This window comes from Streptomyces sp. NPDC057616 (assembly GCF_042800575.1).
In the GTDB taxonomy this organism is placed as follows: domain Bacteria; phylum Actinomycetota; class Actinomycetes; order Streptomycetales; family Streptomycetaceae; genus Streptomyces.
In genome coordinates, this window is record NZ_JBHVGU010000005.1 from 57,047 (window position 1) to 139,390 (window position 82,344).

89 protein-coding genes, 3 tRNA genes and 1 pseudogene are annotated in these 82,344 nt (G+C 68.4%); 76 read left to right on the forward strand and 17 right to left on the reverse strand.

Translation table 11 applies throughout. The features are described from left to right. Positions 1–108: 108 nt before the first annotated feature. Positions 109–2,523, reverse strand: coding sequence for a hypothetical protein (locus tag ACFU97_RS07310; RefSeq protein ID WP_384252141.1), 2,415 nt, complete (start codon positions 2,521–2,523; stop codon positions 109–111). Positions 2,524–2,874: 351 nt separating this feature from the next. Continuing rightward, complete coding sequence (locus ACFU97_RS07315; RefSeq protein WP_384252144.1) at positions 2,875–4,551, reverse strand: HNH endonuclease; 1,677 nt, start codon at positions 4,549–4,551, stop codon at positions 2,875–2,877. A 370-nt stretch (positions 4,552–4,921) separates the two neighbouring features. On the opposite strand from ACFU97_RS07315, the gene ACFU97_RS07320 reads away from it, so the two are divergent. Next, complete coding sequence (locus ACFU97_RS07320) at positions 4,922–5,356, forward strand: hypothetical protein (RefSeq protein WP_384252146.1); 435 nt, start codon at positions 4,922–4,924, stop codon at positions 5,354–5,356. 60 nt (positions 5,357–5,416) lie between these two features. On the opposite strand, the gene ACFU97_RS07325 is transcribed toward ACFU97_RS07320, so the two are convergent. Further along, positions 5,417–6,202, reverse strand: coding sequence for a GIY-YIG nuclease family protein (locus tag ACFU97_RS07325; RefSeq protein ID WP_384252149.1), 786 nt, complete (start codon positions 6,200–6,202; stop codon positions 5,417–5,419). Between ACFU97_RS07325 and ACFU97_RS07330 the strand changes: the two genes are divergently transcribed. Then, positions 6,180–6,290, forward strand: a complete 111-nt coding sequence (locus ACFU97_RS07330) for a DUF6233 domain-containing protein (RefSeq protein WP_384252152.1) — start codon at positions 6,180–6,182, stop codon at positions 6,288–6,290. The genes ACFU97_RS07325 and ACFU97_RS07330 overlap by 23 nt on opposite strands. Before the next feature lie 60 nt (positions 6,291–6,350). On the opposite strand, the gene ACFU97_RS07335 is transcribed toward ACFU97_RS07330, so the two are convergent. Further along, positions 6,351–7,295, reverse strand: coding sequence for a hypothetical protein (locus ACFU97_RS07335; protein WP_384252154.1), 945 nt, complete (start codon positions 7,293–7,295; stop codon positions 6,351–6,353). Positions 7,296–7,375: 80 nt separating this feature from the next. After that, positions 7,376–8,398, reverse strand: coding sequence for a hypothetical protein (locus ACFU97_RS07340; RefSeq protein WP_384252157.1), 1,023 nt, complete (start codon positions 8,396–8,398; stop codon positions 7,376–7,378). Between the two features lie 505 nt (positions 8,399–8,903). Here ACFU97_RS07340 and ACFU97_RS07345 point away from each other — a divergent pair. Then, entirely contained in the window at positions 8,904–9,239 is a 336-nt protein-coding gene (locus ACFU97_RS07345; RefSeq protein WP_384252160.1) for a hypothetical protein, read from the forward strand. 69 nt (positions 9,240–9,308) lie between these two features. Here the strand turns inward: ACFU97_RS07345 and ACFU97_RS07350 are convergent, their stop codons facing one another. Continuing rightward, the gene (locus tag ACFU97_RS07350; protein ID WP_384252163.1) at positions 9,309–11,660 is read right to left on the reverse strand and encodes an MFS transporter; all 2,352 of its coding nucleotides are present in this window, start codon (positions 11,658–11,660) and stop codon (positions 9,309–9,311) included. A gap of 218 nt (positions 11,661–11,878) precedes the next feature. On the opposite strand from ACFU97_RS07350, the gene ACFU97_RS07355 reads away from it, so the two are divergent. Further along, positions 11,879–12,352 carry an NUDIX hydrolase gene (locus ACFU97_RS07355; RefSeq protein WP_384252166.1) on the forward strand — a complete coding sequence of 158 codons (474 nt, stop codon included), beginning with the start codon at positions 11,879–11,881 and terminating at the stop codon, positions 12,350–12,352. Between the two features lie 126 nt (positions 12,353–12,478). After that, the gene (locus ACFU97_RS07360) at positions 12,479–12,691 is read left to right on the forward strand and encodes a hypothetical protein (protein ID WP_384252169.1); all 213 of its coding nucleotides are present in this window, start codon (positions 12,479–12,481) and stop codon (positions 12,689–12,691) included. Between the two features lie 49 nt (positions 12,692–12,740). Here ACFU97_RS07360 and ACFU97_RS07365 read toward each other — a convergent pair whose 3' ends face one another. Both ACFU97_RS07365 and ACFU97_RS07370 read right to left on the reverse strand, forming a co-directional pair. Continuing rightward, entirely contained in the window at positions 12,741–13,397 is a 657-nt protein-coding gene (locus tag ACFU97_RS07365) for an NAD(P)H-binding protein (protein ID WP_384252172.1), read from the reverse strand. Between the two features lie 139 nt (positions 13,398–13,536). Continuing rightward, a complete protein-coding gene (locus ACFU97_RS07370) occupies positions 13,537–14,826 on the reverse strand; it encodes an amidohydrolase family protein (protein ID WP_384252174.1) in 1,290 nt (429 codons plus the stop codon). 267 nt (positions 14,827–15,093) lie between these two features. On the opposite strand from ACFU97_RS07370, the gene ACFU97_RS07375 reads away from it, so the two are divergent. From ACFU97_RS07375 to ACFU97_RS07415, 9 genes are all read left to right on the forward strand, one after another. Then, positions 15,094–15,166 (forward strand) — tRNA-Thr (locus ACFU97_RS07375). Positions 15,167–15,212: 46 nt separating this feature from the next. Beyond that, positions 15,213–15,285: transfer RNA gene (locus tag ACFU97_RS07380), tRNA-Met, on the forward strand. 90 nt (positions 15,286–15,375) lie between these two features. Continuing rightward, positions 15,376–15,540, forward strand: a complete 165-nt coding sequence (rpmG, locus tag ACFU97_RS07385) for a 50S ribosomal protein L33 (RefSeq protein WP_003948671.1) — start codon at positions 15,376–15,378, stop codon at positions 15,538–15,540. A gap of 331 nt (positions 15,541–15,871) precedes the next feature. Continuing rightward, positions 15,872–16,324 carry a MaoC family dehydratase N-terminal domain-containing protein gene (locus ACFU97_RS07390; RefSeq protein ID WP_384252177.1) on the forward strand — a complete coding sequence of 151 codons (453 nt, stop codon included), beginning with the start codon at positions 15,872–15,874 and terminating at the stop codon, positions 16,322–16,324. A 7-nt stretch (positions 16,325–16,331) separates the two neighbouring features. Further along, positions 16,332–16,760 carry a MaoC family dehydratase gene (locus tag ACFU97_RS07395; protein WP_384252179.1) on the forward strand — a complete coding sequence of 143 codons (429 nt, stop codon included), beginning with the start codon at positions 16,332–16,334 and terminating at the stop codon, positions 16,758–16,760. Between the two features lie 149 nt (positions 16,761–16,909). Then, the gene (locus ACFU97_RS07400; RefSeq protein ID WP_384252181.1) at positions 16,910–17,479 is read left to right on the forward strand and encodes a TetR/AcrR family transcriptional regulator; all 570 of its coding nucleotides are present in this window, start codon (positions 16,910–16,912) and stop codon (positions 17,477–17,479) included. Between the two features lie 145 nt (positions 17,480–17,624). Then, positions 17,625–19,070 (forward strand): DHA2 family efflux MFS transporter permease subunit, encoded by a 1,446-nt coding sequence (locus ACFU97_RS07405; protein WP_384252183.1) that lies wholly within the window; start codon positions 17,625–17,627, stop codon positions 19,068–19,070. 256 nt (positions 19,071–19,326) lie between these two features. Beyond that, a complete protein-coding gene (locus tag ACFU97_RS07410; RefSeq protein WP_384252186.1) occupies positions 19,327–20,382 on the forward strand; it encodes a UDP-N-acetylmuramate dehydrogenase in 1,056 nt (351 codons plus the stop codon). 185 nt (positions 20,383–20,567) lie between these two features. Beyond that, entirely contained in the window at positions 20,568–21,239 is a 672-nt protein-coding gene (locus ACFU97_RS07415) for a hypothetical protein (RefSeq protein ID WP_384252187.1), read from the forward strand. Here the strand turns inward: ACFU97_RS07415 and ACFU97_RS07420 are convergent. Further along, entirely contained in the window at positions 21,220–22,260 is a 1,041-nt protein-coding gene (locus tag ACFU97_RS07420) for an adenosine deaminase (protein WP_384252190.1), read from the reverse strand. The two genes, ACFU97_RS07415 and ACFU97_RS07420, sit on opposite strands and share 20 nt — an antisense overlap. Positions 22,261–22,385: 125 nt before the next feature. Next, complete coding sequence (locus ACFU97_RS07425; RefSeq protein ID WP_384252192.1) at positions 22,386–23,612, reverse strand: pyridoxal phosphate-dependent aminotransferase; 1,227 nt, start codon at positions 23,610–23,612, stop codon at positions 22,386–22,388. Between the two features lie 282 nt (positions 23,613–23,894). Between ACFU97_RS07425 and ACFU97_RS07430 the strand changes: the two genes are divergently transcribed. The 48 genes from ACFU97_RS07430 to truA all read left to right on the forward strand — a co-directional run bounded on the left by ACFU97_RS07430 (position 23,895) and on the right by truA (position 62,803). Next, positions 23,895–23,967, forward strand: a tRNA-Trp gene (locus ACFU97_RS07430). Positions 23,968–24,072: 105 nt separating this feature from the next. Then, on the forward strand, positions 24,073–24,357 hold the full coding sequence (secE, locus tag ACFU97_RS07435) for a preprotein translocase subunit SecE (RefSeq protein ID WP_384252194.1): 285 nt from the start codon (positions 24,073–24,075) through the stop codon (positions 24,355–24,357). A gap of 80 nt (positions 24,358–24,437) precedes the next feature. Further along, positions 24,438–25,289, forward strand: a complete 852-nt coding sequence (gene nusG / locus ACFU97_RS07440; protein WP_384252196.1) for a transcription termination/antitermination protein NusG — start codon at positions 24,438–24,440, stop codon at positions 25,287–25,289. Between the two features lie 168 nt (positions 25,290–25,457). Beyond that, complete coding sequence (gene rplK / locus ACFU97_RS07445; RefSeq protein ID WP_030317334.1) at positions 25,458–25,892, forward strand: 50S ribosomal protein L11; 435 nt, start codon at positions 25,458–25,460, stop codon at positions 25,890–25,892. Between the two features lie 83 nt (positions 25,893–25,975). Then, a complete protein-coding gene (rplA, locus tag ACFU97_RS07450; protein ID WP_384252199.1) occupies positions 25,976–26,701 on the forward strand; it encodes a 50S ribosomal protein L1 in 726 nt (241 codons plus the stop codon). Positions 26,702–26,840: 139 nt separating this feature from the next. Continuing rightward, positions 26,841–27,749, forward strand: a complete 909-nt coding sequence (locus tag ACFU97_RS07455; RefSeq protein ID WP_384252201.1) for a hypothetical protein — start codon at positions 26,841–26,843, stop codon at positions 27,747–27,749. 120 nt (positions 27,750–27,869) lie between these two features. Then, positions 27,870–28,733, forward strand: a complete 864-nt coding sequence (locus tag ACFU97_RS07460) for a DUF1396 domain-containing protein (protein WP_384252203.1) — start codon at positions 27,870–27,872, stop codon at positions 28,731–28,733. Between the two features lie 280 nt (positions 28,734–29,013). After that, positions 29,014–29,544, forward strand: a complete 531-nt coding sequence (gene rplJ, locus ACFU97_RS07465; RefSeq protein WP_009330729.1) for a 50S ribosomal protein L10 — start codon at positions 29,014–29,016, stop codon at positions 29,542–29,544. Between the two features lie 121 nt (positions 29,545–29,665). Then, the gene (rplL, locus tag ACFU97_RS07470; protein ID WP_383666631.1) at positions 29,666–30,052 is read left to right on the forward strand and encodes a 50S ribosomal protein L7/L12; all 387 of its coding nucleotides are present in this window, start codon (positions 29,666–29,668) and stop codon (positions 30,050–30,052) included. Between the two features lie 556 nt (positions 30,053–30,608). Beyond that, positions 30,609–34,094, forward strand: a complete 3,486-nt coding sequence (gene rpoB, locus ACFU97_RS07475) for a DNA-directed RNA polymerase subunit beta (RefSeq protein ID WP_384252206.1) — start codon at positions 30,609–30,611, stop codon at positions 34,092–34,094. 100 nt (positions 34,095–34,194) lie between these two features. Continuing rightward, the gene (locus tag ACFU97_RS07480; RefSeq protein WP_384252208.1) at positions 34,195–38,094 is read left to right on the forward strand and encodes a DNA-directed RNA polymerase subunit beta'; all 3,900 of its coding nucleotides are present in this window, start codon (positions 34,195–34,197) and stop codon (positions 38,092–38,094) included. A gap of 177 nt (positions 38,095–38,271) precedes the next feature. After that, on the forward strand, positions 38,272–38,787 hold the full coding sequence (locus tag ACFU97_RS07485; protein ID WP_384252211.1) for a DUF1707 and DUF4190 domain-containing protein: 516 nt from the start codon (positions 38,272–38,274) through the stop codon (positions 38,785–38,787). A gap of 308 nt (positions 38,788–39,095) precedes the next feature. Further along, entirely contained in the window at positions 39,096–39,467 is a 372-nt protein-coding gene (gene rpsL / locus ACFU97_RS07490) for a 30S ribosomal protein S12 (RefSeq protein WP_003948652.1), read from the forward strand. A 2-nt stretch (positions 39,468–39,469) separates the two neighbouring features. Next, entirely contained in the window at positions 39,470–39,940 is a 471-nt protein-coding gene (rpsG, locus tag ACFU97_RS07495; protein WP_003992340.1) for a 30S ribosomal protein S7, read from the forward strand. 39 nt (positions 39,941–39,979) lie between these two features. Then, entirely contained in the window at positions 39,980–42,106 is a 2,127-nt protein-coding gene (gene fusA / locus ACFU97_RS07500) for an elongation factor G (RefSeq protein ID WP_384252213.1), read from the forward strand. A gap of 170 nt (positions 42,107–42,276) precedes the next feature. Further along, on the forward strand, positions 42,277–43,470 hold the full coding sequence (gene tuf / locus ACFU97_RS07505) for an elongation factor Tu (protein ID WP_030860906.1): 1,194 nt from the start codon (positions 42,277–42,279) through the stop codon (positions 43,468–43,470). Between the two features lie 252 nt (positions 43,471–43,722). Next, the gene (locus ACFU97_RS07510) at positions 43,723–44,865 is read left to right on the forward strand and encodes an acyltransferase family protein (protein ID WP_384252216.1); all 1,143 of its coding nucleotides are present in this window, start codon (positions 43,723–43,725) and stop codon (positions 44,863–44,865) included. Positions 44,866–45,528: 663 nt separating this feature from the next. Next, the gene (gene rpsJ / locus ACFU97_RS07515) at positions 45,529–45,837 is read left to right on the forward strand and encodes a 30S ribosomal protein S10 (RefSeq protein ID WP_003948644.1); all 309 of its coding nucleotides are present in this window, start codon (positions 45,529–45,531) and stop codon (positions 45,835–45,837) included. A gap of 17 nt (positions 45,838–45,854) precedes the next feature. Then, positions 45,855–46,499, forward strand: coding sequence for a 50S ribosomal protein L3 (rplC, locus tag ACFU97_RS07520; protein WP_062706771.1), 645 nt, complete (start codon positions 45,855–45,857; stop codon positions 46,497–46,499). Positions 46,500–46,507: 8 nt separating this feature from the next. Next, entirely contained in the window at positions 46,508–47,164 is a 657-nt protein-coding gene (gene rplD, locus ACFU97_RS07525) for a 50S ribosomal protein L4 (protein ID WP_384252218.1), read from the forward strand. Continuing rightward, entirely contained in the window at positions 47,164–47,583 is a 420-nt protein-coding gene (gene rplW, locus ACFU97_RS07530; protein WP_384252220.1) for a 50S ribosomal protein L23, read from the forward strand. The genes rplD and rplW overlap by 1 nt, the downstream gene beginning before the upstream one ends. A gap of 38 nt (positions 47,584–47,621) precedes the next feature. After that, positions 47,622–48,458 carry a 50S ribosomal protein L2 gene (gene rplB / locus ACFU97_RS07535; protein ID WP_016434624.1) on the forward strand — a complete coding sequence of 279 codons (837 nt, stop codon included), beginning with the start codon at positions 47,622–47,624 and terminating at the stop codon, positions 48,456–48,458. Between the two features lie 12 nt (positions 48,459–48,470). Further along, positions 48,471–48,752: a 30S ribosomal protein S19 gene (gene rpsS, locus ACFU97_RS07540; protein ID WP_016434625.1), complete on the forward strand. Its 282-nt coding sequence runs from the start codon at positions 48,471–48,473 to the stop codon at positions 48,750–48,752. A gap of 44 nt (positions 48,753–48,796) precedes the next feature. Next, entirely contained in the window at positions 48,797–49,144 is a 348-nt protein-coding gene (gene rplV, locus ACFU97_RS07545; protein WP_003974262.1) for a 50S ribosomal protein L22, read from the forward strand. Further along, the gene (rpsC, locus tag ACFU97_RS07550) at positions 49,144–49,965 is read left to right on the forward strand and encodes a 30S ribosomal protein S3 (protein WP_003998826.1); all 822 of its coding nucleotides are present in this window, start codon (positions 49,144–49,146) and stop codon (positions 49,963–49,965) included. The genes rplV and rpsC overlap by 1 nt, the downstream gene beginning before the upstream one ends. 5 nt (positions 49,966–49,970) lie before the next feature. Continuing rightward, positions 49,971–50,390, forward strand: a complete 420-nt coding sequence (gene rplP, locus ACFU97_RS07555; protein WP_007494765.1) for a 50S ribosomal protein L16 — start codon at positions 49,971–49,973, stop codon at positions 50,388–50,390. Next, positions 50,390–50,614, forward strand: a complete 225-nt coding sequence (gene rpmC, locus ACFU97_RS07560; protein WP_003974259.1) for a 50S ribosomal protein L29 — start codon at positions 50,390–50,392, stop codon at positions 50,612–50,614. Before rplP ends, rpmC begins: the two co-directional genes overlap by 1 nt. Then, positions 50,614–50,901, forward strand: coding sequence for a 30S ribosomal protein S17 (gene rpsQ, locus ACFU97_RS07565; RefSeq protein WP_016434628.1), 288 nt, complete (start codon positions 50,614–50,616; stop codon positions 50,899–50,901). Before rpmC ends, rpsQ begins: the two co-directional genes overlap by 1 nt. A gap of 99 nt (positions 50,902–51,000) precedes the next feature. After that, positions 51,001–51,369 carry a 50S ribosomal protein L14 gene (gene rplN, locus ACFU97_RS07570; protein ID WP_003998823.1) on the forward strand — a complete coding sequence of 123 codons (369 nt, stop codon included), beginning with the start codon at positions 51,001–51,003 and terminating at the stop codon, positions 51,367–51,369. A 2-nt stretch (positions 51,370–51,371) separates the two neighbouring features. After that, complete coding sequence (gene rplX / locus ACFU97_RS07575; protein WP_018543913.1) at positions 51,372–51,695, forward strand: 50S ribosomal protein L24; 324 nt, start codon at positions 51,372–51,374, stop codon at positions 51,693–51,695. After that, positions 51,695–52,252, forward strand: coding sequence for a 50S ribosomal protein L5 (gene rplE, locus ACFU97_RS07580; RefSeq protein ID WP_007494758.1), 558 nt, complete (start codon positions 51,695–51,697; stop codon positions 52,250–52,252). Before rplX ends, rplE begins: the two co-directional genes overlap by 1 nt. Before the next feature lie 5 nt (positions 52,253–52,257). Then, the gene (locus ACFU97_RS07585) at positions 52,258–52,443 is read left to right on the forward strand and encodes a type Z 30S ribosomal protein S14 (protein WP_003948630.1); all 186 of its coding nucleotides are present in this window, start codon (positions 52,258–52,260) and stop codon (positions 52,441–52,443) included. A 213-nt stretch (positions 52,444–52,656) separates the two neighbouring features. After that, positions 52,657–53,055, forward strand: coding sequence for a 30S ribosomal protein S8 (rpsH, locus tag ACFU97_RS07590; protein ID WP_030046382.1), 399 nt, complete (start codon positions 52,657–52,659; stop codon positions 53,053–53,055). A gap of 24 nt (positions 53,056–53,079) precedes the next feature. Further along, positions 53,080–53,619, forward strand: a complete 540-nt coding sequence (rplF, locus tag ACFU97_RS07595) for a 50S ribosomal protein L6 (protein WP_384252224.1) — start codon at positions 53,080–53,082, stop codon at positions 53,617–53,619. A gap of 3 nt (positions 53,620–53,622) precedes the next feature. Further along, entirely contained in the window at positions 53,623–54,006 is a 384-nt protein-coding gene (rplR, locus tag ACFU97_RS07600) for a 50S ribosomal protein L18 (RefSeq protein WP_071373345.1), read from the forward strand. Positions 54,007–54,042: 36 nt separating this feature from the next. Continuing rightward, entirely contained in the window at positions 54,043–54,648 is a 606-nt protein-coding gene (rpsE, locus tag ACFU97_RS07605; protein ID WP_108014598.1) for a 30S ribosomal protein S5, read from the forward strand. A gap of 2 nt (positions 54,649–54,650) precedes the next feature. Further along, positions 54,651–54,833 (forward strand): 50S ribosomal protein L30, encoded by a 183-nt coding sequence (rpmD, locus tag ACFU97_RS07610; RefSeq protein ID WP_009190145.1) that lies wholly within the window; start codon positions 54,651–54,653, stop codon positions 54,831–54,833. A gap of 2 nt (positions 54,834–54,835) precedes the next feature. Next, positions 54,836–55,291, forward strand: coding sequence for a 50S ribosomal protein L15 (rplO, locus tag ACFU97_RS07615; protein WP_110629829.1), 456 nt, complete (start codon positions 54,836–54,838; stop codon positions 55,289–55,291). A 190-nt stretch (positions 55,292–55,481) separates the two neighbouring features. Beyond that, positions 55,482–56,795: a preprotein translocase subunit SecY gene (gene secY / locus ACFU97_RS07620; RefSeq protein ID WP_384252228.1), complete on the forward strand. Its 1,314-nt coding sequence runs from the start codon at positions 55,482–55,484 to the stop codon at positions 56,793–56,795. Next, positions 56,795–57,457 (forward strand): adenylate kinase, encoded by a 663-nt coding sequence (locus tag ACFU97_RS07625; protein ID WP_384252230.1) that lies wholly within the window; start codon positions 56,795–56,797, stop codon positions 57,455–57,457. The genes secY and ACFU97_RS07625 overlap by 1 nt, the downstream gene beginning before the upstream one ends. A gap of 97 nt (positions 57,458–57,554) precedes the next feature. Continuing rightward, positions 57,555–58,391 (forward strand): type I methionyl aminopeptidase, encoded by an 837-nt coding sequence (gene map / locus ACFU97_RS07630; RefSeq protein WP_384252232.1) that lies wholly within the window; start codon positions 57,555–57,557, stop codon positions 58,389–58,391. Between the two features lie 260 nt (positions 58,392–58,651). Beyond that, positions 58,652–58,873: a translation initiation factor IF-1 gene (gene infA, locus ACFU97_RS07635; protein WP_003948620.1), complete on the forward strand. Its 222-nt coding sequence runs from the start codon at positions 58,652–58,654 to the stop codon at positions 58,871–58,873. A gap of 59 nt (positions 58,874–58,932) precedes the next feature. Beyond that, a complete protein-coding gene (rpmJ, locus tag ACFU97_RS07640; RefSeq protein ID WP_003974245.1) occupies positions 58,933–59,046 on the forward strand; it encodes a 50S ribosomal protein L36 in 114 nt (37 codons plus the stop codon). Positions 59,047–59,240: 194 nt separating this feature from the next. After that, positions 59,241–59,621 carry a 30S ribosomal protein S13 gene (gene rpsM / locus ACFU97_RS07645; protein WP_020135802.1) on the forward strand — a complete coding sequence of 127 codons (381 nt, stop codon included), beginning with the start codon at positions 59,241–59,243 and terminating at the stop codon, positions 59,619–59,621. Between the two features lie 70 nt (positions 59,622–59,691). Continuing rightward, on the forward strand, positions 59,692–60,096 hold the full coding sequence (rpsK, locus tag ACFU97_RS07650) for a 30S ribosomal protein S11 (RefSeq protein WP_003956432.1): 405 nt from the start codon (positions 59,692–59,694) through the stop codon (positions 60,094–60,096). Positions 60,097–60,221: 125 nt separating this feature from the next. Further along, positions 60,222–61,244 carry a DNA-directed RNA polymerase subunit alpha gene (locus ACFU97_RS07655; protein WP_003966937.1) on the forward strand — a complete coding sequence of 341 codons (1,023 nt, stop codon included), beginning with the start codon at positions 60,222–60,224 and terminating at the stop codon, positions 61,242–61,244. A 115-nt stretch (positions 61,245–61,359) separates the two neighbouring features. Continuing rightward, positions 61,360–61,860: a 50S ribosomal protein L17 gene (gene rplQ, locus ACFU97_RS07660; protein WP_384252235.1), complete on the forward strand. Its 501-nt coding sequence runs from the start codon at positions 61,360–61,362 to the stop codon at positions 61,858–61,860. 88 nt (positions 61,861–61,948) lie between these two features. Beyond that, positions 61,949–62,803 carry a tRNA pseudouridine(38-40) synthase TruA gene (truA, locus tag ACFU97_RS07665; RefSeq protein WP_384252238.1) on the forward strand — a complete coding sequence of 285 codons (855 nt, stop codon included), beginning with the start codon at positions 61,949–61,951 and terminating at the stop codon, positions 62,801–62,803. A 4-nt stretch (positions 62,804–62,807) separates the two neighbouring features. Here truA and ACFU97_RS07670 read toward each other — a convergent pair whose 3' ends face one another. Further along, on the reverse strand, positions 62,808–63,689 hold the full coding sequence (locus ACFU97_RS07670) for a hypothetical protein (protein ID WP_384252240.1): 882 nt from the start codon (positions 63,687–63,689) through the stop codon (positions 62,808–62,810). Positions 63,690–64,022: 333 nt separating this feature from the next. Between ACFU97_RS07670 and rplM the strand changes: the two genes are divergently transcribed. The 3 genes from rplM (at position 64,023) to glmM (ending at position 66,541) form a co-directional block, all read left to right on the forward strand. Then, the gene (rplM, locus tag ACFU97_RS07675; RefSeq protein WP_016434642.1) at positions 64,023–64,466 is read left to right on the forward strand and encodes a 50S ribosomal protein L13; all 444 of its coding nucleotides are present in this window, start codon (positions 64,023–64,025) and stop codon (positions 64,464–64,466) included. Positions 64,467–64,508: 42 nt separating this feature from the next. After that, on the forward strand, positions 64,509–65,030 hold the full coding sequence (gene rpsI, locus ACFU97_RS07680) for a 30S ribosomal protein S9 (protein ID WP_384252243.1): 522 nt from the start codon (positions 64,509–64,511) through the stop codon (positions 65,028–65,030). Between the two features lie 152 nt (positions 65,031–65,182). Then, on the forward strand, positions 65,183–66,541 hold the full coding sequence (gene glmM, locus ACFU97_RS07685; RefSeq protein WP_384252245.1) for a phosphoglucosamine mutase: 1,359 nt from the start codon (positions 65,183–65,185) through the stop codon (positions 66,539–66,541). 82 nt (positions 66,542–66,623) lie between these two features. On the opposite strand, the gene ACFU97_RS07690 is transcribed toward glmM, so the two are convergent. Together ACFU97_RS07690 and coaA are read right to left on the reverse strand one after the other, a co-directional pair. Beyond that, positions 66,624–67,553 carry a DUF389 domain-containing protein gene (locus ACFU97_RS07690; protein ID WP_384252247.1) on the reverse strand — a complete coding sequence of 310 codons (930 nt, stop codon included), beginning with the start codon at positions 67,551–67,553 and terminating at the stop codon, positions 66,624–66,626. Between the two features lie 16 nt (positions 67,554–67,569). Beyond that, positions 67,570–68,538: a type I pantothenate kinase gene (gene coaA, locus ACFU97_RS07695; protein WP_384252249.1), complete on the reverse strand. Its 969-nt coding sequence runs from the start codon at positions 68,536–68,538 to the stop codon at positions 67,570–67,572. 163 nt (positions 68,539–68,701) lie between these two features. On the opposite strand from coaA, the gene glmS reads away from it, so the two are divergent. Both glmS and ACFU97_RS07705 read left to right on the forward strand, forming a co-directional pair. After that, on the forward strand, positions 68,702–70,549 hold the full coding sequence (glmS, locus tag ACFU97_RS07700; protein WP_384252251.1) for a glutamine--fructose-6-phosphate transaminase (isomerizing): 1,848 nt from the start codon (positions 68,702–68,704) through the stop codon (positions 70,547–70,549). A gap of 37 nt (positions 70,550–70,586) precedes the next feature. Next, positions 70,587–70,958, forward strand: a complete 372-nt coding sequence (locus tag ACFU97_RS07705; RefSeq protein WP_384252253.1) for a holo-ACP synthase — start codon at positions 70,587–70,589, stop codon at positions 70,956–70,958. 17 nt (positions 70,959–70,975) lie between these two features. Here ACFU97_RS07705 and ACFU97_RS07710 read toward each other — a convergent pair whose 3' ends face one another. Continuing rightward, positions 70,976–71,425, reverse strand: a complete 450-nt coding sequence (locus ACFU97_RS07710; protein ID WP_384252255.1) for a hypothetical protein — start codon at positions 71,423–71,425, stop codon at positions 70,976–70,978. A gap of 93 nt (positions 71,426–71,518) precedes the next feature. Here ACFU97_RS07710 and ACFU97_RS07715 point away from each other — a divergent pair, with 93 nt between their 5' ends. The 5 genes from ACFU97_RS07715 to ACFU97_RS07735 all read left to right on the forward strand — a co-directional run bounded on the left by ACFU97_RS07715 (position 71,519) and on the right by ACFU97_RS07735 (position 76,543). After that, positions 71,519–73,015: an NAD(P)H-hydrate dehydratase gene (locus ACFU97_RS07715; protein WP_384252257.1), complete on the forward strand. Its 1,497-nt coding sequence runs from the start codon at positions 71,519–71,521 to the stop codon at positions 73,013–73,015. A 108-nt stretch (positions 73,016–73,123) separates the two neighbouring features. After that, positions 73,124–74,293 carry an alanine racemase gene (alr, locus tag ACFU97_RS07720; RefSeq protein ID WP_384252260.1) on the forward strand — a complete coding sequence of 390 codons (1,170 nt, stop codon included), beginning with the start codon at positions 73,124–73,126 and terminating at the stop codon, positions 74,291–74,293. 160 nt (positions 74,294–74,453) lie between these two features. Then, positions 74,454–75,695, forward strand: a complete 1,242-nt coding sequence (locus tag ACFU97_RS07725; RefSeq protein WP_384252262.1) for an alpha/beta fold hydrolase — start codon at positions 74,454–74,456, stop codon at positions 75,693–75,695. Continuing rightward, complete coding sequence (tsaE, locus tag ACFU97_RS07730; protein ID WP_384252264.1) at positions 75,661–76,173, forward strand: tRNA (adenosine(37)-N6)-threonylcarbamoyltransferase complex ATPase subunit type 1 TsaE; 513 nt, start codon at positions 75,661–75,663, stop codon at positions 76,171–76,173. Before ACFU97_RS07725 ends, tsaE begins: the two co-directional genes overlap by 35 nt. Before the next feature lie 196 nt (positions 76,174–76,369). Further along, positions 76,370–76,543 (forward strand): hypothetical protein, encoded by a 174-nt coding sequence (locus tag ACFU97_RS07735; RefSeq protein ID WP_384252267.1) that lies wholly within the window; start codon positions 76,370–76,372, stop codon positions 76,541–76,543. Here ACFU97_RS07735 and ACFU97_RS07740 read toward each other — a convergent pair. Then, positions 76,540–77,094 carry a hypothetical protein gene (locus tag ACFU97_RS07740; protein WP_384252269.1) on the reverse strand — a complete coding sequence of 185 codons (555 nt, stop codon included), beginning with the start codon at positions 77,092–77,094 and terminating at the stop codon, positions 76,540–76,542. The genes ACFU97_RS07735 and ACFU97_RS07740 overlap by 4 nt on opposite strands. 113 nt (positions 77,095–77,207) lie before the next feature. Here ACFU97_RS07740 and tsaB point away from each other — a divergent pair, with 113 nt between their 5' ends. Genes tsaB through ACFU97_RS07760 form a run of 4 tightly spaced genes read left to right on the forward strand, consistent with a single transcriptional unit; the run spans position 77,208 to position 79,717 of the window. Continuing rightward, a complete protein-coding gene (gene tsaB / locus ACFU97_RS07745) occupies positions 77,208–77,864 on the forward strand; it encodes a tRNA (adenosine(37)-N6)-threonylcarbamoyltransferase complex dimerization subunit type 1 TsaB (protein ID WP_384252271.1) in 657 nt (218 codons plus the stop codon). Beyond that, positions 77,861–78,370: a ribosomal protein S18-alanine N-acetyltransferase gene (rimI, locus tag ACFU97_RS07750; RefSeq protein ID WP_384252273.1), complete on the forward strand. Its 510-nt coding sequence runs from the start codon at positions 77,861–77,863 to the stop codon at positions 78,368–78,370. Before tsaB ends, rimI begins: the two co-directional genes overlap by 4 nt. Continuing rightward, complete coding sequence (tsaD, locus tag ACFU97_RS07755; protein WP_384252276.1) at positions 78,363–79,463, forward strand: tRNA (adenosine(37)-N6)-threonylcarbamoyltransferase complex transferase subunit TsaD; 1,101 nt, start codon at positions 78,363–78,365, stop codon at positions 79,461–79,463. The genes rimI and tsaD overlap by 8 nt, the downstream gene beginning before the upstream one ends. Beyond that, positions 79,460–79,717 (forward strand): hypothetical protein, encoded by a 258-nt coding sequence (locus ACFU97_RS07760; protein WP_384252278.1) that lies wholly within the window; start codon positions 79,460–79,462, stop codon positions 79,715–79,717. The genes tsaD and ACFU97_RS07760 overlap by 4 nt, the downstream gene beginning before the upstream one ends. On the opposite strand, the gene ACFU97_RS07765 is transcribed toward ACFU97_RS07760, so the two are convergent. Both ACFU97_RS07765 and ACFU97_RS07770 read right to left on the reverse strand, forming a co-directional pair. Beyond that, the gene (locus ACFU97_RS07765) at positions 79,668–80,180 is read right to left on the reverse strand and encodes a hypothetical protein (protein ID WP_384252281.1); all 513 of its coding nucleotides are present in this window, start codon (positions 80,178–80,180) and stop codon (positions 79,668–79,670) included. The genes ACFU97_RS07760 and ACFU97_RS07765 overlap by 50 nt on opposite strands. A gap of 40 nt (positions 80,181–80,220) precedes the next feature. Next, positions 80,221–82,271: pseudogene (locus tag ACFU97_RS07770) on the reverse strand (glycoside hydrolase family 3 N-terminal domain-containing protein); the annotation flags it as partial. Positions 82,272–82,344 lie beyond the last annotated feature (73 nt).

Consider the following 82,344-nt stretch of genomic DNA (forward strand, 5'->3'; position numbering starts at 1 on the left):
CACGATCAGCCTAAGAGCGACAAGGGCGACGTGCATGCGGCCTGGCGCCCCAGACGGCACGCTGACGCCAACACCCCCGTCGTGACCTACACGATCGCCGGGAGGAGATCAGGAAATAGTCGAAGTTCCTCCGTCGGAGCCTGCCTGGTCCCTATTGGAGCCACCTACTGCATCCAGGGCGTGCCCCACCTTTTGAGACTGCGGCTTTCGGCGCGGATAATCCGACCACATCGCCGTAAACGGCGAAGCAACTTCCGATCGGAATCGTAGGAAATTGTTCGGTGCGGAAAAGCAAGCCGCCGTCATCACGTGCACACCCCCGCCCACACTGGGGAGCTTCAGCCAGAGGAATGGAGAGGGTTCGTGCACCTCAAGAGTTACTTGGCGCGTATTTCTGAGCGTGGTTACGGATCTCCCATACCCGTCGGATCGATGAGAGGATGCAGCGAAAATCGTGCGAACGAAGCCACAGTCCTCAATTAGTTGAATTGCATCCCGAATGGCCGACAGTGTGGCCCTGACGTTTCCGAAGTCCAAGTCTTTTGGGCCCCCATGGAGCCAGTTGTTGCGAGCATCATATGCTTGTTCCGACACTAGTATTCGGCTGATCTCGTGGAGATTCCTGAGAATCATCTCCCTTGAGTCATCTGTCAGGTCAAGAAATGGGATGGAGTGTACGAAGGGGAACCGCTGCAAGGATTGCTGGCCAACCCATTCTGGAAAATCCTCAGGGCTACGTTTGTGCGCGTCGCGCTCTGCTGCCAGTCGCTGCAATTCAGACCCGAGACATTGGAACCCTCTAAAAAGAGGGTAGAGATTATTTCTCTCTCCGTAAGCGAGTTCTGCGTCGCCCGATTGGGAAACCGCAGATTGTAGCCAATTATAAGACTTGATCCTTTGGTGTTCCGGTTCAAACACGAAAGGCCGCCGATCGGTTACGTGATCGTGAGAAAGGGCCCAAACCGTGAATGCGACAGCGTCATCCAACGCACTTTCGAGGGCGACGAAATAATTAGCTGCCACTCCTCGAAACTCCTCAACCGAAGGAGACAAGGGGCGGCCTGGCCCGAGCCGCGCCATTCTCTCCATCTCTTCATGCAAACGCCAGAAGTCGGAGTGTGGGTCCCCCTCGCTCGGTGAGGCGAATCCTAGTTTCCAGAGGATGAGAGGGATAAAATCCTTGTCGTCCGTTGCGCCTTCCCGCAGGCGCAATATTTCGCATGCCGCCACGGCGTTACTCTTTCGCGCCAGGACAAGACTCTTGACCACTGACGAGGGAGACTGCTCGAGTAGATAGTTCTCGAGGCGCGCCTCCAGTGTGTCGCCCGTGGCATCTCTCAGCTGCCACTCCAATTCTTCTCGGTCAGCAACATCCGAGAGACGGTACATGTCCTCAACGAGGCTTCTCAATCTGAGTGTTGCGAGGTTCATACGTGCGGATCGTGTCCGAATTCCATGCGAACCGAGCTCTGCACTCAGCCTGAAAGCTCCGAAGGCTGAATCACCGTTGATGGGAGGGCGTCGGATCTCCGAGCGAGGTACCGAGATTACTTCTTGATGCACAAGAGTGTCGATTCCCTGAATGATATCTCGATCACTCATAGTTAGGCATAGCTGCATCAATTCAGCGCGGCCCATGCCGTTGACGATTTGAGAGGCGCTTCCGCGAAGTTGGAGAGTGCTGCATAGGTCGCGCAATGCGCCTTTCGTGTTGTTTAGCAGCCACTCTGTGAGCGCGCCTATTTCAACGTCTGTTAGGCAGTCACCCAGGATTGGAATTATCGTCTCGCTGGCATTGTCGCGCGCGGGGTGTACCAGTCCCGTGAAAACATCTGAGAGGAAGGACGCCCAAGCGCTGGGGATCTCGCTCTCCTTTTGGAGAATTCGCGCCGCTTCAATTCGATGCTTATTGATCGGCGCTTCACTAGCAGTTGAGAAGTGCACTGAATGGATTACGTGACAGCTGGGGTCGCTGCAGTGTAGCAAGTTTGCGTACCGCTGTGGCTGATAAAATCGCATCTCTTTACTGTTCAGCAGGCCGAAGGGGCCAGTGACGTATTCATGCATTTGGAATACGCCTTGAGGGGTTCCTTTCAGGAATTCAAGCGTGTCGGAAAGGTCAAGTTCACGCTTCTCGGGATCGATTTGGTCATAAGCCCGGTCGTAAAGCTCCCGCCCGAAAATGAACGGGTAGATGATGGCTCGGTCCTTAATCTGCTTACTTATGGCGTCCTGGACGAGCCTGGCATCTGTCGCCCTATGGTCGATGATTAGATCGATCCAGGAGAACTCCAAAAAGCAAATGGTACGCGCCTCGGGGACGGGAATTTTTCTGCGCGCAAAGGCCTGTACTTTCTCATGTCCGTATTCGGTTAGTTTGATCTGGTTATTGAGGTATGTTGGTGGTTTGTAGTCACGTGCGATGAGGCACATCTCGAGAATTTCGCTGAGGATCATGAGGCGGAAGATGTTCCGCTGTTCCTCTTCGTCGGGGTATGCGGCCCGAAGCTGGTCCTTGGTCAACGGTTGCAAGACGACCTCCCCATGTCGCGCAGCGTCGCACTGGAAACACGGTAAGTCCGAGGATCCGTCGACATGGTCAACTTTGCACAGTTGATCAAGAATCATTCCGAGGTCTCGTGGCGACAACAGCCCTACGGACGTGGGCTGCTAGGGAGAGGTGAGATCACCGTGTTCGATCCCAGAGCATCGGACTCTGTGGGCCATGTGTGAGCCAGCGCCTCAAGGGATCTGGCATGTTGACGAATGAGGGCAGGTCAGAGTGAGGGTGAACCGTGACATCGCGACGCTCTTGAAAGCCGTTCCTGTGACGTGCTGGTGCCTACTCCATGAGTAGGGACCAGCACGAGTAGGTCACTTGAGCTTGGCCTCGTGGAGGCGGCGCGCAGTCGATGCGAGCAGTCGTCGGAGCTTCTCTCGGTTCTCGCCGTAGGTCTTGAGGGCGTGGCAGTTGGGGCACAAGCCGATCATGTTCCAAGGGACATCGGGTCCGCCCTTGGCTAGGTCCTTGACGTGGTCGACCTGCAGGATCGGTAGGCCAGCTGTTGTCAGCTCAGTGGGGTGGCCCGCGCATTCAGGGCTTTCGCACCTGCCGTGGCAGCGCTTGATGACCGCGGCTCGCGCGCTGGGGTCGCGGACGTACTTGTCGGCCAGGGTCGGTTTCTTCATCTGGCTGCGCCGCTCGGCGTTCGCCTCGGCCTTCTGCGCTAGACGCCGATACGCATCCGCGTCGCTCTCCTCGCCGCTGGGGGCTTCGAGGTCCAGGTCGCTGGGACGGTAGTCGCCGGTGTCGTCGTGGAGTTCGCCTGTATCGGCGTCCAGCGCTTCGAGCACTTCGGCGGGCCAGGTTGCTCGGTCCGGGGAGGGGACAGGCGCCAGCACCCAGAGGAACTCGCGGCGGGGCACCTTGTCTTCTCCCACACCCCAGCGCAGTCGGCGTTGCACGATCACGGCCCAGGTTTCGAAGCTGAATTGTCCCTGGAATGGCTTGTGCCAGTAGCGCAGCGGGCGGCCGGCTGTCTGATGTTCGGCCATGAGTTCGTTGCCGTCGGTGAGCTTCTGGTCGCCAGAGAGCCCGTCGCCCACGTAGGCGATCCAGTTGGTGTCGGGGATGCGCCCATCGGCGTAAGGGCCTTTGTCGTCGGAGAAGGCGCTCAGGATGCCGTCGGCGAGGCAGCCAATCCCTGCCATCTTCTGGCCGCCGTAGGCCCGCCAAATGGCGTCTCGATCCTTGAAGGTTTCCCCAAGCAGGGGACGCAGAGCATCCGGCCACCTGCCGGCGAGCAACTCGTGGAGGCCGAAGTCTTCGAGCAAGTCTTCGGGGAGGGAATGGAAGTAGCGAAGGATCAGCCCGGCAGCCGCGGATGCCGCGGCATCGGGCTGCGAACGGAGCAGGTTGTAGTCATCTTCGCGCAGACCGCCAAGGGGATTGATCTCGTTCAGGGACTCCAGGGTGGGGCGCCGCCTGCGACTGGTCAGGTTGAGGTCCTGCCCCTGCTCGACGGTCCACAGCTCATCGCGAACGAGCGCCCAGAACGGGTAACGGGCCCCGTCCACACAGTCTTCCACCTGGCCGTACTTCACCAGCAGCGGGGCAAGAGCATCACGCGTGGTCGCCCACGTCCGCATGCGAGGTGCTCCGGCCAGAGCCTGGCCGATGGCCCAGAGCAGCAGAACAGGACGGTGCAGGGCGGGCCCCGTTGCACGTCGAGCCGGACGGACGTCTCCCACACGCCGGTGAAAGGTCTTGGGGGGCTCCACCACGGTGAAACCCTCCCTCCTCAGCCAGGCGACAGCGTGCTTCAGACCACCACTGAGTCCAGGGGAAGAGGGCTTGAGCGCCACGCCGAAGTCGTACTTGTGGGCAACGCCAGCTATGGCCTTCGAGTCGTACAGGTTTCCCTCGTGTTCGAGGAGATAGGTAGCCGCGGCACGGAAGCCGTAGGTGTCCCGGAACGCCTGGGGGCCGATCCGGTCGTGCTCCGCAATCGCCTGCAAGATGCCTGCACGAGTGATCTCAGAAGGGGCCATGCGCGACACCGTAGATTACAGCACTGACACTGGAGCCGCTCCTGTCTTCCGCCGCGACCCGAGGGACCTTGGATCGATCGTTGTGCTGTGATCACGGGATGCTCCCTGTTGTCATCCATGGAGGTGACAGCCCAAGTTGTGCTCGTCGCCATGGGAAAAAGCTTGCACGCTCGGCCCTCTGACGGGAGATCATTGTTCGGTGGATGGTGGGATAGCGACCCTGTGGGCCGCAGTGATCGGCCTAGTTACTGGGGGCGGAAGTGCGCTTGTGAGTGGAGTGCTGGCGTATAAGGCGGGCCGTAGACAAGTCAAGGATCAAGGGCTATCAGCCCACAGCCAGTGGCTCTGCCAGCAACGGCAGGAAGCCTACGTGGCCCACCTCAGCGCCTGTGACGCCTTTGTAAATGCCGTGGATGAGTGCGTTCTTGCCCTCGGCACGGCGGAAGCCACGAATGATTTCTCGTTGTATGACGGCGCTTTGGAGTGCGTCGACCTGGCTGTTTACCGCACCGTGGAGATACGTGATAGCGATGTGGATCACCAACTAGGAAAAATTCTGATGCTCGGTCCAGCAGAGGTCTCGGACTCGGCAATCTCCTTGCGGTCAAACGTGCGCGCTGTGCAACAGGACGTCGCTCATCTTACGAACGCTTTGATCCCGAGCGGACCTGAACCACCTGACCTTGGACCGTTGGATGACTGGTGGTCGAAAGTTGAGCGCGCAAAAGATCGGCTTCTGGAGAACCGGGCAGCTTTTGTTGCTCATGCCCAAACAACCCTGACGAACCCCCGAGTCTCGGGTTAGCGGCGCGTCGTCGTGTGCGACGGTCTCAGTTGTGCAGGCGAGTGAGAAGGAGGACCGCCGTTAACTAGTTCGAGCTGTCACCTCTGTAGCGGCTGAAGGGAGCGAGACACCAGCGCGATTTCCAGCGAAGACCACGAAGCGTGATCTGTGGTTACTGAAACGCTTCAGGCGCAGGTGAGGCCCTGAAGTCAACGGAGCCGGAATCCGCGCAACTTGTTGACGGTTGTCGAGTACGGCCATCCATTCCACAGTGCCGCCCGATGTGGCGTCCGGAGGGTGCAGTGTCAGGTGAATTTCACCGGGGATAACGGCTGCCGTCAGGGGCGGAGGTGCCGCTGGCACCTGGGTAGGGGCCACGCGGGTTAGAGGGGGCGATTGACGCTGAGCGAGCAGTGCGGCTCGGATGCGGCTGGCCTTCTGTCGGGCGTGGTGCTGCGCCGCGTCCTGTTCGATCAACGCGTAGTTCTCGGAGTACAACTCCTCGTGCAGGGCGTCAAACATCGACAATCGCTCTGGCCCGAGTTCAAACCATTCGCCGCGGAGGCGCTGTCGGGCGAAGATGCGGTGCAGTGCTTCTTCGAGGCCCGGGCCAGCCTCAGCCCACCACAGGATCTCCAAAGGCAACGGGCAGCCTACTTGGATCTCTGACAGGCGACGTTCTAGGCGGCCTGTGGCGTAACCGATCTTGACCTTCAGCGCGTCGGCCGTCCCGATCGCGTAGACGTACATCGACTCGTACGGGGGCCCCAAGTACGTGCCTGTCGCCGGGTCTATCTCGTAACTATCCACTCTCACCCCTCCGGTGGCACCGTAGCGCGCAGCGGTGACACCCAGCCGCGGCATCATCCGGGATCAGCCCCGGCGGGCGCTCGCCGACGGAGTCAAGGTGTGCCCGCAGTGCCAGCCTGATACGGCCCTGAGGGTGCTGGACTAGGCGCCGCGCGGCCGGCGTGCCGTCTTTTTCGCGGCCGCCGTCTTCGTCATCCGGCAATGGCTACTGTGCCTGAGCGGCGGCCTCCGCGGTCATATTCGCCAGCATATCGTTCAGCTGCGCTTCAATGACTGATAGCGGGCGGTTTGGCATTTTCACGTCCATGACGTCGATCCCGGTCGCGTCCATCTGCTCGATGGTCGGCAGCGGCAGTGCGCATAGGCTGCATCCGTATCCGGCGTAAGCGGCACGGCGTTCAGCGCGGTTGGCGTCGCCCAAACGGTTCAAGACCAGCAGCACGATTGCGTTAGGGTTGTCGCACGCGGGGCAGGCGACCCGACCGAAGACGATGGGGCCCTCCTGGGAGGTCGGGAACCCGGGGAGATTTCCAAGCGCCGCGTCATCCTTGAGGAGCTGAACGGCCTTAGCAGGAAGCCGCGCAGTCCGCTCTGCATAGCGGTGGCGAGCCTGCTCAATGAGCCGCTTGACGTCGCGCTCGATTCGTTCGAGCTGATCGTTGAGAGAGATGTCGATCAGGGGCTTCCAGGCGCCCCAGTAGTCAACGGGATCAAGGCCGAGGTGTGCCATCAGTGTATTGGTCGTTCGACCGAAGGTGGCCAGGACATCCGAGCTGTCCGCTTCAGTGGGCCCGAGGTGGACGACACCATTGCGCAGCTCGATCAGATCGTCCAATGCCGGGTCTTTCGGCAGCCACCCGGCTGATCGTATGCGTGCGAGAGCTGCGGAGGCGCTGACGGTGCGGATCCGCTCCCCGTACGGCCGGAGTCCCGCGAAGTGCAGGAGTACACGGTCGTCCTTGACGGCTCCGGTCTCCATGAGCAACACGGGGTTAGTCTTGGCCAGGGACGCCTTCATCAGGCGCTCGATGCTGACGCCCGTGTGCAGGACGAACACTTCGTCGTCCCGGTCGCGGTGGGCTTGCAGCGCGAGCCCGGCGAACTTCTTTGCCCCGGCAAGCAGACTCTCAAAGGAGAGTGAATCGTCCATGGATGGACGGTATCCGCCCCTGTACTTCAGGTGCGAACGAATTCAGAGACTCGGTGGGTGGACCGGAGTCATGCCTGGTCCTACTCAGGAACCGGCCGCTTCACCCTGCTGAGGGGATCAGCAAAGACGTTGAACTCGCTGACCGACTTCAGGGCGCGAGGAGGCCAGGAGAATGTCTCCCGGACGGGCCATAGCGGCTCGACGTATGGGGAGAAGTCCCCAAGGCCGACTTCGTACCGGAGGCCCTTGGGGCCCGCGCTCATGAGTTGGAGCACCGCATAGCCGATCCGGATGGTCACCACGGTGGCCCAGAGTTCGTACTCCCGTCCGTCTTCCGTGCGGTCTCGGCGCCTGCTCGGTATGGAGCGGTGTTCCACGGGGCTCGGACCGTTGAGGTACTGGGGCGGCATCATGTAACCGCAGAACACCTTCATCTCGGCGGCGGGTGACCGGTCTTGATACAGGTCCCTAAAGAGGTCGGCTGGCAGGTTGGGCAATTCCTGAGGCTGCATTATCTGGCACATCAGGGCCGTTTTGAGGGTCCAGGTGGCCAGCACCTCTTGAGCGTTGGGGGGCAGCTCTGTGATCTCACCCTTGATCATGGGCAGCAGGTACGGCTGGACTCGCCCTTCGAGAGCACTCATCCAGCCGCTGTTGCAGGGCTCGCACACGGCCTTGACCTGCGCTGTGAACATGCGGCCGGAGTGACGTCGCGATCTGTCCTGATCTGTGTAGGAGATCATGATCGCCCGTTCGGTGGGCGGGATCTCGGGAAACGCCTGCGCCAACCATCGGGGATAGACGTGTTCATTGGTAACGGGCGTACAGCCGCAAAACACACAGGAACGGGCCATGCGGCGACGATAGCCCCACCTGTTAGTCCAGGGGCCCCAATTTCGGACCCGGCCACGCGCCACCACACTCAGGAAGTCTGTGAGGCAGGGGGCTTGTTCAGGCAGCTCGTCCCGAGGCTCCTCGGCCGGGGGGAGCTTGACCTTGAACGCGACGTTCTCGGCCTCCAGGAAGGCAATCTGACGATTCGCGAGGTGCAGCTCCAGGACGGTGTGTAGATGACGGGCGACCTCAGGTGTGGGCTTCGACATGTGAGATCGCGGCGTACCTTCCCCCATGCGTCCCCCAGCACCGGCTAGTTCAAGAGGAAACGCAGGTCGAAAGTGGTGAACGGAGCCCGCTGTAAATCTGCCGGCTCAGCCTTCCCAGGTTCGAATCCTGGCGCCGCCACGCTGAGGAAGACCCCCTCTGAACTGCGTTTATGCAGTGCGGAGGGGGTTTTTCGTGCTGTGGGCGATCTTCCGACCGGAATCGAAGGCGGACGATCTTCGCGACGTCGCGTCTCGCGCTTCCGGCCCCGCCACCGGCACCGCCACCCGGGTGGTTCTGTGCGGAGCGAGTACGCCCGTGCGCGACCCGGCGATGCCCTTGCCGCACAAGGGATTTGGGGCGGCGCCCAGGCCGTTGATGCCCGTGTTCGTTGATCGGACGATCCGGCGTGCCGACGAGACGATATGGGGCATTTGCGCATTAACCTCTCGTCATCTTGTGGCGTGGCAGATGACGTTCGCGTCCGCTTCAACACCCGGAGAAGACATGCACAAGCCTCGCAAGACCGTCGTCGCGGCGGTCCTCCTCGGCGCCGTCGGATTCCTCGGCGCCGGCACCGCCCACGCCAACGGGTACGGGGACGATCACAGCCCCAAGCACGGACGCGGGCACGCACACACGCGCGAGCACCAGGCCCGTGAGGTCCACGTGACCCAGTTCAGCCAGAGCACCACCTGCACGACGACCGGCGACAACGTCGACGTACAGGGCCAGTCCGGGTTCGGGAACGGCAACGTCAACGGCGACGGCTCGCCCGGCACGCAGAGCACCAACGTCGGCCCCACCCTGGGGTGCAACAACACCATCACCCTCGCGAAGTAGCTCACCGGACGCCACGAAGAGTCTGTGACCAGCAGCAATGCCGGTCACAGACTCTTCTGGTGCAGCGAACTACTCGCCGCTGTGCGCGAGTTCGATGTCGTGGTCGTCCGTGTCGCTGCCCGAGATCGTGACCGTGGCCGCCCGCGGCGGGTAGCCCGTCGCGATGACCGTGTAGGCACCGCTGTCCAGGTCGGAGAAGGCGTAGGCGCCGTCGTGCCCGGTCCTCGTCGTGGCGACGACGTTGCCCGCGGCGTCGATCAGGGTCACCCGGGCGTCGCTCAGCCGCGCACCCGCTCCGCGCACCGTGCCCCGCACGTGGACGCCCGGCCGGAGCTCGACCTCGATGCGCGTGGTGCCGCCGCCGATCTCGACGGGCAGGGCCAGCGGCCTGTGCTTGGGGGAGTTGACGGCGAGCGTGGCCGTCCCCGGGACCAGGTTGGTCACCATGAACTCGCCCAGTACGTCGGTCCGCCCGCTGGAGAGCACGTCCCCGCGCACATCGGTCACGATCACCACGGCATCGGCGACCGGCGTCCCGCTGTCCGCGGACTGCACCAGTCCGGCGAGGCCGCTGGTGCCGCTGAGCAGGACGTCGTACGAGACCGGGCCACCGTCGACGACGATCGTCGAGGCCTGCGGCTGGTAGCCCTCGGACGAGGCGATCAGGACGTACGAACCCGCGGTGGGCGCCTGGACGCCGTACGAACCGTCGTTCCGCGCGACCGACCGGCTCAGCTGCTTCCCGCCCAGCGAGATGAGCGTGACCGCGGCCGCGGCGACGGGCACGCGGTCCGCGCCCAGGACACGGCCGTCCACCGGGATGCCGCCCCCGGCCACCGGCGTTTCCTCGCCCACCGCCGTCTCAGGCGTTCCGGTCTCGCCGGCGCCGCTCGCCGCGCCCTGCTTCACCCCCTGCTCCAGGCCCTTCTCCGGCGCGCCCGCCGCACCATCGGCCCCGGCCGCACCATCGGCCCCGGCCTCGGCCCGCTCCGCCGCCACCGGCACCCCGTGCCGCGGAATGAACGACGCCACCAGGAAGGCCAGCAGCGCCGCGCCGCCGCCCACCGCCAGGACCGTCTTGAAGCCGTTCTCCGAGGGGAGCGCGACCCCGCCGAAGTCGATGGTCAGCTGGGAGAGGATGACGCCGGCGACGGCACTCGCGGTCGACGTTCCGATGGACCGCATCAGGGTGTTGAGACTGTTGGCCGCGCCCGACTGCGACGGCGGCACCGCCCCCATGATGAGGGCGGGCATGGCGCCGTAGGTGAAGCCGATGCCGGAGCCGATGACGCAGGACACCAGGACGAACTGCCAGACCTCGGACATCAGCAGGATGTTGAGGCCGTAGCCGGCGGCCACGATGAGGGAGCCGAGCATCAGGCTGGCCTTCGGCCCCTTGGCCTTGGAGAGCGCCGCGGAGATGGGCGCGACGGCCATCATCACCAGGCCCGACGGGGCCATGACCAGGCCCGCGGTGAGCAGCGACTTGCCGAGGCCGTAGCCGGTCGCCTCGGGCAACTGCAGGAGCTGCGGAAGCACCAGGGACATCGCGAACATGCCGAAGCCGAGCGCGATCGAGGCGAGGTTGGTGACCAGGACCTGGCGGCGGGCGGTGGTGCGCAGGTCGACCAGCGGCTGGTCCGTGCGCAGCTCGTACCAGCCCCACAGCAGCAGGATGACGACGCAGGCGCCGAACAGGCCGAGCGTGGTGCCGCTGTTCCAGCCCCAGTCGCCGCCCTTGGAGATCGGCAGCAGCAGGCAGAGCAGGCCGGCCGCCATCCCGAGGCCGCCGACGACGTCGAACCGTCCGCCCGTGCGCACCTTCGACTCGGGCACCACGAACAGGACGAGCAGAAGCGCCACGAAGCCCATCCCCGCCGAGCTCCAGAACAGCACGTGCCAGTCGAAGTTGTCGGCGATCAGCGCGGCCGCGGGCAGGCCGAGCGCGCCGCCGACGCCGAGCGAGGCGCTCATCAGGGCGGTGGCGGAGCCGAGCCGTTCGGCGGGCAGCTCGTCGCGCATGATGCTGATGCCGAGGGGGATCACGCCACTGGCCATGCCCTGCAGCGCCCGTCCGACGATCATCGGGGCCAGCTCGTCGCTGAGCGCGGCCGTGACCGAGCCGGCGATCAGCAGTACCAGGCTGGCCAGCAGCATCCGGCGCTTGCCGTACATGTCTCCCAGCCGCCCCATCATCGGGACGGCCACCGCTGCGGCCAGCAGCGTCGCGGTGACGGCCCACGCGGTGTCGGACGCCGGGGCGTTCAGCAGCTTCGGCAGCTCCGGGACGATCGGGATCACCAGGGTCTGCATCAGCGAGACCACGATCCCGCCGAAGGCCAGGACGGCGACGACGGTATTGGCCCGCGGCGCCGCGGTCACCACCCCGTCGTCGTCGGGTCGGGGGAGTGCATGGGACATGGGCCGGGCCTCCGTGGGCGTCGGGCGTCGGACAGGAGCCGCACTGGCTGCGGTCATGGGCGCACTGGCAACGGACGTGCGCGACAGGCCCAAGCTAAGTCAGTTGATTGACTTAAGCAAGAGCGGTCGGGCGGCCCGCCTCCGGGGTGCCGTCAGGGTGCTCCCGGGTCGCCGCCGGTTGCGTCGTATCCCGGATGAAATGGGGTACGTGGCCCGGTATGGGACGGATCGACTACCTGTACGACCCCGCCGCCCCGCCGGCGAACTCGGTGGTGCCCTCCGTGGTGGCGTTCGTGCAGAACGGTGCGGGATACGTGCTCATGGTCCAGCGCTCCGACAACGGCCGCTGGGCACTGCCGGGAGGCGGGCACGAGGTGGGGGAGTCCATCAGCGACACGGTGGTGCGCGAGGTCAGGGAGGAGACCGGGATCGACGTCGAGGTCGTCGGCCTCTCCGGTCTCTACACCGATCCCGGCCACGTCATGCGCTACGACGACGGGGAGGTCCGCCAGCAGTTCAGCATCTGCTTCCGGGCGCGCCCCACCGGCGGGACACTCCGCACGAGCAGCGAGACCCCCGCCGCCCGCTGGGTCGCCCCGGAGGACCTGCCCGGCCTGGACATCCACCCGACCATGCGCCTGCGCATCGACCACGCGATGGACTGGACGCGGACGTTCCCCTACATCGGCTGACGACGAGCCCCACGACCGAGCCCCACGAGCGAGCCCCACGAGCGAGCCCCACGAGCTCCGACACGATGCTCGGTCGCGCCACGCGCCCCTCGCGCAACACACCCTCGCCCACGGCACACTGACCCCATGTCCACTCGTCGCAGACGCTGTCCCGAATGCCGTCGCGAGATCGCCGTCGTGGCCGGCCGGTTCGCACGGCACGACCCACCCGGCGCGCGCGAGAACGGCGTACTGCTCTCCTGTCCCGGCTCCCGCCGCCAGGCCCAACCCGACGCCGCACAACCGTCGTTGGACGGCTACGTGGTCCCCGAGATCCCGGGCCAGCTACCCCTGTTCTGAAGAACCGGGCCACGCGGCCGGTTCCCCGCGGCAGAACCGCGCGACGCGACTAGTTCCCCGCGACCGACTTCACCGCCACGGACACCGGCGCCGAACCGCTGACCAGTTCCAGCGTCAGACCAGCCGTCGCCGCGTTGTCCACCAACTCCGCCAGTACGGCGGCCACATCGTCGCGCGGGATCGGGCCGCGGCCCGTGTGCGCCTCCAGCCGTACGAGACCCGTGCCGGCGTCGTTCGTCAGCATTCCTGGGCGCAGGATCGTCACGTCCAGTGCGTCGAGCCGTCGTACGTACGCGTCGGCCTCGCCCTTCGCGCGCAGGTACACGTCGAAGATGTCGTCCCCCTGGTGCGTGGGGTCCGCGCCCATCGACGAGACGATCACATGGCGCCGCACGCCGGCCCGCACCGCCGCGTCCGCGAACAGGATCGCCGCGCCCTTGTCCACCGTGTCCTTGCGGGACGCCCCGCTGCCCGGGCCCGCGCCCGCCGCGAAGACGGCCGCGTCGGCGCCGCGCAGATGCGCCGCCACCTCCTCGACCGAGGCCGACTCCAGATCGAGCAGAATCGGTTCGGCACCGGCTTCCCGCAGGTCGTCGCCCTGCTGGGCGTGCCGGATGATGCCCGCCACCTCGTCTCCGCGCGCGGCGAGCAGCCGCTCCAGCCGCAGCGCGATCTGACCATGACCACCAGCGATGACAATGCGCATGTCTCCGACCGTACGCCCGGACGACCGCATCCGCCGCACGACTTGAGCCACGGCTCAGGGTGCGCACGCGCAGCGCACATCAGGCGCGCACGCTCCCGCGCATGCACTCAACGTGTGCGCCCGCGCACGCTCCCGCGCGTCACGACAACTTTCCCCGCCCCTGCCGAGGCAGCCCCAACTCCGTCGCCGCCGACTCCGAGTTGCAGTACTCCCGCACCGCACTCGTCCGCGCCACCACCCGCCCCCGGTGCACCACGATCCGGCTGTAGGCCAGCGACAGCGCCCCGGCCAGCCGGTCGCCGCGCAGAGCCAGCAGTTCGGCCGGGAAGCCGGCCTCGACGCGCACCTCGGGCAGCCCCATGACGGCCCGCGCCGACGAGCTCACCGCGTCGTAGGCGTCCTCGGGCCCCAACCCGTACCGCGAGGCCAGCAGGTACGCCGCCTCCAGCGGGTCCCCGCGCCCCACCGGGTTCGACAGGTCGCGCAGGGCGCCGCTGCCGGCGGCCAGCCGTACGCCGGCCGTCCGCAGCAGCCGTACCGGAGCCGTTTCGCGCAGGTCGGAGCCGTCGCAGCCGCCCTGCGGAAGGCACGCCACCGTCACCCCGGCCGCCGCGAGCTGGTCGGCCGTGCGCCGGACCAGGCCGGCGGGCAGGCCGGCGAGACCGCCGCACGGCCCGAGCGTCACCCCGGGGCGCAGCCCGGCGGCCATCGCGACGAGCCGGGCGAGCCGGGCCGGATCGGCGGCGTCTGTGTGCAGGTCGACGGGGCAGCCGTGCTCGGAGGCGACCTCGAGGACCGTCTCCACGTACCCCGTCGGATCCGGGTCCAGGTCCGGGCAGCCGCCCACCACGGAGGCGCCCATCTTCAGCGCGTCCCGCAGCATCGCCAGCCCGTCCGCCCCGGCCACGCCGGTCAGCACCCTCGGCATCGCCACCGTCGTCAGCTCCGTCAGCCCGCGCAGCGAACGCCGCGCCTGCAGTACGGCGGTGAGCGCCCCGAGTCCCTGCACGTCGCCCACGCGCACGTGCGCGCGCAGTGCGGTCGCCCCGTGCCCCAACTGAAGCAGCGCCGCCTCCGTCGCCCGGCGCTGCACCTCCTTGGAGTCGTACGACACCGGGCCGTCGCCCTCGGCCGACAGCGCGGTGTCCAGATGGGCGTGCGGCTCGGCCGGGGCCGGCAGCAGCAGATAGCCGGTGAGGTCCACGCGTGTGCCGCTGCCCTGCGGCCCGCCCGCGACCAGGCTGCCGGCCGTCCCGACCGCCTCGATACGCCCGCCGCTCAGCCGTACGTCCACGGTCCGGCCGTCGGTCAGCCGCGCCCCGCACAGCAGCAGCGCGGACGGATCGCCTCCCGGGCCGGGGGAACCCGGACTGCCCGAGGCGCCCGAGGAGGAGGACCACGAGTGGGGCGGCGGCTGGCTCTCGGGCATCGCGCTCCAGGTGCTCGGGGACTGTGCGGCACAACGCAAGATCACGCAGAGTGAGACGAGCCTAGGACGGCGGCCCGCCCGTGTCGGGGAGGAGCGCAATAGTCGTACCGGTGTGGTCCGCCGCACGGCACAGGCGGCAGCGGCCCGCGGGGGAGCGGGGAATCGGACCTGTGCGGGGGCCGTGACGGGCTCGGGAACAGGCCGGGACGGGGGCCGCGAAACGGATTTGGGCGAACGGCGGCGGAGCGTGTAATGTCTTCATCGCTCGCCCCAATAGCTCAGTCGGTAGAGCGTCTCCATGGTAAGGAGAAGGTCTGCGGTTCGATTCCGCATTGGGGCTCTGGTGTGTGAGGTTCCCGTCGCAAGGCGGGAACGGATCGCATCACAGCGGTGTAGCTCAGTCGGTAGAGCAAGCGGCTCATAATCGCTGTGTCACCGGTTCAAGTCCGGTCACCGCTACTGACAGTAGCCGATTGCGGGGTCGGTCCTTCGATCGGCTACTCTTCTATGCGTTAATCCCTTTCCATCCGTTCGTCAAGGAGCACTCACGTGGCTGCCACCGACGTCCGCCCGAAGATCACGCTGGCCTGCGTGGAGTGCAAGGAGCGGAACTACATCACCAAGAAGAACCGGCGTAACAACCCGGACCGTCTTGAGATGAAGAAGCACTGCCCGCGTTGCAACGCGCACACCGCGCACCGCGAGACGCGATAAATCAGGCTCGTTCGCGAGGCCGCCCCCCGCAGTCGGGGGGCGGCCTCGCGTCGTTTCGGCCCTGGTTGCCGCCCGGTTCCGGTCCGCCACGGATCGACCGTGAGTAACCATGGGGCGACCGACGGCCACTGGCGGCCGGATGGTAGCAATGACTGACCGGGCGGGAGCAGTTGCCGACCGGCCGGAGGCTGTTGCCGGTCGGGCGGACGCAGTTGCTGATCGGTCGACGGCACGTGCTGCTCGCCCGGCAGCTCTTGCGACCGGCCTACGGCCCGACCGGACCCCGGCACCAGCCGGACATCGACAGGCAGACACCAGGAGGTGCCGAGCCATGGCGCTCGACCAGTCCTTCGTGGGGCGGAGCTACCCGCCCACCGAGCCCTACGAGGTGGGCCGGGAGAAGATCCGCGAGTTCGCGGAAGCGGTGGGGGACCCCAACCCGGCCTACACGGACCCGGAGGCCGCCAAGGCCCTCGGCCACCCCGACGTGATCGCCCCGCCGACCTTCGTCTTCGCCATCACGTTCAAGGCCGCCGGACAGGTCGTCGAGGACCCGCAACTCGGCCTGGACTACAGCCGCGTCGTGCACGGCGACCAGAAGTTCAGCTACGTCCGTCCGGTGCGCGCCGGGGACCGGCTGACCGTCACCTCCACCATCGAGGCCGTCAAGTCCATGGCCGGCAACGAGATCGTGGACATCCGCGGCGAGGTCCACGACGAGGCGGGCGAGCACGTCGTCACCGCCTGGACGAAGCTGGTCGCCCGTGCGGCAGAGGAGGCGTGAGGAACCGATGACGGCGAAGATCGCTTACGACGGCGTCGAGGTCGGCACCGAACTGCCCGCCCAGACCTTCACCGTGACCCGCGCCACGCTCGTCCGGTACGCGGGCGCCTCCGGGGACTTCAACCCGATCCACTGGAACGAGAAGTTCGCCAAGGAGGTCGGGCTGCCGGACGTCATCGCGCACGGCATGTTCACCATGGCCGAGGCGGTCCGCGTGGTCACCGACTGGGCCGGCGACCCGGGCGCGGTCGTCGAGTACGGCGTCCGCTTCACCAGGCCCGTCGTCGTCCCGAACGACGACCAGGGCGCCACGATCGAGGTCGGCGGCAAGGTCGCCGCCAAGCTCGACGACAACACGGTCCGCGTGGACCTCGTCGCGACCAGCGGCGGCCAGAAGGTGCTGGGGATGTCGCGGGCGGTCGTGCGGCTGGCCTGAGCGGCAGAGTGCGAGCTGGGTAAGGGGCGTCCTCCACTGTGGGGCGCCCCTTACTGGTGTGAAGCCCCCTACCTGCGACAACGGCCGAAGGTAGGGGGATGTTCCGGGAGCCCTTGACGTAGTTAGTGATTGAGTAATAACTTACCTGCATGGCCAGGATGAGTGCAGAAGAGAGGCGTGAGAGCGTCATCCGCGCGGCGACCACCGAGTTCGCCCGCGGCGGCTACCACGGCACCTCGACCGAGGCGATCGCCAAGCGTGTCGGGGTCTCGCAGCCGTATCTCTTCCGGCTCTTCCCGGGCAAGAAGGCGCTCTTCCTTGCGGTGGCCCAGCGGTGCATGCAGGACACCATCCGCACGTTCGAGGAGGCCGCCGAGGGGCTGGAGGGCGAAGAGGCCCTGATGTCCATGGCGAACGCGTACACCAAGGTCATCGCGGAGCGGCCCGAGCGGCTGCTGATGCAGATGCAGATGTACGTCACCGTGGCCGCCGCCGAGCAGGCCGGCGACCACGAACTCGGCGAGGAGGTGCGGGCGGGCTGGATGCGGCTGTGGGACACGGTTCATCTGCCGCTCGGCGCGGACGTCGAGGGGACGACGACGTTCATGGCGTACGGAATGCTCATCAACTGCCTGGTGGCGATGGGCTTTCCGCCCGAGCACCGGGTCTGGGAGGGGCTGTTCCCGGAGGCGCGGCTCAACGGCCGGCTGGGGAAGTAGCCCACGCGGAAGGCGTCGCAGGCGCCTTTCCATGTCCGTGAAAATTAGTCATCACTAACTAACCAAGCCGGCCGACCACACCGGCCGACCGAACTCACCGACCGAACTGACCGCAGCAGCGGCCGACTCACCCGCTGGGGGAGCGATGTCACAGCAGACCGCACGTCGCGGGGGAACCGTCTGGGCCCTCGTCATCACCAGCGTCGCCGGTTTCATGGCGGCGCTCGACAACCTCGTCGTCACCACCGCCCTGCCCTCCATCCGCAAGGACCTCGGCGGGGCGCTGGGCGACCTGGAGTGGACGGTGAGCGCGTACACCCTCACCTTCGCCGTCCTGCTGATGTTCGGCGCCGCGCTCGGCGACCGCTTCGGCCGCCGCCGGATGTTCCTCGTCGGCCTCACCGTCTTCACCGGCGCCTCCGCCGCCGCGGCCATGGCCACCGCGATCGACTCGCTGATCGCCGCCCGCGCCGTCCAGGGCGTCGGCGCGGCCATCATGATGCCCCTGACGCTCACCCTGCTGACCGCCGCCGTGCCCGCCGCCAAGCGCGGGATGGCGTACGGGATATGGGGCGCCGTCAACGGCCTCGCCGTGGCCTCCGGACCGCTGATCGGCGGCAGCCTCACCGAGCACGTCTCCTGGCACTGGATCTTCTGGCTGAACGTCCCGCTGGGCGTCGCCCTGCTGCCGCTCGCCCGGCTGCGCCTCGCCGAGTCCCACGGCACCGGCGCCCCGCTCGACGCCCCCGGCACCCTGCTCGCCAGCGGCGGCCTCTTCGGCATCGTCTACGGCCTGGTCCGCGGGCCCGCCGACGGCTGGACCAGCCCGCTGGTGATGACCGGCCTGTTCGCCGGATCGACGCTGCTGCTCGGCTTCGTCCTCTACAGCCTGCGCGCCAAGAACCCGATGCTCCCGATGCGGCTGTTCCGCTCCCGCGCCTTCTCCGGGATCAACGCCGCGAGCCTGCTGATGTTCCTCGGGATGTTCGGCTCGATCTTCCTGCTCAGCCAGTTCATGCAGGGCGTCCTCGGCTACTCGCCCACCGAGGCGGGCCTCAGGATGCTGCCCTGGACCGGCATGCCGATGATCGTCGCACCGATCGCCGGCATCCTCTCCGACCGCATCGGCGGCCGGCCCGTCGTCGCCACCGGACTCTTCCTGCAGGCCGCGGGCCTCGGCTGGATCGCCACCGTGGCGAGCACCGGCGTCTCCTACGCCGCCCAGCTGCCCGGCCTGATCCTGAGCGGCATCGGCATGGCGCTGTACTTCGCCCCGGCGGCCAACCTGGTCATGTCCAGCGTCCTGCCCAAGGAACAGGGCATCGCCTCCGGCGCCAACAACGCCCTGCGCGAGGTCGGCGGCGCACTCGGCATCGCGATCATGTCGTCGATCTTCTCGGCACAGGGCGGCTACGAGTCCGGCCAGGCCTTCGTCGACGGGCTGAAGCCCGCACTGGTGACCGGCTCCGCGGTCGTCGCGATCGCCGGCGTCGCGGCCCTGCTGATCCCGACCCGGCGCGCCGCACACCTCGCGACGACCGCGGGAGGGACGGCGGAGCCGGAGCCGGTGCTCCAGACGACGTCCCACTGACCCTCGCCCCCTCGACCCCCTGGACCCCTCGACCTGACCGACCCACCCGGCCGACTCGCCCCGCCCTGACCGACCGTCCGACCGTCCGACCCGGCGGAGGAACCGTGCCCACCCTGCCCCTCCAAGCCTGAGCTGAGCACGCGCGCGTACGGCCCCGTCCACCCCGGCGGGGCCGTACGCGCGCGTGGCCGACCCGCCGGGGTGGGCGCCGCCGGGGCTGCCGGAGCTGTCGGAGGCGTCTCGTAGTCTTGAGCGCGTGCAGGAACTCCACGACGCCCCTCTCGCCCCGCTGACCACCTTCCGGCTGGGCGGCCCCGCCACCCGGCTGCTCACCGCGACGACCGACGCCGAGGTGATCGCCGCCGTCCGCGAGGCCGACGACACCGGCACTCCGCTGCTGGTGATCGGCGGCGGCTCGAACCTGGTCATCGGCGACAAGGGCTTCGCGGGCACCGCGCTCGTCGTCGCCACCAAGGGTTTCGAGCGGAGCGGCACGCGCGTGGAGCTGGCCGCCGGTGAGGTGTGGACCGACGCCGTCGCACGCACCGTGGAGGCGGGCCTCGCCGGCATCGAGTGCCTGGCCGGCATCCCCGGCTCGGCGGGCGCGACCCCGATCCAGAACGTGGGGGCGTACGGCCAGGAGGTCTCCGCCACCATCACCGAGGTCGTCGCCTACGACCGTCGCACCCGCGAGACGGTGACGATCCCGAACGCCGAGTGCGCCTTCTCCTACCGCCACAGCCGCTTCAAGTCCGACCCCGAGCGGTACGTCGTGCTGCGCGTCCGCTTCGAGCTGGAGGACGCGGACGGCCTCTCCGGTCCGATCAGGTACGCCGAGACGGCCCGCGCCCTCGGTGTCGAACCCGGCGACCGCGTGCCGCTGGCCGCGGCCCGCGAGACCGTCCTCAAGCTGCGTTCCGGCAAGGGCATGGTCCTGGACCCCGAGGACCACGACACCTGGTCGGCCGGTTCCTTCTTCACCAACCCGATCCTCACGGACGCACAGTTCGCCGCGTTCCACGCGCGCGTGCGCGAGCGCCTCGGCGACGGCGTGCAGCCGCCCGCGTACCCGGCCGGGGAGGGCCGCACCAAGACCTCAGCCGCCTGGCTGATCGACAAGGCGGGCTTCACCAAGGGCTACGGCACCGGCCCCGCCCGCATCTCCACCAAGCACACCCTCGCCCTGACCAACCGGGGCGCGGCCACCACCGAGGACCTGCTCACCCTCGCCCGCGAGGTCGTCACCGGCGTCCAGGACACCTTCGGCATCACACTGGTCAACGAGCCGGTGACGGTCGGGGTCAGCCTGTAGGGAGCCGAGCCGCGCGGGGCCGCGCCGCGCCGGTCGACGACTTCGCCCGCTGTCCCGCCCGGACGCCGGCCGCCGGAATCTCCGTTGCCGAGGACCGCGCCCGACCGGAACGCTGGGGGCATGACACACCCCGTCGCGCCGCCCGGCCGTACCGCTCCATGCTCCCCAAGCGCCCCGTTGGCCCCGTGCGTCTGAGGCTGCAGGAGTTCCGCCCCCGGCTCGGGCCGCACGAGCACCGGGTGGTGCAGCCGCGGCGGACCCTGCGGCACACCTCGCTGAGCGCACCCGATCCGATCGGTCTGCTGCTGGGCGACCACGACGGGCTCAGCCGGCTCGCCGGCCTGTTCGCCTTCGCCGCCTGCTCGCGCCACACGATCGTCCATGTGCCGCTGCGCGACGGGATCCCGGCCGACGAGGGCTGGGGCGAGCCCGTCGACCTGGTCCTGGCCCACCCCACGTCCGGCCTGCGCCACAGCAGGTGGCCCGAGCTGCGCCGGAAGCTGCGCCAGGGCGTGCCCCTGACCGCCCGCACCGACGAGGCGCGCACCGCCCGGGACGCCGCGTCATGGCGCAGTCGGTACGAACGGGCGGACTTCCGGGAGGAGTTGCGGCACACCACACACGCCCGCACGCTCTTCCTGTTCGGCAGCCGGGGAGTCTTCGCCGAGGCGGCCACGAACCTGGCCCACGCGGCGGGCTGGGGACCGCGCCACAAACGCGTCCACACCGGGCAGTCGGCGCTGATGTCCGCCCTCCCGGACCTGATCCAGCCGCCCGGCGGCGGGCACCCCGTCGAGGTGCTGATCTGCTTCAAGCCGTACCCGCCCTACGCCCACTTCAGGCGACCGGGGCACTGAGCCAGTCGTCGACGCCCGAGAGCAGCTTCCTCTGCACGTCCTCCGGCGCCGCCGAGGCCCGTACCGACTGGCGGGCCACCTCCGCCAGCTCCTCGTCCGAGAAGCCGTGGTGGCGTCGCGCGATGTCGTACTGGGCGGCCAGCCGGGAGCCGAACAGCAGGGGGTCGTCGGCGCCGAGCGCCATCGGGACCCCGGCCTCCAGGAACGTCCGCAGCGGCACGTCCTCCGGCTTCTCGTACACGCCCAGGGCCACGTTCGAGGCGGGGCACACCTCGCACGTCACGCCCTTGCGCGCCAGACGCTCCAGCAGCCGCGGGTCCTCCGCGGCCCGCACACCGTGCCCGATGCGGTGGGCGCTCAGGTCGTCCAGGCAGTCGCGGACCGAGGCGGGACCGGCCAGCTCGCCGCCGTGCGGGGCCGACAGCAGCCCGGCCTCCCGGGCGATCGCGAACGCCCGGTCGAAATCCCGTGCCATGCCCCGGCGTTCGTCGTTCGACAGGCCGAAGCCGACCACCCCGCGCTCCGCGTACCGCACGGCCAGCCGGGCCAGCGTGCGGGCGTCCAGCGGATGCTTCATACGGTTCGCGGCGACCAGCACCCGCATGCCCAGGCCCGTGTCGCGCATGGTCGTCTCCACCGCGTCCAGGATGATCTCCAGCGCCGGGATCAGACCGCCCAGACGGGGCGCGTACGACGTCGGGTCCACCTGGATCTCCAGCCAGCCCGAGCCGTCCCGCACATCCTCCTCCGCGGCCTCCCGCACCAGGCGCTGGATGTCCTCCGGCTGCCGCAGGCACGAGCGCGCGGCGTCGTACAGCCGCTGGAAGCGGAACCAGCCCCGCTCGTCCGTCGCCCGCAGCTTCGGCGGCTCCCCGCTGGTCAGCGCCTCGGTCAGGGTCTCGGGCAGCCGTACGCCGTACTTGTCGGCCAGCTCCAGGACGGTGGTGGGCCGCATCGACCCGGTGAAATGCAGATGCAGATGGGCCTTCGGCAGCTCAGAGACATCACGTACACGCTCCATTCCAGGATCCTGCCGTACGCCCCTGCCGTCCCGGTAGCGGATTCCCCGTACGTGGTCTTGCTCGCACAAAGAAACAGGGGCCGACGCACCGAAACCGGCGCGTCGGCCCCTGCGGGACGCGGACGTCAGGCCTTCGCCTCCGCCAGCAGCTTCTGGATCCGGCTGACGCCCTCGACGAGGTCCTCGTCACCCAGGGCGTACGACAGCCGCAGGTAGCCGGGCGTACCGAACGCCTCGCCCGGGACGACCGCGACCTCGGCCTCCTCCAGGATCAGCGCGGCGAGCTCGACCGTGTCCTGCGGGCGCTTGCCGCGGATCTCCTTGCCGAGCAGGCCCTTGACCGACGGGTACGCGTAGAAGGCGCCCTCGGGCTCCGGGCAGAGCACGCCGTCGATCTCGTTGAGCATCCGCACGATCGTCCTGCGCCGGCGGTCGAACGCCTCGCGCATCTTCGCCACCGCCTCCAGGCCGCCGGAGACGGCGGCCAGGGCGGCCACCTGGGCCACGTTCGAGACGTTCGAGGTGGCGTGCGACTGCAGGTTGGTCGCGGCCTTGACCACGTCCTTCGGGCCGATGACCCAGCCCACGCGCCAGCCCGTCATGGCGTACGTCTTCGCGACGCCGTTGACCACGATCGTCTTGTCGGCGAGCTCCGGCACGACCACCGGCAGGGAGTGGAACTCCGCGTCCCCGTACACCAGGTGCTCGTAGATCTCGTCCGTCAGGACCCACAGGCCCTTGTCGGCGGCCCAGCGGCCGATCTCCTCGATCTGCTCACGGGTGTAGACGGCGCCCGTCGGGTTGGAGGGGGAGACGAAGAGGAGGACCTTCGTGTTCTCCGTGCGCGCCGCCTCCAGCTGCTCGACGGAGACGCGGTAGCCGGTCGTCTCGTCCGCGACGACCTCCACCGGGACACCGCCGGCCAGGCGGATCGACTCCGGGTACGTCGTCCAGTACGGCGCCGGCACGATGACCTCGTCGCCCGGGTCGAGGATCGCGGCGAAGGCCTCGTAGATGGCCTGCTTGCCGCCGTTGGTCACCAGGATCTGGGACGCCTCGACCTCGTAGCCGGAGTCGCGCAGCGTCTTCGCGGCGATCGCGGCCTTCAGCTCGGGCAGACCGCCGGCCGGCGTGTACCGGTGGTACTTCGGCGTACGGCAGGCCTCGATCGCGGCCTCGACGATGTAGTCGGGGGTCGGGAAGTCGGGCTCACCGGCGCCGAAGCCGATCACCGGACGCCCGGCGGCCTTGAGGGCCTTCGCCTTGGCGTCCACGGCGAGGGTGGCGGACTCGGAGATCGCGCCGACTCGGGCGGAGACCCGGCGCTCGGTGGGAGGGGTTGCAGCGCTCATGGGTCCCATCGTTTCAGACCGGAAACCGGGGCGGCACGCGGGTTTCACAGACTGAACATCCACGGGTCGGTCATTGAACACCCGTCCGGAATCCACCCATGGCCTGGGTGATCTTCCGTCCCTTTCCCGGCCATCCCGCTCCCCAAGGCCCCCACGGGCGCTTTCTGTTCGACGGGGCGCTTCCGACCACGTACACTCTCACCTCGTTGGCCATCAGCTGCCGCGCCGCGGGCGGTGCACACCGAGCACCCGTCCGGATGCGGTACGTTGGGGGACACGCAAAGGGTCGTAGCTCAATTGGTAGAGCACCGGTCTCCAAAACCGGCGGTTGGGGGTTCAAGTCCCTCCGGCCCTGCTACACACACCATTGCCAGGTGTGCGCATGTACGTACAGCAATGCAACGCCGTGCGGCTCAGACCGGGCGCGGCACGGCCACGACCCGGGAACAGGTGAGGACGAATGGCGGACGCCGTGGGCTCCATCGACACGCCTGACGCCCAGGACGAGGCGCAGGAGCCGAAGAAGGCCCGCAAGGGCGGCAAGCGGGCCAAGAAGGGTCCGCTCAAGCGGCTTGCCCTCTTCTACCGCCAGGTCGTCGCCGAGCTCCGCAAGGTCGTCTGGCCCACGCGTAACCAGCTGACGACGTACACCACCGTGGTGATCGTCTTCGTCGTCATCATGATCGGCCTGGTCACCGTGATTGACTATGGACTCAACCACGCGGCCAAGTACGTCTTCGGCTGAGCCGAGAGCGAAGGGCGCCGAGGTACCCGGCGCCCCTTTCGCATGTTCCACCCCTATGTATCCAGGAAGAAGCAGCCACCGTGTCTGACACGAACCTGAACGACGACGCCATCGAGCCGGACCAGTCCGTGGACGACGAGCTGGACATCGTCGAGGGCGCGGACGAGCAGGACGAGTTCGAGGCTGCCGAGGCCGAGGCGGGCGAGCCCGCCGAGGAGGCCGCCCTCCAGGTCGTGGACGAGCAGGAGGCCGCCGAGGACGAGGGCGCCGACGAAGAGGCCGCGGACGAGGCCGTCGAGGAGGAGACCGAGCCGGTCGACCCCGTCGTGGCCCTCCGCGAGGAACTTCGCACCCTGCCGGGCGAGTGGTACGTCATCCACACCTACGCCGGCTACGAGAACCGCGTGAAGACCAACCTGGAGCAGCGCGCCGTCTCGCTGAACGTCGAGGACTACATCTTCCAGGCCGAGGTGCCGCAGGAAGAGGTCGTCCAGATCAAGAACGGCGACCGCAAGACGATCAAGCAGAACAAGCTCCCGGGCTACGTCCTGGTCCGCATGGACCTGACGAACGAGTCCTGGGGCGTCGTCCGCAACACCCCCGGCGTCACCGGCTTCGTGGGCAACGCCTACGACCCCTACCCGCTGACCCTGGACGAGATCGTCAAGATGCTCGCCCCGGAGGCCGAGGAGAAGGCCGCCCGCGAGGCCGCCGAGGCCGAGGGCAAGCCGGCTCCGCAGCGCAAGGTCGAGGTCCAGGTGCTGGACTTCGAGGTCGGCGACTCGGTCACCGTCACCGACGGCCCCTTCGCCACGCTCCAGGCGACCATCAACGAGATCAACCCCGACTCGAAGAAGGTCAAGGGCCTGGTGGAGATCTTCGGCCGCGAGACGCCGGTCGAGCTCTCCTTCGACCAGATCCAGAAGAACTAGCTTCTTCCGGAGAAGAGCTTCCGACCAGGTCAGGCGGGCTGTTCGCAGCGTGCCTGACCTGCTCGGTTTTTGGCCGCGCAACCATACCCGTTATCGTTGTGCGGTATGCCTGCATCCGGGTGGTCCCCGGAGGCGGGCAGGACCCGAACCGAAAGGACCCGGAGAGCAATGCCTCCCAAGAAGAAGAAGGTCACGGGGCTCATCAAGCTCCAGATCCAGGCCGGTGCCGCCAACCCGGCCCCGCCGGTCGGCCCCGCGCTGGGTCAGCACGGCGTCAACATCATGGAGTTCTGCAAGGCGTACAACGCCGCGACCGAGTCGCAGCGTGGCTGGGTGATCCCGGTGGAGATCACGGTCTACGAGGACCGCTCCTTCACCTTCATCACCAAGACGCCGCCGGCCGCCAAGATGATCCTCAAGGCCGCGGGCATCGAGAAGGGCTCCGGCGAGCCGCACAAGACCAAGGTCGCCAAGATCACCGAGGCGCAGGTCCGCGAGATCGCCACCACCAAGCTCCCCGACCTCAACGCCAACGACCTGGACGCCGCCGCGAAGATCATCGCCGGCACCGCGCGTTCCATGGGCGTCACGGTCGAGGGCTGAGCCCCACCCCCCCGTAAACCAGCAGAAGTGGCGGGGCCTGCTCGGCCCGGACCACGACTCCTAAAGAATCACCAGGAGAAGCAGTGAGCAAGCGCAGCAAGTCTCTCCGCGCTGCGGACGAGAAGATCGACCGGGACAAGCTCTACGCCCCGCTCGAGGCCGTCCGTCTCGCCAAGGAGACCTCCACGACCAAGTTCGACGGCACCGTCGAGGTCGCCTTCCGCCTGGGTGTCGACCCGCGCAAGGCCGACCAGATGGTCCGTGGCACCGTGAACCTTCCGCACGGCACCGGCAAGACCGCCCGGGTCCTGGTCTTCGCGACCGGTGACCGTGCCGAGGCCGCGCGTGCCGCGGGCGCCGACATCGTCGGCGCCGACGAGCTGATCGACGAGGTCTCGAAGGGCCGCCTGGACTTCGACGCCGTCGTCGCCACCCCGGACCTCATGGGCAAGGTCGGCCGCCTCGGCCGCGTGCTCGGTCCCCGTGGTCTCATGCCGAACCCCAAGACCGGCACCGTGACCCCGGACGTGACGAAGGCCGTCAACGACATCAAGGGCGGCAAGATCGAGTTCCGCGTCGACAAGCACTCGAACCTGCACTTCATCATCGGCAAGACGTCCTTCGAGGACGACAAGCTGGTGGAGAACTACGGCGCCGCGCTGGAGGAGATCCTCCGTCTGAAGCCGTCCGCCGCCAAGGGTCGCTACATCAAGAAGGCCGCGGTCTCCACCACCATGGGCCCCGGCATCCCGGTCGACCCGAACCGCACCCGCAACCTCCTCGTCGAGGAGGACCCGGCCGCCGTCTGATCCTGACGGCAGTCGCGCGTACGCGAGTTTCCCGCGGGCCCCGCAACCTTTCGAGGTGCGGGGCCCGTCCCTTTTCCTGATACGTGTCTGTGCCCTGCGTTAGCGTGCAGACACAGCGACCGCATAGGGGTGGGGACGGATGAAGAGCACGACAGCGCGTCAAGTGGGCCTTGCCGTCGCGGTGTTGACCGCGCTGTCGGGGCTGGCGGCCTGCAGCTCCTCGGACTCCTCCGCGGGCGGCAAGGACGACAAGGCGTCCGGCAAGGGCGCGACCCACGTGAGCCCGGTGGCGGCGCTGCGCAGCGCCGAGAGGACCACCGACGGCGCCGACTCCGCCAAGGTCGAGTCGACGACCACCATGGGCTCCCTGATGGCCATGAAGGCCGACGGCGCCCTCGGCTGGGCCGACGGACTCACCGGCAACCTCACCATCACGTACACCGGCGGCTCCATGGCCGACACCATGCGCCGGCTCGGCACCACGTCGATGCAGGCCCGCTATCTGCCCGACGCCTACTACGCGAAGATGGGCGACCGATTCGCCCAGCAGGCGGGCGGCAAGCACTGGATCCGGTACGGCTACGACGACCTGGCCGCCCTCGGCGGCAGCTCCGGCGCCTACCTCAAGGACCAGATGCAGAACACGACCCCCAACCAGTCGGTGAAGCTGCTGCTCGCCTCCGGGGACGTCAGGAAGGTCGGCAGCGAGCAGGTGCGCGGCGTGGACACCACGCACTACTCGGGCACGGTGGACGTCGCCGACCTGGCCGGCAAGAACTCCAGCCTCTCCGCGAGCCAGCTCGCCGGCCTGAAGAAGCAGCTCACCCAGGCCGGGGTCACCACGGAGACCGTGGACATCTGGGTCGACGGCAAGGACCTGCTGGTCAAGAAGGTCGAGAAGGGCCGGATGTCGGCCGGCGAGTACAGCCAGACCGCCTACTACAGCGACTACGGCGTGAAGGCGTCCGCCGAGCGCCCGCCGGCCGGCGACACCGAGGACTTCCGCCAGCTGCTGAAGAAGCAGGAACTCAACGGCAGTGGTTCCTGAGCCCACCGGTGCGCATGGTCCGCAAGATACGCATGGGAATTGGGATGACCTTTGCCACCTCTTGGGGCTAGGCTCGCGTCCTTACTGTGTATCAGCCATGCATTCCTTTGGGGGGAATCGATGGAGTCTGCCGTTCGTGGTCCGGTGCGTCGCAGAGCGATGGGGGCCGGCCTCGCCGCCGTGCTGCTCGCCGGGGGAGCGGTCGCCTGTCAGAAGGACGACAAGGCCGGGCAGTCGCCGGCGATGACGCCCGCCGCGGCCGTCGCCAAGGCCGCCAAGAACACCGAGGACATCACGTCGCTGCGCTACCGGATGACCGGCAAGGTCCCCGGTGAGGGGCAGGTCTCCGGCGAGGCGGCGATGAGCATGAAGCCGCTGGCCATGAGCATGAAGATGACGGTGAAGGGCCAGGCCACCGACGGCCCGGTCGAGATCCGCCTCGTCGACAAGGCCATGTACATCGGCGGGAACGCCGACATGGCCAAGGAGATGGACGGCAAGACCTGGATCAAGTTCGACATGTCCGCGCTCGGCGCGGACAAGGAGATGAACGCGGACCAGCTCGGCGCCGGCCAGGCCGACAAGAACCCGGCCAGCGAGTCCACCTTCCTCACCGGCTCCAAGGACGTGAAGAAGGTCGGCACCGAGACCGTCGGGGGCGTCAAGACCACCCACTACAAGGGCACGGTCACCGTCGCCGACCTCAAGGCCTCCCTCAAGGACGAGAGCAAGACCGTCCGCGAGCAGCGCGAGAAGAGCCTGCAGCAGTACGAGAAGATGGGCATCGACTCGATGACCATGGACATGTGGATCGACGGCGACGACCACACCAAGCAGTTCCGGATGCGCGGTGAGGCCGACAAGGGCCCGATGGACATGACCATCCTCTTCCTCGACTACAACAAGCCGGTGACCGTCACGGCCCCGCCCGCCAAGGACACCGCCGACCTGGCCGAGATGATGAAGCAGGCCCAGAGCGGCTGAGCCCCGTAGGACCGGATTTGCCTGACGGTGAGCCGGTCACGTACTCTCCTACAGAAGCCAAAGACCGCTGGTCGTTGCCGTGCGCTCGCAAGAGGGCGCGGTGGCCGAAGGATCCGCTGAACCGCGGACGACCCGCGCAGGTGACTGTGGAAGTGCTCCCGGACCGCCCCTCTCCAGGGGGATGCCGGTCGAGCTACGCCCCGTGCGCCTGCGCCGGGGCGTTTCGTTTGTCCCAGCCCCCTTCCGAGCGGTCTCATCACCCGGAAGGAGGCCGACGCTTATGGCAAGGCCCGACAAGGCTGCCGCGGTGGCCGAGCTGACGGAGCAGTTCCGCAGCTCGAACGCCGCCGTGCTGACCGAGTACCGGGGTCTCACCGTGGCGCAGCTGAAGACGCTGCGTCGTTCGCTCGGTGAGAACGCCCAGTACGCCGTGGTGAAGAACACGCTGACCAAGATTGCGGCCAACGAGGCCGGGATCACGACGCTCGACGACCTGTTCAACGGTCCGACGGCGGTCGCCTTCGTCACCGGTGACCCGGTGGAGTCGGCGAAGGGTCTTCGTGACTTCGCCAAGGACAACCCGAATCTCGTCATCAAGGGCGGTGTCCTTGACGGCAAGGCGCTGTCCGCCGACGAGATCAAGAAGCTTGCGGACCTCGAGTCCCGCGAGGTTCTGCTCGCCAAGCTGGCGGGCGCCCTGAAGGGCAAGCAGACGCAGGCTGCTCAGGTCTTCCAGGCGCTCCCGTCGAAGCTCGTCCGCACCGTGGACGCGCTTCGCGCCAAGCAGGACGAGCAGGGCGGTGCCGAGTAACTCGGCTCGCGACATGACCGCCGCCTGAGGCCTCGCGCCCGAGGAAGCGGTCGTAGCGGGCCGAACGTACGCCCGCCAGACATGTACATCCGGCACCAGCCGAATTAGTGGAAGGAAAGCCATCGTGGCTCTCACCCAGGACGAACTGCTCGCCGAGTTCGAGGGCATGACCCTCATCCAGCTCTCCGAGTTCGTGAAGGCGTTCGAGGAGAAGTTCGACGTCACCGCCGCCGCCGCGGCCGTCGCCGTTGCCGCCCCGGGTGCCCCCGGCGCTGCTGCCCCGGCCGAGGAGGAGAAGGACGAGTTCGACGTCATCCTCACCGGCGCCGGCGACAAGAAGATCCAGGTCATCAAGGTCGTGCGTGAGCTGACCTCCCTGGGTCTGAAGGAGGCCAAGGACCTCGTGGACGGCGCCCCGAAGCCCGTTCTCGAGAAGGTCGCCAAGGACGCCGCCGAGAAGGCCGCCGAGTCCCTCAAGGGCGCCGGCGCCTCGGTCGAGGTCAAGTAAGACCTTTTGGGCTCACCGAGCCTGTAACGCCTGAGCGCGAAAGAGCGATCATCCATCCGGGTGGTCGCTCTTCGGCGTTCCCGGGCGTCGGGCGGCGGCTGCCTTGCACCGGTGGGTGTGCGGAGTATGGTGATCTTCGTCGTGCCTCCAAGCACCCCAGGTGGCATGTGGTTTGGGCCATGGGGGCCTTGACGAACCGCACGCAGCGCGCAATTCTCAGGACGCGTCGTCACAAGGATCCGAATCCGAGGCATGGATCGGCGACGAAGAGGGCAGTATCAACGTGCATCGAGGGCAGGCATGCCGAGGGCGTTGAGGACAACGAGGGTCACAGAAAATCGGGGCTGGACATCAGTGTGCCAAGTGGCTACACTGACCCTTTGCGCTGCCTGTTAGCTGTCCCCTGCCCGTCACCAGGGGTCTGCCCTCGCCTCAGCACCGACGAACAGACCGTCCCTGACCTGGCCAAAAAGCCGATTCAGGGAAATCTGTCTCTGTGCGCCGGAGAGGGACCGGTACGCGCGTAGTGAGTCCGAGCCCTCGGAAGGACCCCCTCTTGGCCGCCTCGCGCAATGCCTCGACCGCGAATACGAACAACGGCGCCAGCACCGCCCCGCTGCGCATCTCCTTTGCAAAGATCAAGGAGCCTCTCGAGGTTCCCAACCTGCTCGCGCTGCAGACCGAGAGCTTTGACTGGCTGCTCGGCAACACCGCCTGGCAGAGTCGGGTCGAGGAGGCTCTGGAGTCCGGTCAGGACGTCCCCACCAAGTCCGGTCTGGAGGAGATCTTCGAGGAGATCTCCCCGATCGAGGACTTCTCCGGGTCGATGTCGCTGACGTTCCGCGACCACCGTTTCGAACCGCCGAAGAACAGCATCGACGAGTGCAAGGAGCGCGACTTCACGTACGCGGCCCCGCTCTTCGTCACGGCGGAGTTCACCAACAACGAGACCGGCGAGATCAAGTCCCAGACGGTCTTCATGGGCGACTTCCCGCTCATGACCAACAAGGGCACCTTCGTCATCAACGGCACCGAGCGTGTCGTGGTGTCGCAGCTGGTCCGTTCGCCGGGTGTCTACTTCGACTCCTCCATCGACAAGACGTCCGACAAGGACATCTTCTCGGCCAAGATCATCCCGTCCCGGGGTGCCTGGCTGGAGATGGAGATCGACAAGCGCGACATGGTCGGTGTCCGCATCGACCGCAAGCGCAAGCAGTCCGTCACCGTGCTCCTGAAGGCTCTCGGCTGGACCACCGAGCAGATCCTCGAGGAGTTCGGCGAGTACGAGTCGATGCGCGCCACCCTGGAGAAGGACCACACCCAGGGCCAGGACGACGCGCTGCTCGACATCTACCGCAAGCTGCGCCCGGGCGAGCCCCCCACGCGTGAGGCCGCGCAGACGCTGCTGGAGAACCTGTACTTCAACCCCAAGCGCTACGACCTCGCCAAGGTCGGCCGCTACAAGGTCAACAAGAAGCTGGGTGCGGACGCTCCGCTGGACGCGGGCATCCTGACCGTCGAGGACATCATCTCGACGATCAAGTACCTGGTGAAGCTGCACGCCGGCGAGACCGAGACCACCGGTGACAGCGGCACGAACATCGTCGTCGAGACCGACGACATCGACCACTTCGGCAACCGTCGTCTGCGCAGCGTCGGCGAACTCATCCAGAACCAGGTCCGCACGGGTCTGGCTCGTATGGAGCGCGTCGTCCGCGAGCGCATGACCACGCAGGACGTCGAGGCGATCACGCCGCAGACCCTGATCAACATCCGGCCGGTCGTCGCCTCCATCAAGGAGTTCTTCGGCACCAGCCAGCTGTCGCAGTTCATGGACCAGAACAACCCGCTGTCGGGTCTCACCCACAAGCGCCGCCTGTCGGCCCTTGGCCCGGGTGGTCTCTCCCGTGAGCGGGCCGGCTTCGAGGTCCGTGACGTGCACCCCTCGCACTACGGCCGCATGTGCCCGATCGAGACCCCTGAAGGCCCGAACATCGGTCTGATCGGCTCGCTCGCCTCCTACGGCCGCGTCAACGCGTTCGGTTTCGTCGAGACCCCGTACCGCAAGGTCGTCGACGGCCAGGTCACCGACGAGGTGGACTACCTGACCGCCGACGAGGAGGACCGGTTCGTCATCGCGCAGGCCAACGCCACGCTCTCGGACGACATGCGGTTCGCCGAGAACCGCGTGCTGGTCCGCCGCCGTGGCGGCGAGGTCGACTACGTCGCCGGTGACGACGTGGACTACATGGACGTCTCGCCGCGCCAGATGGTGTCGGTCGCGACCGCCATGATCCCGTTCCTCGAGCACGACGACGCCAACCGTGCCCTCATGGGCGCGAACATGATGCGTCAGGCCGTGCCGCTGATCAAGAGCGAGTCCCCGCTCGTCGGCACCGGCATGGAGTACCGCTCCGCCGTCGACGCCGGCGACGTGGTCAAGGCCGAGAAGGCGGGTGTGGTCCAGGAGGTCTCCGCGGACTACATCACCACCGCCAACGACGACGGCACGTACATCACCTACCGCCTGGCCAAGTTCGCCCGCTCCAACCAGGGCACCTCGGTCAACCAGAAGGTCATCGTCAACGAGGGCGACCGGATCATCGAGGGCCAGGTCCTGGCCGACGGTCCGGCCACCGAGAACGGCGAGATGGCGCTGGGCAAGAACCTGCTCGTGGCGTTCATGCCGTGGGAGGGTCACAACTACGAGGACGCGATCATCCTGTCGCAGCGCCTCGTGCAGGACGACGTCCTCTCCTCGATCCACATCGAGGAGCACGAGGTCGACGCCCGTGACACCAAGCTCGGCCCCGAGGAGATCACCCGGGACATCCCGAACGTCTCCGAGGAGGTCCTCGCCGACCTCGACGAGCGCGGCATCATCCGCATCGGCGCCGAGGTCATCGCCGGCGACATCCTCGTCGGCAAGGTGACCCCGAAGGGCGAGACCGAGCTGACGCCGGAGGAGCGCCTGCTGCGCGCGATCTTCGGTGAGAAGGCCCGTGAGGTCCGTGACACCTCGCTGAAGGTGCCGCACGGCGAGACCGGCAAGGTCATCGGCGTCCGCGTCTTCGACCGCGAGGAGGGCGACGAGCTTCCCCCCGGTGTGAACCAGCTGGTGCGCGTGTACGTGGCGCAGAAGCGCAAGATCACCGACGGTGACAAGCTCGCCGGCCGCCACGGCAACAAGGGTGTCATCTCCAAGATCCTGCCGATCGAGGACATGCCGTTCCTGGAGGACGGCACCCCGGTCGACATCATCCTCAACCCGCTGGGTGTCCCGTCCCGAATGAACCCGGGACAGGTCCTGGAGATCCACCTCGGCTGGCTCGCCAGTCGCGGCTGGGACGTCTCCGGCCTCGCGGAGGAGTGGGCGCAGCGCCTCCAGGTGATCGGCGCCGACCAGGTCGACCCGGGCACGAACGTCGCGACCCCCGTCTTCGACGGTGCGCGCGAGGACGAGCTCGCGGGTCTGCTGCAGCACACCATCCCGAACCGCGACGGCGAGCGCATGGTGCTCCCGACCGGTAAGGCGCGGCTGTTCGACGGCCGTAGCGGTGAGCCGTTCCCGGACCCGATCTCGGTCGGCTACATGTACATCCTGAAGCTGCACCACCTGGTCGACGACAAGCTGCACGCCCGTTCGACCGGTCCGTACTCGATGATCACCCAGCAGCCGCTGGGTGGTAAGGCCCAGTTCGGTGGCCAGCGGTTCGGCGAGATGGAGGTGTGGGCGCTGGAGGCATACGGCGCCGCATACGCCCTCCAGGAGCTGCTGACCATCAAGTCCGACGACGTCACCGGCCGCGTGAAGGTCTACGAGGCCATCGTCAAGGGCGAGAACATCCCCGAGCCCGGCATCCCCGAGTCCTTCAAGGTGCTCATCAAGGAGATGCAGTCCCTGTGCCTCAACGTGGAGGTGCTGTCCTCGGACGGTATGTCCATCGAGATGCGCGACACCGACGAGGACGTCTTCCGCGCTGCGGAAGAGCTTGGCATCGACCTGTCCCGGCGCGAGCCGAGCAGCGTCGAAGAGGTCTGACGGGAGTCCGGCCGGAGGACCTGGTGAGGAACCTCCGGCCGGCCCCTGGACCCCCGTTTCAGACCCCAAGACTTACAACCCTGAGAGGGATTGACGCATAGTGCTCGACGTCAACTTCTTCGACGAGCTCCGGATCGGTCTGGCCACCGCTGACGACATCCGTCAGTGGAGCCACGGCGAGGTCAAGAAGCCCGAGACCATCAACTACCGCACCCTCAAGCCGGAAAAGGACGGGCTCTTCTGCGAGAAGATCTTCGGTCCGACCCGGGACTGGGAGTGCTACTGCGGCAAGTACAAGCGTGTCCGGTTCAAGGGCATCATCTGTGAGCGCTGCGGCGTCGAGGTGACTCGCGCCAAGGTGCGCCGTGAGCGGATGGGCCACATCGAACTGGCCGCCCCCGTCACGCACATCTGGTACTTCAAGGGTGTCCCCTCGCGCCTCGGCTACCTGCTGGACCTGGCGCCCAAGGACCTCGAGAAGGTCATCTACTTCGCGGCGTACATGATCACGTACGTCGACGAGGAGCGCCGTACCCGCGACCTGCCCTCCCTGGAGGCGCACGTCTCCGTGGAGCGCCAGCAGGTCGAGAACCGCCGGGACGCCGACCTGGAGGCCCGCGCCAAGAAGCTCGAGTCCGACCTGGCCGAGCTCGAGGCCGAGGGCGCCAAGGCCGACGTGCGCCGCAAGGTGCGCGAGGGTGCCGAGCGCGAGATGAAGCAGCTGCGCGACCGTGCGCAGCGCGAGATCGACCGCCTCGACGAGGTGTGGACCCGGTTCAAGAACCTCAAGGTCCAGGACCTCGAGGGCGACGAGCTGCTCTACCGCGAGCTGCGTGACCGCTTCGGCACCTACTTCGACGGTTCGATGGGTGCCGCGGCGCTGCAGAAGCGCCTGGAGTCCTTCGACCTCGACGAGGAGGCCGAGAAGCTCCGCGAGATCATCCGCACCGGCAAGGGCCAGAAGAAGACCCGCGCCCTGAAGCGGCTGAAGGTCGTGTCTGCCTTCCTGCAGACCTCCAACAGCCCCAAGGGCATGGTCCTCGACTGCGTCCCGGTCATCCCGCCGGACCTTCGCCCGATGGTGCAGCTGGACGGTGGCCGCTTCGCGACCTCCGACCTGAACGACCTGTACCGCCGTGTGATCAACCGCAACAACCGCCTGAAGCGGCTTCTCGACCTCGGCGCGCCCGAGATCATCGTGAACAACGAGAAGCGCATGCTCCAGGAGGCCGTCGACGCGCTCTTCGACAACGGCCGTCGTGGTCGCCCGGTCACGGGCCCCGGCAACCGTCCGCTGAAGTCGCTGTCCGACATGCTCAAGGGCAAGCAGGGCCGCTTCCGTCAGAACCTGCTCGGCAAGCGAGTCGACTACTCGGCGCGTTCCGTCATCGTCGTCGGCCCGCAGCTGAAGCTGCACCAGTGCGGTCTGCCCAAGGCCATGGCGCTGGAGCTCTTCAAGCCGTTCGTGATGAAGCGGCTCGTGGACCTCAACCACGCGCAGAACATCAAGAGCGCCAAGCGCATGGTGGAGCGCGGCCGCACCGTCGTGTACGACGTCCTCGAAGAGGTCATCGCCGAGCACCCGGTGCTGCTCAACCGTGCTCCCACCCTGCACCGCCTCGGCATCCAGGCCTTCGAGCCGCAGCTGGTCGAGGGCAAGGCCATCCAGATCCACCCGCTCGTGTGCACCGCGTTCAACGCGGACTTCGACGGTGACCAGATGGCCGTGCACCTGCCGCTGTCCGCGGAGGCGCAGGCCGAGGCCCGCATCCTGATGCTGTCCTCGAACAACATCCTCAAGCCGGCCGACGGCCGTCCGGTGACGATGCCGACCCAGGACATGGTCCTCGGTCTGTTCTTCCTCACCACCGACGGCGAGATGCGGAACGTGAAGGGCCAGGACCGGTCCTTCGCCTCCGTGGCCGAGGCGATCATGGCGTTCGACGCCGGCGAGCTCTCGCTGCAGTCGAAGGTGGACATCCGCTTCCCGGTGGGCACCATCCCGCCGCGCGGCTGGACGCCTCCGGCGCAGGAGGAGGGCGAGCCCGAGTGGCAGCAGGGTGACAGCTTCCGGCTGAAGACCACGCTGGGCCGTGCGCTCTTCAACGAGCTGCTGCCCGAGGACTACCCGTTCGTCGACTACGAGGTCGGCAAGAAGCAGCTCTCCGAGATCGTCAACGACCTCGCCGAGCGCTACCCGAAGGTCATCGTGGCGGCGACGCTCGACAACCTGAAGGCGGCCGGCTTCTTCTGGGCGACCCGTTCCGGCGTCACCGTGGCCATCTCCGACGTCGTCGTTCCCGAGGCGAAGAAGGAGATCGTCAAGGGCTACGAGGCGCAGGACGAGAAGGTCCAGAAGCAGTACGAGCGCGGTCTGATCACCAAGGACGAGCGCACGCAGGAGCTCATCGCGATCTGGACCAAGGCGACCAACGAGGTCGCCGAGGCGATGAACGACAACTTCCCGAAGACCAACCCGATCTTCATGATGGTGAACTCGGGCGCACGAGGCAACATGATGCAGATGCGTCAGATCGCCGGTATGCGTGGTCTGGTGTCGAACGCGAAGAACGAGACGATCCCGCGTCCGATCAAGGCGTCGTTCCGTGAGGGCCTGTCCGTGCTGGAGTACTTCATCTCCACGCACGGTGCCCGTAAGGGTCTGGCGGACACCGCCCTGCGTACCGCCGACTCCGGTTACCTCACCCGTCGTCTGGTCGACGTCTCCCAGGACGTCATCATTCGCGAGGAGGACTGCGGCACCGACCGCGGTCTGCGCCTCAAGATCGCCGACCGCGGCGCCGACGGCGTCCTGCGCAAGGCGGACGACGTCGAGACCAGCGTGTACGCGCGCTGCCTCGCCGAGGACATCGTGGTCGACGGCAAGGTGCTCGCCCCGGCGGGCGTGGACCTCGGCGACGTCCTCATCGACCAGCTGGTCGCCAACGGCATCGAGGAGGTCAAGACCCGCTCGATCCTGACCTGCGAGTCCCAGGTCGGCACCTGCGCCATGTGCTACGGCCGCTCGCTGGCCACCGGCAAGCTGGTCGACATCGGTGAGGCGGTCGGCATCATCGCCGCCCAGTCCATCGGTGAGCCCGGTACCCAGCTGACGATGCGTACCTTCCACACCGGTGGTGTGGCCGGTGACGACATCACCCAGGGTCTGCCGCGTGTCGTCGAGCTCTTCGAGGCCCGTACCCCGAAGGGTGTCGCCCCGATCTCCGAGGCCAACGGCCGCGTGCGGATCGAGGAGACCGAGAAGACCAAGAAGATCGTCGTCACCCCGGACGACGGCAGCGACGAGACGGCGTTCCCGATCTCGAAGCGCGCCCGGCTCCTGGTCAGCGAGGGCGAGCACGTCGAGGTGGGCCAGAAGCTCACCGTGGGTGCCACCAACCCGCACGACGTGCTGCGCATCCTGGGCCAGCGTGCCGTCCAGGTCCACCTGGTCGGCGAGGTCCAGAAGGTCTACAACTCGCAGGGTGTGTCGATCCACGACAAGCACATCGAGATCATCATCCGGCAGATGCTCCGCCGTGTGACGATCATCGAGTCCGGCGACGCCGAGCTGCTGCCCGGCGAGCTGGTCGAGCGCTCGAAGTTCGAGACCGAGAACCGTCGTGTGGTCCAGGAGGGCGGTCACCCGGCCTCCGGTCGCCCGCAGCTCATGGGTATCACCAAGGCCTCGCTGGCCACGGAGTCCTGGCTGTCGGCGGCGTCCTTCCAGGAGACGACGCGAGTCCTCACGGACGCGGCGATCAACGCCAAGTCCGACTCGCTCATCGGCCTCAAGGAGAACGTCATCATCGGTAAGCTCATCCCGGCCGGTACGGGCCTGTCCCGCTACCGCAACATCCGGGTCGAGCCGACCGAGGAGGCCAAGGCCGCGATGTACTCGGCCGTCGGCTACGACGACATCGACTACTCGCCGTTCGGCACCGGCTCCGGCCAGGCCGTCCCGCTGGAGGACTACGACTACGGTCCGTACAACCAGTAAGCGAGCAGCATGAGCTGAAGGGCGGTCACCCTCCGGGGTGGCCGCCCTTCGGCGTGTCGGCGCCGGAGCCCGGGGGAGCCCGCGGCGGGTACTCCAGGAACCCCTGCGGGAACCGATGCCGAAAACGGTGCGTTGGAGCATGATGAAGGCATTCAGCCGCCTCTGGGGGAGGTGTCCGTGTCGTACCCGACGCCGTGGCAGCCGTGGCACGCCCAGAGCCCCCCGTCCATGCTGGCCTCCCACGCCGACCGTGAGCGGGCCGTGGACGTGCTGAGGGCCGGGTACGGGGAGGGCCGGCTGGAGCACCACGAGTTCGAGAAGCGGGTCGCGCGCGCCTACGCGGCCCGTACGGTGGGGGAGCTGGCAGTGCTGGTCTCCGACCTGCCCACCGGGCCCGTACCGCAGCCCGGGGCCGCCATGGCCGTCCCGCAGACGTTCCAGCCCGTCGTACGGCGGCAGACGAACGCCAAGGCGATCGGAGCGGCCGTCTGCGGCCTGCTGTGCCTGCCGACGATGGGACTGACGGGCATACCTGCCGTCATCCTGGGGCACACGGCACGCAACGAGATGGAGCGCACCGGAGAGGCCGGCGAGGGCCTCGTGCTGACCGGACTGGTGCTGGGCTGGTTGTCGACCGCCGGCTGGGCGCTGGTGCTGACGCTGTTGCTCGCGGTGGCGCTCGCCTCCGGGTGACGGCCGGGGGCGGGCGAATCGAAGATCCATGGCGTGCATGGTCTTGACACGGAACGCACGGTGATGCGGGCGCGGCCCATTTGTTTTGACCGTAGCGTTTGAGGTAGGTACGCTCAGACCTTGTGCCTGGGGTGTGCCCTGGCTCTCGTGCGTGCCTTCAAACCGCATAGCGAGCCGTGAGCGGCCACCGTAATCTGTGCTCTTTTCGCCTCGCGGCGGGAGTCCGCCGGATTCGACACACCCGACCGCGTGGGTCGGCGACGTTCCAGGTTAGCTTCACCATTCGGCACACAGAAACCGGAGAAGTAGTGCCTACGATCCAGCAGCTGGTCCGTAAGGGCCGGCAGGACAAGGTCGAGAAGAACAAGACGCCCGCACTCGAGGGTTCCCCTCAGCGTCGTGGCGTCTGCACGCGTGTGTTCACGACCACCCCGAAGAAGCCGAACTCGGCCCTGCGTAAGGTCGCGCGTGTGCGTCTGACCAGCGGGATCGAGGTCACCGCTTACATTCCGGGTGAGGGACACAACCTGCAGGAGCACTCCATCGTGCTCGTGCGCGGCGGCCGTGTGAAGGACCTGCCGGGTGTTCGCTACAAGATCATCCGTGGCTCCCTCGACACCCAGGGTGTCAAGAACCGCAAGCAGGCCCGTTCCCGCTACGGCGCCAAGAAGGAGAAGTAGAAATGCCTCGTAAGGGCCCCGCCCCGAAGCGCCCGGTCATCATCGACCCGGTCTACGGTTCTCCTCTGGTGACGTCGCTCATCAACAAGGTGCTGCTGAACGGCAAGCGCTCCACCGCCGAGCGCATCGTCTACGGCGCCATGGAAGGTCTGCGTGAGAAGACGGGCAACGACCCGATCATCACGCTGAAGCGCGCGCTGGAGAACATCAAGCCGACCCTCGAGGTCAAGTCCCGCCGTGTCGGTGGTGCGACGTACCAGGTTCCGATCGAGGTCAAGCCCGGTCGTGCCAACACGCTCGCGCTGCGCTGGCTCGTCGGCTACTCCCGCGCCCGTCGCGAGAAGACCATGACCGAGCGTCTGCTCAACGAGCTTCTCGACGCCTCCAACGGCCTTGGCGCCGCTGTGAAGAAGCGCGAGGACACGCACAAGATGGCCGAGTCCAACAAGGCCTTCGCGCACTACCGCTGGTAGTCGCTACCCACATCGAGACCGAGAGAAGACTGAAGCCTTATGGCTACCACTTCACTTGACCTGGCCAAGGTCCGCAACATCGGGATCATGGCCCACATCGACGCGGGCAAGACGACCACCACCGAGCGGATCCTGTTCTACACCGGCGTTTCCTACAAGATCGGTGAGGTCCACGACGGCGCCGCCACCATGGACTGGATGGAGCAGGAGCAGGAGCGTGGCATCACGATCACCTCTGCTGCCACCACCTGTCACTGGCCGATGGACGACGTCGACCACACCATCAACATCATCGACACCCCGGGTCACGTCGACTTCACCGTCGAGGTGGAGCGCTCCCTGCGCGTGCTCGACGGTGCCGTGACGGTGTTCGACGGCGTCGCCGGTGTCGAGCCGCAGTCCGAGACGGTGTGGCGTCAGGCGGACCGCTACGGCGTTCCGCGTATCTGCTTCGTCAACAAGCTCGACCGCACCGGTGCCGAGTTCCACCGCTGTGTCGACATGATCTCTGACCGCCTCGGCGCTCAGCCGATCGTGATGCAGCTGCCGATCGGTGCCGAGGCCGACTTCAAGGGCGTCGTCGACCTCGTGACGATGAAGGCCCTCGTGTGGTCCGCCGAGGCCACCAAGGGCGAGATGTACGACACCGTCGACATCCCGGACACGCACGTCGAGGCTGCCGAGGAGTACCGCGGCAAGCTGCTCGAGGCCGTGGCCGAGAACGACGAAGAGATCATGGAGCTGTACCTGGAGGGCACCGAGCCCACCGTGGAGCAGCTGTACGCCGCGATCCGTCGCATCACCATCGCGTCCGGCAAGTCCAAGGACACCACGGTCACCCCGGTGTTCTGCGGCACCGCGTTCAAGAACAAGGGCGTCCAGCCCCTGCTCGACGCGGTCGTGCGGTACCTCCCCTCCCCCCTGGACGTCGAGGCCATCGAGGGCCACGACGTGAAGGACCCGGAGACGGTCGTCAAGCGCAAGCCGTCCGACGAGGAGCCCCTGTCGGCGCTGGCGTTCAAGATCATGAGCGACCCGCACCTCGGCAAGCTCACCTTCGTCCGGGTGTACTCGGGCCGCCTGGAGTCCGGCACCTCGGTGCTGAACTCCGTCAAGGGCAAGAAGGAGCGCATCGGCAAGATCTACCGCATGCACGCCAACAAGCGTGAGGAGATCGAGTCGGTAGGCGCCGGCGACATCGTCGCGGTCATGGGTCTGAAGCAGACCACGACCGGCGAGACGCTGTGCGACGACAAGCAGCCGGTGATCCTGGAGTCCATGGACTTCCCGGCGCCGGTCATCCAGGTCGCCATCGAGCCCAAGTCGAAGGGTGACCAGGAGAAGCTGGGCGTCGCGATCCAGCGCCTGGCCGAGGAGGACCCGTCCTTCCAGGTCCACTCGGACGAGGAGACCGGCCAGACCATCATCGGTGGTATGGGCGAGCTGCACCTCGAGGTGCTGGTCGACCGTATGCGCCGTGAGTTCAAGGTCGAGGCCAACGTCGGCAAGCCGCAGGTCGCGTACCGCGAGACGATCCGCAAGGCCGTCGAGCGCGTGGACTACACCCACAAGAAGCAGACCGGTGGTACCGGTCAGTTCGCCAAGGTGCAGATCGCGATCGAGCCCATCGAGGGCGGCGACGCCTCGTACGAGTTCGTGAACAAGGTGACCGGTGGCCGTATCCCGAAGGAGTACATCCCTTCGGTGGACGCCGGTGCGCAGGAGGCCATGCAGTTCGGCATCCTCGCGGGCTACGAGATGACCGGCGTGCGCGTCACGCTGATCGACGGTGGCTACCACGAGGTCGACTCCTCCGAGCTCGCCTTCAAGATCGCCGGCTCGCAGGCCTTCAAGGAGGCCGCCCGCAAGGCCAGCCCCGTGCTGCTCGAGCCGATGATGGCCGTCGAGGTCACCACGCCCGAGGACTACATGGGCGAGGTCATCGGCGACATCAACTCCCGCCGTGGCCAGATCCAGGCCATGGAGGAGCGGGCCGGTGCCCGCGTCGTGAAGGGCCTCGTGCCCCTCTCGGAGATGTTCGGTTACGTCGGCGACCTGCGCAGCAAGACGTCCGGCCGGGCCAGCTACTCCATGCAGTTCGACTCCTACGCCGAGGTTCCGCGGAACGTCGCCGAGGAGATCATCGCGAAGGCCAAGGGCGAGTAACGCACCGCGTTATCGCACCGCGTTTCCACGCCTTAGGCTTGACTCCGGAGCCTGCCGGGGCATTCCTCCCCAATCATGGGGGAATGCCCCGGGGCCCGGGCACTAACAGCAAAGATCACCTGGCGCCGATGAAGTAAGGCGTACCAGAACCACTCCACAGGAGGACCCCAGTGGCGAAGGCGAAGTTCGAGCGGACTAAGCCGCACGTCAACATCGGCACCATCGGTCACATCGACCACGGTAAGACGACCCTCACGGCCGCCATTACCAAGGTGCTGCACGACGCGTACCCGGACCTGAACGAGGCCTCGGCGTTCGACCAGATCGACAAGGCTCCCGAAGAGCGCCAGCGCGGTATCACCATCTCCATCGCGCACGTCGAGTACCAGACGGAGACGCGTCACTACGCCCACGTCGACTGCCCCGGTCACGCGGACTACATCAAGAACATGATCACCGGTGCTGCCCAGATGGACGGCGCCATCCTCGTGGTCGCCGCCACCGACGGCCCGATGCCGCAGACCAAGGAGCACGTGCTCCTGGCCCGCCAGGTCGGCGTTCCGTACATCGTCGTCGCCCTGAACAAGGCCGACATGGTGGACGACGAGGAGATCCTGGAGCTCGTCGAGCTCGAGGTCCGTGAGCTGCTCTCCGAGTACGAGTTCCCGGGCGACGACGTTCCGGTCGTCAAGGTCTCCGCGCTCAAGGCGCTCGAGGGCGACAAGGAGTGGGGCCAGTCGGTCCTGGACCTGATGGCCGCCGTCGACGAGGCGATCCCGCAGCCCGAGCGTGACGTCGACAAGCCGTTCCTGATGCCGATCGAGGACGTCTTCACGATCACCGGTCGTGGCACCGTCGTCACCGGTCGTATCGAGCGTGGTGTCCTCAAGGTCAACGAGACCGTCGACATCATCGGTATCAAGACCGAGAAGACCACCACCACGGTCACCGGCATCGAGATGTTCCGCAAGCTGCTCGACGAGGGCCAGGCCGGTGAGAACGTCGGTCTGCTGCTCCGCGGCATCAAGCGCGAGGACGTCGAGCGCGGCCAGGTCATCATCAAGCCCGGTTCGGTCACCCCGCACACCGAGTTCGAGGCCCAGGCCTACATCCTGTCCAAGGACGAGGGTGGCCGCCACACGCCGTTCTTCAACAACTACCGCCCGCAGTTCTACTTCCGTACGACGGACGTGACCGGCGTCGTGACCCTCCCCGAGGGCACCGAGATGGTCATGCCGGGTGACAACACCGAGATGAAGGTGGAGCTCATCCAGCCCGTCGCCATGGAGGAGGGCCTGAAGTTCGCCATCCGTGAGGGTGGCCGGACCGTGGGCGCCGGTCAGGTCACCAAGATCAACAAGTGATCTTGGCCCGCAAGGGCTGACCAGGCAGGACTCTGAAGGGCCCGTACGACTTCGGTCGTACGGGCCCTTTCGGCTGTCCTGTGAAGGCCCGGTCGTCCTGTGAAGGCTCGGCGAACTCCGCGGGACGCGTGGTCGAGAGTTGCGCCAACTCGCCGTCAACCATGTGCCGAATGTTCCTGTCTGCTCGCTTTGGGGGGCGTGTGAGGCCCTAGCGTGAAGGGGCCCGAACCGCCAGACAGGGGATGATCGTCGATGTCCGTCATGGTCGACCGGCCGACGCAGCAGCTGCGCCGGGTGCAGGTCCTCCGGACCCCCGCCCCGCTCCGCCGTGAGCGACCGCGGCTGTACGCCATCGACGGGCTGCGGCTGGTCGCCGCGCTGATGGTCGCCGTGCACCACTACGCCGGCAGTTGGCGGGTGGACCAGCCGGCCAACGCGGTCTGGGACCGGCCGGTCTCCGAGATCATGCCGACGGTGTACCGCCTCGCCACCTACGGCTGGATCGGCGTCGAGATCTTCTTCGTCATCAGCGGCTTCGTCATCTGCATGTCGTGCTGGGGGCGCACCCCGCGGCAGTTCTTCGTCTCCCGGGTGATCCGGCTCTACCCGGCGTACTGGTTCGGCATCGTCTTCACCACGCTCTTCGTGGTGGCCGTTCCCGGCGTCTGGGACCGGCTGAAGGTGCGCGACATCCTGCTCAACCTGACGATGCTCCAGTCCGGTTCGGGCGTGGACAGCGTCGACGGCGTGTACTGGACGCTCTGGTCGGAGCTGCGCTTCTACCTGCTCTTCCTGGCCGTGGTCGCCACCGGCCTGACGTACCGCAAGGTCGTGGTCTTCTGCTGCGTCTGGGGCGCGGCGGCGATGCTGGCCCCGGTCGCGGACTTCCGGCTGCTGACGCTGGCCGCCAACCCGGACGGCGCCTGGTTCTTCATCGCCGGCCTCGCCCTGTACCTCATGCACCGCTTCGGCCAGGACCTGCTGCTGTGGGGCATCCTCGCGCTGGCCTGGCTGATGGGCCAGCGCCAACTGGGCATCAGGATCGACGACTTCGAGCATGTCTCCGGCTGGCGGGGGTGCACGGCCCTGTTCACCGCGTTCCTGCTCCTGATGGTCGCGATCGCGCTCGGCGCGACGGACCGCATCCGCTGGAGGTGGCTGGTCACCGCGGGCAGCCTGACGTATCCGCTGTATCTGATCCACTACGTCGCCGGTACGACGCTGATCAGCCGGCTCCGCGACACCACGGACCCGCGGCTGCTGGTCGCCCTGGTGATCGCCGGGTTCCTGGTCCTGAGCTGGCTGGTGCACCGGTTCGTGGAGCGCCCGGTGGCCCGGCTGCTGAAGCGGGGGCTGGACACGTCCTTCGCCCGGCTGCGCAACGCGGAGGCGTAGGGGCCCGTACGGCGAGCCGTACGAGCCCCCGCGCCGCTCTCGCTCTGCGCCGAGAAGTTGAGCACCGGCTTCTCGCCCGGGTAGGCGGTCAGCGTGGTGCGGGCGCCGGACAGGGCGACGAGCGCGCCTGTCGGCAGGCCGACGCACGCGATGACGGGTCTCACTGCGCTTACTATGGGCACGTCAAGAGACGCGTGCTTGATTCTCATTCACAAGGATGAACGCGCTCCGGGCTGCGGGGAGGGTGTGGGTTTGACCTCCGTCACCCTCGGGGTATTCTCTCCGGCTCGATTGGCCAGGCCCCTGCCCCATATGGCAGACTGTCGGAGTTGCTCGGTCGAGTGTTGATGCTGCGCGCCTCCCGCCGGGAGGACCGGAAGCGAGTCCCACAGTACTCGTCGCCCTAACTGCCGTAAGGCAGCGCTGGGGCGGACGTACGGGAATCTTCCGGGAAGTGTCGGTGCGGCACCGGCCAGGCACCCGGTGGACCCTTCGTCCCCGGCCTGCGGTTCCGAAAGGGCCGCGCTCTCCCAGTAGGGATGTTCGAACAAGGGACATCTGTGTCAGCGAGAGCGCGACACGCCCGACCGCGTGGGTCGGAGACAGAGACCCACGGACCACCGGGTTCCAGAGCGTTACGAGAGACAGGACTACTGAGTAGCCATGGCGGGACAGAAGATCCGCATCCGGCTCAAGGCCTACGACCACGAGGTCATCGACTCCTCGGCGAAGAAGATCGTCGAGACGGTGACCCGTACTGGTGCGTCGGTCGCGGGCCCGGTGCCGCTGCCCACTGAGAAGAACGTGTACTGCGTCATCAAGTCGCCGCACAAGTACAAGGACTCGCGCGAGCACTTCGAGATGCGTACCCACAAGCGCCTGATCGACATCCTCGACCCGACGCCCAAGACCGTTGACTCTCTGATGCGACTCGACCTTCCGGCCGGTGTCGACATCGAGATCAAGCTCTGAGGGCCGGTGATCTGAGAATGGCTAAGCAGATCAAGGGCATCCTGGGCGAGAAGCTCGGCATGACGCAGGTGTGGGACGAGAACAACCGTGTTGTTCCGGTCACCGTCGTCAAGGCCGGCCCCAACGTCGTCACCCAGGTGCGTACCAACGACGTCGACGGCTACGAGTCGGTCCAGATCGCCTTCGGCGAGATCGACCCGCGCAAGGTGAACAAGCCCCTCAAGGGTCACTTCGCGAAGGCCGACGTCACCCCCCGTCGCCACCTCGTCGAGATCCGTACGGCTGACGCCTCCGAGTACACGCTCGGCCAGGAAGTCACCGCCGAGGTCTTCGAGGCGGGCGTCAAGGTCGACGTCACCGGCAAGAGCAAGGGCAAGGGCTTCGCCGGTGTCATGAAGCGTCACAACTTCAAGGGCCTCGGCGCCGGTCACGGCACCCAGCGCAAGCACCGCTCTCCCGGTTCCATCGGTGGCTGCGCCACCCCGGGCCGTGTGTTCAAGGGCCTCCGCATGGCGGGTCGCATGGGCAACGAGCGGGTCACCACCCAGAACCTGACCGTCCACGCCGTTGACGCGGAGAAGGGTCTGCTGCTCATCAAGGGCGCGGTTCCCGGTCCGAACGGCGGCCTCGTCCTGGTCCGCACCGCGGCCAAGGGGGCCTGAGGTAACCGATGAGCACTGTTGACATCCTTTCGCCGGCGGGCGAGAAGGCCGGTTCCGTCGAGCTCCCCGCGGAGATCTTCGACGTCGAGAAGGTCAGCATCCCGCTGATCCACCAGGTCGTCGTCGCGCAGCTGGCCGCCGCCCGTCAGGGCACGCACAAGGTCAAGACCCGTGGCGAGGTCCGTGGTGGTGGCAAGAAGCCGTACCGCCAGAAGGGCACCGGCCGCGCCCGTCAGGGTTCGACCCGCGCCCCGCAGTTCGCCGGTGGTGGCGTCGTGCACGGTCCCGTGCCGCGCGACTACTCGCAGCGGACGCCCAAGAAGATGAAGGCCGCCGCGCTGCGTCACGCCCTCACCGACCGGGCCCGCCACAACCGCATCCACGTCGTCTCCGGCGTGATCGCGGGCGAGACCCCCTCCACCAAGGCCGCCAAGACGCTGTTCGGCAAGATCTCGGAGCGCAAGAACCTGCTCCTGGTCGTCGACCGCGCCGACGAGGCCGCGTGGCTGTCCGCCCGCAACCTGCCCCAGGTCCACATCCTGGAGCCGGGCCAGCTGAACACGTACGACGTTCTCGTCTCGGACGACGTGGTCTTCACCCAGGCCGCTTTCGAGTCCTTCGTGTCTGGCCCCAAGGCCGCTGACACCGAAGGGAGCGAGGCCTGATGGCTACGCGTCACCCGAGCATTGCCTCGAAGGCCGCCAAGGCCGCCAAGGCCGCGCGCGTCGCCAAGGCGCGCCGCCACGAGGCCGAGGGCAAGAACACCGTCGAGACCCCGCTGAGCAAGTCGTACACGGACCCCCGTGACGTGCTGCTCAAGCCGGTCGTCTCCGAGAAGAGCTACGCGCTTCTCGACGAGAACAAGTACACGTTCATCGTCGACCCGAGTGCCAACAAGACCCAGATCAAGCAGGCCGTCCAGGCGGTCTTCTCGGTCAAGGTCACCGGGGTCAACACGATCAACCGCCAGGGCAAGCGCAAGCGGACCCGCACGGGCTTCGGCCAGCGTGCCGCCACCAAGCGCGCGATCGTGACCCTCGCCGAGGGCGACCGTATCGACATCTTCGGCGGTCCGACCGCGTAAGCGGGTCGGATCGTCCGATATCGGACGAGGACTGAGAAATGGGAATCCGCAAGTACAAGCCGACTACGCCGGGCCGTCGTGGTTCCAGCGTCGCCGACTTCGTCGAGGTCACGCGGTCCACGCCGGAGAAGTCGCTGGTCCGTCCCCTGCACAGCAAGGGCGGCCGTAACAATTCCGGTCGTGTGACCGTCCGCCACCAGGGCGGTGGCCACAAGCGCGCCTACCGCGTGATCGACTTCCGTCGTCACGACAAGGACGGCGTGCCGGCGAAGGTCGCGCACATCGAGTACGACCCCAACCGCACCGCGCGCATCGCGCTGCTCCACTACGCGGACGGCGAGAAGCGCTACATCCTGGCGCCGCGGGGCCTGAACCAGGGCGACCGGATCGAGAACGGTCCCGGCGCCGACATCAAGCCCGGCAACAACCTGGCGCTGCGCAACATCCCGGTCGGTACGACGATCCACTCCGTGGAGCTTCGTCCGGGCGGCGGCGCCAAGTTCGCCCGCTCCGCCGGTGCCTCCGTGCAGCTGCTCGCGAAGGAGGGCTCGATGGCCCACCTCCGCATGCCGTCCGGTGAGATCCGCCTGGTCGACCAGCGCTGCCGCGCCACGGTCGGCGAGGTCGGCAACGCCGAGCAGAGCAACATCAACTGGGGCAAGGCCGGCCGCAAGCGCTGGCTGGGCGTCCGCCCGACCGTTCGCGGTGTGGCGATGAACCCGGTTGACCACCCCCACGGTGGTGGTGAGGGCAAGACCTCCGGTGGTCGCCACCCGGTCAGCCCCTGGGGCCAGAAGGAAGGTCGTACTCGTTCGCCCAAGAAGGCGTCGAACAAGTACATCGTCCGCCGCCGCAAGACGAACAAGAAGCGCTAGGAGCGGGTTTAGATGCCGCGCAGTCTCAAGAAGGGGCCCTTCGTCGACGACCACCTGATCAAGAAGGTGGAAGTCCAGAACGAAGCCGGCACCAAGAACGTCATCAAGACCTGGTCCCGTCGCTCGATGATCGTCCCGGCCATGCTCGGCCACACGATCGCGGTGCACAACGGCAAGACCCACATCCCGGTGTTCGTCACCGAGTCGATGGTCGGCCACAAGCTCGGCGAGTTCTCGCCGACGCGCACCTTCCGGGGTCACGTCAAGGACGACCGGAAGTCGAAGCGCCGCTAGCAGCGGATCGCATTCAGACACGTAAGTAACTGAGAGGGACAACCATGGAAGCCAGGGCCCAGGCGCGGTACATCCGCGTTACGCCCATGAAGGCCCGCCGCGTGGTGGACCTTATCCGTGGCATGGACGCCACGGAGGCTCAGGCTGTTCTGCGATTCGCTCCGCAGGCAGCCTCCGTGCCCGTCGGCAAGGTGCTGGACAGCGCCATTGCCAACGCCGCGCACAACTACGACCACACCGACGCCGACAGCCTCTTCATCTCCGAGGCGTACGTCGACGAGGGCCCGACCCTGAAGCGGTTCCGGCCGCGCGCCCAGGGCCGTGCCTACCGGATCCGCAAGCGGACCAGCCACATCACCGTGGTCGTCAGCAGCAAGGAAGGAACCCGGTAATGGGCCAGAAGGTAAACCCGCACGGGTTCCGGCTCGGTGTCACGACCGACTTCAAGTCGCGTTGGTACGCCGACAAGCTGTACAAGGACTACGTCAAGGAAGACGTCGCCATCCGTCGGATGATGACGTCCGGCATGGAGCGCGCCGGTATCTCGAAGGTGGAGATCGAGCGTACCCGTGACCGCGTGCGTGTGGACATCCACACCGCTCGTCCGGGCATCGTCATCGGCCGCCGTGGCGCCGAGGCCGACCGCATCCGCGGTGACCTCGAGAAGCTCACGGGCAAGCAGGTCCAGCTGAACATCCTCGAGGTCAAGAACCCCGAGACGGACGCTCAGCTGGTTGCTCAGGCCGTTGCCGAGCAGCTCTCCTCCCGCGTCTCCTTCCGCCGCGCCATGCGTAAGAGCATGCAGTCGGCGATGAAGGCCGGCGCCAAGGGCATCAAGATCCAGTGCGGCGGCCGCCTCGGTGGCGCCGAGATGTCCCGCTCGGAGTTCTACCGCGAGGGCCGCGTGCCCCTGCACACGCTCCGCGCGAACGTGGACTACGGCTTCTTCGAGGCCAAGACGACCTTCGGCCGCATCGGCGTGAAGGTCTGGATCTACAAGGGCGACGTCAAGAACATCGCCGAGGTCCGCGCCGAGAACGCTGCGGCCCGTGCGGGTAACCGCCCGGCCCGTGGTGGTGCCGACCGCCCGGCCCGTGGTGGCCGTGGTGGCGAGCGGCGCGGTCGCAAGCCGCAGCAGGCTGCCGGCGCCGAGGCCCCCAAGGCCGAGGCTCCCGCGTCCGCTCCGGCTGAGAGCACCGGAACGGAGGCCTGACCGACATGCTGATCCCCCGTAGGGTCAAGCACCGCAAGCAGCACCACCCGGGACGCAGCGGCGCTGCCAAGGGTGGCACGACGGTTGCGTTCGGCGAGTACGGCATCCAGGCGCTCACCCCGGCGTACGTGACGAACCGTCAGATCGAGGCCGCTCGTATCGCCATGACGCGTCACATCAAGCGTGGTGGCAAGGTCTGGATCAACATCTACCCGGACCGTCCCCTCACCAAGAAGCCTGCCGAGACCCGCATGGGTTCCGGTAAGGGTTCGCCGGAGTGGTGGATCGCCAACGTCAAGCCCGGACGCGTGATGTTCGAGCTGTCGTACCCCAACGAGAAGATCGCCCGTGAGGCGCTGACCCGTGCGGCCCACAAGCTGCCGATGAAGTGCCGGATCGTCAAGCGCGAGGCAGGTGAAGCGTGATGTCGGCCGGTACCAAGGCGTCCGAGCTGCGCGAGCTGGGCAACGAGGAGCTTCTGGCGAAGCTCCGCGAGGCCAAGGAAGAGCTGTTCAACCTCCGCTTCCAGGCGGCGACGGGTCAGCTCGAGAACCACGGTCGGCTCAAGGCCGTCCGCAAGGACATCGCGCGGATCTACACCCTGATGCGTGAGCGCGAGCTGGGCATCGAGACGGTGGAGAGCGCCTGATGAGCGAGAGCAACGTGACTGAAGAGACGAAGGCCGCGCGCGGCTTCCGCAAGACCCGTGAGGGTCTGGTCGTCAGCGACAAGATGGACAAGACCGTCGTCGTCGCCGTCGAGGACCGCGTCAAGCACGCGCTGTACGGCAAGGTCATCCGCCGTACGAACAAGCTCAAGGCGCACGACGAGCAGAACGCCGCGGGTGTCGGCGACCGTGTCCTCCTCGCGGAGACCCGGCCGCTGTCCGCCACGAAGCGGTGGCGCGTCGTGGAGATCCTCGAGAAGGCCAAGTAATTCTCCTGCGGGGCATCCCTCGCAGGACAGTTCCGCCAGGCTCCGGGGGCCGTTCGCCGAACGGCCCCCGGGGAACCGGCAGACAAACAGGAGATAGACGTGATCCAGCAGGAGTCGCGACTTCGTGTCGCCGACAACACTGGTGCGAAGGAGATCCTTTGCATCCGTGTGCTCGGTGGCTCCGGTCGCCGCTACGCGGGCATCGGTGACGTCATCGTCGCCACCGTCAAGGACGCGATCCCCGGTGGCAACGTGAAGAAGGGTGACGTCGTCAAGGCGGTCATCGTTCGCACCGTCAAGGAGCGCCGCCGTCCGGACGGCTCGTACATCCGCTTCGACGAGAACGCCGCCGTCATTCTGAAGAACGACGGCGACCCTCGTGGCACCCGCATCTTCGGCCCGGTCGGCCGGGAGCTGCGCGAGAAGAAGTTCATGAAGATCATCTCGCTCGCGCCGGAGGTGCTGTAAGCATGAAGATCAAGAAGGGCGACCTGGTCCAGGTCATCACCGGCAAGGACAAGGGCAAGCAGGGCAAGGTCATTGCCGCTTACCCGCGCGACGAGCGCGTCCTGGTCGAGGGTGTCAACCGGGTCAAGAAGCACACCAAGGCCGGCCCGACCGCCAGCGGTTCGCAGGCCGGCGGCATCGTGACCACCGAGGCCCCGATCCACGTGTCCAACGTTCAGCTGGTCGTGGAGAAGGACGGCAACAAGGTCGTCACGCGCGTCGGTTACCGCTTCGACGACGAGGGCAACAAGATCCGCGTTGCCAAGCGGACGGGTGAGGACATCTGATGGCTACCACCACCACTCCGCGTCTCAAGACGAAGTACCGCGAGGAGATCGCGGGCAAGCTGCGTGACGAGTTCAAGTACGAGAACGTCATGCAGATCCCCGGCCTCGTCAAGATCGTGGTCAACATGGGTGTCGGCGACGCCGCCCGTGACTCGAAGCTGATCGAGGGCGCGATCCGCGACCTGACCACCATCACCGGTCAGAAGCCGGCCGTCACCAAGGCCCGCAAGTCCATCGCGCAGTTCAAGCTGCGTGAGGGCCAGCCGATCGGTGCCCACGTCACGCTCCGTGGCGACCGCATGTGGGAGTTCCTGGACCGCACCCTGTCGCTCGCGCTCCCGCGCATCCGCGACTTCCGTGGTCTGTCCCCCAAGCAGTTCGACGGCCGTGGCAACTACACCTTCGGTCTCACGGAGCAGGTCATGTTCCACGAGATCGACCAGGACAAGATCGACCGCGTCCGGGGTATGGACATCACCGTGGTGACCACGGCGACCAACGACGCTGAGGGCCGTGCGCTCCTTCGTCACCTCGGCTTCCCCTTCAAGGAGGCGTGAGCGAGATGGCGAAGAAGGCTCTGATCGCGAAGGCTGCTCGCAAGCCCAAGTTCGGCGTGCGTGGCTACACGCGCTGCCAGCGCTGCGGCCGTCCCCACTCCGTGTACCGCAAGTTCGGCCTGTGCCGCGTGTGCCTTCGTGAGATGGCTCACCGTGGCGAGCTGCCGGGCGTGACCAAGAGCTCCTGGTAATCCCCCTTTTAGGGATTCCAAGGGCTCTCGGTAAGCAATGGGCGTGTCAGGCGCCCTCCCTTCCATGGCTTAGGCTTGGAGGGTTGGGCGCCTGACGGTCGCCCGTACGACTTACTACGCCGTAGGTCCACCGCGCCGCACCCGTCCCGTCTCGGATCGGGGAGAGGGATGGCGCATCAGGAAACCCCGGCGAGAGAGGCCGAAGGCCAATTCATGACCATGACTGATCCGATCGCAGACATGCTTACGCGTCTGCGGAACGCGAACTCGGCATACCACGACTCCGTGACGATGCCGGCATCGAAGATCAAGTCGCACATCGCGGAGATCCTCCAGCAGGAGGGCTTCATCACGGGCTGGCGTGTCGAGGACGCCGAGGTCGGCAAGAACCTCGTCCTCGAGCTGAAGTTCGGCCCGAACCGTGAGCGCTCCATCGCGGGCATCAAGCGGATCTCCAAGCCCGGTCTCCGGGTGTACGCGAAGTCCACCAACCTGCCGAAGGTGCTCGGCGGCCTCGGCGTGGCGATCATCTCCACGTCGCACGGGCTCCTCACCGACAAGCAGGCCGGCAAGAAGGGCGTGGGTGGGGAAGTCCTCGCCTACGTCTGGTAGCGGAAGGGAACGGAGGAAACAGCTATGTCGCGTATTGGCAAGCTCCCCATCACGGTTCCCGCCGGCGTGGACGTCACCATCGACGGCCGTACGGTCTCGGTCAAGGGCCCCAAGGGCACGCTGACCCACACCGTCGTGGCGCCGATCGACATCGCCAAGGGTGAGGACGGCGTCCTGAACGTCACCCGCCCCAACGACGAGCGTCAGAACAAGGCCCTGCACGGCCTGTCCCGCACGCTGGTGGCGAACATGATCACCGGCGTGACCCAGGGTTACGTGAAGAAGCTCGAGATCAGCGGTGTCGGTTACCGCGTGACGGCCAAGGGTTCGAACCTCGAGTTCGCTCTCGGCTACAGCCACCCGATCACCGTCGAGGCCCCCGAGGGCATCACCTTCAAGGTGGAGGCCCCCACCCGGTTCTCGGTCGAGGGCATCGACAAGCAGAAGGTCGGCGAGGTTGCGGCCAACATCCGCAAGCTGCGCAAGCCCGACCCGTACAAGGCCAAGGGCGTCAAGTACGAGGGCGAAGTCATCCGCCGCAAGGTCGGAAAGGCGGGTAAGTAAGCCATGGCATACGGGCAGAAGATCCTCAAGGGCGACGCCTACAAGCGCGCCGCGATCAAGCGCCGTCACATCCGGATCCGCAAGAACCTTTCCGGTACGGCGGAGCGTCCCCGTCTGGTCGTGACCCGCTCCAACCGCCACATCGTGGCGCAGGTGATCGACGACCTGAAGGGCCACACCCTGGCTTCGGCGTCCACGCTGGACACGTCGATCCGCGGTGGCGAGGGCGACAAGTCCGCGCAGGCCAAGCAGGTCGGCGCCCTGGTCGCCGAGCGTGCCAAGGCCGCCGGTGTCGAGGCCGTCGTGTTCGACCGTGGTGGCAACCAGTACGCCGGGCGCATCGCCGCCCTGGCGGACGCCGCCCGCGAGGCCGGGCTCAAGTTCTGAGCCGCTTGTAGCTAGCGGAAAGAGAGAGGTAATCCAATGGCTGGACCCCAGCGCCGCGGAAGCGGTGCCGGTGGCGGCGAGCGGCGGGACCGGAAGGGCCGTGACGGCGGCGCTGCTGCCGCCGAGAAGACCGCGTACGTTGAGCGCGTCGTCGCGATCAACCGCGTCGCCAAGGTTGTGAAGGGTGGTCGTCGCTTCAGCTTCACCGCGCTGGTCGTGGTGGGCGACGGTGACGGCACCGTGGGTGTCGGTTACGGCAAGGCCAAGGAGGTGCCGGCCGCCATCGCCAAGGGCGTTGAGGAGGCCAAGAAGCACTTCTTCAAGGTCCCGCGTATCCAGGGCACCATCCCGCACCCGATCCAGGGTGAGAAGGCTGCCGGCGTCGTGCTGCTCAAGCCCGCGTCCCCCGGTACCGGTGTTATCGCCGGTGGTCCGGTGCGCGCCGTGCTCGAGTGCGCCGGCATCCACGACATCCTGTCGAAGTCGCTCGGCTCCGACAACGCGATCAACATCGTGCACGCGACCGTGGCGGCCCTGAAGGGCCTGCAGCGTCCCGAGGAGGTCGCGGCCCGCCGTGGCCTGCCGCTCGAGGACGTTGCCCCCGCGGCTCTGCTGCGTGCGCGTGCGGGAGCGGGTGCGTAATCATGGCGCAGCTCAAGATCACGCAGACGAAGTCGTACATCGGCAGCAAGCAGAACCACCGTGACACCCTGCGTTCCCTGGGCCTCAAGCGCCTGGGTGACGTGGTCGTCAAGGAGGACCGCCCCGAGTTCCGCGGCATGGTGCACACCGTCCGCCACCTCGTGACGGTCGAGGAGGTCGACTGATCATGGCGGAGAACAACCCGCTCAAGATCCACAACCTCCGTCCCGCCCCGGGCGCCAAGACCGCCAAGACCCGTGTCGGTCGTGGTGAGGCGTCGAAGGGTAAGACGGCCGGTCGTGGTACCAAGGGCACGAAGGCCCGCTACCAGGTTCCGGAGCGCTTCGAGGGTGGGCAGATGCCCCTCCACATGCGTCTCCCGAAGCTGAAGGGCTTCAAGAACCCGTTCAAGACCGAGTACCAGGTCGTGAACCTCGACAAGCTGGCCGCGCTCTACCCCGAGGGTGGCGAGGTCACCGTCGAGGGTCTGGTGGCCAAGGGCGCCGTTCGCAAGAACGCGCTCGTCAAGGTCCTCGGCCAGGGCGAGATCTCCGTGGCGCTGCAGGTGACGGTCGACGCCGTCTCCGGCTCCGCCAAGGAGAAGATCACCGCCGCCGGCGGTACCGTCACCGAGCTCGTCTGAGTCACTCAGGCGACCACTCGATGACCTGAACGATCCCGACCGGGGATATCCCACCAAGGGGTATCCCCGGTTGGTCGTTCCACGGGAAGCTGTGCCGCCGGTAAGGTAGCCAGCACTGTTCTTCTTTGTATCCGTCGAACCTCAAGACCGTCACCCTTGACGCAGTTGCGCGGGGGTCGCAGGAGGCACCGTGCTCACCGCGTTCGCCCGGGCGTTCAGGACGCCCGACCTGCGCAAGAAGCTGCTCTTCACGCTCGGCATCATCGTGGTGTACCGGGTCGGTACCCACATCCCGATCCCCGGCGTCAACTACCAGGCCGTCCAGAGCTGTGTCGATCAGGCGTCCGGCAACCAGGGCCTGTTCGGTCTGGTCAACATGTTCAGCGGCGGCGCGCTGCTGCAGATCACGGTCTTCGCGCTCGGCATCATGCCGTACATCACGGCGAGCATCATTCTCCAGCTGCTGACCGTGGTGATCCCGCGTCTGGAAGCCCTCAAGAAGGAGGGCTCGGCCGGTACGGCGAAGATCACGCAGTACACCCGATACCTCACGGTGGCGCTCGCCATCCTGCAGGGCACCGGCCTGGTGGCCACCGCCCGCAGCGGCGCCCTCTTCTCCGGCTGCACGGTCGCTTCCAGCATCGTCCCGGACCAGGCGATCTTCACCACCATCACCATGGTCGTCTGCATGACCGCCGGTACGGCCGTCGTCATGTGGCTCGGCGAGCTGATCACCGACCGCGGTATCGGCAACGGCATGTCGATCCTGATGTTCATCTCGATCGCCGCCACCTTCCCGTCCGCGCTGTGGGCCATCAAGAAGCAGGGCACCCTGGCCGGCGGCTGGATCGAGTTCGGCACCGTCATCCTCGTCGGCCTGGTCATGGTCGGTCTGGTGGTCTTCGTCGAGCAGGCGCAGCGGCGCATTCCGGTGCAGTACGCGAAGCGCATGATCGGCCGCCGTTCCTACGGCGGCACGTCGACCTACATCCCGCTGAAGGTCAACCAGGCGGGTGTGATTCCCGTCATCTTCGCGTCGTCACTGCTCTACATCCCGGCTCTGGTCGCTCAGTTCTCCGGGAGCAAGGCGGGCTGGAAGACCTGGGTCGAGCAGAACCTGACCAAGGGCGACCACCCGATTTACCTGGTCAGCTACTTCTTGCTGATCGTTTTCTTCGCGTTCTTCTATGTGGCGATCTCCTTCAACCCCGAAGAAGTCGCCGACAACATGAAGAAGTATGGTGGCTTCATCCCGGGCATCCGGGCTGGCCGACCGACCGCTGAGTACCTCAGCTACGTACTCAACCGGATCACCTGGCCGGGTTCGCTGTATTTGGGGCTGATCGCTCTCGTACCAACGATGGCGTTGGTCGGGTTCGGGGCATCCGGTAACTTCCCCTTCGGCGGGACGAGCATCCTGATCATCGTGGGTGTGGGTCTTGAGACGGTGAAGCAGATCGAGAGCCAGCTCCAGCAGCGCAATTACGAAGGGTTCCTCCGCTGATGCGAATCGTCCTCGTCGGGCCGCCGGGTGCTGGGAAGGGCACCCAGGCCACGCGCCTTGCAGGGAAGCTCTCGATCCCGCACATCTCCACGGGCGATCTGTTCCGAGCGAACATCAGCCGGCAGACGGAGCTCGGGAAGCTCGCGAAGTCCTACATGGACGCCGGCAACCTCGTCCCCGACGAGGTCACCATCGCGATGGCCAAGGACCGCATGGAGCAGCCGGACGCGGAGAACGGCTTCCTGCTCGACGGTTTCCCGCGCAACGTCTCGCAGGCCGAGGCGCTCGACGAGCTGCTCAAGACCGAGGGCATCAAGCTGGACGCCGTGCTCGACCTCGAGGTCCCCGAGGAGGAGGTCGTCAAGCGGATCGCCGGCCGGCGCATCTGCCGCAACGACTCGGCGCACGTGTTCCACGTGACGTACAGCCCCGCGAAGAAGGACGGCGTCTGCGACGTCTGCGGCGGGGAGCTCTACCAGCGCGACGACGACTCCGAGGAGACCGTCCGCAAGCGGCTCGAGGTCTACCACACGCAGACCGAGCCGATCATCGACTACTACAAGACGCAGGGCCTGGTCGTCACGATCTCGTCCCTGGGTCCGGTGGACGAGGTCACGCAGCGGGCGCTGGAAGCACTCAAGCGCGAGGACGACGGCAAGTAGTCGTCCGCCTGTTACGGCCGTGGCACCCGAAGGGGCGCCACGGCCGTAGTGTTGTGTTGGTAACCGGTAGCCGAAGTGACGGAGAGCGCAGGACCCCATGGTGCAGATCAAGAGCCCCGAGCAGATCGCCAAGATGCGTGAGGCGGGGCTGGTCGTCGCCGCCATTCACGCGGCGACCCGTGAGGCGGCGGTGCCCGGCGCCTCCACGAAGGACCTGGACCAGGTCGCGCGCAAGGTCCTCGCCGAGCACAACGCCAAGCCCAACTTCCTCGGTTACGGCGGTTTCCCCGCGACGATCTGCACCTCCGTCAACGAGGTCGTCGTCCACGGCATCCCGTCCGACGACGTCGTCCTGAAGGACGGCGACGTCATCTCGATCGACTGCGGCGCGATCATCGACGGCTGGCACGGCGACGCGGCGTACACCGCCTTCGTCGGCTCCGGCCACGCCCCCGAACTGATCGAGCTCTCCCGGGTCACCGAGGAGTCGATGTGGGCGGGCATCGCGGCGATGAAGCAGGGCAACCGGCTCGTCGACGTCTCCCGGGCCATCGAGACCTACATCCGCCGCCAGCCGAAGCCGGGCGGCGGCAAGTACGGGATCATCGAGGACTACGGCGGCCACGGCATCGGCACCGAGATGCACATGGACCCGCACCTGCTGAACTACGTCGACCGCCGCCGCGGCAAGGGCCCCAAGCTGGTCCCCGGCTTCTGCCTGGCGATCGAGCCGATGGTCTCCCTCGGCACCCCGAAGACCGAGGTCCTCTCGGACGACTGGACGGTCATCACCACGGACGGCACCTGGTCCTCCCACTGGGAGCACTCGGTCGCGCTGACGGAGGAGGGCCCCTTGGTCCTCACGTCCCCGGACGGCGGCAAGGCCAAGCTGGCGGAACACGGAATCACCGCCGCTCCGGACCCGCTGGCCTGAGCCGCGAGCACTGGCGCTCCGGGTCCGCCGACGTGGCGCCTACGGCCCGTGGCGGGGTTTTCGCCGTGTGCTACTGCCCGCAGCCGCCGCACGGGGCGAGGGCTTAAAGATCTCCGCGCTGGGGCAGACTTGCTCGATTCGTCTTTCCGGGTGCGCTGACGTAGACTGACTCGTCGGCTCTCGTGCACCCGCATGTCCGCATGCGCCCGTAAGGGAAAGCATCGAGAGTCGATCAAGGTAGTCGATTCGAAGGGCGAAGCGTGGCCAAGAAGCAAGGTGCCATCGAGATCGAGGGCACTGTCGTCGAGTCTCTTCCGAACGCCATGTTCAAGGTCGAGCTCCAGAACGGCCACCAGGTCCTGGCACACATCAGCGGCAAGATGCGTATGCACTACATCCGCATCCTCCCTGACGACCGGGTCGTGGTGGAGTTGTCTCCGTACGACCTGACGCGTGGCCGGATCGTCTACCGCTACAAGTAGATCTTGCCCGCATCCCGCTCCCGCGGGGTGGTGGCACTGACCCGGAGAACCTCAATCCCATGAAGGTCAAGCCGAGCGTCAAGAAGATCTGCGACAAGTGCAGGGTGATCCGCCGTCACGGTCGGGTCATGGTCATCTGCGACAACCCGCGCCACAAGCAGCGCCAGGGCTGACGCACGACCTATCCCTCTGCATCGACATCGCAGAGATTCGCGCGACGCGAGCTGAATATGTTCATACGCAGGACCCGGGCGCCGAAGGTGCCTGACACCCCCGGTTCGGAGGCCGGGGACCCGGTTCGTACCTCGTACGGCGGCCGGGAACCGGTTCTGCGGAAGACCTCCGAAGATCACCAGGAGCCATTGAAGTGGCACGCGTTTCCGGTGTTGACATCCCGCGCGAAAAGCGCGTGGAGGTCGCCCTCACCTACGTGTTCGGCATCGGCCGGACCCTTTCGCAGCAGACGCTGGCGGAGACGGGCATCGACCCGAACACCCGTGTTCGTGACCTGAGCGAAGAGCAGCTCGTCGCGATCCGCGAGTACGTGGACAACAACATCAAGACCGAGGGTGACCTCCGTCGCGAGATCCAGGCCGACATCCGCCGCAAGGTCGAGATCGGCTGCTACCAGGGTCTCCGTCACCGTCGCGGTCTGCCCGTCCGCGGTCAGCGCACCAGCACGAACGCCCGCACCCGCAAGGGCCCGCGTCGCGCCATCGCCGGCAAGAAGAAGCCGGGCAAGAAGTAGTCCTCGGCGGACAACGCTTCATCAGCGGTCTTCGCTGTAGGACCGACCACCTCCCCGTAGGAGTTTGTAGATGCCCCCCAAGGGTCGTCAGGGCGCTGCCAAGAAGGTGCGCCGCAAGGAAAAGAAGAACGTCGCTCACGGCCACGCGCACATCAAGAGCACGTTCAACAACACGATCGTCTCCATCACGGACCCGTCCGGCAACGTGATCTCCTGGGCCTCCGCCGGCCACGTCGGCTTCAAGGGCTCCCGGAAGTCCACGCCGTTCGCCGCGCAGATGGCCGCCGAGTCGGCCGCCCGCCGCGCCCAGGAGCACGGCATGCGCAAGGTCGACGTGTTCGTCAAGGGCCCGGGTTCCGGTCGTGAGACCGCCATCCGCTCCCTGCAGGCCACGGGCCTCGAGGTCGGCTCCATCCAGGACGTCACCCCGACCCCGCACAACGGCTGCCGCCCGCCGAAGCGCCGCCGCGTCTGACGCACGGCTGCTTCGCGCAGGTTCGGTCTCGGGCGGTACGGCTCTGTAAGGGTCGTACCGCCCGTACCCTTGTAGTACCTCAGGGCATCAAATAGTGGGTGCCCCTGAACTGAAGGACTCACTTCATGCTGATCGCTCAGCGTCCCTCGTTGACCGAAGAGGTCGTCGACGAGTTCCGCTCCCGGTTCGTGATCGAGCCGCTGGAGCCGGGCTTCGGCTACACCCTCGGCAACTCGCTCCGCCGCACGCTCCTCTCCTCGATTCCGGGTGCGGCGGTCACGTCCATCCGTATCGACGGTGTCCTGCACGAGTTCACCACCGTGCCGGGCGTCAAGGAGGACGTCACCGACCTGATCCTGAACATCAAGCAGCTGGTCGTCTCCTCGGAGCACGACGAGCCGGTCGTGATGTACCTGCGCAAGCAGGGTCCGGGTCTGGTCACCGCCGCCGACATCGCGCCCCCGGCCGGTGTCGAGGTGCACAACCCCGATCTGGTCCTGGCCACGCTCAACGGCAAGGGCAAGCTGGAGATGGAGCTGACGGTCGAGCGCGGCCGCGGTTACGTCTCCGCCGTGCAGAACAAGCAGGTGGGCCAGGAGATCGGCCGGATCCCGGTCGACTCCATCTACAGCCCCGTGCTGAAGGTCACGTACAAGGTCGAGGCGACCCGTGTCGAGCAGCGCACCGACTTCGACAAGCTGATCGTCGACGTCGAGACCAAGCAGGCCATGCGTCCCCGTGACGCCATGGCGTCGGCCGGTAAGACCCTGGTCGAGCTGTTCGGTCTCGCGCGCGAGCTGAACATCGACGCCGAGGGCATCGACATGGGTCCGTCCCCCACGGACGCCGCCCTGGCCGCCGACCTGGCGCTGCCGATCGAGGAGCTCGAGCTCACCGTTCGGTCGTACAACTGCCTCAAGCGTGAGGGCATCCACTCCGTGGGTGAGCTCGTCGCCCGCTCCGAGGCCGACCTGCTCGACATCCGTAACTTCGGTGCGAAGTCGATCGACGAGGTCAAGGCGAAGCTGGCCGGCATGGGCCTGGCCCTCAAGGACAGCCCGCCCGGATTCGACCCGACCGCCGCCGCCGACGCCTTCGGCGCCGACGACGACGCGGACGCCGGTTTCGTCGAGACCGAGCAGTACTGAGTTTTCCGCTTCCGGGGTCCGCGTCGGTGGGCCCCGGATCTCCGACGGGCAACCGCCCGCTCGGATACTGACCCCGGTACCTGGTACGGCCGGGGCAGACACACAGGAGAAAGAAATGCCGAAGCCCACCAAGGGTGCCCGTCTGGGCGGCAGCGCCGCGCACGAGAAGCTGCTCCTCGCGAACCTCGCGAAGGCGCTCTTCGAGCACGGTCGTATCACCACCACCGAGGCGAAGGCCCGCCGCCTGCGCCCGTACGCCGAGCGTCTGGTCACCAAGGCGAAGAAGGGCGACCTTCACAACCGCCGCCAGGTGCTGCAGGTCATCACGGACAAGAGCGTCGTCCACACGCTCTTCACCGAGATCGGCCCGCGCTACGAGAACCGTCCGGGTGGCTACACCCGCATCACCAAGATCGGTAACCGCCGTGGCGACAACGCGCCCATGGCTGTCATCGAGCTGGTCGAGGCGCTGACGGTCGCGCAGCAGGCCACCGGCGAGGCCGAGGCCGCCACCAAGCGTGCGGTCAAGGAAGACGCCCTGAAGAAGGACGAGGCCGTCGAGGCCACGTCCGACGAGGTCGTCGAGGACGCCGCCGAGGAGTCCAAGGACGCCTGAGCGTTCTGCCGTGCAGTGAACGGGTCCGCCCTCCGGGGCGGGCCCGTTCCACGTTCCGACCAGGACGCAGCGCTGAGAGGATCTACGGGTGAGTGACGAAGTGCAGCCCGGTTACGTCCGTGTCCGTCTCGATCTCGCCTACGACGGGAGCGAGTTCTCGGGATGGGCCAAGCAGGCCGGCGGGCGCCGGACCGTGCAGGGGGAGATCGAGGACGCCCTGCGGACGGTGACCCGGTCGCGGGACACCTACGAGCTGACGGTCGCCGGCCGGACCGACGCCGGGGTGCACGCGCGGGGACAGGTCGCGCACGTGGACCTGCCGGAGGCGGTGTGGCGTGAGCATCACGAGAAGCTGCTGAAGCGGCTCGCCGGACGGCTGTCCCGGGACGTACGGGTGTGGGCCCTGCGGGAGGCGCCCAGCGGTTTCAACGCCCGGTTCTCGGCGGTCTGGCGGCGGTACGCCTACCGGGTCACCGACAACCCCGGCGGGGTCGATCCGCTGCTGCGCGGCCACGTCCTGTGGCACGACTGGCCGCTCGACGTCGACGCCATGAACGAGGCCGCCGAACGGCTGCTGGGGGAGCACGACTTCGCCGCCTACTGCAAGAAGCGGGAGGGCGCGACCACCATCCGCACCCTGCAGCGGCTGAGCCTGGTGCGCGGGGACGACGGGATCATCACCGCGACCGTGCGGGCCGACGCCTTCTGCCACAACATGGTGCGCTCGCTGATCGGCGCGCTGCTGTTCGTGGGGGACGGGCACCGCACGCCGGACTGGCCGGGCAAGGTGCTCGCCGCCGGCGTACGGGATTCGGCCGTCCATGTCGTACGGCCGCACGGGCTGACGCTGGAGGAGGTCGGCTACCCGGCGGACGCGCTGCTCGCCGCGCGCAGCAAGGAGGCGCGCAACAAGCGGTCGCTGCCGGGTGCCGGGTGCTGCTGATCCGCTAGCCGGCCGCCGCGGCCGAGGCCTGGGCCTCGCCACGCCTGCGGATCTGGCGGAAGGTGAACTCGGCCAGGTCGTCGCCGGCCTTGAACGCCTGGGTGTCCGTCTTGGTGACGTCCTTGCCGCTGGTGAAGCCGGTGGTGGTGAAGTAGGCGTAGCGGCCGTAGGAGTTGGTCGTCGTGCGGCAGGTCGCGGAGTTGCAGAAGGGCTTGACGCCCTTGCCGGCGAGCGCCTGCACGAGGCTCTTGTTGTCGGCCTGGCCCTTGGCCTTGGTGGCCTGCGCCTCGCTGTCGAAGACGGCCACGCCGACGGTCACCGCGACGCCGCCCTTGGTGTAGGTCACCCGCAGCAGGCGCGTGCACTTGTCGGCCGTCAGGACCTTCGGGAGGCTTCCCCCGGCGGCCGAGGCGCAGTTCTTGGTGTCGGCCGTCGCGCCCTTCTTGTACACGGTCGAGCCCATGGTCAGCTGCGTGCCCGGGAAGAGGGTCTCCGCGCTGAGCGGCGCCGTGTCCTTGGCCTTGCTGGAGATGAACTCCTTCGGATCCAGCGGGGGCGGCGCGCTGGTCGGCGCGAACGACGGGGCCGTCGCGCTGCTGCTCGGGATGGAGCCGCTGGCCGGCACGTTGCTCGGGTTGCCGGACGCCTTGTCGCTGCCGTTCGCCGACACCACGGCCATGGCGACGGCGGTGCCTATCGCCACGGTGGCGACCACGCCGCCGCCGATGAACAGCAGCCGGCGCCTCTTGTTGCGCGTCTCCGACGCCTGCGCGAGCGCCGCCCAGTCCGGAGTCTGGCTGTCCCCGCCGCTGTTCCACGGCTGCTGGGAGTTTGGTTTCCAGGGGTCCCACTGGGACGGGGGTCCCCCCTGCTGCCCATAGCTCATGGGGCGCATCTTAGACGGGGGGCGAGAGGTGCCGGTGTGCCTCCGGCGGGCTGCCCGGGGACCTTTCCGGCACTGGCGTACATTGCGGCCGGACGGGCGTGCCGACCGGTTCGGCCGGGCTCGTTTTGACCCTTCCGGGTGCACACCGGTATCCTGCTTCTTCGTTGTGTATTGGCTTGCTCATTCTCACGGGACGGGCCCTTACACCGGTCCACCGGGCCGATGACCAGCGACCCCACTACGCGGTATGCGTCGCCGCCGTGCGGTCCAGGCTGTCGTGATCGTTTCGGTGACCTGTTCAGGACCATTCACTCGAAGCGAAGGCTACGAACCGTGCGTACGTACAGCCCCAAGCCCGGCGATGTGACGCGCCAGTGGCATGTCATCGACGCTCAGGACGTTGTCCTGGGTCGTCTCGCCACCACCGCCGCGTCCCTCCTGCGGGGCAAGCACAAGCCGATCTACGCCCCTCACGTCGACACCGGTGACTTCGTCATCATCATCAACGCCGACAAGGTGCACCTGTCCGGCAACAAGCGGACCCAGAAGATGGCGTACCGCCACTCCGGCTACCCGGGTGGTCTGCGCTCCGTCCGTTACGACGAGCTGCTCGACAAGAACCCCGAGAAGGCCATCGAGAAGGCCGTCAAGGGCATGCTCCCCAAGAACTCCCTGGGCCGTCAGATGCTCACCAAGCTGAAGGTCTACTCGGGCGACCAGCACCCGCACGCTGCCCAGCAGCCGGTGCCGTTCGAGATCACCCAGGTCGCGCAGTAAGTCCGGCCACCCCCTAAGACTGAAGAGAATCTGAGGAGCATCGTGGCCGAGACCACCGTCGAGACGCCCGTCGAGGGCGAAGAGATCGTCGACATCGAGAGCTACACCACCGAGTCCGACGTGCCCGTCGAGGGCGAGTACACGTCGGAGTCCATGGCGTCCCGCTTCGGCGACCCGCAGCCGGCCGCCGGCCTGGGCCGTCGCAAGAACGCCATCGCCCGCGTCCGGATCGTCCCGGGCACCGGCAAGTGGAAGATCAACGGTCGCACCCTTGAGGACTACTTCCCCAACAAGGTGCACCAGCAGGAAGTCAACGAGCCCTTCAAGGTGCTCGAGCTCGAGGGCCGTTACGACGTCATCGCCCGCATCGCGGGTGGCGGCGTCTCGGGTCAGGCCGGTGCGCTCCGTCTCGGTGTCGCCCGTGCGCTGAACGAGGCCGACGTCGACAACAACCGCGGCCCGCTCAAGAAGGCCGGCTTCCTCAAGCGCGACGACCGTGCGGTCGAGCGCAAGAAGGCCGGTCTCAAGAAGGCCCGCAAGGCCCCGCAGTACAGCAAGCGCTAATCGCGTCCGCTGTCTTCGCAACAATCGCCCCGGCCGCACGGATTGTGCCGCCGGGGCGGTTCGTTTACACAACCCCTACCGTCCCCGGACAGTCTCAGGGGATGTACTTGGGAGTGAGCCGCACTCTCTTCAGCAATTCGGAGGACACCACAGTGGGACGACTCTTCGGCACGGACGGCGTGCGCGGCGTCGCCAATGCGGACCTGACGGCGGAGATGGCGCTCGGCCTCTCCGTGGCCGCGGCGCACGTACTCGCCGAGGCGGGCACCTTCGAGGGCCACCGGCCGACGGCGGTCGTCGGACGGGATCCGCGCGCGTCCGGGGAGTTCCTGGAGGCCGCCGTGGTCGCGGGCCTGGCCAGTGCCGGCGTGGACGTCCTGCGGGTGGGCGTGCTGCCGACGCCCGCTGTGGCGTACCTCACCGGTGCGCTCGGCGCGGACCTCGGCGTGATGCTCTCCGCGAGCCACAACGCCATGCCCGACAACGGCATCAAGTTCTTCGCCCGCGGCGGCCACAAGCTCGCCGACGAGCTCGAGGACCGGATCGAGTCGGTGTACGAGTCGCACCGTCACGGCGAGCCCTGGCAGCGGCCCACGGGTTCGGGCGTGGGGCGGGTGCGCTCGTACGACGAGGGCTTCGACCAGTACGTCGCCCACCTCATCGGCGTGCTGCCGAACCGTCTCGACGGGCTGAAGATCGTCCTCGACGAGGCGCACGGCGCGGCCGCGCGGGTCTCGCCGGAGGCGTTCTCGCGGGCCGGCGCCGAGGTGATCACGATCGGTGCCGAGCCGGACGGGCTCAACATCAACGACGGCTGCGGCTCGACCCATCTGGACAAGCTGAAGGCCGCCGTCGTCGAGCACGGCGCCCACCTCGGCATCGCGCACGACGGTGACGCGGACCGGTGCCTGGCCGTGGACCACACCGGCGCGGAGATCGACGGCGACCAGATCCTGGCCGTCCTGGCGCTGGCCATGCGGGAGCGTTCCGCGCTGCGCTCGGACACGGTGGTCGCGACGGTCATGTCCAACCTGGGTTTCAAGCTCGCGCTGGAGCGCGAGGGGCTCCACCTGATCCAGACGGCGGTCGGCGACCGGTACGTGCTGGAGGAGATGAAGGAGCACGGGTACGCGCTCGGCGGCGAGCAGTCCGGGCACGTGATCATCCTCGACCACGCGACCACCGGTGACGGCACGCTGACCGGGCTGCTGCTGGCGGCGCGGGTCGCCGAGACCGGCCGTACGCTGCGGGATCTGGCGGGGGTCATGGAGCGGCTGCCGCAGGTGCTGATCAATGTGCCGGACGTGGACAGGTCGCGGGTGAAGACCTCCGCCGAGCTGGCCACGGCGGTGACCGAGGCGGAGCGTGAACTCGGCTCCACCGGGCGGGTGTTGCTGCGGCCTTCGGGCACCGAGCCGCTGGTGCGGGTCATGGTCGAGGCGGCGGACATCGATCAGGCGCGGTCGGTCGCGGGACGGCTCGCCGACGTGGTGAAGTCCGCGCTCGGCTAGTTCGGCGGGCCGGGTTCGGGGTGGGGTGAACTGCGCCTCGCGGGCGGCGGGTTCGTGGCCTGTAGCGCAGTTCTCCGCGTCCCTAGGACGCCTGGCGCTGGCGTTTCCAGAAGAACTTCTGGGCGAGGAGCGTGCCGACTCCCGCGAGGACGATGCCCAGCAGGTTCAGCAGGAGCTGGTTCGTCGAGCCGATCGTCTGGGAGGTGTCGCCGTAGGCGAGGGCCACGGCGGCGTTGGCGGCGGCCGGAACGGTCGTCACCGAGATGGCGACCCCCACCAGAGCGCCCGACTTGGCGGAGGTCAGCGAGAGCGTGCCCGCGATGCCGGCCAGGACGGCCACGATGAACGAGAAGGCGTCGGGCGCGTACACGAACGCCGTGTTGGGGCGCGTGCCTTCGAGATCGGACTCGTGGAAGAGCCCGACGCCGTCCATGAACAGGGTGAAGCCGACCGTCACCAGCATCGCCACGGCGAAGCCCACCAGCAGCGCGATCAAGGAGCGCAGCGCGAGCCGCGGATGACGCTGCACCACGGACGTGCTGATGCCCACCAGCGGGCCGAACTCCGGGCCCACGGCCATCGCGCCGACGATCAGGATCGCGTTGTCGAGCACGACACCGCAGGCCGCGATCATCGTGGCCAGCGTGATGAAGGCGACGTAGGTGACCGACAGGGTCGACTCCTCGTGCGTCGCTTCCGTCAGCCCCTCCCACAGCACCGCGTCCGCGCCCTCGCCGGGGGCGTCCTTCTCGGCCCTGTCGGCCCGCAGGGACAGGCTCAGATCGATGTTGTCGACGGCGATCGAGCCCTCTTCGCGCAGGCCCAACGCCCGCAGCTCGCCGATGAGTTCGTCGCCGGCCTCGCGCGCGACGTCGCACAGCACGAGGTCGCCCGCGGGGTCGCGGGCGGCACCGGGCAGCACGACCAGATGCGCGGTGCCGACGGTCCGCTCGAGCAGGCGGACCACGTCGTCGGTCGTGCCGGACGGCGTGATCAGGCGCAGATGCAGCATGGGGGCAGGCTAGCGGTCACAGTTTGCGCAGGCTGAGCCGCTGCACCTTGTGGTCCGGGCCCTTGCGCAGGACCAGGGTGGCCCGGCCGCGGGTGGGCGCGATGTTCTCCACCAGGTTGGGCTTGTTGATGGTGCGCCACATCGTGCGGGCGTAGTCGAGTGCCTCGTCCTCGGAGACCTGCGTGTACTTGCGGAAGTACGAGGACGGGTTCTGGAAGGCCGTCTCGCGCAGCTTGCGGAAGCGGTTGAGGTACCAGCGCTCGATGTCCTCGGTGCGGGCGTCGACGTAGACGCTGAAGTCGAAGTAGTCGGCGAGGCCGACGCGGGTGCGGCCGTCCTTGCCGGGGAGCGCGGGCTGCAGGACGTTCAGGCCCTCGACGATGAGGATGTCGGGGCGGCGGACCGAGAGCTTGCGGTCCGGGACGATGTCGTAGATCAGGTGTGAGTAGACGGGGGCCGTCACCTCGTCCTTGCCGGCCTTGATGTCGGCGACGAAGCGGGTGAGGGCGCGGCGGTCGTAGGACTCGGGGAAGCCCTTGCGCGACATCAGGCCGCGGGCCTGGAGCTCCTTGGTGGGCAGCAGGAAGCCGTCCGTGGTCACCAGCTCCACGCGCGGGTGCTCGGGCCAGCGGGAGAGCAGGGCGCGCAGGAGGCGGGCGACGGTGGACTTGCCCACGGCCACCGAACCGGCGACCCCTATGACGAAGGGGGTGCCGGACTGGGAGCCCTGCTCGCCGAGGAAGGTGTTCAGGGCGCCCCGCAGGCCGTCCGTGGCGCCGACGTACAGGTTGAGCAGCCGGGACAGCGGGAGGTAGATGTCCCGCACCTCGTCGAGGTCGATCACGTCGCCGAGGCCGCGCAGCTTCTCGACCTCCTCGGCGGTGAGCGGCAGCGGCGTCTTCTCGCGCAGCGCGCTCCACTCGGCTCGGGTGAGGTCGACGTAGGGAGTCGCCTCCGGCCTGGACCGGTGGGCGCTCCGGGGCATCGGGGAGACCGGAGAGATCACATTCCATTGTTAACGGAGTTTGAACGGCTCGGCGGGTGGGCTGTGTCACGTTGGCCGGACGCTGTCGTACGACGGTGGGAATTTCCGATTTCGGGCACGCAGCGCCTCTTTTCGGCGGCCGGCGGACCGTAGGCTGCGGCGCATGTGCGGAATCGTGGGATACGTGGGGCCGCAGGCTGCGCTCGAGGTCGTCATGGCCGGGCTGAAGCGGCTGGAGTACCGGGGATACGACTCGGCGGGCGTCTCGGTGCTCGCGGACGGCGGGCTGGCGGCCGCGAAGCGGGCCGGAAAGCTCGTCAACCTGGAGAAGGAGCTGCAGGAGCGGCCGCTGCCGACCGGGGGCACGGGGATCGGGCACACGCGCTGGGCCACGCACGGCGGGCCCACGGACGCGAACGCGCATCCCCATCTCGACAACGCGGGGCGCGTCGCCGTCGTGCACAACGGGATCATCGAGAACTTCGCGGCGCTGCGGGCCGAGCTGGCCGAGCGCGGGCACGACCTGGCCTCCGAGACCGACACCGAGGTCGTGGCGCATCTGCTCGCGGAGGAGTTCTCCGCGACGGCCGACCTCGCGGAGGCGATGCGGCTGGTGTGCCGGCGGCTGGACGGGGCGTTCACGCTGGTCGCCGTGCACGCGGACGAGCCGGACGTGGTGGTGGGCGCGCGGCGGAACTCGCCGCTCGTGGTGGGGATCGGGGAGGGCGAGGCGTTCCTCGCCTCGGACGTCGCGGCGTTCATCGCCCACACGCGCTCGGCCCTCGAACTGGGGCAGGACCAGGTCGTCGAGCTGCGGCGGGACAGGGTGACGGTGACCGGCTTCGACGGCCGGCCCGCGGACGCCCGGCCGTACCACGTCGACTGGGACGCCTCGGCCGCCGAGAAGGGCGGCTACGACTACTTCATGCTCAAGGAGATCGCCGAGCAGCCCAAGGCGGTCGCCGACACCCTGCTGGGGCGCATCGACGAGGGCGGCTCGCTGCGGCTGGACGAGGTGCGCATCCCCGCCGGGGTGCTGCGGGAGGTCGACAAGGTCGTCGTGGTCGCGTGCGGTACGGCCTTCCACGCCGGGATGATCGCCAAGTACGCCATCGAGCACTGGACGCGGATTCCGTGCGAGGTGGAGCTGGCGAGCGAGTTCCGCTACCGGGACCCGATCCTGGGCCCCCGGTCGCTGGTGATCGCCATCTCGCAGTCCGGCGAGACCATGGACACGCTGATGGCGGTGCGGCACGCGCGTGAGCAGGGTTCCCACGTGCTGGCGATCTGCAACACGAACGGCTCGACGATCCCGCGCGAGTCGGACGCCGTCCTCTACACGCACGCCGGGCCGGAGGTAGCCGTCGCCTCGACCAAGGCGTTCCTCACCCAGCTGGTCGCCTGCTACCTGGTCGCGCTGTACCTCGGGCAGGTGCGCGGCACCAAGTGGGGCGACGAGATCGGCGCCGTCATCCGTGACCTGTCGCAGATCTCGGGTGCGGTCGAACGGGTGCTGGAGACCATGGAGCCGGTCCGGGAGCTGGCGCGGTCCCTGGCGGCGAAGAACACGGTGCTCTTCCTCGGGCGGCACGTCGGCTACCCCGTCGCCCTGGAGGGTGCGCTGAAGCTGAAGGAGCTGGCGTACATGCACGCCGAGGGCTTCGCGGCGGGGGAGTTGAAGCACGGGCCGATCGCGCTGATCGAGGAGGACATGCCGGTCGTGGTCGTGGTGCCCTCGCCCCGGGGGCGGTCCGTGCTCCACGACAAGATCGTCTCCAACATCCAGGAGATCCGGGCCCGCGGAGCGCGCACCATCGTCATCGCGGAGGAGGGCGACGAGGCGGTCGTGCCCTACGCCGACCACCTGATCCGGACCCCGCTCACCCCGACCCTGCTCCAGCCGCTCGTGGCGACGGTGCCCCTCCAGGTCTTCGCCTGCGAACTGGCGACGGCCCGGGGCAACGAGGTGGACCAGCCGCGGAATCTGGCCAAGTCGGTCACGGTGGAGTGAGGTTGCCCCGTGGTGATCAGCTCGTAAGGTGCTCGCCATGAGCATCATCGGCGTCGGGATCGACGTGGCGGAGATCGAGCGGTTCGAGGCGTCGCTGAAGCGGACGCCCGGGATGGCGCAACGGCTGTTCGTCGAGGACGAGTTGCTGCTGCCCAGCGGCGAGCGCCGGGGTGTCGCCTCGCTCGCCGCCCGCTTCGCCGCGAAGGAGGCGCTGGCCAAGGCCCTCGGGGCGCCGGCCGGACTGCTCTGGACGGACGCCGAGGTGTTCGTCGAGGACAGCGGGCGGCCGCGGCTGCGGGTGAAGGGCACGGTGGCGGCCCGGGCGGCCGAACTCGGCGTGAAGACCTGGCACGTGTCGCTCAGCCACGACGCCGGGGTCGCCTCGGCCGTGGTGGTCGCCGAGGGGTGAGCCCGCGGCCGCTGCTGCTACGGGCAGATCCAGCAGTACAGGCGGTGGCCGCGGGCGGTCGCACGGTCCGCGAGGTCCGCGAGGCCGCGCAGGAAACCGGCCAGGTCGGACGGGTCGGGCGGGGTGGCGAAGTCGCCGGAGGCGACCCATCCCACGGCCACGTCCTCCAGCAGCCTCCTGTCGAAGGCGGCGAGCGCGTCACGGAACGCGTCGGTCAGCGACACGCTGACGGCTTCGCCCTCTCCGACCATGGCGATCAGCGAGCCGTGCCGCGGGTCGGCCTTCACCTCGTCCGCCGGCCGGCCCGTTATCAGCGTCTCGGCCGGCAGCAGGTCGACCACCGGGTCGATGCCCTTCACCACGAGCTCGTCGAACCCCGTCCCGAGAGGTTCCCCGTCCTCGCGCACCACCGCGCGGGCGGCGTGCTCGTCGTCGGCGGCGGCGTAGTACCCGTACAAGACTCCCATGCGTCGATCATGGCAGCCGCCACTGACAATCGGCCCGGGCGGCGGGACGGGCGGGGGTGCGGCCGGGGCGGGGATCGGGGGAGACTCGACCGCATGCGTACTGCGTACAGCGTGGAGACGGTAAGGACGGCCGAACGTGCGCTGATGGCGCGGCTTCCCGAGGGGGCGCTGATGCAGCGCGCCGCCGCCGGGCTCGCCGCCGCCTGCGCCGAGTTGCTCGGGCGGGTGTACGGCAGCAGGGTCGTGCTGCTCGTCGGCAGCGGCGACAACGGCGGCGACGCCCTGTACGCCGGCGCCCGGCTCGCCCGGCGCGGAGCGGGGGTCGCCGCCGTGCTGCTCGCGCCCGAACGGGCCCACGCCGCGGGGCTCGCGGCGCTGCTGCGGGCCGGCGGGCGGGTGGTCGGCGCGGGAGAGGGCCCGGACGGGGACGCGGGCCGCTCCGCCGGTGCCGCCGCCGCGGCGGGTGTCGGCGCCGTGGAGGAGGCGATCCTGCGGGCCGATCTCGTCGTCGACGGGATCGTGGGGATCGGCGGCAAGGGCGGACTGCGGCCCGGGGCCGCCCAGTTGGCGGCCTGCGCCGCCGAGTCCCGTGCCGCCGTGGTCGCCGTGGACCTGCCGAGCGGAGTCGACGCCGACACCGGGGAGGTGAGCGGCGGCGCCGTACGGGCCGACCTCACCGTCACGTTCGGCACGCACAAGCCGGGGCTGCTGATCGACCCCGCGCGGGAGTACGCCGGTTCGGTGCGGCTCGTCGACATCGGGCTCGGGCCCGAACTGCCCGAGGAGCCCGAGCTGGAGGCGCTGCAGCACGCCGACGTGGCCCGGCTGCTGCCGCTGCCCGCCGCGGAGAGCGACAAGTACCGGCGCGGGGTCGTGGGCATCGCCGCCGGGTCCGCCCGGTACCCCGGTGCCGCCGTGCTCGCCGTGTCCGGGGCCCTGCGGGGCGGGGCGGGCGCCGTGCGGTACGTCGGGCCCGCCGGGGACGCGGTGATCTCCCGGTTCCCCGAGACCCTCGTGTCGGACCAGGGGCCGAAGCACGCCGGGCGGGTGCAGGCGTGGGTCGTGGGGCCCGGTGCCGGGGACGACGCGTCCGCCGTGGGCGAGGTGCTCTCGTCCGACGTGCCGGTGCTCATCGACGCGGACGGCCTGCGGCTCGCCGACGCCGACGCCGTACGCGCGCGCACAGCACCCACCCTGATGACCCCTCACGCCGGGGAGGCCGCCGCCCTGCTGGGCGTCTCCCGGGAGACCGTCGAGGCGGCACGCCTGACCTGGGCGCGCGAACTCGCCTCGCGGTACGGGGCGACCGTGCTCCTCAAGGGCTCGACCACCCTCGTCGCCGACGCGCGGGGCGGCGCCGTACGGGTGAATGCCACGGGCACGCCCTGGCTGGCCACGGCCGGCAGCGGGGACGTGCTGTCGGGCCTGGCCGGATCGCTCCTGGCGTCCGGGCTGTCGGCGCGGGACGCGGGAAGCGCGGCGGCGTATCTGCACGGCCTGGCGGGGCGTTACGCGGCCGACGGCGCACCGGCGGGCGCCCACGACGTGGCGGCGGCGATCCCCGCGGCCTGGCGGGACGTACGGGACTGACGGGACGGGCGGGCACCGGGTTCACACGGTGCGTCGCCCCAGCTCACGGCAGTTTCACGGGACCGGTACCGCAAGGGTGTCCGACCCCTCTGCGACACTGGGGCTGCCATGACTGAGACAGCCGCTGCCCCGACCGCGCCCCTGCGCGCCCGCGCCGAGATCGACCTGGGCGCGCTGCGCGCCAACGTGCGGGCCCTGCGCGCGCTGGCGCCCGGCGCCGCCCTCATGGCCGTGGTCAAGTCCGACGGGTACGGCCACGGGGCCGTGCCGTGCGCGCGGGCGGCCGTCGAGGCGGGGGCCACCTGGCTGGGCACCGCCACGCCCGAGGAGGCCCTCGCGCTGCGGGCCGCCGGGCTGTCCGGACGCATCATGTGCTGGCTGTGGACGCCGGGCGGACCCTGGCAGGAGGCCGTGGAGGCCGACCTCGACGTGTCGGTGAGCGGTATGTGGGCCCTCGCGGAGGTCACGGACGCCGCCCGCCGCGCCGGCGTGCCCGCGCGCGTGCAGCTCAAGGCCGACACCGGCCTGGGGCGTGGCGGCTGCCAGCCGGGCGAGGACTGGACCGAGCTGGTCGCGGCCGCCCTGCGGGCCGAGGCCGGGGGGCTGATCCGCGTCACCGGGCTCTGGTCCCACTTCGCCTGCGCCGACGAACCCGGCCATCCCTCCATCGCCCGCCAGCTCACCACCTTCCGCGAGATGCTGGCGTACGCCGAGGGCGAGGGGGTGCGCCCCGAGGTCCGGCACATCGCCAACTCGCCCGCCACGCTCACCCTTCCCGAGACCCACTTCGACCTCGTACGCACCGGGATCGCGCTCTACGGCATCTCGCCGAGCCCCGAGGTCGGCACCTCGGCGGACTTCGGGCTGCGGCCGGTCATGACACTGTCGGCCTCACTCGCGCTGGTGAAGCACGTTCCGGGGGGTCACGGCGTCAGTTACGGGCATCACTACATCACCCCCGGTGAGACCACCCTCGGACTCGTGCCGGTCGGATACGCCGACGGCATCCCGCGGCACGCCTCCGGCTCGGGACCGGTGCTGGTCGGGGGGAAGTGGCGGACCGTCGCGGGGCGGGTCGCCATGGACCAGTTCGTCGTCGACCTCGGCGGGGACGAGCCCGCGGCCGGCACCGAAGCCGTCCTGTTCGGGCCCGGCGACCGCGGCGAGCCCACCGCCGAGGACTGGGCCCAGGCGGCGGGCACCATCGCCTACGAAATCGTGACGCGGATCGGAAAGCGCGTTCCCCGCGTCTATGTGAACGAGGAACAAAGCGGGTAACCCGCACAGGGACCCCCGCGGTCCGGACAGACGCAGCACCCGCAGGTCCCGCACCACCCGCCGGCCGACCGGCAGCACCGACCGGCAGTGAGATCGCACGAACACCATCTGCACCATCCGACCCAACCGGCAACAGCAGTCAGGCGAGAAGGAGCGGTACGTGAGCGAGAGCAGTGCCGAGGCCGTCACGGCCCTCGCCTCCGCCACGGGGGCGGCCGGCAACTGGCGCAGGGCCACCGGCATCGCCGGCGCGGCGATAGGCGTGGTCGCGGCGGGCGCCGCGGCCGGTGTCGCCATCGAGCGGCTCACCGTCGGCCGCGGCATGCGCAGGAAGGCCCGGCTGGCCCTCGACTCGACGGGACCGTACGGCTCGCTGCGCGGCACCCCCGGCAAGGCCACGGCCGACGACGGCACCGAGCTGTACTACGAGGTCGACGACGTCGACCCCGCCGCCGTGCCCGCGCTCGGCCCGCGCCGCCGGCGGCTGTTCGGGCGCAAGGCGCCCGCGCCCGTCACCGTCGTCTTCAGCCACGGCTACTGCCTCAACCAGGACTCCTGGCACTTCCAGCGCGCGGCCCTGCGGGGCGTCGTACGGACCGTGCACTGGGACCAGCGCAGCCACGGCCGCTCCGAGCGGGGCGTGCAGCAGGCGCAGGACGGCGTGCCGGTCAGCATCGACCAGCTGGGCCGCGATCTGAAGGCCGTGATCGACGCCGCCGTGCCGGAGGGGCCGATCGTGCTCGTCGGGCACTCCATGGGCGGCATGACGGTGATGGCGCTGGCCGACCAGTACCCGGAGCTCGTCCGCGACCGGGTGGTCGCCGTGGCACTCGTGGGTACGTCGTCCGGGCGACTCGGCGAGGTCAACTTCGGGCTGCCCGTCGCCGGCGTCAACGCGGTGCGCCGGGTGCTGCCCGGAGTGCTGAAGGCGCTCGGCACGCAGGCCGCGCTGGTGGAGAAGGGGCGCCGGGCGACCGCCGACCTGTTCACCGGGGTCATCAAGCGGTACTCGTTCGCCTCGCGGGACGTCGACCCGGCGGTCGCGCGGTTCGCCGAGCGGATGATCGAGAGCACGCCGATCGACGTGGTCGCCGAGTTCTACCCGGCCTTCACCGACCACGACAAGACCGAGGCGCTCGGGCACTTCGCGGGCCTGCCGGTGCTGGTGCTGGCCGGGATCGGCGACCTGGTCACGCCGAGCGAGCACAGCGAGGCCATCGCCGACCTGCTGCCGGACGCGGAACTGGTGCTGGTGCCGGACGCCGGGCATCTGGTCATGCTGGAACACCCGGAAGTGGTCACCGACCGGCTGGCGGACCTCCTCACCCGTGCGGGTGCAGTGCCGGCAGGGGCTACCGTGGGTGGCTATGGAAGCACCAGCAGCACCGCACAGCCCGGTTGAGACCGAGCTGACCGTCACCTCCCCCGAGCAGATGCGCGACCTCGGCCGGCGCCTGGCCAAACTGCTGCGCGCCGGCGACCTCGTGATGCTCAACGGCGAGCTCGGTGCGGGCAAGACGACGCTCACGCGCGGGCTCGGCGAGGGGCTCGGCGTCCGGGGCGCGATGACCTCGCCGACCTTCGTGATCGCCCGGGTGCATCCGTCGCTGGGCGACGGACCGCCGCTCGTGCACGCCGACGCCTACCGCCTGTCCGGCGGGCTCGACGAGATGGAGGACCTCGACCTCGACGTCTCGCTGACCGACTCGGTGATCGTCGTGGAGTGGGGCGAGGGCAAGGTCGAGGGGCTGACCGAGGACCGGCTGAACCTCGTCATCCACCGGGCCGTCGGGGACACGACGGACGAGGTCCGGCATGTGACGGTGACCGGGCTCGGCGCGCGCTGGTCGGCGACGGACCTCAGCGTCCTGTCCGCCTGAGGCGTCCGGCCCGCCCGAACCGCCGCCCGAGCCGTCCGTTCCGCCGGAAAGCCGTCGGCGGACGCGCATTTCCGTGAACGTTCCGACAAGACGTCGGCAAGCTGTTGCATTAATTGTCTTGTGCGTGGTCACATGGTACCCAGTTCGTAGTTAGGTCTACCTAACTACGCCCGCCCCCGGTCCTCAGGAGGCGTCCATGCCGGCCACCGAGAGCAGCGAGCAGCAGCACAAGCCCCACGCCGTCGCAGCCGGCGTCTCCATGCGCGACCTGCTGGCGTCGTGCGCCGCGGCGACCACGATCTCCACTCCACCACGGCTGCCGGACCCCGAACTGGCCGCGCCGCCGGCCCGGCGTCCGGAAGCCGCCTAGGGGATCACGGCGACCTGCGCGCCGATCGTGGCGAACTCCCACATCGCCGTGCCGTCCTCACGGCCCTCGCGGATGCCGCCCGTGCGGACGCCGGGATCGGTCTCCTCGGAGGTCTTGCCGACCGCGGCGCTGAAGCCGACGGCCACGCCGTCGACGTCGGCGAAGCGCACCACGTGCTCGATGGGCACGCCGTCGGTGCCGACGATCGAGTTCGAGCGGGAGGTGACCCGGTAGACGCCGGGCGCCGGGTCGACGCTGCCGGGGGTGACCGGGTAGCTGCGCGTGACCTCGTTGCGCGCCCCCACCAGCCAGACCCGGTCGGCGCCCGTGGAGTACACGACGCGTTCGCCCACGCCGGAACCGGCCGGCGGGACGCCGGGGCTCACCTTGCCGCGGGGCGCCTTGGAGACGACGGCCGCCGGTGAGCTGCTCGCCTGCGGTTTGGCGAGCGCGGCGGGGACGGTCGCCTGCGCCTGGTAGCCGAGGAAGCCGACCGCCGCGAGGGCGGCCGCGGTGAGCCCGAACACCAATCCGGAGCTGCTGCTTGGCACCGTCGCCCACCTGACCCATCACGTCGTGCGTCGTACTTGCGGCGACCGTAGCAGCCCTCACCCGCCCGACCGGGGCGGCGATACCGGAGGCGCGGGAGCCGTAGGCTGTTTGCGTGCTCTTGCTCGCTCTGGATACCGCAACCCCTGCCGTGACCGTCGCCCTGCACGACGGCACGGACGTCATCGCCTCCTCCAGCCAGGTGGACGCCCGCCGGCACGGCGAGCTGCTGCTGCCGGCCGTCGACCGGGTGCTCGCCGAGGCGGGCCGCAGGCTCGACGCCGTCACCGGCATCGTCGTGGGCATCGGTCCCGGCCCCTACACCGGCCTGCGCGTCGGACTGATGACCGCGGACACCTTCGGGCTGGCGCTCGGCGTCCCCGTGCACGGCGTGTGCACGCTGGACGGCCTGGCGTACGCGGCCGACATCGACGAAGGCCCGTTCGTGGTGGCGACCGACGCCCGGCGCAAGGAGGTCTACTGGGCGCGCTACGCCGACTCGCGTACGCGCCTGACCGACCCGGCCGTCGACCGGCCCGCCGACATCGCCGACCAGGTCGCCGGGCTGCCCGCCGTCGGCGCGGGCGCGCTGCTGTACCCCGACACCTTTCCCAGGGTGCACGAGCCGGAGCACGTCTCCGCCGCGGCGCTGGCGAGCCTGGCCGCCGAGCGGCTGGAGCGGGGCGGGGAACTGCCCGCGCCGCGGCCGCTGTACCTGCGCCGGCCGGACGCCCAGGTCCCCAAGAACTACAAGGTGGTCACCCCCAAGTGACCGGACCCGTGACCGCTCGGCTGCGCGAGATGCGCTGGTGGGACATCGACCGCGTGCTCGGGCTGGAGAAGGACCTCTTCCCCGAGGACGCCTGGTCCCGGGGCATGTTCTGGTCCGAACTGGCCCATGCGCGCGGGCCCGGGGCGACCCGCCGCTACCTCGTCGCCGAGGACGCCGAGGGCCGGCTGGTCGGGTACGCGGGCCTCGCCTCCTCCGGCGACCTCGCCGACATCCAGACCATCGCCGTCGCCCGCGACCAGTGGGGCACCGGGCTCGGCGGGCTGCTGCTGACCGAGCTGCTGAAGGCCGCCACCGCCTTCGAGTGCGCCGAAGTGATGCTGGAGTGCCGGATCGACAACATCCGGGCCCAGAAGCTGTACGAGCGCTTCGGCTTCGAGGCCATCGGGTTCCGGCGCGGCTACTACCAGCCCGGGAACGTGGACGCCCTGGTCATGCGACTGACCGACCCTGCAACCTCCGTACAAGGAACCGAGATCAATGGCTGACCAACGCGACGAGCCGCTCGTCCTCGGCATCGAGACCTCCTGCGACGAGACCGGCGTCGGCATCGTCCGCGGTACCACGCTGCTGGCCGACGCCGTCGCGTCCAGCGTCGACGAGCACGCCCGCTTCGGCGGTGTCGTCCCCGAGGTCGCCTCCCGCGCCCACCTCGAGGCGATGGTGCCGACGATCGAGCGCGCGCTGAAGGACGCCGGAGTCAGCGCCCGCGACCTGGACGGCATCGCGGTCACCGCGGGCCCGGGGCTCGCCGGCGCCCTGCTGGTCGGCGTCTCGGCGGCGAAGGCGTACGCCTACGCCCTCGGCAAGCCCCTCTACGGCGTCAACCACCTGGCGTCACACATCTGTGTGGACCAGCTGGAGCACGGGGCGCTGCCCGAGCCCACGATGGCGCTGCTGGTGTCCGGCGGGCACAGCTCCCTGCTGCTGTCGACCGACATCACCTCGGACGTGCGGCCGCTCGGCTCGACCATCGACGACGCGGCCGGCGAGGCGTTCGACAAGATCGCGCGCGTGCTGGACCTCGGCTTCCCCGGCGGCCCGGTCATCGACCGCTACGCGCGCGAGGGCGACCCGGCGTCGATCGCGTTCCCGCGCGGTCTGACCGGCCCGCGCGATGCGGCGTACGACTTCTCCTTCTCCGGTCTGAAGACGTCCGTGGCCCGCTGGATCGAGGCCAAGCGGGCGGCGGGCGAGGAGGTGCCGGTGCGTGACGTGGCGGCGTCCTTCCAGGAGGCGGTCGTCGACGTGCTGACCCGCAAGGCCGTACGGGCCTGCAAGGACGAGGGCGTCGACCACCTGATGATCGGCGGCGGCGTGGCCGCCAACTCCCGGCTGCGGGCGCTCGCGCAGGAGCGCTGCGAGGCCGCCGGGATCCGGCTCAGGGTGCCGCGCCCGAAGCTGTGCACCGACAACGGCGCGATGGTGGCGGCGCTCGGCGCGGAGATGGTCGCCCGCAACCGGGTGGCGTCGAGCTGGGACCTGTCGGCGGACTCCTCGCTGCCGGTGACCGACCCGCACGTGCCCGGCCACCACCACGACCACGTGCACGAGGTCAGCAAGGAGAACCTCTACTCGTGACGGTCGCGTTGATGTGGGAGGCGCGGGCGGCCGAGGGCCGCGGCGAGGAGCTGCTGGCCTGGGCGCGCGGGCAGGAGCTGCCCGCCGCGCCGCTGCGCCGGGAGACCTTCCGCGCCCCGCAGGACCGCGTCCTCGTCATCACCTGGTGGGACGCGCCCTACGACGCCGACCTGCCCGAACTGCCCGAACCCGGCGGTGACCTGGTCACCCGGACGGTGCATCGGTGGCGGTTCGAGTCGACGGGGGCGGAGTGACGGGGGAGTAGGACAGCCGGTTCGGATCGGCCGGGTCGTGGCCCAGCCACAGGCGCCGGCCGGTCCGGCGCTCCCAGCGGACGGCCACCGCCGCCTTGGCGACCCAGTCCAGGGACAGCGCCAGGGCGACCAGCAGCACCGACGGCAGCCCCAGCAGGCCGATGGCCACGCTCGGCAGCAGGAACAGCGAGAAGCGCAGCGCCTTGCGGAGGGTGTGGTCGGGCCGGTCCGCGCCGTCGCGCGGCAGCGGGTCGGCGGCCTCGAACTCCCTGAGATCTCCGAGCCACTTGAGCCGGGAGGAGCGCACCCGCACCGAGGCCGCGAGGAACGCGAGCGCGGCGGCGGTCACCCACGCCACCGTCCCCGCCCGCACCGACGTACCGCCCTCGACGGAGATCCCCACCGCGACACCGGCCACGGCGGAGGTCAGCAGAGCGACGGCGGCCATCAGTTCGTGGTGCACGTACCGGATCATCGCAACCCCCGTCGCTCCGGCGCGAGGGTCACCTCACCGCCGACACCTCCGTCTCGCAGCGCAGTCGCCGGTCGGTGCCGAGGACCCTCACCGGTCCCGTGAGGTGCAGGCGTGCCGTGTGCCGTACGTCGGCGCTGGATGCCGCCAACCGTAGTTCCAGCGCGCCGGGTTCGACCACCCGCGCGCCGGAACGGTCCGTGAAGGCGGACAGGTCGGCGTGGAAGCGGAAGGTGACCTCGGCCGCCTCGCCCGGGTCCAGTTCCAGCCGCCGGTAGCCGATCAGGCGCACGTCCGGACGCGTCACCGAGGCCACCGGGTCGTGCAGGTACAGCTGCACCACCTCCGCGCCCGCGCGGTCGCCGGTGTTGCGGACGGTGACCGACACGTCGTACGAGCCGTCCGTGCCGATCTCGGCCTCGGCCGGCTCCGACTCCCAGGCGAAGCTGGTGTACGAGCGGCCGTGGCCGAAGGCGTACAGCGGGGTCGGGTCGAGGTTGCTGACCTCGCCCGCGAGGCCCAGCGGGGGCTGGAGGTACGTCCACGGCTGGCCACCCGGGTCCTGCGGGACGCTCACCGGCAGGCGGCCTGAGGGGTTCACCCGCCCGGACAGCACGCCGGCGACCGCGGGACCGCCCTCCTCGCCGGGGAAGAACGCCTGCACCACGGCGGCCAGCCGGCCCTGCCAGCGGCCCAGCGCGTACGGGCGGCCGGTCAGCAGGACCAGGACCACGGGCACGCCGGTGGCGACCAGGGCGTCCAGCAGCTCGGCCTGCACGCCGGGGAGCCGCAGGTCCGTCACGTCGCAGCCCTCGCCCGAGGTGCCGCGCCCGAACAGGCCCGCGCGGTCGCCCAGGACGGCCACGCACACGTCCGCCTCGGCGGTCCGCGCCACCGCCTCCTCGAAGCCCGAGGTGTCCGGGTCCGAGGTGTCGCAGCCCTCCGCGAACGTCACCTTGGCGTCCGGGAGTTCGGTGCGCAGCGCCTCCAGGACGGTCGGGATCTCCACCCCCATCTCCACGTCGGGGTGGTGCGGCAGCACATGGGACGGGAAGGAGTAGCAGCCGAGCATCGCGAGCGCGTCGGCCGCCCGCGGGCCGACCACCGCGATACGCGTGTCGGGCGAGAGGGGCAGGGCCCCGTCCGGGTTGTCCAGGAGCACCACCGACTCCTCGGCCAGCCGGCGGGCCAGCGCCCGGTTCGCGGCCGAGTCGAGGTCGATCGCGGAGGCCGGCTCGGGGTCCCAGTCCTCGTCCAGCAGGCCCAGTTCGCACTTCTGGATCAGGACCCGGCGGGCCGCGCGGTCGACCAGCGACTCGGGCACCGTGCCCGCCCGCACCGCCTCCAGCAGCGGTGTGCCGTAGCACTTGAGGGTCGGCAGCTCGACATCGATGCCGGCCGCGAGCGCCGCGTGCGCGGCCTCGGCGGGGGAGCCCGCCACCCGGTGCAGGGTCTGCAGGAAGCCGATGCCGAAGTAGTCGGCGACGACCGTGCCGGTGAACCCCCACTGCTCCCGCAGGAGTTCGGTCAGCAGGCCCGGGTCCGCCGAGGCCGGGATGCCGTCCGTGTCGTTGTAGGCGGCCATGACCGAGCGGGGGCCGCCCTCGCGCAGGGCCATCTCGAAGGGCGGCAGCGTCACGTCGGCGAGCTCGCGGACGCCCGCCCGGACGGGGGCGAGGTTGCGGGCGCCCGCCGAGGAGGCGTACCCGGCGAAGTGCTTGAGCGTGGCGACGATCCCGGCGGACTCCAGCCCCCGGACGTAGGCCGCGCCGATCGTGCCGACCAGGTACGGGTCCTCGCCGATGGTCTCCTCGACCCGGCCCCAGCGCGGATCGCGTACGACGTCCAGGACCGGGGCGAGGCCCTGGTGGACGCCCGCGGAGCGGAGGTCGGCCCCGATACGGCGGGCCATGTCCTCGACGAGGGCCGGGTCGAAGGAGGCGCCCCAGGCGAGCGGCACCGGATACGCGGTGGCGCCCCAGGCCGTGAAGCCGGCCAGGCACTCCTCGTGGGCGACGGCCGGGATGCCGAAACGGCCGGCCGCGACGATACGGCGCTGGGCGCGGGGCAGGGGCCGCGGGACCAGTGGCGGGTTGCAGGGGGGAGTGCAGAAGGAGCGGGGGGGGTGGCACAAGGCATGCGTGATAGGGTCGTC

Excerpts from the sequence above, each read along its gene's own strand:
- ACFU97_RS07315 (WP_384252144.1), bottom strand. The coding sequence starts at position 4,551 with ATGGCCCCTTCTGAGATCACTCGTGCAGGCATCTTGCAGGCGATTGCG.
- ACFU97_RS07325 (WP_384252149.1), bottom strand. The coding sequence starts at position 6,202 with ATGATGCCGCGGCTGGGTGTCACCGCTGCGCGCTACGGTGCCACCGGA.
- ACFU97_RS07335 (WP_384252154.1), bottom strand. The coding sequence starts at position 7,295 with ATGGACGATTCACTCTCCTTTGAGAGTCTGCTTGCCGGGGCAAAGAAG.
- ACFU97_RS07340 (WP_384252157.1), bottom strand. The coding sequence starts at position 8,398 with ATGTCGAAGCCCACACCTGAGGTCGCCCGTCATCTACACACCGTCCTG.
- ACFU97_RS07345 (WP_384252160.1), top strand. The coding sequence starts at position 8,904 with ATGCACAAGCCTCGCAAGACCGTCGTCGCGGCGGTCCTCCTCGGCGCC.
- ACFU97_RS07350 (WP_384252163.1), bottom strand. The coding sequence starts at position 11,660 with ATGTCCCATGCACTCCCCCGACCCGACGACGACGGGGTGGTGACCGCG.
- ACFU97_RS07355 (WP_384252166.1), top strand. The coding sequence starts at position 11,879 with ATGGGACGGATCGACTACCTGTACGACCCCGCCGCCCCGCCGGCGAAC.
- ACFU97_RS07360 (WP_384252169.1), top strand. The coding sequence starts at position 12,479 with ATGTCCACTCGTCGCAGACGCTGTCCCGAATGCCGTCGCGAGATCGCC.
- ACFU97_RS07365 (WP_384252172.1), bottom strand. The coding sequence starts at position 13,397 with ATGCGCATTGTCATCGCTGGTGGTCATGGTCAGATCGCGCTGCGGCTG.
- ACFU97_RS07370 (WP_384252174.1), bottom strand. The coding sequence starts at position 14,826 with ATGCCCGAGAGCCAGCCGCCGCCCCACTCGTGGTCCTCCTCCTCGGGC.
- ACFU97_RS07390 (WP_384252177.1), top strand. The coding sequence starts at position 15,872 with ATGGCGCTCGACCAGTCCTTCGTGGGGCGGAGCTACCCGCCCACCGAG.
- ACFU97_RS07395 (WP_384252179.1), top strand. The coding sequence starts at position 16,332 with ATGACGGCGAAGATCGCTTACGACGGCGTCGAGGTCGGCACCGAACTG.
- ACFU97_RS07400 (WP_384252181.1), top strand. The coding sequence starts at position 16,910 with ATGGCCAGGATGAGTGCAGAAGAGAGGCGTGAGAGCGTCATCCGCGCG.
- ACFU97_RS07405 (WP_384252183.1), top strand. The coding sequence starts at position 17,625 with ATGTCACAGCAGACCGCACGTCGCGGGGGAACCGTCTGGGCCCTCGTC.
- ACFU97_RS07420 (WP_384252190.1), bottom strand. The coding sequence starts at position 22,260 with ATGGAGCGTGTACGTGATGTCTCTGAGCTGCCGAAGGCCCATCTGCAT.
- ACFU97_RS07425 (WP_384252192.1), bottom strand. The coding sequence starts at position 23,612 with ATGAGCGCTGCAACCCCTCCCACCGAGCGCCGGGTCTCCGCCCGAGTC.
- secE (WP_384252194.1), top strand. The coding sequence starts at position 24,073 with ATGGCGGACGCCGTGGGCTCCATCGACACGCCTGACGCCCAGGACGAG.
- rplK (WP_030317334.1), top strand. The coding sequence starts at position 25,458 with ATGCCTCCCAAGAAGAAGAAGGTCACGGGGCTCATCAAGCTCCAGATC.
- ACFU97_RS07455 (WP_384252201.1), top strand. The coding sequence starts at position 26,841 with ATGAAGAGCACGACAGCGCGTCAAGTGGGCCTTGCCGTCGCGGTGTTG.
- ACFU97_RS07460 (WP_384252203.1), top strand. The coding sequence starts at position 27,870 with ATGGAGTCTGCCGTTCGTGGTCCGGTGCGTCGCAGAGCGATGGGGGCC.
- rplJ (WP_009330729.1), top strand. The coding sequence starts at position 29,014 with ATGGCAAGGCCCGACAAGGCTGCCGCGGTGGCCGAGCTGACGGAGCAG.
- rpsG (WP_003992340.1), top strand. The coding sequence starts at position 39,470 with ATGCCTCGTAAGGGCCCCGCCCCGAAGCGCCCGGTCATCATCGACCCG.
- fusA (WP_384252213.1), top strand. The coding sequence starts at position 39,980 with ATGGCTACCACTTCACTTGACCTGGCCAAGGTCCGCAACATCGGGATC.
- ACFU97_RS07510 (WP_384252216.1), top strand. The coding sequence starts at position 43,723 with ATGTCCGTCATGGTCGACCGGCCGACGCAGCAGCTGCGCCGGGTGCAG.
- rpsJ (WP_003948644.1), top strand. The coding sequence starts at position 45,529 with ATGGCGGGACAGAAGATCCGCATCCGGCTCAAGGCCTACGACCACGAG.
- rplC (WP_062706771.1), top strand. The coding sequence starts at position 45,855 with ATGGCTAAGCAGATCAAGGGCATCCTGGGCGAGAAGCTCGGCATGACG.
- rplD (WP_384252218.1), top strand. The coding sequence starts at position 46,508 with ATGAGCACTGTTGACATCCTTTCGCCGGCGGGCGAGAAGGCCGGTTCC.
- rplW (WP_384252220.1), top strand. The coding sequence starts at position 47,164 with ATGGCTACGCGTCACCCGAGCATTGCCTCGAAGGCCGCCAAGGCCGCC.
- rplB (WP_016434624.1), top strand. The coding sequence starts at position 47,622 with ATGGGAATCCGCAAGTACAAGCCGACTACGCCGGGCCGTCGTGGTTCC.
- rpsS (WP_016434625.1), top strand. The coding sequence starts at position 48,471 with ATGCCGCGCAGTCTCAAGAAGGGGCCCTTCGTCGACGACCACCTGATC.
- rplV (WP_003974262.1), top strand. The coding sequence starts at position 48,797 with ATGGAAGCCAGGGCCCAGGCGCGGTACATCCGCGTTACGCCCATGAAG.
- rpsC (WP_003998826.1), top strand. The coding sequence starts at position 49,144 with ATGGGCCAGAAGGTAAACCCGCACGGGTTCCGGCTCGGTGTCACGACC.
- rplP (WP_007494765.1), top strand. The coding sequence starts at position 49,971 with ATGCTGATCCCCCGTAGGGTCAAGCACCGCAAGCAGCACCACCCGGGA.
- rpmC (WP_003974259.1), top strand. The coding sequence starts at position 50,390 with ATGTCGGCCGGTACCAAGGCGTCCGAGCTGCGCGAGCTGGGCAACGAG.
- rpsQ (WP_016434628.1), top strand. The coding sequence starts at position 50,614 with ATGAGCGAGAGCAACGTGACTGAAGAGACGAAGGCCGCGCGCGGCTTC.
- rplX (WP_018543913.1), top strand. The coding sequence starts at position 51,372 with ATGAAGATCAAGAAGGGCGACCTGGTCCAGGTCATCACCGGCAAGGAC.
- rplE (WP_007494758.1), top strand. The coding sequence starts at position 51,695 with ATGGCTACCACCACCACTCCGCGTCTCAAGACGAAGTACCGCGAGGAG.
- ACFU97_RS07585 (WP_003948630.1), top strand. The coding sequence starts at position 52,258 with ATGGCGAAGAAGGCTCTGATCGCGAAGGCTGCTCGCAAGCCCAAGTTC.
- rpsH (WP_030046382.1), top strand. The coding sequence starts at position 52,657 with ATGACCATGACTGATCCGATCGCAGACATGCTTACGCGTCTGCGGAAC.
- rplF (WP_384252224.1), top strand. The coding sequence starts at position 53,080 with ATGTCGCGTATTGGCAAGCTCCCCATCACGGTTCCCGCCGGCGTGGAC.
- rplR (WP_071373345.1), top strand. The coding sequence starts at position 53,623 with ATGGCATACGGGCAGAAGATCCTCAAGGGCGACGCCTACAAGCGCGCC.
- rpsE (WP_108014598.1), top strand. The coding sequence starts at position 54,043 with ATGGCTGGACCCCAGCGCCGCGGAAGCGGTGCCGGTGGCGGCGAGCGG.
- rpmD (WP_009190145.1), top strand. The coding sequence starts at position 54,651 with ATGGCGCAGCTCAAGATCACGCAGACGAAGTCGTACATCGGCAGCAAG.
- rplO (WP_110629829.1), top strand. The coding sequence starts at position 54,836 with ATGGCGGAGAACAACCCGCTCAAGATCCACAACCTCCGTCCCGCCCCG.
- ACFU97_RS07625 (WP_384252230.1), top strand. The coding sequence starts at position 56,795 with ATGCGAATCGTCCTCGTCGGGCCGCCGGGTGCTGGGAAGGGCACCCAG.
- map (WP_384252232.1), top strand. The coding sequence starts at position 57,555 with ATGGTGCAGATCAAGAGCCCCGAGCAGATCGCCAAGATGCGTGAGGCG.
- rpmJ (WP_003974245.1), top strand. The coding sequence starts at position 58,933 with ATGAAGGTCAAGCCGAGCGTCAAGAAGATCTGCGACAAGTGCAGGGTG.
- rpsK (WP_003956432.1), top strand. The coding sequence starts at position 59,692 with ATGCCCCCCAAGGGTCGTCAGGGCGCTGCCAAGAAGGTGCGCCGCAAG.
- ACFU97_RS07655 (WP_003966937.1), top strand. The coding sequence starts at position 60,222 with ATGCTGATCGCTCAGCGTCCCTCGTTGACCGAAGAGGTCGTCGACGAG.
- rplQ (WP_384252235.1), top strand. The coding sequence starts at position 61,360 with ATGCCGAAGCCCACCAAGGGTGCCCGTCTGGGCGGCAGCGCCGCGCAC.
- ACFU97_RS07670 (WP_384252240.1), bottom strand. The coding sequence starts at position 63,689 with ATGAGCTATGGGCAGCAGGGGGGACCCCCGTCCCAGTGGGACCCCTGG.
- ACFU97_RS07690 (WP_384252247.1), bottom strand. The coding sequence starts at position 67,553 with ATGCTGCATCTGCGCCTGATCACGCCGTCCGGCACGACCGACGACGTG.
- coaA (WP_384252249.1), bottom strand. The coding sequence starts at position 68,538 with ATGCCCCGGAGCGCCCACCGGTCCAGGCCGGAGGCGACTCCCTACGTC.
- glmS (WP_384252251.1), top strand. The coding sequence starts at position 68,702 with ATGTGCGGAATCGTGGGATACGTGGGGCCGCAGGCTGCGCTCGAGGTC.
- ACFU97_RS07705 (WP_384252253.1), top strand. The coding sequence starts at position 70,587 with ATGAGCATCATCGGCGTCGGGATCGACGTGGCGGAGATCGAGCGGTTC.
- ACFU97_RS07710 (WP_384252255.1), bottom strand. The coding sequence starts at position 71,425 with ATGGGAGTCTTGTACGGGTACTACGCCGCCGCCGACGACGAGCACGCC.
- ACFU97_RS07715 (WP_384252257.1), top strand. The coding sequence starts at position 71,519 with ATGCGTACTGCGTACAGCGTGGAGACGGTAAGGACGGCCGAACGTGCG.
- alr (WP_384252260.1), top strand. The coding sequence starts at position 73,124 with ATGACTGAGACAGCCGCTGCCCCGACCGCGCCCCTGCGCGCCCGCGCC.
- tsaE (WP_384252264.1), top strand. The coding sequence starts at position 75,661 with ATGGAAGCACCAGCAGCACCGCACAGCCCGGTTGAGACCGAGCTGACC.
- ACFU97_RS07735 (WP_384252267.1), top strand. The coding sequence starts at position 76,370 with ATGCCGGCCACCGAGAGCAGCGAGCAGCAGCACAAGCCCCACGCCGTC.
- tsaD (WP_384252276.1), top strand. The coding sequence starts at position 78,363 with ATGGCTGACCAACGCGACGAGCCGCTCGTCCTCGGCATCGAGACCTCC.